This window comes from Flavobacterium cupreum (assembly GCF_003996965.1).
In the GTDB taxonomy this organism is placed as follows: domain Bacteria; phylum Bacteroidota; class Bacteroidia; order Flavobacteriales; family Flavobacteriaceae; genus Flavobacterium; species Flavobacterium cupreum.
Map to the genome: position 1 here is coordinate 519,043 of NZ_QWDM01000001.1, position 115,343 is coordinate 634,385.

General features: G+C 38.1%; 87 protein-coding genes and 1 pseudogene (2 of these 88 only partly in view). 20 read left to right on the forward strand and 68 right to left on the reverse strand.

Annotation, left to right across the window (positions count from 1 at the left end; all coding sequences use genetic code 11):
* Positions 1–161 carry the 5' portion of an aldo/keto reductase gene (locus D0817_RS02095; protein ID WP_127336726.1) on the reverse strand. Its footprint begins 802 nt before the window's first position, so 161 of the gene's 963 nt are visible here — the first part of the coding sequence; the start codon lies at positions 159–161; its stop codon lies off the left edge, out of view.
* A 114-nt stretch (positions 162–275) separates the two neighbouring features.
* Between D0817_RS02095 and D0817_RS02100 the strand changes: the two genes are divergently transcribed.
* The gene (locus tag D0817_RS02100; protein ID WP_127336727.1) at positions 276–632 is read left to right on the forward strand and encodes a winged helix-turn-helix transcriptional regulator; all 357 of its coding nucleotides are present in this window, start codon (positions 276–278) and stop codon (positions 630–632) included.
* A gap of 80 nt (positions 633–712) precedes the next feature.
* On the opposite strand, the gene D0817_RS02105 is transcribed toward D0817_RS02100, so the two are convergent.
* From D0817_RS02105 to D0817_RS02150, 10 genes are all read right to left on the reverse strand, one after another.
* Complete coding sequence (locus D0817_RS02105) at positions 713–1,714, reverse strand: hypothetical protein (protein ID WP_127336728.1); 1,002 nt, start codon at positions 1,712–1,714, stop codon at positions 713–715.
* 21 nt (positions 1,715–1,735) lie between these two features.
* Positions 1,736–2,260, reverse strand: a complete 525-nt coding sequence (gene msrB, locus D0817_RS02110; RefSeq protein WP_127336729.1) for a peptide-methionine (R)-S-oxide reductase MsrB — start codon at positions 2,258–2,260, stop codon at positions 1,736–1,738.
* Positions 2,261–2,359: 99 nt separating this feature from the next.
* A complete protein-coding gene (locus D0817_RS02115; protein ID WP_127336730.1) occupies positions 2,360–2,809 on the reverse strand; it encodes a thioredoxin family protein in 450 nt (149 codons plus the stop codon).
* Between the two features lie 110 nt (positions 2,810–2,919).
* Positions 2,920–4,848: a protein-disulfide reductase DsbD family protein gene (locus tag D0817_RS02120; RefSeq protein ID WP_127336731.1), complete on the reverse strand. Its 1,929-nt coding sequence runs from the start codon at positions 4,846–4,848 to the stop codon at positions 2,920–2,922.
* 81 nt (positions 4,849–4,929) lie between these two features.
* A complete protein-coding gene (locus D0817_RS02125) occupies positions 4,930–5,331 on the reverse strand; it encodes a hypothetical protein (protein ID WP_127336732.1) in 402 nt (133 codons plus the stop codon).
* 218 nt (positions 5,332–5,549) lie between these two features.
* The gene (locus D0817_RS02130; protein WP_127336733.1) at positions 5,550–6,398 is read right to left on the reverse strand and encodes a helix-turn-helix domain-containing protein; all 849 of its coding nucleotides are present in this window, start codon (positions 6,396–6,398) and stop codon (positions 5,550–5,552) included.
* Between the two features lie 90 nt (positions 6,399–6,488).
* Positions 6,489–7,337 carry a helix-turn-helix domain-containing protein gene (locus D0817_RS02135; protein ID WP_161568405.1) on the reverse strand — a complete coding sequence of 283 codons (849 nt, stop codon included), beginning with the start codon at positions 7,335–7,337 and terminating at the stop codon, positions 6,489–6,491.
* A 372-nt stretch (positions 7,338–7,709) separates the two neighbouring features.
* Positions 7,710–8,135, reverse strand: a complete 426-nt coding sequence (locus D0817_RS02140) for an OsmC family peroxiredoxin (RefSeq protein ID WP_127336735.1) — start codon at positions 8,133–8,135, stop codon at positions 7,710–7,712.
* Positions 8,136–8,300: 165 nt separating this feature from the next.
* The gene (locus tag D0817_RS02145; protein WP_127336736.1) at positions 8,301–9,134 is read right to left on the reverse strand and encodes an SDR family NAD(P)-dependent oxidoreductase; all 834 of its coding nucleotides are present in this window, start codon (positions 9,132–9,134) and stop codon (positions 8,301–8,303) included.
* A gap of 75 nt (positions 9,135–9,209) precedes the next feature.
* Entirely contained in the window at positions 9,210–10,115 is a 906-nt protein-coding gene (locus D0817_RS02150; protein WP_127336737.1) for a helix-turn-helix domain-containing protein, read from the reverse strand.
* Positions 10,116–10,342: 227 nt separating this feature from the next.
* Here D0817_RS02150 and D0817_RS02155 point away from each other — a divergent pair, with 227 nt between their 5' ends.
* Positions 10,343–10,837 (forward strand): hypothetical protein, encoded by a 495-nt coding sequence (locus tag D0817_RS02155; protein WP_127336738.1) that lies wholly within the window; start codon positions 10,343–10,345, stop codon positions 10,835–10,837.
* A gap of 323 nt (positions 10,838–11,160) precedes the next feature.
* On the opposite strand, the gene D0817_RS02160 is transcribed toward D0817_RS02155, so the two are convergent.
* The 5 genes from D0817_RS02160 to D0817_RS02180 form a co-directional block, all read right to left on the reverse strand.
* Complete coding sequence (locus D0817_RS02160) at positions 11,161–12,348, reverse strand: MFS transporter (protein ID WP_127336739.1); 1,188 nt, start codon at positions 12,346–12,348, stop codon at positions 11,161–11,163.
* A 13-nt stretch (positions 12,349–12,361) separates the two neighbouring features.
* A complete protein-coding gene (locus D0817_RS02165) occupies positions 12,362–13,126 on the reverse strand; it encodes an SDR family NAD(P)-dependent oxidoreductase (protein WP_127336740.1) in 765 nt (254 codons plus the stop codon).
* Positions 13,127–13,391: 265 nt separating this feature from the next.
* Positions 13,392–14,222 carry a hypothetical protein gene (locus D0817_RS02170; RefSeq protein ID WP_127336741.1) on the reverse strand — a complete coding sequence of 277 codons (831 nt, stop codon included), beginning with the start codon at positions 14,220–14,222 and terminating at the stop codon, positions 13,392–13,394.
* A gap of 208 nt (positions 14,223–14,430) precedes the next feature.
* Complete coding sequence (locus tag D0817_RS02175; protein WP_127336742.1) at positions 14,431–14,799, reverse strand: hypothetical protein; 369 nt, start codon at positions 14,797–14,799, stop codon at positions 14,431–14,433.
* Between the two features lie 130 nt (positions 14,800–14,929).
* Positions 14,930–15,760: a helix-turn-helix domain-containing protein gene (locus D0817_RS02180; protein WP_127336743.1), complete on the reverse strand. Its 831-nt coding sequence runs from the start codon at positions 15,758–15,760 to the stop codon at positions 14,930–14,932.
* A gap of 93 nt (positions 15,761–15,853) precedes the next feature.
* Here D0817_RS02180 and D0817_RS02185 point away from each other — a divergent pair, with 93 nt between their 5' ends.
* The 6 genes from D0817_RS02185 to D0817_RS02210 all read left to right on the forward strand — a co-directional run bounded on the left by D0817_RS02185 (position 15,854) and on the right by D0817_RS02210 (position 21,185).
* Positions 15,854–16,795, forward strand: a complete 942-nt coding sequence (locus D0817_RS02185; protein ID WP_127336744.1) for an NADP-dependent oxidoreductase — start codon at positions 15,854–15,856, stop codon at positions 16,793–16,795.
* 74 nt (positions 16,796–16,869) lie between these two features.
* Positions 16,870–17,448, forward strand: a complete 579-nt coding sequence (locus D0817_RS02190) for a hypothetical protein (RefSeq protein WP_127336745.1) — start codon at positions 16,870–16,872, stop codon at positions 17,446–17,448.
* A 492-nt stretch (positions 17,449–17,940) separates the two neighbouring features.
* Complete coding sequence (gene ilvN, locus D0817_RS02195) at positions 17,941–18,453, forward strand: acetolactate synthase small subunit (protein WP_127336746.1); 513 nt, start codon at positions 17,941–17,943, stop codon at positions 18,451–18,453.
* 320 nt (positions 18,454–18,773) lie between these two features.
* Positions 18,774–19,742, forward strand: coding sequence for an AraC family transcriptional regulator (locus tag D0817_RS02200; RefSeq protein WP_127336747.1), 969 nt, complete (start codon positions 18,774–18,776; stop codon positions 19,740–19,742).
* Between the two features lie 82 nt (positions 19,743–19,824).
* Positions 19,825–20,682, forward strand: a complete 858-nt coding sequence (locus tag D0817_RS02205; RefSeq protein WP_161568406.1) for a nuclear transport factor 2 family protein — start codon at positions 19,825–19,827, stop codon at positions 20,680–20,682.
* 77 nt (positions 20,683–20,759) lie between these two features.
* The gene (locus tag D0817_RS02210) at positions 20,760–21,185 is read left to right on the forward strand and encodes a DoxX family protein (protein ID WP_127336748.1); all 426 of its coding nucleotides are present in this window, start codon (positions 20,760–20,762) and stop codon (positions 21,183–21,185) included.
* A 141-nt stretch (positions 21,186–21,326) separates the two neighbouring features.
* Here the strand turns inward: D0817_RS02210 and D0817_RS02215 are convergent, their stop codons facing one another.
* A complete protein-coding gene (locus D0817_RS02215) occupies positions 21,327–21,725 on the reverse strand; it encodes a winged helix-turn-helix transcriptional regulator (protein WP_127336749.1) in 399 nt (132 codons plus the stop codon).
* A gap of 127 nt (positions 21,726–21,852) precedes the next feature.
* Between D0817_RS02215 and D0817_RS02220 the strand changes: the two genes are divergently transcribed.
* Positions 21,853–22,794: a ketopantoate reductase family protein gene (locus D0817_RS02220; RefSeq protein ID WP_127336750.1), complete on the forward strand. Its 942-nt coding sequence runs from the start codon at positions 21,853–21,855 to the stop codon at positions 22,792–22,794.
* Positions 22,795–22,879: 85 nt separating this feature from the next.
* The gene (locus D0817_RS02225) at positions 22,880–23,320 is read left to right on the forward strand and encodes a DUF2141 domain-containing protein (protein ID WP_127336751.1); all 441 of its coding nucleotides are present in this window, start codon (positions 22,880–22,882) and stop codon (positions 23,318–23,320) included.
* A 94-nt stretch (positions 23,321–23,414) separates the two neighbouring features.
* Here D0817_RS02225 and D0817_RS02230 read toward each other — a convergent pair whose 3' ends face one another.
* From D0817_RS02230 to D0817_RS02240, 3 genes are all read right to left on the reverse strand, one after another.
* Entirely contained in the window at positions 23,415–23,831 is a 417-nt protein-coding gene (locus tag D0817_RS02230; RefSeq protein WP_127336752.1) for an acyl-CoA thioesterase, read from the reverse strand.
* A 98-nt stretch (positions 23,832–23,929) separates the two neighbouring features.
* Positions 23,930–24,397, reverse strand: a complete 468-nt coding sequence (locus D0817_RS02235; RefSeq protein ID WP_127336753.1) for a GNAT family N-acetyltransferase — start codon at positions 24,395–24,397, stop codon at positions 23,930–23,932.
* 10 nt (positions 24,398–24,407) lie between these two features.
* Positions 24,408–24,881 (reverse strand): GNAT family N-acetyltransferase, encoded by a 474-nt coding sequence (locus tag D0817_RS02240; protein ID WP_127336754.1) that lies wholly within the window; start codon positions 24,879–24,881, stop codon positions 24,408–24,410.
* 125 nt (positions 24,882–25,006) lie between these two features.
* Here D0817_RS02240 and D0817_RS02245 point away from each other — a divergent pair, with 125 nt between their 5' ends.
* Positions 25,007–25,612 (forward strand): CGNR zinc finger domain-containing protein, encoded by a 606-nt coding sequence (locus tag D0817_RS02245; protein WP_127336755.1) that lies wholly within the window; start codon positions 25,007–25,009, stop codon positions 25,610–25,612.
* 120 nt (positions 25,613–25,732) lie between these two features.
* On the opposite strand, the gene D0817_RS02250 is transcribed toward D0817_RS02245, so the two are convergent.
* From D0817_RS02250 to D0817_RS02265, 4 genes are all read right to left on the reverse strand, one after another.
* Positions 25,733–28,891: a S41 family peptidase gene (locus tag D0817_RS02250; protein WP_127336756.1), complete on the reverse strand. Its 3,159-nt coding sequence runs from the start codon at positions 28,889–28,891 to the stop codon at positions 25,733–25,735.
* Positions 28,892–29,092: 201 nt separating this feature from the next.
* Entirely contained in the window at positions 29,093–29,818 is a 726-nt protein-coding gene (locus D0817_RS02255; protein ID WP_127336757.1) for a LytR/AlgR family response regulator transcription factor, read from the reverse strand.
* Positions 29,815–30,861, reverse strand: coding sequence for a sensor histidine kinase (locus D0817_RS02260; protein WP_161568407.1), 1,047 nt, complete (start codon positions 30,859–30,861; stop codon positions 29,815–29,817). The genes D0817_RS02255 and D0817_RS02260 overlap by 4 nt, the downstream gene beginning before the upstream one ends.
* A 317-nt stretch (positions 30,862–31,178) precedes the next feature.
* On the reverse strand, positions 31,179–32,159 hold the full coding sequence (locus tag D0817_RS02265) for a helix-turn-helix domain-containing protein (protein ID WP_127336759.1): 981 nt from the start codon (positions 32,157–32,159) through the stop codon (positions 31,179–31,181).
* A gap of 249 nt (positions 32,160–32,408) precedes the next feature.
* Here D0817_RS02265 and D0817_RS02270 point away from each other — a divergent pair, with 249 nt between their 5' ends.
* The 3 genes from D0817_RS02270 to D0817_RS02280 all read left to right on the forward strand — a co-directional run bounded on the left by D0817_RS02270 (position 32,409) and on the right by D0817_RS02280 (position 35,834).
* The gene (locus D0817_RS02270; protein ID WP_127336760.1) at positions 32,409–33,362 is read left to right on the forward strand and encodes an IPT/TIG domain-containing protein; all 954 of its coding nucleotides are present in this window, start codon (positions 32,409–32,411) and stop codon (positions 33,360–33,362) included.
* A 220-nt stretch (positions 33,363–33,582) separates the two neighbouring features.
* Positions 33,583–34,380, forward strand: coding sequence for a carbonic anhydrase family protein (locus D0817_RS02275; protein ID WP_127336761.1), 798 nt, complete (start codon positions 33,583–33,585; stop codon positions 34,378–34,380).
* Between the two features lie 17 nt (positions 34,381–34,397).
* Entirely contained in the window at positions 34,398–35,834 is a 1,437-nt protein-coding gene (locus D0817_RS02280) for an APC family permease (protein WP_127336762.1), read from the forward strand.
* A gap of 104 nt (positions 35,835–35,938) precedes the next feature.
* Here the strand turns inward: D0817_RS02280 and D0817_RS02285 are convergent, their stop codons facing one another.
* The 17 genes and pseudogenes from D0817_RS02285 to D0817_RS02365 form a co-directional block, all read right to left on the reverse strand.
* Positions 35,939–38,119 carry a GH92 family glycosyl hydrolase gene (locus tag D0817_RS02285; RefSeq protein ID WP_127336763.1) on the reverse strand — a complete coding sequence of 727 codons (2,181 nt, stop codon included), beginning with the start codon at positions 38,117–38,119 and terminating at the stop codon, positions 35,939–35,941.
* Positions 38,120–38,151: 32 nt separating this feature from the next.
* Positions 38,152–39,581 (reverse strand): annotated as a pseudogene (locus D0817_RS02290) (glycoside hydrolase family 125 protein).
* Between the two features lie 241 nt (positions 39,582–39,822).
* Complete coding sequence (locus D0817_RS02295) at positions 39,823–41,004, reverse strand: glycoside hydrolase family 76 protein (RefSeq protein WP_127336764.1); 1,182 nt, start codon at positions 41,002–41,004, stop codon at positions 39,823–39,825.
* A 142-nt stretch (positions 41,005–41,146) separates the two neighbouring features.
* On the reverse strand, positions 41,147–42,268 hold the full coding sequence (locus D0817_RS26615) for a SusE domain-containing protein (protein WP_127336765.1): 1,122 nt from the start codon (positions 42,266–42,268) through the stop codon (positions 41,147–41,149).
* A gap of 29 nt (positions 42,269–42,297) precedes the next feature.
* A complete protein-coding gene (locus D0817_RS02305) occupies positions 42,298–43,923 on the reverse strand; it encodes a RagB/SusD family nutrient uptake outer membrane protein (protein ID WP_127336766.1) in 1,626 nt (541 codons plus the stop codon).
* A gap of 12 nt (positions 43,924–43,935) precedes the next feature.
* Positions 43,936–47,004, reverse strand: a complete 3,069-nt coding sequence (locus tag D0817_RS02310; RefSeq protein WP_238160804.1) for a SusC/RagA family TonB-linked outer membrane protein — start codon at positions 47,002–47,004, stop codon at positions 43,936–43,938.
* Between the two features lie 517 nt (positions 47,005–47,521).
* Positions 47,522–48,547, reverse strand: a complete 1,026-nt coding sequence (locus tag D0817_RS02315) for a LacI family DNA-binding transcriptional regulator (RefSeq protein ID WP_127336768.1) — start codon at positions 48,545–48,547, stop codon at positions 47,522–47,524.
* Between the two features lie 427 nt (positions 48,548–48,974).
* Positions 48,975–51,674: a glycoside hydrolase family 78 protein gene (locus tag D0817_RS02320; protein WP_127336769.1), complete on the reverse strand. Its 2,700-nt coding sequence runs from the start codon at positions 51,672–51,674 to the stop codon at positions 48,975–48,977.
* 141 nt (positions 51,675–51,815) lie between these two features.
* Complete coding sequence (locus D0817_RS02325; RefSeq protein ID WP_127336770.1) at positions 51,816–54,113, reverse strand: GH92 family glycosyl hydrolase; 2,298 nt, start codon at positions 54,111–54,113, stop codon at positions 51,816–51,818.
* Between the two features lie 31 nt (positions 54,114–54,144).
* Positions 54,145–55,071 (reverse strand): ROK family protein, encoded by a 927-nt coding sequence (locus D0817_RS02330; RefSeq protein WP_127336771.1) that lies wholly within the window; start codon positions 55,069–55,071, stop codon positions 54,145–54,147.
* Between the two features lie 51 nt (positions 55,072–55,122).
* Entirely contained in the window at positions 55,123–57,393 is a 2,271-nt protein-coding gene (locus D0817_RS02335; protein WP_127336772.1) for a GH92 family glycosyl hydrolase, read from the reverse strand.
* A gap of 25 nt (positions 57,394–57,418) precedes the next feature.
* Positions 57,419–59,587: a hypothetical protein gene (locus D0817_RS02340; protein ID WP_127336773.1), complete on the reverse strand. Its 2,169-nt coding sequence runs from the start codon at positions 59,585–59,587 to the stop codon at positions 57,419–57,421.
* 7 nt (positions 59,588–59,594) lie between these two features.
* Positions 59,595–60,719 carry a glycoside hydrolase family 76 protein gene (locus tag D0817_RS02345; RefSeq protein ID WP_127336774.1) on the reverse strand — a complete coding sequence of 375 codons (1,125 nt, stop codon included), beginning with the start codon at positions 60,717–60,719 and terminating at the stop codon, positions 59,595–59,597.
* Between the two features lie 12 nt (positions 60,720–60,731).
* Complete coding sequence (locus tag D0817_RS02350; RefSeq protein ID WP_127336775.1) at positions 60,732–63,200, reverse strand: glutaminase family protein; 2,469 nt, start codon at positions 63,198–63,200, stop codon at positions 60,732–60,734.
* Positions 63,201–63,319: 119 nt separating this feature from the next.
* Positions 63,320–64,708, reverse strand: a complete 1,389-nt coding sequence (locus D0817_RS02355) for a discoidin domain-containing protein (RefSeq protein ID WP_127336776.1) — start codon at positions 64,706–64,708, stop codon at positions 63,320–63,322.
* A 64-nt stretch (positions 64,709–64,772) separates the two neighbouring features.
* Positions 64,773–66,572, reverse strand: a complete 1,800-nt coding sequence (locus D0817_RS02360; protein ID WP_127336777.1) for a RagB/SusD family nutrient uptake outer membrane protein — start codon at positions 66,570–66,572, stop codon at positions 64,773–64,775.
* 39 nt (positions 66,573–66,611) lie between these two features.
* Entirely contained in the window at positions 66,612–69,782 is a 3,171-nt protein-coding gene (locus D0817_RS02365) for a SusC/RagA family TonB-linked outer membrane protein (RefSeq protein ID WP_238160805.1), read from the reverse strand.
* A 472-nt stretch (positions 69,783–70,254) separates the two neighbouring features.
* On the opposite strand from D0817_RS02365, the gene D0817_RS02370 reads away from it, so the two are divergent.
* Entirely contained in the window at positions 70,255–70,839 is a 585-nt protein-coding gene (locus D0817_RS02370; protein WP_127336778.1) for a helix-turn-helix domain-containing protein, read from the forward strand.
* A gap of 186 nt (positions 70,840–71,025) precedes the next feature.
* On the opposite strand, the gene D0817_RS02375 is transcribed toward D0817_RS02370, so the two are convergent.
* The 6 genes from D0817_RS02375 to D0817_RS02400 form a co-directional block, all read right to left on the reverse strand.
* Complete coding sequence (locus tag D0817_RS02375) at positions 71,026–72,708, reverse strand: DUF4983 domain-containing protein (protein ID WP_127336779.1); 1,683 nt, start codon at positions 72,706–72,708, stop codon at positions 71,026–71,028.
* A gap of 244 nt (positions 72,709–72,952) precedes the next feature.
* Positions 72,953–73,633, reverse strand: coding sequence for a phosphonatase-like hydrolase (locus D0817_RS02380; RefSeq protein WP_127336780.1), 681 nt, complete (start codon positions 73,631–73,633; stop codon positions 72,953–72,955).
* A 145-nt stretch (positions 73,634–73,778) separates the two neighbouring features.
* A complete protein-coding gene (locus tag D0817_RS02385; RefSeq protein ID WP_127336781.1) occupies positions 73,779–74,936 on the reverse strand; it encodes a TIGR03364 family FAD-dependent oxidoreductase in 1,158 nt (385 codons plus the stop codon).
* Between the two features lie 36 nt (positions 74,937–74,972).
* Entirely contained in the window at positions 74,973–76,253 is a 1,281-nt protein-coding gene (locus tag D0817_RS02390; protein WP_167470920.1) for a DUF5690 family protein, read from the reverse strand.
* Positions 76,254–76,397: 144 nt separating this feature from the next.
* Positions 76,398–79,274: a TonB-dependent receptor gene (locus D0817_RS02395; protein WP_127336782.1), complete on the reverse strand. Its 2,877-nt coding sequence runs from the start codon at positions 79,272–79,274 to the stop codon at positions 76,398–76,400.
* A gap of 878 nt (positions 79,275–80,152) precedes the next feature.
* Positions 80,153–80,983, reverse strand: a complete 831-nt coding sequence (locus D0817_RS02400; protein WP_127336783.1) for a M57 family metalloprotease — start codon at positions 80,981–80,983, stop codon at positions 80,153–80,155.
* 539 nt (positions 80,984–81,522) lie between these two features.
* On the opposite strand from D0817_RS02400, the gene D0817_RS02405 reads away from it, so the two are divergent.
* Positions 81,523–84,237 carry a S8 family serine peptidase gene (locus D0817_RS02405; RefSeq protein ID WP_127336784.1) on the forward strand — a complete coding sequence of 905 codons (2,715 nt, stop codon included), beginning with the start codon at positions 81,523–81,525 and terminating at the stop codon, positions 84,235–84,237.
* 195 nt (positions 84,238–84,432) lie between these two features.
* Here the strand turns inward: D0817_RS02405 and D0817_RS02410 are convergent, their stop codons facing one another.
* Genes D0817_RS02410 through pnuC form a run of 7 tightly spaced genes read right to left on the reverse strand, consistent with a single transcriptional unit; the run spans position 84,433 to position 92,242 of the window.
* Entirely contained in the window at positions 84,433–85,806 is a 1,374-nt protein-coding gene (locus D0817_RS02410; RefSeq protein ID WP_127336785.1) for an AMP-binding protein, read from the reverse strand.
* A complete protein-coding gene (locus D0817_RS02415) occupies positions 85,775–86,356 on the reverse strand; it encodes a hypothetical protein (protein ID WP_127336786.1) in 582 nt (193 codons plus the stop codon). Before D0817_RS02415 ends, D0817_RS02410 begins: the two co-directional genes overlap by 32 nt.
* Positions 86,349–88,112: a hypothetical protein gene (locus D0817_RS02420; protein WP_127336787.1), complete on the reverse strand. Its 1,764-nt coding sequence runs from the start codon at positions 88,110–88,112 to the stop codon at positions 86,349–86,351. Before D0817_RS02420 ends, D0817_RS02415 begins: the two co-directional genes overlap by 8 nt.
* On the reverse strand, positions 88,105–89,076 hold the full coding sequence (locus D0817_RS02425; RefSeq protein WP_127336788.1) for a hypothetical protein: 972 nt from the start codon (positions 89,074–89,076) through the stop codon (positions 88,105–88,107). Before D0817_RS02425 ends, D0817_RS02420 begins: the two co-directional genes overlap by 8 nt.
* Positions 89,064–90,656, reverse strand: coding sequence for an AAA family ATPase (locus tag D0817_RS02430; protein ID WP_202866464.1), 1,593 nt, complete (start codon positions 90,654–90,656; stop codon positions 89,064–89,066). Before D0817_RS02430 ends, D0817_RS02425 begins: the two co-directional genes overlap by 13 nt.
* A 25-nt stretch (positions 90,657–90,681) precedes the next feature.
* A complete protein-coding gene (locus tag D0817_RS02435) occupies positions 90,682–91,680 on the reverse strand; it encodes an AAA family ATPase (protein WP_127336789.1) in 999 nt (332 codons plus the stop codon).
* A complete protein-coding gene (gene pnuC, locus D0817_RS02440; protein ID WP_127336790.1) occupies positions 91,664–92,242 on the reverse strand; it encodes a nicotinamide riboside transporter PnuC in 579 nt (192 codons plus the stop codon). The genes D0817_RS02435 and pnuC overlap by 17 nt, the downstream gene beginning before the upstream one ends.
* Positions 92,243–92,555: 313 nt before the next feature.
* Here pnuC and D0817_RS02445 point away from each other — a divergent pair, with 313 nt between their 5' ends.
* The 4 genes from D0817_RS02445 to D0817_RS02460 all read left to right on the forward strand — a co-directional run bounded on the left by D0817_RS02445 (position 92,556) and on the right by D0817_RS02460 (position 96,348).
* On the forward strand, positions 92,556–92,933 hold the full coding sequence (locus D0817_RS02445; RefSeq protein WP_127336791.1) for a nuclear transport factor 2 family protein: 378 nt from the start codon (positions 92,556–92,558) through the stop codon (positions 92,931–92,933).
* Positions 92,934–93,198: 265 nt separating this feature from the next.
* Positions 93,199–94,806 carry a class I SAM-dependent methyltransferase gene (locus D0817_RS02450; protein WP_127336792.1) on the forward strand — a complete coding sequence of 536 codons (1,608 nt, stop codon included), beginning with the start codon at positions 93,199–93,201 and terminating at the stop codon, positions 94,804–94,806.
* Positions 94,807–95,032: 226 nt separating this feature from the next.
* Positions 95,033–95,791, forward strand: a complete 759-nt coding sequence (locus D0817_RS02455; protein ID WP_127336793.1) for an SDR family oxidoreductase — start codon at positions 95,033–95,035, stop codon at positions 95,789–95,791.
* A 71-nt stretch (positions 95,792–95,862) separates the two neighbouring features.
* Entirely contained in the window at positions 95,863–96,348 is a 486-nt protein-coding gene (locus D0817_RS02460; RefSeq protein ID WP_127336794.1) for a hypothetical protein, read from the forward strand.
* Between the two features lie 9 nt (positions 96,349–96,357).
* Here D0817_RS02460 and D0817_RS02465 read toward each other — a convergent pair whose 3' ends face one another.
* The 14 genes from D0817_RS02465 to D0817_RS02530 form a co-directional block, all read right to left on the reverse strand.
* Positions 96,358–97,338: a YheT family hydrolase gene (locus D0817_RS02465; protein ID WP_127336795.1), complete on the reverse strand. Its 981-nt coding sequence runs from the start codon at positions 97,336–97,338 to the stop codon at positions 96,358–96,360.
* Positions 97,339–97,582: 244 nt separating this feature from the next.
* Positions 97,583–98,530 (reverse strand): polysaccharide deacetylase family protein, encoded by a 948-nt coding sequence (locus D0817_RS02470; RefSeq protein ID WP_202866465.1) that lies wholly within the window; start codon positions 98,528–98,530, stop codon positions 97,583–97,585.
* A 45-nt stretch (positions 98,531–98,575) separates the two neighbouring features.
* Positions 98,576–99,076, reverse strand: a complete 501-nt coding sequence (locus tag D0817_RS02475) for a nuclear transport factor 2 family protein (RefSeq protein ID WP_127336796.1) — start codon at positions 99,074–99,076, stop codon at positions 98,576–98,578.
* Positions 99,077–99,116: 40 nt separating this feature from the next.
* Positions 99,117–100,490: an alginate export family protein gene (locus D0817_RS02480; protein ID WP_127336797.1), complete on the reverse strand. Its 1,374-nt coding sequence runs from the start codon at positions 100,488–100,490 to the stop codon at positions 99,117–99,119.
* 58 nt (positions 100,491–100,548) lie between these two features.
* Entirely contained in the window at positions 100,549–101,568 is a 1,020-nt protein-coding gene (locus D0817_RS02485; RefSeq protein ID WP_127336798.1) for an MBL fold metallo-hydrolase, read from the reverse strand.
* A 228-nt stretch (positions 101,569–101,796) separates the two neighbouring features.
* Complete coding sequence (locus D0817_RS02490; protein WP_127336799.1) at positions 101,797–103,566, reverse strand: amidohydrolase; 1,770 nt, start codon at positions 103,564–103,566, stop codon at positions 101,797–101,799.
* Between the two features lie 33 nt (positions 103,567–103,599).
* Positions 103,600–104,619 (reverse strand): alpha/beta fold hydrolase, encoded by a 1,020-nt coding sequence (locus tag D0817_RS02495; protein WP_127336800.1) that lies wholly within the window; start codon positions 104,617–104,619, stop codon positions 103,600–103,602.
* Between the two features lie 46 nt (positions 104,620–104,665).
* Positions 104,666–105,454 (reverse strand): alpha/beta hydrolase, encoded by a 789-nt coding sequence (locus D0817_RS02500; protein ID WP_127336801.1) that lies wholly within the window; start codon positions 105,452–105,454, stop codon positions 104,666–104,668.
* A gap of 545 nt (positions 105,455–105,999) precedes the next feature.
* Positions 106,000–107,949 carry a sigma 54-interacting response regulator gene (locus D0817_RS02505; RefSeq protein WP_127336802.1) on the reverse strand — a complete coding sequence of 650 codons (1,950 nt, stop codon included), beginning with the start codon at positions 107,947–107,949 and terminating at the stop codon, positions 106,000–106,002.
* Between the two features lie 9 nt (positions 107,950–107,958).
* Complete coding sequence (locus tag D0817_RS02510) at positions 107,959–109,575, reverse strand: sensor histidine kinase (protein WP_127336803.1); 1,617 nt, start codon at positions 109,573–109,575, stop codon at positions 107,959–107,961.
* 172 nt (positions 109,576–109,747) lie between these two features.
* On the reverse strand, positions 109,748–110,473 hold the full coding sequence (locus D0817_RS02515; protein WP_127336804.1) for a siderophore-interacting protein: 726 nt from the start codon (positions 110,471–110,473) through the stop codon (positions 109,748–109,750).
* Positions 110,474–110,553: 80 nt separating this feature from the next.
* Positions 110,554–111,402, reverse strand: coding sequence for an AraC family transcriptional regulator (locus D0817_RS02520; RefSeq protein WP_161568408.1), 849 nt, complete (start codon positions 111,400–111,402; stop codon positions 110,554–110,556).
* A 357-nt stretch (positions 111,403–111,759) separates the two neighbouring features.
* Entirely contained in the window at positions 111,760–112,437 is a 678-nt protein-coding gene (locus tag D0817_RS02525) for a 3-keto-disaccharide hydrolase (protein WP_127336806.1), read from the reverse strand.
* A gap of 339 nt (positions 112,438–112,776) precedes the next feature.
* On the reverse strand, positions 112,777–115,343 hold the 3' portion of the coding sequence (locus D0817_RS02530; RefSeq protein ID WP_161568409.1) for a TIM-barrel domain-containing protein. 682 nt of this gene lie beyond the right edge of the window; the window shows 2,567 of its 3,249 coding nt (coding positions 683–3,249); its start codon lies beyond the right edge, outside the window; the stop codon is at positions 112,777–112,779.

Below are 115,343 nucleotides of genomic sequence, written 5' to 3' on the forward strand. Positions count from 1 at the left end.
ATGTCAATGAAATTTCCTCCGGCATCTGCGTAAGCTGTTAGAATATCCTTCGCTTCTTCGGCAGTCGATCCATATCCTTTTCGATTTCCCAACATAGCAGCTCCTAAAATTAACTCACTTGCATATAAGCCTGTTTTCTTTCCAAATAACTTGTTTTTCATAACTTTTATTTTTAGTAAGCAAAATTAGGCAGAAAGGCGAAGCCACACAATTACGGCTAAATTCACCTATATCAGATTTTTATTTTTACTACTTTTACTTTAGAAAATTATCTTATGACTTACACAAAAAAATTACCTGTTTCCCTTGATTGCGGATTAAATTTATTTCTGGAAGTGATAAACGGAAAATGGAAACTTGCTTTGATCTGGAGTATTTATTCAGGGATTAAAAGACCCGGAGAATTACAAAGGAAAATTCCTAAAGCCAGCAGGAGAGTTTTGGATACACAGCTAAAACAACTCATTGATCATGGTATTCTCTCTAAAATTGATTTTAACGAAATTCCCCTGAAGGTGGAATATGAACTAACACCTTTAGGCGAAACACTAATACCCGTTATTGCTCTTACCGCACAATGGGGCGAAACACATCGTGAAGTGTTAGAAAATTTAATACTCCCACAAGAGTAACATCAGGTTAACTGACTTAAGGGACAAGGTTTTATCTGATTCTGTGCAAAGGCAAATGAAAAGCGGCCTTCATCTTTATTTTAGAAAGACAGTAACGATAGATTGAAGTTCACATAGGGAACCGTTTTATTGTCCGCTATTATGGAAGCATTATTATACTTCTCTCCCTCGTTAAAAATCCTGGAAGAGAAAAAGCTGTTTAGCCCTCCTCCTATGCTTAACATAATATTTTTGGCAAACAGGTATTCAAAGGCCGGACCACTTTTTAATTCAATGGTATTGTAACTTATTTTACCATCTAAATAATTATTATTCTTGTCGTAAAAAATACTATATGAACTCTGATTGGATCCAATCATGACCCATGCATTTTTAGCAACCTGTTTTTTCAAATTAATACCCGTCGGAATATCCACGATTAATTCGAGTCCTGATGAAACAAATTTATGATAGTAATTTATAATAGGTTCAACAGGTATCGGGGAAGAAGGGTCAATTAGCACTAACAGACCAACGGAGAAGAAGGTGGTAGCTGTTCTTTTTAGCGGTAAACTAAAACTTCCGTTAAAATTAAAACGACGAATACTGTTCAGATTGTCCGAAATACCTCTGGCAACCAATGAATAAATAACCGGGTGACTGAATATACTATCCGACCTCGAGTAATTTACAGCAACATCAATCGTGCTTTTGTTGGATGTTAAAACCATGAGTTGCTGATCTGGCAATCCATTGATAACGTCTTTTAGTTCTGTAGAAGTATACGTATAATTGATCGTAGCAGATAACGAATTGCTTTTCCACTTAAGAGATGGTGTATTGTAAAATGCACTTATCCTGTCGGTTTTTATTTTTCCGCTGGTAAAATTCTTATCCTCAAGTTTCGATGTAAAATCGCTGTAACCATAACTATTTACTGCGACATTAAATTGCCTTAAACTTGGGTACCGGATAGCAAACTCTTTTTTGCCGGCAGTTGTAGTGTCTGCCGTGGGATGTATTGAAGCCGAACTGATCATGTTCTGTGCCTGGCTGCTATAAGAACATACTATTAAAAATAGCAGGATACTTTTTATTTTCATAATTTATTATTTTAGAATTTATTATTTCCCAGAAGATGTTATGTCCTGTTCAAAATCAAGACAAATAGAATTCATGCAGAACCTTTTATAAGTTGGAGCTGGACCATCATCGAAAATATGCCCCAGATGTGCGTCGCATCTTCCGCAGAGCACTTCGGTACGAACCATTCCGACTGAGTTGTCCTTCCTGTACCTTACACTATTTTTTGTTAGTGGCTCATAAAAGCTAGGCCAGCCGCAACTGCTGGCAAACTTGGCGTCTGATTTGAAAAGCAAATTTCCGCAGGCTGCACAATAATATTTTCCTTTTGTACTGCTCTTCCAGTATTTTCCTGTAAATGGTTTTTCAGTATTTTGTTCTCTTGCTACCAGGTAGAGATCAATGGGTAACACTTTTTTCCATTCCTCATTTGAAACATTTAATTTTTTAGTGTCAGTTGTAGAATAGTATGGATTGTTTTCATGTCCATGATCGCTTTTCTGATTTTGGGCATAACTGTAGCCCGCCAGTATGAGGAACATATAGCAAAAAATGATATTTTTCATTGTAGTTGATTATGATTTAAGTTTGTTTTTTAAAACCTTTTTGAATTTTCAAGTTCTGGCAGTATCACACATCGGCGGTACTGCTAACCTGGGTGGTTTTTATAATTTACCAGATGCTTCCTGAGCAAATTCAAGTAATCCGCTTCCATCCACATATCCCACATGATTTGCGATCACGCCGCCATTTTCATCGAGAATAAGGAGCGTTGGCAGCCCTTCAATTTTCCACGTTTTAGCCAGTTTAATTCCGTTACCTTTTTCAACGTCTATGCTTACGTTTATGAAATTTTTATTGAAATAGGCAGCTGCTTTAACATCCTTGAATGTCGTTTTTTGAAGTTCTTTACAGGGAGCGCACCATTTTGCATAAGCATCGACAAATATCTTTTTGTGTTTTGCTTTCGCTGTTGCCAGCACTTGTTTGAAGTCTTTAGTGCTAAAGACTATTTCCGGTTTTCCTAAAGGTTTTCCCTGTGCGCTGGCATAAAAAACGGAAACCATTAGAAAACTAAATGTAATTATGCACGAACTGATTTTTAAATTTTTCATATAAACTGAATTGATTACGAGAATGTCTGACCACTCTATTGACAAGACAAATTTGCAATACAAAAAAGGAAAAGCTTTTATGAATCAGACCAACTATTTGGCAATTTAGTTCAATGCGGTATTTTAAAATTTTCAATTCCTTTTTGTAAAAAATCGACATAGGTTTTTGTATCAGGTTCGTAGGCTACAGGTTTGGTAAGCGCATTTTCATTAGTATCCATCAACACATAATAAGGCTGTGAATTTGTTTTGAATTTGGCCGTTTGAAAATCACTCCATTTATTACCGGCTGTTTTTATTTTTTTGCCTGTTGTGGGAGAAATTATTTGTTCATTTTCAGGCAGCAGGCTTGTATCATCTACATAAAGCGAAATCAATACATAGTTGTTATTTAATTTTTCCCAAACTACCGGATCGCTCCATACATTGTCCTCCATCTTGCGGCAATTGACACAGCTCCAGCCCGTAAAATCAAGTATTATGGGCTTGTGGACTTTTTTAGCATATGCCAGCCCTTTCTGGTAATCATGAAAACAGTTTAGATTTTGAGGACATTGCTGAGCATGTTTTTCTGTTACATCATTGGTCACTCTTGCGTTAGCGTTTCCTGTATTCTGGTTCCATTCTTTATAAAAAGAGGGTGGTAAAAATCCGCTGACAAGCTTTAAAGGGGCTCCCCATAGGCCTGGTATCAGATAGACCACGAAACTAAAAATCACAATAGATGATAGCAGTCCGCTTATTGAAACTTTTGCTTTTGTTTCGTATTCATCCAATTTTAGCTTACCAAGCATGTACAGCCCAAACATTGAAAAGATAACAATCCAGATTGCTATAAAAGTCTCTCTTTTTAAAAATCCAAGTTTGTACACCAGATCGAAAGTAGATAAAAATTTGAGCGCCAGGGCTAACTCCAAAAACCCCAATATTACTTTTACCTGACCAAGCCAGCTGCCGGACTTCGGCAATTTTTTCAGCATACTCGGAAAAGCAGCAAAGAGCATGAATGGGATAGACAATGCCAAAGCAAATCCAAACATTCCGATGGCAGGACCGGTTATGCTGCCTCCAATTGCCGCTTCTACCAAAAGACTCCCGATAATAGGACCTGTACAGGAAAATGAGACGAGGGCTAAAGTAAAAGCCATAAAGAATATTCCAATCAGTCCGCCCTTATCGGTCATCTTATCTGATTTGTCAAGCCATTTATTGGGCAGTGTTATTTCAAATGCACCTAAAAATGAAATGGCAAAAACAACAAATATTAAAAAGAAAACAAGGTTCACAATACCATTGCTGGCGAGGGCATTAAGAGCATCCGGGCCTAATGTCAAAGTAATAGTCAGACCTAGTGTAACATATATAACAACAATAGATGCGGCGTATAGTATCGCTTTCTTCACTCCGCCGTTTTTAGTAAAATAGCTAACGGTAAGCGGTATCATGGAAAATACACATGGAGTGAGAAGTGCTAAGAAACCACCCAATAACCCACCTAAGAAAACCCAGAATAAATTACTTTCTGCTGCAGGTGCTGTATAAGGTATACGTACCGCTACAGGTTCCGGTTTGTATTTTAATGTTATTTCTTCAGTATCAGGCGGCAGGCACATTGTACTGCTGCAGGACATATAAGTTATGGCGGCATTTATAGTAATACTGTCATTTGTCTTAGGTACTATTTTCTGAACAAAAGTCGCTTCATTTTCAAAATAATACAGCTTTTGGTTATTGTATTCTTTTGCTGTACGGCTAAGTGGCTTTGGCTCTAGTACTTTTCCTGCCAGTATATACTGATCTGATTTTCCAAAATCAAAAACAGTTGGTAAAGGTCCGTCGTGAATGGCCTTAAATTGGCTGTTAATATGCCAGCCTTTCTTTATGGTTGCTTTTAGGCTGACCAATAGCGTATCCGTGCTTCCCCTTTCAATATTTATTTTCCATTTTACCGGGTTTTCCTGTATTTGCCCAAAGCAATGGAATACGGACAGACATACAAGAAGTATTGTAACAGGAATTACTTTTTTTAGTGTAGACATATTTTTAAAATTTTGATGTTAAAAAAAAGGCAGCCCAGGTTATTGCTGAGCCACCTTAAAATTGCCTGAAAGCAAAAAGTACTATCCTTTCTTAAAATGATCCATTGCTCTGCCAAGATCTTCACTTGAAAGTGACATCACCAATTGATTGATAGGTTTTTTGGTTTTAGCATCAAATAAATAAACCACGCCTGTTGCCATGTAAGGTTCCATCATTTTGGTAAGTCCCAGTTTTTCAATTTCAGCTACCGATGGTTTTGCAGTTTCAGGACTGGTAACATTGTTAATTACAAATTGGTAAGCCCCGTCTTTATTGTTTTCTTTAAGCGCTTCCATTGCTCTCGTTTCATTGGCCTTACATACACTGCACCAACTTGCCGTTTTTACGACTGCTATTATTTTAGCTGAATTTTGAGCGTACGCTCCTGTTGTAAACACGATGGCAAACAGGGCTGTTGCCAATACTTTTTTTAAACTTTTCATTTTTTGATACTATTAGTTATGTCATTATTGACCCTGCAAAGTTGCGCTACAAAAAAGGAAAGGGTTTTGTGTATTAGCTCAACTATTTGACAATTTAGGCCAAACAAGAACCAAAAAATTAAAGCATGTCCATCAAAAAACTTTACACAAAAAAAATGCCCATAGAAAGATAATTACTGAATATCTGTTCGATGGGCATTATTGTAAATGACTGCTGTTTACTTTAATTTCAGACGATAGTTGCTTGGTGTAATGCTGTATTTATCATGAAAACTTTTGGTGAAATTTGCGAGATCATTAAAACCACAATCAAATGCAATGTCAGTAATACGTTCGTCTGAAACTATAAGCAGTTCGGCAGCCTTTTCAAGTCGCTGAGTTTTGATATAATTGGCCGGAGAGTCATTGTAAAGTTTTGTGAACTCCCTTTTAAAAGACGAAACGCTGAGATTGGTTTTCTGTGCCAGATCTTCAACACCCACCTGCAAAAATATATTTGCCTCTATAATTTGCTTAAAACTATAAGTAGCAGGCGAAAATAGCTGGGATAATATGACCTGAATGGTTGCTGCATTTTGCGTCTGCGACAATAAAAGAATAATCTCTTTTAATTTTAGAATTAAAATCTCTTCATTTACTAAAGACGGATTTTCGAAATAAAACAAAAGACCTTCAATATATTTTTTTATCAAAAAGTCATTATTGATTTTTTCGGTGGTTTGATTCGATACATTGTTTATTGGTTTTTGAAGCAATAAAGGGAATTCCTTTTGGTAAATTTTCTTCAGCGTTTCCGGGTGGAAACTTATAACTACCAGTTCATTTTGAGTACTTGTAGCGGAATTGCTGACTTTCTTCCCCGTATTGGCACAGGTTAGAAGTAATGAGTAGTTGCCGGGCACGACAATTTGTTCCTCTTCCGCATGAAATTGTATCTCACCTTCCAAAGAAAATAAAAAGCAAGCGTTATCGGATACTGGAAAAGGAAATTCAAAAGGTGATTTTAATTTTACTTTTTGAATTAACGTCTGACCGAATAAGTCAATTTTTTTATAGTCTGTAACCATTTAATATATTTTTAGATTGTAAAACTGCCCAAATGAAAACAAAAATAAGCGGTAAGAATTTAATATTAAATCACAAGATAATGACTATTATTAGATAATTAATGGTTTTAAATTCCTGAATTCAAGAGCGGTCATAGCAGTATTCTTTTTAAAAAAACGTGAAAAATAAGCATGATCTTCATAACCTAGTTCGTAGGCTATCTGTTTAACATCAAGTGTGGTATAATAAAGCATTCGTTTTGCTTCCAGTAAAATTTCCTGATTGATCCAGTAACTTGCCGGGAATCCTGTAATTTGTTTTACGATTTCATTAAGGTACAGGGGCGAGATATTAAGAAGCGATGCATATTCCTGAACCTGTTTGCTTTCTTTAATTTTTTCACCAACAAGCTGTTTAAAGGTAACAACAGTATTATATTTTGTCCCGCCAATATAAGGCATCAGATTTTGGGACAGCAAAATTCTTGTAGCCATTATTCCTGCCAGAGTTTCTATCATTGATCTTATTACCGATTTATACAGCGGTTGGGATTCTTCTTTAAGCATTTCTACAAGTAAAGGAAGTATTTTAAATGCCGCTTCATCATGGTCTACTGCAGCAACTTGTTTTAAATTTAAACAAGAGGTAAAGATTTCACGATACTGAACGGGCACCAGCTCATTATCGACAAATACCAGCCAGCCGCTGCATTCTTTAACATCGAGATAGCGGTGCATCTGTCCGGGAGCTACAAAACTTACAGAAGGTCCGGTTTGATTTATTTCATTAAAATCCAATTCCCATAGAAAATAACCGGTTTGCTGAATGATGAACATATAATGATTGTCACGGTGCGCAACATGTAAATATTCATTCAGATTGTCGAAGGTTGCCAGATCTACTCCAATGCTTCCCAGTTCATCTTTATGTACTTCTATAGCCTCTTTTTTTGCTGACATATTTTTCAAATATAATGGCCGAAAATGCAACATACCATTCCTTAGAATGCTGCAAAGTTTTTTAAGGAAACCGGGGTACAATATCCGGTAAAAACATATACTCAGTACGATAGTGCTTCGTAACCTCCACTTAGGTACTTATATTTTCATTACGCAAGTTAATAACTATGACCGGAAGCAGGCAATACTTCAGGTCATAAAACAGATAATATTTGCTGAAAAATTAAAAAACTATGATTTCCATGTCATACAATATTCGGTAATGCCAAGAAATTTTCCTGCGTAACAAGTGACTTTCATGTGATCACAATACAAATCAACCACTCCTCGAAATGTTGTATTTAATTCTTTCATGATCCGTAAAACTCTTTTTTAATTTTCGATAAATGCAAGATGAGCTTCAGATGTAATGGCTATACGTAACGCTTTAGAAATTAAGCAATCTTTTTCAGCAACTTTTACTAAGGCATTGAAAGTCTCTGCACTAATTCCCGGTACAATACCTGTAATAGAAAGATGTATTCCCGAAATATCAAAACCTTCCATTGACAAAACAGCTTCAGTGGTCAATGCTGTTGGCGGCATGCCTTGTTCTGTCAATGCAAAACTAACGGCCATGGTAAAACAGCCTGCATGTGCTGCTGCTAATAATTCTTCAGGATTTGTTCCTTTTTCTTCTCCGGTAAAACGGGTTTTGAAACTGTAATTTGTTTTGTTTAAAATCCCGCTCTGAGTAGTTAGCTCCCCTTTTCCCTCTTTTACACTCCCTGTCCACTGTGCTTTTGCTGTACGTTTCATCCTTCTTGCATTTTTAAATTTGAATGTCATTATTGACGGTACAAAGATGCCATACAAAACCAGGAAGGATTATGTGGATAAGACCAATTATTTGGCAATTTAGTCCAAAAAGAAAACTTTAAAAATTTAAGTTCTTTAAACAAATGACTGCAGTTCTAATTGCTGTCATAAAAAATCTGTAGAAACAGAAACCGATTCCCAGTCGGACATTTCTTTATGTAGCTGCTCAATTTTACTCTTTGCCCTGTTAAAAGCATCGCTTCCTAAAAATAAGTTTACCGGAGGATTCCGGCTAACGATCAACTGTAATAAAGCATCGGCTATGAGGTCCGGATTTCCAGGCTGTACCCCATCCATGCTGTTCATTTTTTCATGATATTCGCGCAGGTAATTATACTCCTGCAGTTGGTTTTTATTGTAAGCAATAGAATCCGGTTTTGCAAAACTTGTCCTGAACCATCCCGGCAAAACATTTGTAACATGTATTCCCAGTGGCTTTAAATCATTTGCAAGCGCTTCGGATAAGCCACTTAATGCAAATTTTGCAGCACAATACATGGACCATCCCAACCCCGGAGCAAAACCTGCTATTGATGAAATATTAATAATGTGACCTGAACGCTGTTCTCTAAGATAGGGCAAAGCTTTTTGAACAACCTTTACGGCAGCAAAAAAATTCACTTCGAAATTTTCGTTTATTTCGTCGGAGGTAAGTTCTTCCAATGCGCCTCCCAAACCATAACCTGCGTTGTTTACAATTATATCTACCCGTCCAAATTTTTCAATGGTGCTTTTAAGTGAAGACTCAATAGATTGCTCACTTTTTAAATCTGTCTCCAATGCCAGAAACCGTTCTCCATAGTGTGTGAATGGATCAAATGCTTTCACTGATCTTGAGGTAGCTGCAACGCTGTGCCCTTTAGATAGTAGTTGTTTCGTCAGTGCTAATCCCATTCCTTTGGAGGCTCCCGTTATATACCAAACTTTACTTGTGCTCATCATTATTATTTTTAGGCAAAGTTAAAACAGATAACTGGTGCCGTTTTGTTGAAACAGAACCATTTTTTGTCAAATTCAAACCTTTCTAAAAGACGATGGACTGCCGTTGGTTTGTTTTTTAAAAAAGTTGTTAAAATGCGCCTGGTCCTCAAATCCGAGTGCATAGCTAATTTCGGCTATGCTCCAGTTGGTATATTTCAGCAACGCTTTTGCCTCGGTAGCAAGCCTTTCGAAAATATGATCTGTAGTTGTGCGTCCAGTCGTTTTTTTTATTGCCCTATTGAGATAATTAACGTGTACGGAAAGCCTTTCAGCTGCCACTTTGGGTGACCTTAACTCAAAACGCTGCGTTGTCGATTCAATTGGGAACTGTCTTTCAAGAAGCTCCGTAAATGCAGCTGTCATTCGCGAACCTGCGTCAACGTGCCGATAAAGATCAACTGCCGGATGCAGCTGCAATGCTAAAAAGATAAGTTCACCGACATAGCTCTTAATCAATTCATACTTATAGATATAGTCCTTTTCAATAGTGGCAAGAATCTTTTCAAAAATGGCACTGATCTCACCGTAATTTTCATCATTGAGTTTAAAAACCGGATAAGTTCCCACTGAAAAAAGCGGTAATTCACTTAAATTAATACGGAAACTGTCCTGAAAAAATTCTTCTTTAAACACACAGAAACACCCTTTGGTATCCGGCTCCAATGCCTCATAAGTGTACGGGACCTTAGGATGAAAGAACAACAAAGTAGTACCGTTAATGGCAATACTCCTGTCTCCGTAATGAAATACAGTATTCCCTCTAAACAGCATAATTTTAAAAAAATCCCTGCGAATATAGTTGGCAGCTGTTGTATTTGTGGCAATACGGTCCTCAATTCTAAACACATTGAATTGCCCCGTATGCTTCGTGAGATTTTGTGATAAGATATTGAATTTATGTCTGTAAAATTCTTCCAGAGATTCTGTTGATGTTGCCATGGGTGAAGTATATTTTGCAAATTTCAAACTTTTTATCCGAAGATTATTGGTTTGACTTCAGTTTTATTTCAATCTTACAGCATGCAGGCACAGGACATTACAGGAGTTCCGTATAAACCATTTGAACCAAATTGCCAAAAGATTGAGCTAATTAACGAAATCCGGCTTTTCCCTTAAAATTACTTTTGTACTGTCGATTATGACAATTAATTTAAAAATTCAAAATTATGGGATTATCAAATTTAGGCATTTTTCACACTGTAATAGGCGTTGTAGCCATCATTGCCGCAATAATAGCATTTGTAAAATATGGCAAAATTGACTTAGGTCAACTCACAGGTAAAATTTATTTTTACTGTACATTGGTTACTTCATTAACCGCATTAGGTATATCTAAGCACGGAGGATTTAATCCTGGGCATGCTTTTTCAATACTAATCGTTATATTAATATTGGAAGCCTATTTTCTGAACTGGAGAAAGAAAGGATCTATCAGGGCCCGCTATTTTGAAAACTTTTGCCTGTCTTTCAGCTTTTTCCTTTCATTGGTACCAACTGTTAACGAAACCTTCACCCGTGTTCCTGTTGGGCATCCACTGGCAAAAGATATAAAAGATCCGGTAATTGCCAATACACTGTTAATCCTTTTGGTCCTTTTTATAGCGGGTACGGTGTATCAAATTATACAACAAAGGAAAATTAATAAAGCCGCATCGATTTAAGAAGTTTAAATCTGATAATTTTATAATTCGATTGCCCCGCGGTTTGCCCGGAGAGCACAGCCCAACTGTACTATTCAACACCATGAAAAAACAACAAAATTCAGATCGCAAAGCTATTGTTCTTTTTTTACTGATAACCTTTGCATAAAGTTCAGTGGCTTGGTTATTTACTTTAAATACTCAGAGTACCGGAAGTTTTGACAACCGTGTGTACGGGGATTACCGGGAGAGTTTTAATTAAAATAGGCTGCTACCTGGTTTAAACAAAAGAATCTTCTGAGAGCGTCAATTCTCAGAGGATTCTTTTTAGTTTTGGAAGCGCATTATTTTTTAGCCCTGTTAGCCAGTAAGATTCCGACGGCAAGCAAACAGCCGATGGCACCCAGGAAATAAACTGACCTGTAAGTATAATAAGCTGCTGCTAATCCCGCTAGCGGACCTGCCAGTGCCAGGGAAAGATCAAAGAATGCTGCAAAAGCCCCTAAAGCTGTGCCGCGCATTTGCGGCGCTACCTTTTGTATGGCCAGTACACCCAGAGACGGAAATATCAAAGAGAATCCGATTCCTGTGAGACTGCAGCCTGCTATGGCTATTGTTTTATTTGGCGAGAAACCTATTAGCAGTTGGCCTGCAAATTCGACAAACAATGATACGACCGCCACTTTATAACCGCCAAATTTATCGGGAAAAGAAGAACAAAAGACCCTTGTAAGGATGTAAAAGAAACCAAATGCCATGAAAGCCATTGATGGATTTCCCCAGTTATGATCAGAAAAAAGCAATGCAATAAAGGAAGATATACAGGCAAACCCTATCGCCGAAAATGCCAGTGCCAGCCCCTGTACTGATATAAGACCAATTACTTTATAAAATGGTTCCCGTATATGAGATGCATCTGCCGGTAAGGATGGCAGTCTTACCGTACAAAGCCAGCCCGCAACAGAAAGCAGACTAATGATAATAAAGACTGCTGTCATACCACAGGAACTTTTGAGCCATAAGGCAGCCGGAGCACCAATGGCAATCCCTGCATACATAGCGATACCATTCCATGTCATTACCTGCCCCGACTTATGCGTGCCAACCAGACCAATACCCCACGACAAGGCTCCTGTTATGGCAAGACTTTCAGCTATTCCGTGTATTACTCTTGCCACTATCAATAAACCTAAAACAAGTAATGTACTACTTGTAAACAAAGACGCTGTTATATAGGTAACTCCCGAAACTACCATTAGCAATATGCCTTTTCGGCAACTGGTCTTTGCACCTTCAGTATCCGTCACTTTTCCTGAATATGCCCTGGTCAGTAAAGTAGCAAGCGACTGCAGGCCAATTACCAGTCCCACAATAAAGCTGTTAAATTTAAGATCGTTTTTTACAAAACCCGGCAGTGTTCCCAGCGTCATTCCAATTGTTAAATAGACCGCAAACACTGACAGGATAATTGGCGTCATTATTTTTGCAAAACTTTTTTCGTTATTGCTTATTAAATCTGTATTTGTATTCATTACTAAAATTAAATTATAAATTCATCCCTCCCGAAACCTCAATACGCTGTGCAGTTATCCAGCCTGCCTCCTGCGTGCATAAAAAACACACTATACCGCCAATATCTTCCGGTTCACCTACCCGTCCCAGGGCGGTATTTGCTTTAACAAAGGCGTTGTATTGCGGATTATCCCTAACGATACCTCCTCCAAAATCGGTGGCTACTGGTCCCGGAGCTATTGCATTAACCCTGATACCTCTTGCAGACAATTCTTTGGCCTGATAACGGGTAAGAGTTTCTACTGCTCCCTTAATAGAAGCATATGCCGAATACCCCGATACACTGGACTGTGCAAGCCTGCTCGACATATTTATAATAGCACCGTTATCATTAAGGTAACCCAGCGCTTTTTGGGTAAAGAAATAAACACCTTTAAACAGTACATTAACCAACTGATCAAATTGTGCCTCAGAGGTAGATTCGAAAGGCTCATTTAATCCAATGCCTGCATTATTTATAAGATAATCAAAATTGGACGTACCAAAGTTTTCCGTTAACGTACCAGATAGCGTTTTAAAAAATTCATCAAATGAAGCGATAGCAGCAGAATTCAGCTGAAGTGCTGCTGCTTTACGGCCTTTTTCCCTTATAAGCTCAACAACATCTAAAGCTTCAATTTGGTGGGTGTGGTAGGTAAGGATAACATCTATGCCTTTTTCTGCAAGCTGTAAAGCGATATTTTTTCCAATTCCGCGATTGCCTCCCGTAACAACGGCAATTTTGTCTATGTGTTTCATTGTCGTATTTTATTATTGTTATACAATGCAAAAATAAAACGGAAACTCATAATGAAAGATAGATAACTAATGGCTGTTATTGGACGATTGATGGTTTTTAAATACTTTTTTTTCACCACATAAACTTAAGGGCGTTTTTAAAAATATTTTTGCAACTGTCGGAGTTATAGCGTTGATGACATAAAAAAATCTCCAAAGTTTAAAAAGACTTTGGAGATTTATACAGAAAGTTCCCTGAGTGGAAATCTTCAAAAATACAGGGTTTCTATTTTTTTGATTTTAATATCCTTCTGATTTTTTTTACGTTTTTGATCTTGATTCCCTCTGCCTCTACTAAGGCTAAATCTTCCAAAAACTCATCTTTAAAAGTTGAGTTGGGTTCTTCAAAAGGCTGGTCTTTTAATTTTATATAAAGAGCCTCTGCTTCCTGATAATGTCCTTGTAATAAAAACAGCAGCGGTTTATTGGAAATAGGATATTTCGATTCGGGATCATACTTCATACTTTGATTTAAATAATACGCCACATCATTTAATTTTTGAGTTACAAGGCTGTACCAGGCCAGACTATTGTAATCCCTTCCCATTTTTTTCTTTGTGACGCTATCAGGGGCAATTTTATAGTACGCAGCATCCAAAGCAACCAAACCAAGATAGTGCGCCCTTAGGTCCTTATTTGATTTTAACGATGAAATACCGGTTTTTAAAAAGTAATCACGATACTCTTTGACACGAGCAGTATCTGAGACGAATAGCAGTTGCGACCTGGCGTCTGACGTATAATTATAAGAAATCAGGCTGATTTTATACCGGTAGCCCACGTCATCTTTTAATTTTAAAATATTCGAAATTAATGAATCTGCCCTGCTTATGTCATTTTCCTGCAAGTAATACTCGTAAAATTTTAATATTCGGTCCGGGCTTTTACCACGGATAAGGTTTGCGGTGTTTTTCTTTTTTAAATTAAATTCAGCTCTTATAGTATCTAATGTTTCTGTTTTGTTATTTTGACACGTCATATGGGCGTGTAGGTTTGCCTGAGATACTGAAATACTTAGCATTAGTATCGCGTAGAATAATATTATTATTGATTTCATTTTTTTAAAACTTTACTTAAATTTAGTTTTTGTCCGGCTTTTTCTCCCATACATAGCATCTTTTGTAAGGCAGCGTAAGACCATGTCTTATTCTGCTGTCACTATTAGACTGTTATAATTCTTTTCCGGTAAATTTTTTTAATTGAACAGTTTAAGCAGCAGAATATTAGCTGTTAATTTAACACACTTGTGGCTGTCACTTTTGAATTTAACCTATTTTTGGTTTCAAAAAAAGAGAAGAGAAACCCGAAGAAACAGAATTCTCGGGATGATTGGATTTTTGATTTTCATTGCAAAAATCATAATTTCCGGCTTTTAAGGCAGTTGCGTTACATACTAAAAAAACAGTTGCAGATGGTACGCAAATGCATTTAGCGTCTTTACAATTATTATGACAGCAATGATGCTTTTTATTTTTATGCCCGGCAGCAGCCGCACAGCAATCTTTTTTACCAGTAGCTGATGACATTTCTGTGGCAGAATGAGCTATTTTAGATTTACTTCCACACGCAAAAGTATTATCCGGCATCAGGAAAATGCTCAATAATAAAACTGCTAAAAAGTAAAAGTTTTTCATTCGTCAAATTAAATCGGATACAAACATAATAATTATACTTTAGTCACTACTAGTTTGTTAACTATTATTTATTCGAAAGCTTAAACTTTTTTTATTTTTTCTGTCATGGCATTATTATTTTTAAGTAGAGCTAAAGTGCCCGTATATCCCTTAAACTATATCCTCTTTGTTTTCTAAAGAACTTGTTTAGATGGCTTACATCCGTAAAACCAAATTCATATGCTATTTCGTTCATACGTTTATCGCTGAACTTTATTCTATGCTCTATCAGGTTAACCTTGTATTTGGCGATATACTGCTGTAGGGTGTCATTGGTATGTTTTTTAAAATACCTGCCAACATAAGCAGTCGATACTGAAAATACGCTGCTGATCTGCTCTGCTTTTAACTTTTCAGGATCATAAATATTCTGCTGAATATATTGCAATATTTTAACGGCCTTTTCTTCTGTCGTTTCAGAGATATAATCAGGTAAAAAAGTGGCAATATTTCGGGCTACAATTATAATTAAAGTATTTATTAACTGATGTATTAAGTCTTCGTTATACAAATGCTTAAAGGTGTACTCCTCATAAATGGTCTCAATAACAGGTGCAACAAAGCTCCTGTCAGAAATATTCCTGAGAATACATTCATTGTGATGATTGGCATTCTGTAAAATATATTCCAGACGCTGCAGGCTGTCACTGCCAAAATTATTTTTCTCTAAGTACATATTGGTAAAGCGGAGAAAAAAAAATTCTGTTTTAGTCTCAATTACAAAGTGATGCGTGTCTTCCGGTGTCATCAAATAGAGCTGTCCGGCATGATATTTACATTCTGACTGATTTAAAATATGTCTTCCTGTACCCGATCGTATAAAAGCTAATTCAAAAAAATTATGACCGTGCTCAAACTTAGAGCAGACTTCAGCTTCGTTAAAGCTTATTTCATAAGGCGTATGTAAAGTTTCCTTCTTCATGGTGTAAATATACTTATTTATAGAAAACTTATACTTTCTAAATGGTGGTTTTTAAGTATAATTTTGTACTACAAACAATAAAAAATTAATTTTATGAAAGCAATATTTTTAAAAACCCCCGGGGCTGTGGAGAATTTCATTTATAAAGAAGTGCCACAACCCTCGATTACTGCGGATGAAGTCTTGGTTAAAGTCGAAAGTATTAGTATCAACCCAATAGATATCAAAACAAGAAAAGGTTTGGGGGTTTATATCTACGCTAATCTCGATCCGGCAAAGGAGTACATTCTAGGCTGGGATATTTCAGGAATTGTCATTCAGTCCAACTCTCCTTTATTTATAGCTGGAGACGAGGTCTTCGGTATGGTCAATTTCCCGGGATTGGGGGCAGCGTATGCAGAATTTGTAGCAGCGCCTGCCGCTCATTTAGCCAAAAAACCCGCTGGTATTTCACATCCTCAGGCTGCAGGCGCGACACTGGCGGCACTGACTGCCTGGCAAAATCTGGTAAACAGGGCCCATATCAAATCGGGAGACCGTGTTTCAATACATGCTGCGGCTGGCGGAGTTGGGCACTTTGCGGTACAAATTGCCAAACACTTTGGGGCATACGTGATTGGAACTTCTTCAGCCGCCAATAAAGATTTCGTTTTGTCTGTCGGAGCAGATGAACATATTGATTACAAAACCCAGACTTTAAGCGAAAGCGTCGAAAATGTTGACTTCGTTTTAGAATGTCTTGACAATCAAAGTATACTTAATTCCTTGCAGGTCATCAGACCCGGTGGGAGTCTGATTAGCATCCTTACCAATATCAGTCCGGAAGTACAAGTTCAGGCAGACGCCATGTCGATACAAACAGCTTATACAAGTGTAACTTCAAATGGAGCTGATATGAAACATATTGCTGAACTCCTTAGTTCCGGGGCGATAAAATCTCACATTTCAAAAGAATTTAGTTTCGACCAAATGGCTGAAGCCCATAACCAAATTGAGAGCGGACGTACTGTTGGCAAAGTGATCGTAAACCTTTAATTGAAAGCAATTTATAAAATCATCAAATTATGAACAAAAAAATAAATAGTAATCGATCTGTTAAATGCTTTAAAATGATAAAGCTGTTACTGCTGTTAGTACCTTTTTTATCCTTTTCCCAACAAAAAAAATCTGCTAAAGAAGCACTGAATGAATTGGGGCCTGAAAATTCTGTTTTAGCCAAACGAGCGGGGCTTTGGAACGTTACCGAAACTGTATGGGAATATCCCGGAGCAAAAGCTGTTGTAATTAAGGGCATGGTAGCCGAACGTGTGATGATTGGTTTGATGTTACAGGAATTTATACGACCATTGAAAGATACCCTGCATCATGATGTAAGACGTACTGACCTAATCACCTTCAACCAATTGGAAAGCCGCTGGAATTATGTGTCTTTCGATACCCGTGCGCCGGTTGGCCTAATGCCTGCATGGGGTAATGTTCGTGGAGACGGCACTAAAATTGACTTAAATTTTGCACCTTTCGCTGTTGTAGCTGACGCAGCCGATATAAAAGGCCAATTAATGATAATGGATCAGTCTTTTATTTTTAAGGATGAAAACAGCGACGTGAAAGACCAGTATTTCATGCTTGCCGATGGTAAAGGAACAAGATGGTTAGGACGACGCTATAGCTTTGTCAGGATAAAGTAATCATAAGTATACATAAATTACAATATGCAAATAAAAAAATATTGAAAATGAGAAGGCTTCCCTAAATCACCCGCTCTTTTGTTTGTATATTGGTTACGGGCAAATTAAGCGGATTTTAAAAATAAGCTGGAATATTTATAAAAAAATAATACATTTGCAGTCAGTAAAAAAAATGAAAAAATTAATTAACATCGTATCAATTAGTACCGTTATTATCATTAGATAAATAGCGAGAGGTATTATAGATAGTATACATATAAATTTTAAAGCCTCCCTCATCCGGAGGCTTTTTTATTTACATTAAAATGGAAAATCTAAAACAAAATATCATTACGGTTTCAATTATTATCATTCGTCAAACTTGACGGGTCAGGATTTTATGGAACAAAAAAAAGCCTTTCTCTGTCCTGATGAGAAAGGCTTTTTTTTATGCCTTAAACACAACATCTTTTACGAAAAATATTTTTTAATACTATTAAAAATTCGAACAAAATGAAACAGGAATATACCTTAACGCTCTACACGGAAGATAAAACAGGCTTGATAAATAAAATAGCCATTATGTTTTTAAGAAAGAAAATTGCTCTTGAAAGTCTGAATGTATCTACTTGTGAAATTACTAAAATGTACCGATTTACTGTTGTTATTAGGACCAGTCCGGAAGTTGTACACAATCTGGTCCTCCAGTTAGAAAAAATTATAGATGTTTTTAAATGTTACTATAATACAAATGAGGAAATCATATTTGGGCATCTCTGTTTTTTAAAAATTCCAACAGCTGCAGTTACAGACAATGAACCAATCGAAATAGTATTGAGGAAGATGGGCGCCAGGGCAATATCAATTGATAAACACTTTATGATATTTGAAGTTTCCGGCCATGAAAAAGAATTAGATGATTTATATATCCTACTAAAGCAAAATGATATGATTGTTGAATTTATAAAAAGTTCGCGAATTGCACTTTCAAAATCAGGACAAGGATTTAAAGATGAGGCAAAATGATATTTTAATGAATATTTCTCCTTTGTTATAACTTCAAAAAAAAATTGAAATTTACGTCCCCATAATTTAAATTAAAATTATTTTAGCGTAAAAGTATCATTTAAAGGCACATTTCTATCTTTCATTTTAAGTAGAAGCGCATCATTTTTACATTTTAAATCAAATAACATAAACAATAGTGTTACTAGCAATCTGGTCTGTGAGAGATCGGAGGCTATCAGAATGCCGGGTTGAAAGAAGTACCTGTGAACTTTACAAAAATTTGGCTTCCGCCGATAAAAAAATGGTTTAAAACTGCTTAAATAATTCCATATAAAAACATGAAAGATTTGCACAAAATTTATCCTGAAACGGCTCAGGTTCCACAAAATAGGAAAGGCAAAACTGTTACCAGTAATTGTAGTGATGCGCTGAAAAAAACAACAGACATTATAAAATATGATCTGAAAAAAGAACTTTCGATAGAATTTGAAATTGTAGATTTAGCTGATTTATACAAAGAATTTAAAGAGAAACTAACTGTTATCCATCGAACAGATTTCTATCATATCATTTGGTTTCAAAGTGGCAGTTGCACGCATTTGGTTGATTTTAATCCAATAAAAATAGATTTCAATTCTTTGTTATTCCTCAACAAGGATATTGTGCACCGTTTTGACGATCAAACGGATGTCGTTGGGAAAGCCATCTTATTTACAGAACGCTTTTTTTGTACAACAGAGAGCGACACTACGTTTTTACAAAATAGCATTTTGTTCAACGATTTATTTTCAAATTTTCCGGTCAGTCTTCAAAAAACAGCTGCACATTTTGAAGAATTATTTCAACAGATGCAAACAGAATTAAAAAACTCCAAAGACCATTTCCAGACTGCTATTTTACAAAATCTGCTGCATAATTTCCTGCTGCATGCAGAAAGAGAAAGAAGTAGCCAGAATTTTTCTCAAATTAAAAAGGATACTGATTTTGATTATGTGATGCTTTTTAAAAAATCTCTGGAAAAAACCTATAAAAATAAAAAACAGGTGAATTATTATGCCAGACAGATCAGCATCACAGAAAAACGGCTGAACCAGGCTACAACGAAGGTTTTAGGCAAAACACCAAAAGAAATGATTGATGACAGAATTATGCTGGAGGCCAAGAGAATTTTAGCACACACCAGAGAAAGCGTTAAGGAAATCGGCTATAGTTTAGGATTTGAAGAACCCACTTATTTTATTAAATACTTTAAAAAACATTCTCATGCAACACCAACTGAGTTTAGGGAAAAAATCAATTTGGCGTAAAAGTATCATTTAAAAGCATTTTTCTACCTTTTGTTATTTTTAAAAACCTGGCACTTTTGTATGGTAATTTAAACCTAACAAAATGAAAATAACAATCGTAAGTGCCGCCTTGGTTTTAATAGTGAGTTTATCTTCTTATAAAGAAATTTACCCTGCTTTAAAATCTCTAAATTCTGATAGATTAAGCAACAGACAAAAGGTAGTCCATTTATTAAAATCAATTGAAACAGGAGACAAAGAGCCTGTAAAATACATTAATCCAGACAAATACATTCAACACAATCTAAATGCAGCTGACGGTCTGGCGGGTTTTGGTGCTTTGATGCAATCTTTACCACCACACTCGGCAAGAGTACATACCGTTCGTTCTTTTGAAGACGGTAACTTTGTTTTTACACAAACAGACTATAATTTTTTCGGACCTAAAATTGGTTTTGACATTTTTCGCTTTGAAGACGGCAAAATTGTGGAACATTGGGACAATTTGCAGGAAACGGCAAGCCCAAATCCGAGCGGGCATACTATGATTGACGGTACCACCCAAATCAAAGACCTTGATAAAACAGAAGCGAACAAAACTTTGGTTAAAAATTTCATTACGGATATTTTAATAAACGGTAAAATGGAAAAATTAGCAGGTTATTTTAACGGAGACCACTACATTCAGCATAATCCTAATGTTCCGGATCAATTATCAGGATTAGGAAAAACACTGGAAAAATGGGCTAAGCAGGGAATCACCATGAAATATGACAAAATTCATCAAGTTTTAGGGGAAGGTAATTTTGTTCTCATTGTAAGCGAAGGACATCTGGCAGGAAAACATGATTCGTTCTACGATCTGTACAGGGTCGAAAACGGAAAAATAGCCGAGCACTGGGACACTATTGAGGAAATTCCCTCTAAGGATAATTGGAAAAATCAAAATGGGAAATTCTAAAACACCTCAACTTTTTATTAGCATACCAAAAAGTCATGTATTAAAATTCGGAATTTTCACCTTAAAATCATACTTCAATGTTTAAAATAAAACAATTCAATCAGCCTCTTATATCTGTCGACTTAGCATTCTTTTTTTTAAGAATTGCGCTGGGAGCATTAATTTTTATCAATCATGGAATTGAAAAAATATTCACGTTCAATGCTATGCTTGCGATTTTTCCTGACCCTATAGGTATTGGTAAATTTCCGGGTTTAATTTTTGCATTAGCGACCGATGGAATTTGCTCCATCCTCATCATTTTTGGTCTGTTTACCAGAATAAGCACCTTACTCCTGTCAATTAATTTACTTGTTGCATTTGTATTCTTTCACAAATTACAAATTACAGATGTGCATGGAGAATTAGTGGCGATATATTTAGCAGTTACACTTTTGCTATTTATTTTTGGCCCGGGTAATATTAGCATTGACAAATTAATAAAGAATAAATTTTCAGAATAAGCACCAGCTGTAAACGAGGATTTCAGGAGCATGCCAAAAAGGCTTCTGCCCTATTTATCTTAAATAAAAAAATCCGGTCCATGTAAATTTACGTGGTCCGGATTTTTGTTTAAGATGATGAAATGTATGCTGGTGAATTTGTCAATGAAACTCTTTAAGCTCGTCCTGCCACTCGACGGTCCAATTTAGTAAAGCCATTAAGGGATCGGCCGTACTTTTCCCAAATTCCGTAAGCCAGTATTCAACTTTTGGCGGAACTTCCGGATATACTTTTTTATCCACCATTTTATGTTTAATCAAAAGTTTTAAAGTTTGGTTGAGCATCTTAGGAGAAATACCTTCTACTTCTCGCTGCAGGTCACTATTCCGTTTTGTGCCATTGATAAGACTGCCCATGATCATCAAAGTCCACTTGTTTCCCATGATGGTATAAAACACATAAAGCGAGCAAAAATGTCCTTCAAAAGAATTCTCTGTCAGTGCTTTTTGTAAGTTTTGAAAATTTTCGTTTTTTTTCTCTCCGTTCATCCTTTTATCCATTCATTTATAACCTTTTGGTGTGTATCTCACCTCGAAGTACCCTCTTGCAAAGGTATTATATTGTGTCTAATTTTGAGTGAAATTTTAAGAAACAAAAGCTGTTTTTCAGTAAAATAAATTAAAAAATATGAAGATTTTAATGTTTGGCAGAGGGGTTATTTCCACACAGTACGGATGGGCTTTTGAGAAGGCAGGACACAATGTAACTTTTTACATTAGACCAGAAAGCGCCAGAGGATACAATCCTGAGATTTCAGTAAAAATTCTTGATGCACGACAAAAACTTGCAGGTGTGATGCACAGGGAAACATGGACAACCAAAGTAATTACTGATATTCCGGATCAGCACGATTATGACCTCATTATTGTTAGTGTGCAGCATTATCAGTTTGCAAAAGTGGCAGATTTTCTATCGCCTAAAATCGGCAAGGCAACGGTGCTTATTTTTAATAATTTCTGGACAGATCCCCTGCAGGAAACTGCTCTTTTTCCCAAAGAACAACTGGCCTGGGGCTTTCCTCTGGCCGGTGGTGGATTTGATGCCGATGGTGTTCTTAATGGAGCGATTTTGCCCGATGTACATTTTGGGACTTTTGGCACCGAACCAACCACCAGGGAAAAAGCTGTAAGAGCACTTTTTACAAAAACTGGTTTTAAAATAAAAGAACATTCTGATTTTCGGGGCTGGCTGTGGATACACTTTGCTGTCGATGCAGGTTTTTTCTCTAAAGTACTGGAAGTGCGTGATGTCGAAAAAGTTTTTAGTTCGACTAAACATTTAAAAGACATAATGCTTCAGGTTCGTGAGTTATTACAATTAGTAGAAAAGCGTGGCATAAACTTGTCCAATAATGTACAAGATATAAAAATGTACAGGCGACCAGCCTGGATAGGTAGTTTAATGGTGCGATTTTTACTTAAGATAAGCCCGCCATTTACCACGATGGTCTACAGTCACAATAATCCCGAAGAGGCAATCTCTTATGGACGCGATGTACTAAAAATTGCCAGAGAGCTAAACTTTAAATTACCGCTTCTGGAATCTAAATGCAAAGAATTTGAAATGTAGCAGAAGCTGCAAAACTTTATATAAAAACCCAATTATATTTTTATAAAACAACAAAATCGAAAGTATTAATTTAAAATCCGACAAAATGAAAATATTAAAATCATTAGCCGTCCTGATAGCTTTAGGAGCATTAGTATCATTCCATTCCAATACTGCAGACTATAAAGTAACAGTAGTTGTAAATGGCTTCAAAAACTCAAATGGAAATTGTATCATTAACCTGTACAATAAATCAGAAGGTTTTCCTAACAGCAATAAGCTTGCAATAAAAACAATAACATCAAAAATTAAAAACAATTCGGCACAAATAGTATTCGACAATATAGAACCCGGTACCTATGCGGTTTCGATTCTGCATGATGCCAATTCAGATGGGGTGATGAACAAAAATATGTTTGGCATACCGAAAGAAGGTTACGGTGCGTCAAATAACATTATTCCCCCGCTTAGTTCTCCAAATTTTCAAGATTCCAAATTTGAAGTCTCCAACCAAGATAAAACAGTGGTCATTAAGGTCAGGTATTAATTTCTAAGAAAATAATGTATTTATTAAACAAAGTCGCTCTGTTACTAATTAGTCAGAGCGACTTTGTTTTTGATTTTATAAAAGTTAACCTAAATTATATTTCTAAGGCTGGTGCATCGCCAAAATTGGCTTTTAACTCTTCAGGCAAATAAGGTCTGCCTCCAGTGGCAGGAATGCAGGTTCCTGTAAATACTCCTGTAGCCATTGTTTTTCCGTTTTTTATAATTGATTGCTTAAAATGAAGACGTGGCAAACCTTTGGCATCGGTAAAAACAGCACAGGTCACATCAAAATTATCATCCTTTTTAAGGGACCGGATAAACTTGATGCTGTATTCCGATAAAACCATAAATACACCGTTTTCTGCCTGTTCCACAAAATCAAAACCAAGGACTTCCCTAATGTAATCGTGACGGCATTCTTCCATATAAAAAGGATAATATAAACCGTCCATAATGCCTTGTACATCTATATGTCCGTCTGCAACAGTGTAATTTTTTGAATATTCCATAGTATTGTAAAATTTAATTTTGAGTCTGTTATTAAAAAGTATTTATTGCAATTTTATTGTGTTTTGGTTCGTGTTTTTTTGTTACTTTTTTTTCGGATTTATTTTGTGAATTCAGTAATTCCATGATGGTCCATCTGAACAACTACTAAATTGTCTTTTACTTTTGCGCCTGTTTTTTTATAAAAATCAATGGCTGATACATTCCAGTCAAACACCAGCCATTCTACCCGTTTTACATTTTCGCTTTCTGCCAATCGAATAATTTCACTGTATAGTCCCAAACCCGCGCCGGTGCCCCGTTTGTCCTCCCTCACAATTAAGTCTTCCAAATGAATGGTTTTACCGATCCATGTTGAAAAATTATAATAGTATAAGGCAATCCCAATAATTTCATCATCGGCCTCGGCAACAAGGCATTGAAATAAAGGTTTGTCTGAAAAGCCTTCGCGAATCAGGTCTTCTGCAGAAATTAGTACCGCATTTGGTTCTTTTTGAAAACGCGCCAGTTCTTTTATTAAGTCCAGCACTGCACTCATGTCTTTTTTCGCTGCTTTTCGAATAATCATAAATTATAGTTTATATGTTTTTTAATTCTTTAACCATCAATGTTTCTTCAAATTCTACCCCGTAATGATTTACAGTAAAATTTTTTACTTTTTGCCAGCCGTTTTTATAATAAAAATCTAAACCCTCAGGTGTTGATGCCAATTGTAGTTTTGTTAATCCGCTATTTAGTGCGTGATTTTCTAAAGAGGTGATCAGCAGTTTTCCAATCCCCTGATTCATGCTTTGAAGCCTGGTATAAAAACCCACAATAAAATCTCCATCGAGTGCAATAGTCCCCACTATTTCATCATCTTTCTCCGCACAAAAAACCAATTGGGTTGTAATTTTAGTTGCCATTGTTTCAACAGCATAATATTTAATGAAAATTTCCCATTGTACTTCACTGTAATGCGGCTTTAATATTTTCCGGGCATTCTCACAAATTAATTCACTCAGGCTTTTAGCATCTGTTATTTCGGCTTTTCGAATATGGATCAGAGACATAGTTTTAGGTATAAATTGCCAATTTTTTATCACCACTAAAAACAGTTATGACAGTGTAAATATATCTATAAATATTTATACCTCCAAAATTTGTTTTACAGGTATTAAAAGTTTTATTTTACAGTATGAAAAATGATGTTTTTATACACAATGAATTGCGGTTGGACGGTAATCATCTTTGTCTAAATTTTATCAATACCATTTTTGACAGAACTGTAGCCAACCCGGTAAGCCTTATTTTAAGTAAAGAAGACTGGATTGCCTGGCTTCTTAAAGTAGATTTAATTAAGAAAAACGATTTAGATCAGACCGAAATACTTTTTGATCTCGATGAAATCGTCGAAACAAGAACCATACTTTTTACCATTTTTTACGGATTGTCGAAAAAAGAAACGATTAGCAGAGGAGATTTAAATCTTTTTGAAAAACTGATCCTAAAAGTTCAAAAAGCTACAAAACTGCAGGCAGATCATGGAATACCCGCAGAAATACTTCAAATAAATAATAGCAATTTAAACGATTACCTGCTTCCCATAATAAAATCAGGCTATGAACTATTTCTGTCCGGTCAGATTCACAGGATTAAGGAATGCGGACATTGTGGCTGGCTGTATTTAGACAATAGCAAAAATAATAGCCGAAAATGGTGCAGTATGGAAACTTGCGGCAGTCAGATAAAGGCAAAACGCTATTATCAGAATAAGAAAAGCCAAACAGCATCCGGCCAGTAATAGTTTATTTATTGTTTTTTAAAATTTAGCTGCTACCAATTCTAAACATTCATTTGCACTTTGGAAATCAGCCGACCAATAGGGTTTTACTGATTTCCAAATTGCAAATTCCTGACTACTTTATTTTTCAGACGGAAGACTCAGTAATTCCTTTACAGCAGCCTCGATCTGCTGGTCACTTCCGGATAAGATTTTGGTATAGTCATTACTGACACGGATATCCGGTTCTATTTGATAATTTTCCAGTCGACGCTTTTCTCCTGTGGTATAAACGGCTCTGTCGGGAATACCAACTGCCAGCTCGGGATCGATCTGTCTTTCCCCCGAAGTTCCGGTACCGGTACCAGGAACCGGCATTCCGATAAGTTTACCTGTTTTAAGATGTTTGTAGACGTAAGGAAATATGGAAGCATCCGAATAGTTTGTCTCATTCATCACCACGGAGCTTGGTTTATTCCATTTATTTTCAGGCCATTGAGAATGCGCTGAAATTCCATTTCGCCTCTCTGTCAAATATACCTTTCCGGACAAAAATGTGACCAGATCACCCGTGAGGCTTCCCCCATTATTATACCTGGTATCAATCAATAAAGCTTTTTTGTCTGCATAGCTGCCTAATGCCTTATCATACAGTTCACGATAGGACTCCTCTCCCATTTGCCTGATATGAATATACCCTATTTTTCCTCCCGAAAGGCTATCGGTCAAATATTCCATTTTTTTTATCCAGCGCTTGTACAATAAAACTTCTGCTTCAGTATCTGAGTCAATCGGTGTAATTTCTTCCTGGTATTTCTCATGGGTCTTGCTATTATGAAAATCAATCCGGATCAGTTTATCGGCTTTATTGTTTAAAAATTTAGACCAGTCCTCTTTTTGAGTAATGGCATTACCGTCTATTTTATCGATAATCATCCCCGCTTTCAATTTTGTCTTTCCATTATCAAACGGACCTTCAGCAATGATTTCTTTTACCATTATCCCATCGCTGATTCCCGCATCATCATAAAGCAATCCTAATGCTGCAGTAGTATCTTGATCTGTAAGATTTGGCCAATAGTGAGGAACTAAATGAGAATTATTCAACTCTCCTAAAAACTCGCTCAACAGTCTTTGAAAATCGTAATTGTTATTTATAAAAGGCAGAAATTCTTTATAAGCGGTATAGTAAAAATCAAGGTCTACTCCATTTAAATTGGGATCTGAGAATTTATCTTTCATAATATGATAAATATGATCGAATACATAGACCCGTTCTCCAGTCCTGTTGACATCTGTTTCAATCTTAATCGGGAGATTGTTTACCTTTGCCTCCGGTATACTGATATGTTTAACCTTATTGCCATCGACAACTACATAAATACTGCTTTGATCCTGACTCATTTTCATTTTAGGATTTTGAGCATTTATTTCAGCCAAGAGACTGATCTTCCCGGATTCTGTATCCAGCACATACAAGTCATAATTATTCTGATAGCGTCCGAGAAAGTATATTTTTTTTTCGTCATTTGAAATGGTGATATCCAAAATAGAAGCCGGCGCTTTTGTTATGGTTTTAGAATTAAACGGTCCTTTCAGATCTGTTTCCAGGGGAGTCGTTCCGGCAGAATGAACTGTCTTAAACTTATCATTATACCAGCTTTCGGCATCCAAATAGGTTTTAACAATATCATACTGGCTTGTAGTACGGGTGAAATTGGTTAGACCGTTAAAATCTGATAAAGAATACATGACATTACCACTGGCGCCCCAATGTGCCATTTTGTTTTCAAAAGCACTATTGCTTATTGTCACCAACTTTGCCGACTGGTCGTCTTTTACAAGCAGGATATTATCGCCCTTTACAATCAGATACTGACTGTTTGGTGACCAGGTAAAATATTGATCGCCATCACTCTGAGAATAGTTTACACCTGGTGGCACTACGGTATTGAATTTTTTAGAAACTAAGTCATAAGTCTTTAGAACAGAGCGCTCTTCCAGATAAGCTATTTTCTTTCCATCCGGTGAGAATACGGCCTGAAACTCGTCTTTATTGCTTCCAATTACAGTCTCCCGTACAAAATTAGCTGCTAAATAAAAATAAGGCTGGGCCTGATCGGCAATGCTAACCTGGTCTATATCCCAGGAGCCATTATGTTCTGTTGAAAAAAGCAGTGTACGGCCATCAGGGCTAAAATTAACCATTCTTTCCTGATACGGAGTACTGGTAATTCTTTTGGTAATTGCACCATCGCCGGACGAAACATATACATCGCCACGGGAAACAAAAGCAAACTGTTTTCCGTCTGATGACACATCCATATCTTTTGAGGCTTTTTCTAAGGTAATCGGAGTAACAGGATCACCTGAATTATCATTTAATGTGAAAGATAATTTTACGGATTGCTTTCCTTCTTCTAAGGTATATAGATCGCCATTATAGGTAAAGGCAAATTTTCCGTGGACTGCCTTCGAGATGCTGCGTACAGGATGCTTTTCGAAATTTGTAAGCTGAATCATTTTAGAGGGATCATCCAGAGACGATTTATAAAGATTTTGTGACCCGTTCTTTTCACTGAGGTAATAAATATCATTATTTTTCCCCCATAGAGGTTCCCGGTCTTCACCGTTAAAATCTGATACTTTGATATAGGAGTTTGTCTTTATTTTATATACCCAGATATCTCTTGTTACAGAAGATACGGCGTGCTTTCTGTAAGCGCTCTCCACACTGCCTTTATGGTCCTGGAATATAATGGCATCATTTGTCTTACTAAAATGGGCAAATTCCATACCTGCACTATTCACCATCTGACTGCTGCCGCCTTTTACAGCTACTGCATATAGTTTTATAAACATATCATTCAAAGGATATCTCGCAGAAGTATATACATCATTTCTGGAACTCCCAAAATACAATTTCTGGTCGTCTTCTGAGAAATAATAAGGAATATCTTTACTTGAATTATACGTTAACCGAATTTGATCCTTACCTGAAGCACTCATAACATATATATCAAAATTACCTTTTATAGCGGAAGTAAATGCAATACGCTTATTGTCATTACTCCAGACGGGATAACCATTGTAAGTTCCACCATTCGTCAATTGAATAGCCTCTCCTCCGCTTTGTTTTACTTTAAAAATATTGCCTTTATAGCCAAAGGCAATCCACTCCCCATTGGGTGAAATGGCAGGCTGTTGTATCCAGCGGGGCTGAATCGGATTCGCAAATACCCCTAATTGCAGGAGCAGAAAAACTAATGATAATAGTGCCCTGGTATTATTTTTTTTCATCTTCTTAAAATTTTTTGATTGTTTTTTGATTGTTTTTTGATTGTTTTTTGATTGTTTTTATATTTATTTATTTTCCTTTGAAATCTTCATTTTTTTCAATTTTTTATATAGTTTTTCGATCGGAAGATGCAATGATCCCAATGGTTTAAAAAAGCCTAACCTATTTTGAATTCGGATTTATAAAACGATACGCCTCAACTCTTATGATTTTTGTTCGAGATTTTGCATGACTTTTTTAGCATAAGTAACACCAATAGGAATAATGCGTTGGCTAATTTCAATTTCATTGGCTGTATAACTGCTTATATGTCCAAAAGCAATTATAAAGGACCGGTGCACCCGCATAAAAAGTTCAATGGAAAGCTTTTCTTCGAAATAACTAAGGGTATGATACGTTATTACTGATTTTTCTATTGTGTGTACTTTTACATATTCTTTTATGCCTTCGATATAAAGAATATCACGGAGTAAAATCCGCACCATTTTATTTTCTGACCGAACGTAGATAAATGAATCTGGATTATTTGTAGAAGTGATGCGTTTTTTAGCCTGCATTTCTTCTTTACTTCCCTTTATCGTGATGCATTTATCTATTGCTTTCAGGAACCGTTCAAATGATATGGGCTTGAGCAGATAATCCAGTACATTGAGTTCATAGCCTTCAAGGGCAAATTCCCTGTAAGCAGTGGTAATGATTACAAGAGGCGGATCTTTTAATGTTCTTAGTAATTCAATTCCTGTAATTTCAGGCATCTGGATATCCAGAAATAATAAATCCACATTTTCAGTATTCAACATATTATAAATCTCAACTCCTGTTGAACACGAGCCAATATGATTCAGATCCCCGATCTTGGCGATATAACTTTCGATAACTTCTCTTGCCAGTTCCTCGTCATCGGCTACAACACAATTGATTTTTCTCATAAATTAATTTTCAATTCAATTTCAAATACATCTTCAAACGTATGAATCACTAATTTATACTTATCACCATAAGTTAAATCCAATCTTCTTTTAACGTTTGCCAGCCCTATGCCATGAGGCTTTTCCACCTGTACTTTCCGGAAACTGTTTTCTACTTTTAAAAACAGTTCATTGTCCAGTACGTTTATACTTATAGTAACCCAGCCGGCATGATTGGCAATTCCGTGTTTGAAGGCGTTTTCAATAAAAGGCAGCAAAAGCAACGGGAATATTGACTTTCCTTCCAGATCTCCTGAGTATTGAAAAGAAAGATCCAGACGATCTGAAAACCTCATTTTCTCGATATAGATATAGCCTTCCAGATGCCGTATCTCATCTTTCAATAAAACTGTATCAGCACTGGCCTCATATAACATATAATGCATCAAATCAGAAAGTCTGAGCACCAGCTCCGGCGCTTTTTCTGAATTTTTAAGAGTTAATGCATATAAACTGTTTAAGGTATTGAAAAAGAAATGCGGATTTATCTGGGCTTTCAGGAGGTTTAATTCAGCTATCTTTTTTTGCTTTTCCATCTCCAGAAATCTTTTTTCCTTATTAACAGAAACCCTCATAATTCTTAGGAGCATTGCCACAACAACAATCGGAAAAAACAAAAAACTGTTTCTCAGAATGCGAATACTATTCCAATAGTATTTTATATCGGATTGATAAGACAGCGGATTATAGATTTCGCTCAAAGGAACCCAGATTACATAACTGCAAAATCGCTGCAAGGCACCACCTGCAAGCAATAGTACAATTAAGGCAATACTATATACGAAGTATTTACCCGTGAAATAATACCGGGGCATTAAAACATACAAGTTATAATACGTAAGTAGTATTGCTATCGGTATAATACTAAACATTTCAGGTATTGGCTCCAAAGAAAACCTGTCCCGGGATTTCCATCCTTCATTTACAACTTCATATAAAACGATGATGACCCAAAAAGACAGATGCCTTAAAAACACAAAATGGGACTGGTATTTATCTTTCATAGGATAAAAATAAAAATTCTTTTCGACAAATTTCTTACCTGTCCTCCAATACAGCATTAAAGACCGTGAATTGCGTATTTATCGTCGTTAATTGGTTTCGATAAAAAGCAAATCATTGCATTACAACAACATATGACTACAAAGTAATCATCAGATAAAAATCTAAAGCTGACTAACCGTATTCACAGATTATAGTGAAGTACGAAATACAGACAAATTATTTTACCTTAGAATTGAAATAAATACAGGCGGTAGTACCCATTAAAAAAAAGAGCTTATTTTTAAGAAAGGAAAAATAACACTGTAGTGCTGAATAATCATTTACTTAATTGCGCGTATCTTTTTGGCTTAAACCCAATATGTTTTTCAAACATGCGTGAAAAATGGCTTAGGTTTGAAAACCCCATAATATAGCCCACCTGAGAGACAGAGATTCTTTCCTCACGTATCATATCTGCAGCTTGTCGCATTCGGAAGGATTGATAATAATTATAAATACTATCGCCAAAAACCTGTTTGAACAAATTTTGCAGTTTAGACTTACTCATGCCTGAAAACAAAACCAGGTCTTCTAATCTTGGAGGCTCATTAATATTTTGGAGAATTTTATCCCTGACCCGATACATAATTTTTACATCGGCAGCGTTTATACTCGCCAATGAAGTTTCATTTCGTTTCAATAATTCGACCAGCAATAAATAAATTAAAAGCTCTGCCTTAGCCCTAAAGTAAAGTCCCTGCAATTGATCGGGTACGTTCGCATTTACAATCTTGGCAGCAAGCTCCTGCATTTCGGGTGAGACAATCTCCTCAAACAGAAAGGATTGTTCACCTGAAACAATGGTTTGTATTAAATTACTATTTTCCTGAGAATTAAGAAGTTCTTTTAAATAATCCGAATAAATTGCTATAACGATCGAACTGGTTTTCATACCTGCAGGCAGAATTATTTCCCGATCCAGACTAACACTGCTAATTAAGGCAGAAGGGAGATTGATTTTTGATGTCAAAAGACCTGAAGTATTATTTTCTTTATAGTGATCAGTTTTAAATATATTATGAAAAGCAATAATAATCAGATTTTTATCATTCTCAATATTCTCGCGAATGACACGCCTTTCCTTCTTTAATTCAAAATTGCGAATAAAAACCTGCATTTTGTGATTGATTTTCAGACGGCGAATATACCCGGAGCCTATTTCTGCCGGAAAGTTTAAGACTCCGTTTTCAAGGGGAACACCGAAAGACCTGGCAAGAAGGTTGATAAGGGCACCTTCCTCAATGTCATTAAAATCCATTAAATTGTTTTTGAAGCAGTTAATTTTGTCCAAATATAACCAATTAAAAAAAGGCAAATAACGAATTACCACATACAACTATTAATTAACAATATACAGACATTTTTAACTTAAATCATTGCATAATTTTGCAGCGTAAAATTTAAAAAATACAGCAAAATTTCCGAATATAAACCCCTAAAATCAATAAAGATTAAAATTAACTGGCCATTAATTTAATCTGAAGACTTCAAAAACAAAAAAATACCCATGAAAAATAGATTCGTTTTTACAGCACTTACTTTCTCTGCCTTATTTATTACAGCCTGCTCCGGTAGTGATGACAACTTAGCTCCCGTAGCACAAGAGCCAATCAAGCCAGATCCGCCTGTCGTGGTCGCTCCGCCTGTTGCTGTTCCTGCTGCAACTTTTACCGACTTCTCTCCAAAAAATGCTTATTTAGGCGATGTTATAACCATCTATGGTACAAACCTTGACAAAAACCTGAAACTTCTTAGTGCGAGTATTGGAGGCGTGGAAACTACGATTACAAGTGCCACATCAACCTCTGCAACAGTAATAATTCCTGACGACCTTAACAGTGAATCGGCTAAAATAACACTTACTACTGCAGGGCAGGAAACTCCGCTTGTCTCTAAGGAAGATTTCCATCTAAATGCTCCGGTTATCAGTTCGATTTCCTACTCGAAAGGTTTTGCGGGACAACAGGTAACCATTAAAGGGAAAGGATTTAGAAATTCCTATCATATTGGTCAGGTCTCTTTTAACGGAGCAGATATTGAGGCGAGTTTAACAAATGTGGGAAACACTGAAGTTTCCATGAGTGTTCCAAAAGGACTTCCTTCAGGAAAATATCCGATAAGTGTCACCATAGCCGGAATGAAAGCTACAGCTTCCGATTTATTTGAAATAATAGTACCGACTATTACTGCTATTACTCCCACTACAGGAGCTCAATATACTAAAATGACCATCACAGGAACAAATCTAAAGGATATCTATGGAATAGGAGTGCCAACGATCGTAAGCTTTACAGATGCTGCAACCAATACAGGAAGTACAACCGGCACTATCTGGACTTCAGAAGAAAATAAAATAGTGGTAGATATGCCCCGTTTACTCGAAGGACATACCTATAAAGTTAGAGTTCTTGTCGTGAGAAGTCAGGTAGAGGCGCCTACTACTTTTACTTATAAAAAGTAATATAGCCTGATAAAAAACCTTAGCCGTTAACTACTAGGGAACTATTTATAAATAGTTCCTTAGCTATACGGTGAGGTAATCCATTACCGAGAATTCGACGTACTAAACTTTTTTTACAAAAAAGCAAAAAAACAGATCCGATAATACAAACCACATGCTTCCCTCAGGATAGTCATGGCGGATTTCTGTTGCTGAAAGTTAAAACCCCAAATCATCCCAAATGAAAACACCATTCAAAAAAATCAGTTTAATTCTTTTAATATCCTCACTATTAATTTCCTGTACCACTACTGAAAGTCACAATGATACTAATGCAGCGACAGAGTTCCCGGAAAATATCATCAGCTATGAATTTCCTTTAGGAACGACAAATCTTTTAGGGCAGACTCCAATTGACGTGAATACTTTCACGACCACAAAAATTAACACAACAGATCCTGTTATTCATTATGGTTCAATTTTGTTAAGCAGTGTTGAAAATACCAGCGAAAATTTAAAGATCAACTTGTCTGCGGCTGAAAGTACCGAGAATTATATTACCATAAAAGGACACAAATACGAATTACAACAATTCCATTTTCACAGGCACAGTGAGCACAAAATAAACGGAGAATACAGCACAATGGAAATTCATTTTGTTCATAAATCATCCACGGGAGCGTATGCCGTTTTAGGTATCCTGGTTAAGAATGGAGAAGTAAGCCCTTCTTTACAGGTACTTTTCAATGCTTCCCCTTCGCATGAAGGAATAAACTCCGTACCAAATCACCTCAATATTAATACTTTATTACCGCAAGACATCAGCAGCTATTATACGTACAGCGGATCTCTGACTACACCAAATGTAGACCTTACACCAAATCAGGGACCTTTGACATGGGTATTATTCAAAAACACGATTTCCCTTAGCCCAGGTCAGCTGGAAGATTATTCCTTAAAATATGAGGAAGAAAATTTCAGGGTTATTCAGCCATTGAATAACAGAACCGTTTATGAAAATAAAAAAAATAATTACTAACTAATTAAATAGAATCCATGGAAAAAGAACCAGGTCAGCTAAAAATGAAAAACGAACTCGGCCTGCTTGATGCTACAATGCTGGTAGCAGGCTCTATGATAGGTTCGGGCATCTTTATTGTAAGTGCGGATATTACCCGGAATATAGGATCAGCGGGCTGGCTTATTGCCCTCTGGGTACTTACCGGTTTTATGACATTAACAGCTGCTTTAAGTTATGGAGAATTAAGCAGTATGTTTCCTAATGCAGGCGGTCAGTACGTTTATTTAAAAGAATCGTACAACAAACTAATCGCTTTTTTATACGGGTGGAGTTTTTTCTCGGTAATTCAAACCGGAACTATTGCCGCTGTAGGTGTTGCTTTTAGCAAATTTACGGCATACCTCATCCCTGCTTTTAGCGAAGATAATATTTTACTGGATCTGAATTTTATCAAAATTAGTGCTGCTCAGGTGGTATCAATTGGACTCATTGTCTTGCTGACGTTTATAAATACCAGAGGAGTAAAAGGAGGTAAAATCATTCAGAACACCTTTACCTTAACTAAATTATTAAGCCTGTTTGGATTGGTTGGCTTTGGATTTTTGGCGATAAAGGGAGACGTATGGGATGCTAACTGGAGTAATCCCTGGACTATTCATAATTTAAATAGTGACGGCAGCTTTACCAATTTGACTATGGGGGCAGCTATGGGGGCAATAGCCACTGCAATGGTGGGCACTATTTTTAGCAGTGATGCCTGGAATAATGTAACCTTTATTGCCGGTGAAATGAAAAACCCCAAACGTGATGTAGCCATAAGCCTGGCTTTGGGAACGCTTATTGTCACTATCATTTATGTATCGGCTAACATTGTTTACACAGGCGTATTACCTTTGCATGAGATTGCCACAGCCGAAAAAGACCGTGTTGCCGTTGCCGCATCAAATGTGATATTCGGAAATATGGGCACTTATGTTATTGCTGTTATGATCATGATAGCCACTTTTGGCTGTAACAACGGTTTGATACTTTCGGGAGCAAGAGTATATTATACAATGGCCAAAGATGGATTGTTCTTTAAACGTACTGCTGTTCTTAACAAACATGGTGTTCCTCAATTTGGGTTATGGATACAATGCCTGGTAGCTTCCATATTATGCCTGAGCGGCAGGTATGGGGATTTGCTGGATATGATCTCATTTGTGGTCGTTATCTTTTATGTACTGACCATCATAGGTATCTATATATTACGTGTCAAACGCCCCGATGCAGCACGACCGTACAAGGCTCTTGGATATCCGGTTTTACCTGCTCTCTATATTATAATGGGAATAGCATTTTGTACGCTTTTGATACTATACAAACCACAATTTACATGGCCGGGATTAATTATCGTGCTGATAGGCGTACCTATATATTATTATATGGAGCGAAGCAATAAAGAAATAGAGGATATACCCTCTGATATCTAATTAACGCAGGTCTGAAGTTCTGCATTTCCATTAGGAAAAGGTTTGTTTTGAATTTCTTTTTTATAAAAAAAGGGATCACAAAACAAACCTTTACTGCGTTTCTGTTATTTGGTAATTACCTGTATTTCTCCACCGGTTTTGAATAAATCGTGGGGCACAAAATAACCGTCCATCTTAGCGCCATTTACTTTTATTGCTTCCAGATTTCTTTGCCCATTCGGATTTTTGATGGTTACTTTTTTGCCTTCGGGTGTTGTCCAGGCTATCTCTTTAAAAAGGGGTACCGTTACCAGATACTCCGGATCGGCAGGAGATAAAGGATAGAGTCCGAGCGCACCAAATACATACCACGAAGACATTTCGCCGGCATCATCCATACCGCACATAGCCAGTTTTTCCGGCCCGATGCCGTACATGGTTTCTAATATTTCATCTATTCTCTTTTGAGATTTTTCCGGTTTATTGACAAAATAATACGAAAATGGCGCTTCGTGGTCCGGTTGGTTACCATGACAATATTGTCCGATAAAACCAGAGATGTTCCAGGCAATATATTCCGGGTTCCATGGTTTTGTAAACAATTCATCCAATTTTGCTTCAAAAGGTTTAGCCCCTCCGTAAAGCTTCACCAGTCCCTTCATATCATGAGGCACATAAAAAGACACCTGCCAGGCATTTGCTTCCCTGTACATATATTCATAATAGGGAAATTCAGGATTAAAGGGTGTGATCCATTTTCCGTCTTCGAGTCTTCCTCTCATAAAAGAAGTAGACTTATCAAATACGTTTGCGTAGTTTTTTGATCGTTTAACCAAATCATTATAATGTTCAGTATCGTTCAGTTCTTTGGCCAATAAGGAAAGGGCATGATCATCATACGCATATTCCAGGGTTTTGGTAACTCCGGCGTGCGCTTTGGTTTCTATTTTCGGATCTTTGATGTCCGGTTCTGAAATATATCCTTTCGCAATATATTCTGAAATAAACGGTCTGGTCCCTCCTTCTTTATAGGCATTGTTGAGTAGTAAGGCATAAGCTTTTTTTACATCATAATTCCTGATTCCTCTCATATAAGAACCTGCAATATAGGATGCTGCATGATCTCCATGAAAAAATGTCGGCATAAAACCTTTAATTTCTCCTTCGTTAATCATCGAGCTAATAATATCACCTGTGACCTCCGGGGAAAAAATACTCAGCAAAACCAGCTTATTTCTGTAATCATCCCACAATGAAGGAAGTGTGTAATACTGGTAATTTTCTTTTCTGACCTTCCCGGCTTCATCTGTAAATTGTCCGTTTACATCACTTCGCAAAGCCGGCCATAAAAACGATCGGTACAGCATGCTGTAAAACATTACATTTTGCTGTTCACTGCCGCCTTTTACCTGAATTTTAGAAAGCAGGTTTTCCCATTTTGTGCTTCCTTCTTCAAAAACTTTGGCAAGGTTTTTATCGCCAACCTCAGCTTTTAAATTTTCAGTGGCATTTGCTGTACTCACAAACGATAAGGCTATTTTAACGGTTACAGGTTTAGTGTCTCCGTCTTTAATATGTACTAAGGCATAACCGTCGCTTTTCGTCACATCTTTTACATCCAGTTTAGCTATCGGACTGCTGAATGTGGCATAAAAATATATTTTTTCGCCTCCTGTTCTTTGAAAACCGCTTACGGCATTTGAACCTTCCTCCCTGATCTGCCAGTCGTCTACATGATTATTAGCCCTCCCGAGATCAAAAAGTACCTTTCGTCCTTTGTTGTTTTTAAAAGTATATTCGTGTACGCCGCAATGCAGGGTTGAACTGAGTTTTACCTGTACATTATAGTCTTTTAAATATACTTCATAATAGGCCGGACTTGCTTTTTCCTGATCGTGGCCAAAAGACGATTTGTACGGAAAAGATGCGCCGTCGGAAACTGGCAGAAGCGGAATATGGCAGAGGTTCCAATGGCCTTTATTGGTATGTGTAAATCCTAAAATTTCAGTGTCTTCGTATTCGTATCCTGCCCCGGATCTGTATTTTGTCATCGGACTTAACTGTACCATTGCATTGGGTACAGATGAACCCGGAAAAACTAATCCCGCCCACACGCGCATATCTGCAGGCGGCGGATAACCAATTATCTTGGTATCCAGTAAAGGAGCGGTTCCGATAAACGGATTTACCAGGGCTGTATATTTTCCTTTGGCAAGACCTCCTCCCGGTTTCTGCGCTGCCGCATTAAAGCTAAAAAACGATATGGAAACGACTGCCAGAACGATATTCCTGTTAAATTTTATCATGTTATAAAAATTTAAAACGTGTTACAACTAAATTATAGCTCCAGTAATTTCGGATGTTTTTGATAGGTATCCCACAACAATTCGCCAAACAATGTATTCGTCCAGGCAAACCAGGATCTTGTGAAATTTTTAGCATCGTCTTTGTGAAAAGATTCATGCATAAATCCGGTATCGCCATGGGATGCCTTGAGCATTTTGATGCACTCCTTTATTTCATTTTGATCTGAGGTGGTGTAGGCACGCATGACAAGCGACATGGGCCAGATCATATCCATTCCCACGTGCGGGCCTCCCACTCCTTCGGCTACTTTTCCCTTAAAGAAAAACGGATTATCTTCTGAAAGCACAAATTTCTGGTGTTTTGATATATCGGATCATTAATGTCAATGGCATCTAAATATGGAAGGCTTAACAAGCTGGGCACATTGGAATCGTCCATTACTAAATGACCTCCAAAACCATCTGTTTCAAAAGCAAAAATATCGCCGTATTTAGGATGTTTCACTACTGCATGTTCTCTAATGGCTTTTTCGACTTCGTTTCCTAATGCTCTTAATTCCTGCGCTGTAGCCTTGTCTTTTTGAATCGTTTCGAGCATTTCTGCCGCTTGTTTCATACTTGCTACGATAAAGAAATTGGAAGGAATCAGAAAAGAAAAAACGGTAGCATCGTCACTTGGCCTGAAGGCAGAACAAACCAAACCAACCGGTTTAACAGGATATCCGTACCCTTTTAACGGTCGCGTATCTGTTGCAAATTGCGTGGTTCTTTGAAAGGTGTACGGATTTTTACCGTCTTTTTGCTGCTGCTCCTTAAATACTTTCAACGTTGTTTTGATGGCTTTCACCCAGTTTTCATCAAATGGGGAAGTGTCTTCGGTATTTTTCCAGTAATTATAAGCGAGCCTGATGGGGTAGCAAAGCGAATCTATTTCGTATTTTCTTTCGTGAACTCCGGGTTTCATATCCGTATGGTCTGTGGTCCACTCGCCTTTTTTATCAGGATCGTTGTAAAATGCGTTGGCATACGGATCTTTCAGGATATATTCCGTCTGCCTGTTTATCACACCGGCAATCAGATTTTTTAGTTTTGCATCTTTACCGGCAAAAGCCATATACGGCCATACCTGAGCAGAACTATCCCTTAGCCACATGGCATCAATATCTCCTGTGATTACGTAGGTATCCGGTCTTCCGTTTTTTTGCGAATAGGTTACGGTAGTATCAAGGGTGTTTGGAAAACAATTATTAAATAGCCATCCGAGTTCTTTATCTTTTACGTTTTTCTGGAATTCGGCAATTGTTTTTTCGATAAAATCACTTTCAAAATTCCTTTTGCCTTTTGCAACCCGCACAACAGGAAAATCTTTGATTACTTTGGTTCCTGCCACTATTTCCATTGGATCTATAAGCGCTAAGCTGCCAAATAAGGCTGCATTTTGGATGAATTTTCTTCTTTGCATTATGGTATATTTTTAAAATTTTAGAGGTCTTGTGAAATAGTAAGGCATTCACGACACATTTCTCTTTCTCTTATTTATTGAATTAATGACTTCTTTGTTATTCCTTTGAGTTCATTAGAATTTTTTATTTTTTGAAAGTACAGAAAGTATTTTCTACTGAACAGTTAACAGCATAAAACCCGAAGGCTGTTTATTTCCTTCGGGAATTACAAAAATTACTAATAAAAACTACTTAAATTACTTAATTGAAAAATCCATCTTTATCAAGCTTGGCTGCTGCTTCTATTAGCATTACTCCGCTCAGCTGAGTCGTTAAATCGACGCTTCCGCCCGCTGACGGAGCTGTTTTCCAGTTATTTCCGGAAAGCATTGCAGGTCTGAGAATTCCTTTTTTATAGAAAGACTGCGCATTAAATTTCAGGAAAGCGGCAAACTTCTCCGTATCTGTAGAATTGATGGTTGGCTGTTCTGTAAGCTCTGTTAAGTAACGGACCAGTATACCTTTAAACAATCCCCCGTCGCCCTGGCCTTCATCTCTAAGAAGACCTTCTGAAAGTAATTTCGGACTGGTTAAAACTGTTCTTCCGGCTTTTACCGCATCATCAAGATAAACCTGGTCATTTGTGGCTTTGTATAATCTTAAACCAGCGCCTATCCACGTTCCCATATTATAGGTAAATACCCATTCTTTGTTGGTAACCACTGCTCCGTTTACTTCTGAAATATTGTCCCATACTACTCCCGACACAGGGTCTACAAGATTGTTTTTTTGCCAGGTATATATTTTCTTAGCCCATACCAAATCATCCGGATCATTATCTATTTCATATAAGCGCAACGCCAGAATTACGGCCGGACCATTTGACACGGCATTTTTTTGTTTTGGTGTATCTTGTTTCCAGGTGATACCTCCTCCAAAAACATCGCTCCAGCTTACTTTTATTCTTTCCCATAAAAAATCAGCAATGTCTTTATATTCCTGATCGTTTGTAGCTTTATAAGCGCGGACACAGGAATTTGCCAGCCAAAGCATGTCGTCATTAAAGACATTGTTATAGGTATTTCCGTTTTTTATTTTGATTCCCTGCACTAATGCTTTCATTTTAGCTTTGTAGCTATCATTACCTGTTCGTATATAACCGTCTACAAGGACGTCGAGAACGTGTGCATTGGGCCAATAATTAAAAGAACTGTTTCCGGCATTGTTTTGTACAAAAGTGCCGTTGGATCCCAGGTAATTATTATAGGTTGAAAGCTGTAGCGAATCTGCCGTCTGAGCCCAGGTGTATTTAAATTCAGGGCCAACTGCTGTGTTGGGATCACGCAGCGGAATTGCATCATCATCACAGGATGCTGTCAATACCCCTAATCCTATTACAGAAAGCAACAGGATTGTATAACGTTTTGAAAATAATTTTTTCATAATATTTTAGGTTTTAGACTTTAGATTTTCTCAATATTGATTTGAAATTGGGAATATTTAGTCTTTTATAATTATAATCTTTGCACTGATACTTCTTTTAAAACGTCTCTCAAAGACAATCTTCAAGAGACGTCCTGGTTATTTACAGAATTGTAAAACTATGTGTATAGGCAGGCGCTGCCGCACTGAAATTAATTTCTGCATTTACGTTTTTGTTGTCTACTGCAGAAGCAAATTTGAAACAGTTGTTCCAGAAATCACTTGTTACTGGAACCATATACCAGAATGATGCTGCTGTATTCGCGTCAGGCCTGTTGTTGTCTCCGTTGATACTTCCGTACCATTCTTCGCTTGTAGTCGCACCATTTACAACTGTGAACTTAAATTTATAACGCTCGTCCCTTCCCCATGATTCTTGTTTAAATTCAATTTTTTTATTGGCTGCTTTCCAGATACCGCCACCTGCATAAGTATACTCAAACATGTACTCGCTGCGGGGAGGAAACCATAATTCTATTTTCTTGATTTCGGTCATAGTGGTTGATCCGGCACTAAAGTCAATTACAATTTTATATACTTTACTATCTCCTGCGTAAGTGGTTTCGCCATTTTCTTTCAATTTACCGTCAGCAATATAGAAAACCTGCGGAGTACCATTTTTTGTGGTAATAAACTTGTAAGCACCTGCACTTAACTTCGTGTAAATTTCAAATTTTGTTGTACCTGTTTTTTTGAAAGCCTGAGCAGCTGCAGCAGTTGCCCCTGTTTCTGAACCCGTTCCCGTAATAAACAACTGATCAGGCGTTGGGAATCCGCTTGCTGTTAGAACTTCGATAATACCCGAAGCTGCTGATTTTTGAACGTTGATCCCTTTAGAAGAATGAACAGTCCATTTTAATTTTCCAACAGTTTCAGCTGCTATTCCTGCTAATCCGGCAATTTTGTTTAATTCTGTAAAAGAAAGATTGAGTGTTTTCTGAAATCCGTTTCCATCAGAAGGAACTACATAAATCGGTTTGGAAAAATCTCCGTTTTCTTTGTCGAAGACAACATCATACAGTACTACGCCGTTGTCTTCTGCTTTAGCGGCTTCCCACTCAAAAACGGCAGAACTTTGTGCATTAAGATCAAAAAATTTATTGTTGGCCGGTGAATAAAGCGCATTTACGGCACTCACATTCGTGTGGCTCATTTCGTCATTATCGCAGCTTACAAGAAATACTGCACATAGTAGTAATACTAATTTTGAATATATATTTTTCATGTTATTTATTTTAGGTTGTTAGTTCGTTTTTACCAATTTGGATTTTGGGATAAATTTGTATTAATCAAACGTTCATCTCTTGGTATTGGCCATAAATAATGTTTGCCGGGATCAAAAGTTCTTAAGTTTACTCTTAAGTAACCATTATCTACAGAGGATACGCCAAATTTGGCTCCGTGCGCATATCCGTTTAAAACATTTTCGGCAATCTTCCATCTTCTGATGTCAAAGATTCGCAAACCTTCCATTGCTAATTCTGTACGGCGCTCATTTCTTACGATTTCTTTAAGCTGGGCTTGTCCTAATGCGCTATTGTACGATAAAGCTGCCGCATCTGTAAAACCTGCACGGGATCTTATGGGTTTAATGGTCTGGTCCCATACGGCGCTGGTCATTTGGCTTAACTCACTTTTAGCTTCCGCATACATTAATAATATGTCTGAATACCTAAACAACATTAGATTTATTCCTGATTTTAAATCCGTTCCATGCTGTACATCGTAATATTTACGTGTAAAATATCCCGTTGGCGTTGAAGAAGAACCTTGTGCAAATTCATCCGGATGCTCATTCGTTGGAGAAGATCCCGGCTTGATGTAAATAATATGTGAACTTCCATCGGCTTCTTTCCAGTTGTACTGATCGTAAACTACGGTATAAGTAAGTCTTGGATCCCTGTTTATATAAGGATCGTTTTCGTTGTACCCTGAACCTGCTTCATTGATTTTTTTTCCATTAAGCATTAAATAACTGTCCACTAATTCCTGTGTCGGGGCCAGCGCGTTTAATCTTGAACCTGCCGAAATGGGTGCCATATCAAAAAATTCGCCCCACGTTCTGTCCTGAGGCACATATTGCAAACTCAGAATGTCTTCGCTGTTGTACTCATTTTGCTGTTGAAAAACACCCTCATAAGAAGGGAAAAGGCTGTACGTTCCGTAAGCATTCGCAATAAACGGCTCTAATGTCTGAACCACTTCCTGCCATTTGCCTTCGTATAAAAGTACTCTTGCTTTTAACGCTACAGCAGCTCCCATTGTGATTTTTCCTCTGTCTGCCGTGGCAAGCTGTGTGTTTTTTGGCAATGCCGGAATAATCGCATCCAGTTCACTTAAGATATAAGCAATAACTTCTGCATGTGATGTCCTGCTTATCGATGTTGCTTCCTGCAGGGACGGATCTTTCTTTAAAAGCGGAATATCCCCAAACCAGGTGGTTAACTGAAAATGCTGAAATGCTCTTAAAAAACGGGCCTCTGCTTTCATTCTTGCAATGACAACGGCGTCTGCATTGGGTATTCTGTCGATATTTTCCAATAAAAGATTACAGGATTTAATTCCGCCATATCTATCGTTCCATTCTTCTTTTATTCTTCCTAAAGAAGGGTCGTAAATTCCTGCTCCTAGTGAAGCTGCTCCCGCATTATCACCTCTCCCGTTATAAGCATTGTCAGAAAGTGCTTCATTATAAAAGAAATACTGGCTTTTTTGCATTTGCGAATAAGCGGTATTGAGCATCAATTGCGCCTTGTCTACGCTTGTCCAGTAATTAGAATCTGTAAACCGGTCTTCCGGTGCAAGATCAAGATCTTCACAGCTCACCAGTAGTAAGAATACTAATGGGATGAATTTTATGTGTTTAAATATATTTTTCATTTTGATTTTTTTTTAAAAACTGATATCAATACCCATTCCGTAATATACCTGCGTTGGATAAGCTCGACCGCTGTTAGCCCCTGAAGTCGACAGGCTGTTGTTGAATTCTGAAAGTTCAGGGTCCACAAATTTCACTTTAGACAAGGTCAGCAGATTTTGTCCGGAAACATAAACACGGAACCTGCTCATTCCTAAATTCTTAGCCACATCATCCGGTAATGAATATCCGATCTGTACATTTTTCAACCTTGCGTATGCACCATCATACAAATACATATCAGAACCTCTCCTGAAATTGTTTGTATTCGACTGTGTACCGTTGTTTGCCAGTCTTGGATATCTTGCATCCGGGTTTTGTGGTGTCCAGTAATCCAGTTGATGCGTGTACATTGTCATACCATAGTTGTAGTGAAAAGGCTCTACAAGCTCTCCTCTGATCATCATGGTTCTTTTTCCGACACCCTGGATAAAAATGCTTAAATCAAAATTTTTGTAATCGATATTGTAGGTAGCCCCGTAAGTGTATCTTGGAAATGGATTACCAAAGATAAATTTATCATTGTCATCGATTTTGCCGTCTTTGTTTACATCTACATAACGGTTGTCTCCGGGCTGTACTGTAATTCCGGCCGGAACTGCTGCACCCTGGATTTCTTCAACATTTTGAAAATAGCCGTCCCTCTTTAAACCAACGTAGGAATTGAAAGGCAGTCCTTCACGAAGAATTACCTGAAGCTCTTCAACACCCGTTAATTTCTCCTGTCCGTTATTATAGTCAAGCACTTTATTTTTAGAATCGCCAATATTTACAGTCAGGCTTTGATTGACTTGTTTTCCATTGTGTCTGTAGGTAGCACTAAATTCCCATCCTCTGTTTCCTACTTTGGCCGCATTAAAGTCGGGAAGCGACTTTCCGTACACTCCCGGTACCTGAGGCGGCACAAGGATGTCTGAGGTTACCTTGTCAAAAAAGTCGAATGAAACGGATAATTTTCCTTTAAAGAAATCTGCATCCAGTCCGGCGTTAAAAGTCGCTGCTTTTTCCCACTGCAGATCCGCATTGGCGAAATTAAATCCTGCACCGCTTACCGCTTTATTGTCAAATCCGTAAGCATTTTGAAAAGAAAAATAAGTCGTTTGATATTGGTAATTGTTTACATTTTGATTTCCAACAATTCCATAAGAAGATCTCAGTTTAATGTTCCCTACATTATTGCTGTAGTTTTCCATAAAATCTTCTTTGGTCAAAGCGTATCCAAGTGTGGCTGATGGAAAGAATCCCCATCGGATTTCTTTTCTGAATTTTGAGGAACCGTCGTATCTAAAACTGAATTCAGCAAAATATTTATCTTTAAAATCATAAGAAGCGCGTCCAAAAAGAGAATTAAGGCTATTTTTTGGAGAAGCCGGATTTTTATTAGGGTCGCTTCCGTTTGAATTATACGAATCCTGTCCAATAACGGTTTCACTTGTAGGCGTTCCCAGGTCGGGATCTGTAAATTTCTTGTAGATCCCAATTCTTCTTTCGGAATGATTTTCATTAGATACCCCTACTAAGGCGCCCACATTATGATTCCCAACGGCCTTATTGTATTCTACAATAAATTGTGTATTCAGGTCAAGGGCTTTGGTAGTTTCATCTCTGGTATCGCGATCAGCACCATAAACGCCTTGTGGCGAAAACTGAACTTTTTTCACCCGGCTAAACATGCTGCCATTCCATAAACGTCCTCCAAAAACTGCCTTAACTTTTAAGGAATTTGTTACCTTAAGTTCCGCATTTAAAGCTCCGAAAAGATCATCATTATCGTATTTTCTAAAACCTCCCTGTTCCAAAATACCCAATGAGTTAAACTGCTGTAAAACATCGTTGGTTAAGTAATTGCCATTTTTATCTTTTTGAGTATAATATAAGGGAACCCTGAAGGCATCCACCATTAAAGTACTGGTGTTTGAGGAATGGTCATTAATTAATTGTTTGGAATACGCTAATGTAGACGTTAGTTTAAATTTACCATACTCGTTGGTCAGGTTCATTCTAAAGTTGTAACGTTCCATACCTTTCGTAGGGCCGACAAAATTGCTTCCCTGATTTAAATACCCAAGAGAAACTAAGTAAGTTGAATTTTCGCCTCCGCCGGAAATAGAAAGATTTTGGTTTAACTGCGCTGCCGGTTTTACAATTTCTTCTGCAAACCATTCTGTATCCCCTTTCGCCTTTAGATCTGCAATCTGAGCAGCGGTAAATACGGCGGTTGTTTCACCGGAGTTAAAGGCTGCTTCATTTCTTAGCATTGCATTTTCATATCCGTGCACTGGTTTTGTAAAGTATTTTGGAGTATTAAATCCTGTAAGACTGCTGTACTGAATAGACATTGGAGTTCCTTTACTTCCTTTCCTGGTAGTAATCAGTACGACACCATTACTCGCTCTTGATCCGTATATGGCAGCACTACCGGCATCTTTCAAAACCGATACACTTTCGATATCTGCAGGATTCAGGGCATTAATATCCCCGCCCACGATGCCGTCTATAACGATCAGCGGACTATTGTTTCCGAGTGTGCTTACGCCACGAATGTTAATATTTAAACCCGCACCAGGCTCAGAGTTGGTTTGCTGGATGGTTAAACTGGGCGCTTTTCCCTGTAAAGCCAATGTTGCATTTACATTTGGTCTTCCCTTAAATGCGTCATTGCCCACCTGATCTATGGCACCAACGACTTTTCTTTTTTTCTGTGTACCGTAACCCACAACAATAACTTCGTCTAAGGCTGATACATCTAAGTCCATGGCTACATTGATCACACTTCGGTTATTTACTTTTACTTCAACCGGTTTGTAGCCAATCATAGTAATACGTAAAGAACCTGTACCGTTTTTTAAGGAGATCGAATAATGTCCGTCAAAATCGGTATTGACAGCATTTCTGGGATCACTCATGTCAATCACTGAAGCTCCGGGAAGAGACAATTGATCTGAAAGAGAAGTAACAACTCCGGTAATCTGAGTTTTTTGATTCTGGGCCGCCATAGGATTATACCCGCTACAAATGAGAATGATTGTGAGAAAAAAATGCATATAGAGCATCCTTTTCTTTCTGCAATTTGATTGTTTCATCATGAAAAATTTTGGTTAGTTAGTTTTTTTGAATTAATAAAAAAGCTAAAGAAGTTTCTCTAAAAAATTAGTTGTGAAGGTTCAAACGTTAAAAAGGCTCCGGAACATCTTAATCGTTAAAAGCACAACACATTAACAATAACTTATCAATTCATGACAAATATACTAAAACGTTTTAGTATAAAAATAAAAAAAACACTACCCGTAATTTTTATGTTAATTTTACAAGATATGCGTTTATTTTTAGCCTTATTTTGAAGATAATTCAATACATTTCTACGAAAACGTTATAAAATGAGGCAAAAATAAAGGGCCATAAATGACCCTCAAAATAAATTATGCTGAAAATGAAGACAATTTGAAGCGGAAGTGCATAAAAAACTAATACTATTTATCAAATAAATGTATTGACAATGAGGTTAGTGAGAAGGATAAATGTAAATTTTAAATCGTTACAAAAATGAGTGTAGTCTACAGACTATTTGGCTAATGAAGATTCACGAATGATTAGTTCTGTTTTTAAAATAATTTTATGACTGGTTTCGGTAACGTCTTTTTTCTTTAAAAGCGGTAACATTACTTCCATCAACTTAGTACTTATCTCTACTAAAGGCTGAGAAACAGATGTAATAGAAGGATCGTAAATTTTGAACATGTCATTGTCATCAAAAGCAATAAGGCCAAGATCTTTAATCAGTTTTGGATTGGTTTCTTTTAAAACTTCCAGTCCGCTTTGTGCAAGGTAATTAGTAGCAAAAAACATCGCATCTAAATCCGGATCCTGTTCTAAAAAGTTTTTAATATATTCTTTGCCTCTTCCTTTGATGATCTCATGAAAAGGAATTTGAAGTGTGTTGGGTTTCAGACCATTTTCGTTTGTTGCTTTTTCATATCCGGATAAACGTCCATGCATCTGACTCTGATCTGAAGCTGTAGTAACAAAACCGATATTCTTAAATTTATTCTGGATCAAATGCGCTGTGGCATCATAAGCAGCCTGTTCATTGTCGATCACCACACTGTTGCAGTCCAGTCCTTCAAAAAACCTGTCCAGCAAAACAACAGGAATATTATCTTCTATTAATTTTTCGATCGTGTCCCTGATGCCCGGAGAAGGTACAATGATAAATCCGTCCACCTGACGAAAATTAAATAAGGTGATTAATTCATTTGATTTTTCATCATCATTTTCGTTACTGCAAAAAATAACTTTATAGCCTTTTTCATAAGCGATATCTTCAAAAATACGTGCCAGTTTAGAGAAGAAGTTGTTTGAAATATCCTCAACCATAAAAACAAGAATTTTTGATTTTCCGGTTCGAAGACTCTGTGCAATCTGATTAGGTCTGTAGTTTATTAATTTTGCATAATCTAAAACCTTTTTTGTCAGCTCTTTAGAAATGTATTTTTCTTTTGCCTTACCATTCAACACAAAAGATACTGTCGTAACAGATATCTTTAATTCATCAGCAATATTTCTAATAGAAACAGGTTTTTTTTTCATTTTATAATCATTTTATAATCCAAAACTACAAATATTAGTCAAATATAGTAAAGTTATCATTCCGCCGTATGTAAGTATGCGATATCAACCTTTTCCAGTGTTATTTTTAAATTTAAAAAAATAAAAAAAAGAGGTCTTCACTTCTCTTTTTTAAACATTCAGAATAACATCCAAACCTAAACAGAAAGACTTGTAACATCCGGTATTATATTGTCAAAAAACAATACTATTCTGTTACTTACCTTCCATATTACGGCAAATATACTAAAACGTTTTAGCAAAATACTAGTATTTGTATTGTACTCTTATCAGTACTACAGCAATAACTTTACAGAATAACACACTATTAAACATGCCTTCTCCGGGCTAAAACTGGCGAGTATCAAAAATGACAATACATTAAAATGACTACAAAGCCGGGAAATTACTACTCCGTAATAGTAATAGAATAAGATCCCGCTTCTAATTGGAAAACTTTATACAATCCCTCATTGGCGGCGCTGTTTTCTTTTGGATAAATATGGACTGTATTTTTATTTTCCAGATACAAACTCGCGTTTGCGTTTGGCGGAATAGTGATTGTGTAGTGAATTTTTCCTTTTTTATGTTTCCAACGCGATACGATTTCCCCGTATGGACTTTGAAATTTTGCTTCGAAAGAAGTAAGACCGTGCACAAAATGAGGCTTTAAGATAATGTGTTTAAAACCCGGTATGTTTTCGTCCGGAAAAATACCGCCCAGCCCTTTGTACATCCACGCACCAATTTCCCCAAACATTATATGATTCAGTGAAGCGTCATTTTTTTCAACATCAAGCGGCCAGTTTTCATACAGCGTAGTCGCTCCGTTTTTGATCCAGTACCCCCATGATGGGAAATCTTCCTGGGAAGCAATTTTATAAGCCGCGTCTGCGTAACCGTTTTCACTTAAAGCATTCAGTAAAGCTTTGGTCCCTAATAAGCCCACGTCAAGGTGAAAGTTGGTTTCCTGAACTTTTTTATATAAATTATCAGCTACTTTTTGTCTAAATTCTTGCGGAACCAGTCCCCAATAAAGCGGACCAGCCAGTTCAGTTTGTGTCCCGCTGCAATAAACAGCTGTTGTTTTGTTTAGAAACTGTGCGTTAAAGGCCTTTTTTATTTTTTCTGCCAAATTAAAATAGCGTTCAGCATCGTCTGTTTTTCCCAGTATTCTGGCTGTTTTTGCTAAAATCAGGGCATCGGTATAATAATACATCGATGACGTGAGTGCCTTAGAACTTGTACTTTTCACGGGAACCCAGTCTCCTAATCCCCAATCGGTTATACCACCCGGATAACGTTTTTCGATCAGATCTACATACTTTTTGATGTTCGGATACATTTTAGCCAGCAGACTGCTGTCTCCATAAAACTCATAAATTTTCCAGGGAATAATGGCCACCGAGCTTGTCCAGTCAGGACCTGTTGCAAACTGATAGCCGAATTTGCCCGGATTGGGAATAATATTAGACAGTCCGCCATCGGGTTGCTGTTCGTCCTGATGGTCGGCAAGCCATTTTTCGTAAACCGTGATTCCGTCAAAATTATAAAGTCCCGTTTCTACGGCCGTGTGGGCATCCCCGGTCCAGCCGTTTTTTTCGCGCTGCGGACAATCGGTCGGATAACCGAATAAGTTTGCCAGATAACTGCTATTGGTCGCTTTCCAGATCTTGTTGACTACTTCATTTGAGGTTTTAATAGTTCCAACTGCAGGGACATCGCTGTGCATTTCGAGTGCCAAAAGACTCTTTTTATCTAAAGCAAAAGGACGACTTGATGTTACTTCTACATATTGAAATCCTTTGTAATTGAATTTCGGTGAAAAATGCTCGCCGTCATTTCCTTTTGCAATATAAATATCCGTTTGGAAAGGATCGGAATTGTCAGTCGGACGGTAATGCAAATCGATATTAGACATATCAACTCTTCCGTTTTTGTATAACCGCTCGCCATGCTTGATGCTGAAAGTAGTTCCGGCTACCGCATTTTTTATGGAAAGCCTGACTGTTCCCGCAATATTTCGGGGAAATGTAAATACGTATAAGGTATCATTCCGTTTGTCCACTTTGATTGGTTTTAACTCATTGACAACACGGATAGGATGCATTTGCTGCGCTACCAGCTTAGAGGACGGGGCACTAATGCTTTTCGATTTTTCCCAATTGTTATCATTAAAATCAGGTTGATTCCAATTGCTTATTTCTTTTCTGGCATCATAATGTTCACCGGTATAAATACTATTAAAAATAACAGGGCTGTCTGCTGTTTTCCATGTTTCATCGCTAGTTATTGTTTCAGAAGTAGCATCGGTGTAGGTAATTTTGATGTTCACCAGGAAACGGGGACGATTGCGCCAGATTGTTTTGTCAAAATCCCAAACTGCTGTTGATTGGTGGTTGTACCATCCGTTTCCCAGCAGGATTCCAAATGCATTTTTGCCGTTTTGCAACTGCTTTGTAATGTCTAAACTGGCATATAAATTTCGGGCATCAAAGCGCGTAAACATTGGATCCAGCATTCGGTTTCCGACTTTTTTGCCATTGATGTAAAATTCATACAATCCCGCGGCGGCAATATAAGCACGAGCTGATTTTATTGTTTTTGCTGTTATAATTTCCTTCCTGAAATAAGGAGCCGGCTTGTAATGCATATCGTGTGAATCTGTTATCCAGCTTCCTTTCCAGTCCGTTGGTTCGAGCATTGCCGTTTCAAAGCGCTGTATTTTGGAAATTCCGGCCTCGTTTTTTTTGTCCCACACTTTTACTCTCCAGAAGTAAGTGGTAAACGATTGGAGTTTTTCTCCTTTATACGAAACTAAAACAGCATTAGAAATTACCTTTCCTGTATTCCAGACCGCTGCTTTTCCTTTTGACAAAGCGATTGAATCAATGCCAATTTCTATTTGATACGCCGTTTGTAACGCTCCTGGTCTGCTATCATGCAATTGCCATGAAAGTCTGGGTTCAGCTACATCAATACCCAACGGGTTAACAAGATGTTCACATTGAAGACGCACCGGAGCCTGAGCATATCCAATAAAATTGATCCATAAACAAAGCGAAAAAAAATGCAGTGCGGAACTGTATCGGGGTCTATGTTTTTTCATTATTGGGGTTTATTATTTAGGGAACTTCACCTTTTATTATTTACAAATTTCGTACTTATTTTCTACCTCTCAACTGACATTGGAAAACACCTGAAATTGAGAAAACACCTAACTTTTACAATTAGGTGTTTTGCCATTTTACTATTTTTCATTCGAAAGGGAATAAGGAAAATCGGCTTTTGAATTTCCTCTGTTTTTATTAGGAGTGCTGCTCATTTCAAAATCAATGACTGCCCCTTTTAATAATTCTGAATGGCTCAGCCAGTTATTGTTATCAACTTTGCCATTAAATTTCATGCTTTTGATGTACTTGTTCTGAGCGTTGTTTTCAGGCGCGTTGATCGAAACTTCTTTTCCATTTTGCAACTGAAGTGTGATCCTTTTAAATAAAGGTGCACCAATCACGTACTGATCGCTTGCAGGAGTTACAGGATAAAATCCCATAGCAGAGAAAACATACCAGGCAGAAGTTTGTCCGTTATCCTCATCTCCACAATAGCCGTCGGGCGTTGCTTTGTACATTCGGTTCATGGTTTCCTTTACCCAATACTGTGTTTTCCAGGGTTCGCCTGCATAATTATAAAGATACGTCATATGCTGAATCGGCTGGTTGCCGTGCGCATATTGTCCCATGTTCGCAATTTGCATTTCCCTTATTTCATGGATGACGCTGCCATAGTAACTTTCATCAAAAACCGGGGCAGACGAGAATACTTTGTCCAGCTGGCTTACAAAAACCTCACTGCCTCCCATAAGATCAATCAGGCCCTGCATATCATGAAAAACAGACCACGAGTAATGCCAGCTGTTTCCTTCTGTAAAAGCATCACCCCATTTAAATGGGCTAAACGGTTCCTGAAATTTTCCGTCTTTATTTTTTCCCCTCATTAAATTAGTGGAAGAATCAAATAAATTCTTGTAGTTCAGACTGCGTTTTTTATACAAATCGGTTTCTGATTTTGGTTTGTTTAAAGCTAATCCTAATTTGTAAATAGCAAAATCGTCATAGGCATATTCTAATGTTCTTGCCGCATTTTCATTAATTCCGGCATCGTAAGGCACATACCCTAAAGAACTGTAATAATCAATCCCCAGGCGCCCCACCGCTCTTAATGGTCCTGCATTATTGGCGCCATGAATCAGGGCTTTGTACAGATTTTCGATTTCAGGATTATTTTTCTTTTCACTTTTTAAATAGGCTTCCGCTACAATTGAAGCCGAATTGTTACCCACCATAATGTCTCTCAAACCGGGACTTGCCCACTCCGGCAGCCAGCCGCTTTCGTTATAAGCATTGGACAAACCTTCCTGCATTTGCTGATTTAATTCCGGATACATCAAGTTTAAAAAGGGATATAAAGCTCTGAAAGTATCCCAGAAACCGGTATCCGTAAACATATATCCGGGTAAAACTTTTCCGTTATACGGGCTGTAATGAACTACTTTTCCCTTAGCATCAAACTCATAGAATTTTCGTGGAAAAAGAAGCGAACGGTATAAACTGGAATAAAAAGTGGTAAATTGTTCTGCTGTTCCTCCTCCTGCTTTAATGCGGCTTAGTTCGGTATTCCATATCTTCTTCCCTTTTTCTTTTATTTCGTTAAAATCATCCCTGCCAAGTTCCTTCAGGTTTCTTTCGGCCTGCTCGTAACTGATAAATGACGAAGCTACTTTTAGATTTACTTTTTCTCCTTTTGCTGTTTTAAATCCAATTACGGCTCCTGCATGGTCCGCCTGGGTTTCTTTGATTTCCAGTAATTTATCTCCGTCGAAAGTTTTACTTACCGTGAAATCTTTATCAAAAATAATCACAAAGTAATTCTTAAAATTTGCCGGAACACCACCGCTGTTTTTAGTGGTATACCCTATTATTTTATTTTCTTTTGGAATTATTTTTACATAGGAACCTTTATCAAAAGCATCGATGACCACATATGCCTCATTTGTTTCCGGAAAAGTAAACCTAAATCTTGCCGCTCTTTCTGTTGGTGCAATTTCGGTCGTAACATCATGATCGGCCAGATAAACGCTGTAATAATAAGGGGTAACGATTTCTGATTTATGCGAAAACCAGCTTTCTCGTTCGGCTTCTTTAAAGCGAAGTTTACCGGTCACCGGCATAATCGAAAATTGTCCGTAATCATTCATCCAGGGTGATGGCTGATGGGTTTGCTTGAATCCTTTTATTTTTTTTGCCGAATAGGTATAAGCCCAGCCGTCACCCATATTTCCTGTTTGTGGTGTCCAGAAATTCATAGCCCACGGCATGGCAATCGCCGGATAGGTATTTCCGTTCGAAAGTGTGTGATCAGAATCGCTGCCAATTAAAGGATTTACCCAGTCAACAGGGTTTTCAATGTTGTTGATAATACCTTCTTGTGCCGATACGCATTGAAAGACAAAAAAGAAAGCAACTGATTTAATTAAGAAATTTTTCATTTATGATTTGTGTTTTCTCTACTTTTATTACTTAAAAATTGGGAAGTTTTTCTTTTATTTTTTCCCAGAACCCTTCATTAAAAATATGGCTTGATCCGATAATACTGGATTCTTCGGTGTTGTCCAGTATTGTTACGGAGATTTCAACATTGTTCTCTTTCCATTGTTGCAGCACTTTGGGTAAAAAAAGCGCATGACACCTGGCTATGTTTCCACCTATAATCAGTGAATTTGCTTCAAATTTCAAAATATAAGGCAAAAGAAAATCGCTCAGGTTATGGGCAAACTCGTCAAATATCCTGGCTGAATATTCGTTTTTGATACGGGCAATTTCTCTCACCCCATCAGCGCTTTTCTGGCCGCTGTACTCCTCATATTTTTTCAGAAACCATCTGGTAGAGAAATAATCATCGGCGATAGTATCCTTAAAATTTTTATCCCAGAGACAGCCATTTTCAGGCGCATCATAACTGTTTATTACCGGAATAACGTCGTTTAGAAATGAAGCTCCAAAACCGGTTCCTAATGTGATGGCAATTACTTTTTGGTCCCCTTTGCCGTCTTTTTGGCTTAAGGCACTTCCTATTCCGAACGAAGTGGCATCATTCAAAAATCGGAATGTCACATTTTTATTGTTCAGATACGGAATTAATTCCAGTGGCACATTCACATTATATAATGATTCGTACTTGTCATTTCCTTCAAACAAGGCAATTCCTGTTTCGTACTGAAATGGTCCGGGCATAGAAAAAGCAATACCAATCGGGGTATCAACATCAATTGTACTGAGCGTTCGATTGATAATCTCGGCCCACTTTTTCAGAATTACTCCCTTGGATGCCTTACTGTCAACGGCACCACTAAAATAACTTTCGCTTATTATTTCGAGATTGTCCTGATTTACTGCCGCACTGCTAATATGGCTTCCTCCTATATCGACTCCTATAATTATTGACATTTTCTGGTGGTATTTTTATTTACTGACTTTTTAAAAATCTCTTCGTTTAATTTACTTTTTGGTTAGGGAAAATGGACGATCTGAGGCGTTGATCCCTCTTTTTTCGTTTGGTGTATTTTTCATTTCGAGTGTAAAAACACCGCCGTTTGTTAAATCGCCATACGTCAAAAAGTTTTGGGTGTATTCTTTACCATTTAGGGTTGCCGACTGAATGTAAACATTCTCTTTGCTGTTGTTTTTGGCCTCGATTACAAACTTTTTACCATTTTCTAAATTGATGGTCGTTTTTGCAAAAACCGGACTTCCCAAAACGTATTGGTCTGTTCCCGGGCAAACGCTGTAAAAACCAAGTGCGCTTAAAACATACCACGAAGAGGTTTGTCCCTGATCTTCATCACCCGGATAACCGTTTTCGGTAGAATTGTACAGTTTTTCCATAACATCTCTTACGTGATATTGCGCTTTCCAGGGTTGTCCTGCGTAATCGTAAAGGTAAATCATGTGCTGAATGGGCTGGTTTCCGTGAGCGTACTGTCCCATATTCCCTACTTCCATTTCGGTCATTTCGTGAATTTTACCGCCGTAAGTTCCCACATTCACCGTGTTTGGGCTCGAGAAAACGGCATCTAATTTTTTGTTGAAATTAGCTTCACCTCCGAGTAGATTAATCAAACCCTGGGGATCCTGAAAAACCGACCACAGGTAATGCCACGCATTTCCTTCTGTAAAAGGGCCTCCCCATTCGTACGGATCAAAGTTTGATTTCCATTCCCCGTTGGTATTTCTGCCTTCCATGAAACCATCTTTGGCATTGTATACATTTTTGTAATTGTACATTTGTCTGGAGAAAACGTCCTGATAGAATTGATTATCTGTCATTTTTGCCAATTGATATCCGCAGAAATCATCGTATGCATATTCTAATGTTTTTGCCGTTGCTTCTCCATATTCCGGATACGGAACGTAGCCCAGAGTGAAGTATTCTTTCCAGCCGTGTCTTCCGTTTGAAGGGCCTTGCGGGCCTTTATTGGTGGCTTCGTGATAATAGGCTTTTAGTGCTTTTTTAGGATCAAAAGTTCGGAATCCTTTTGCCCAGGCATCTGTCAGAAGTGAAATTCCGTGATTCCCGATCATACTTCCGGCTTCTGCGGGAAATGACCATGACGGCAGCCAGCCAAACTGATCGTACGCATCGACCAACGCCCCTACATAACGTCCGTGCATTTGCGGGGACAATAGCGCATTCAAAGGAAATTGCGCCCTAAAGGTATCCCAAAAACCGGTATCTGTGTACATGTATCCGTCGTGTACTTTTACATCGTACGGGCTGAAATAGACCGGACTTCCGTCGGCTTTTTCTTCATAGAATTTTCTGGAGAAAAGACTCGCCCGGAACAAACAGGAGTAGAAAGTCCTGAATTGTTCTTCGGTTCCGCCTTCTACAACCACTTTTCCCAATTGTTTGTTCCATACTTTTCTGGCGGCTTCTTTGGTATCTTCTAATTTTTTGAAGTTTCCTAATTCCTGATTCAGGTTTTGTTGCGCCTGCTCGTAACTTATATAAGAGGAAGCGATTTTTACCTGAACGGTTTCGCCGTCTTTAAACTGAAGATAGGCACCTGCGCCTTTTCCTTCTAACGAAAGTTTATCTGATTTTTCGCCGTTTCTGTTTTCCCAGGTTCCCTGTGTTTTGAAAGGTTTGTCAAACTGAATTACGAAATAGTTTTTTAATTCTTTCACCTGATCAAAACCTTTTCCGTTTTGAACAAAACCGGTAATCTTGTGGTTTTTAACGTCAATCGTCACACCGCTCATTCCGGTATATCCGTCCAGAACAATAAAGGCAGTTTGCTTTTTCGGGAACGTAAAACGCATGTGAACGCCTCTTTCTGTCGGAGCCATTTCGGTTGTTACATTATTCTCAAATTGTACTTTGTAGTAATGCGGTTTAGCAATTTCATTGTTATGACTAAATTTTGCTGCTCTTTTATCTTCGTTCAGTTCTAAAGCGCCTGTTTCGGGCATTAATGAAAATACGGCGTAATCATTGGACCATGAACTGCATTGATGTGCCTGCTGAAATCCCCTGATGGTTTCCTTGAAATACTGGTATTTCCAGCCATCGCCGTTGTTCCCGGTTTGAGGTGACCAGGTATTCATCCCGAAAGGCAATGCCGTTGTAGGATAGGTATTTCCTTTTGTCAGCTCATGTTTAGAATTGGTTCCCTGCAAGGTGTTCACATATTGCGTCAGATCTAAAGCCTGTGCGTGACCTGAAAATTGTGCTAAAAGAAAAAAGATTAGATATTTATGATACTTCATGTTTTCAGTTTTATTCGTAATTAATCTACCATTTCAGTTGTACGCTGATGCCTTTGCTGTCGTTTTCAAATTTTAAAAGACAGGTTTTGCTGGCTTCATCCCAATTCGTGGTAAATGCTGTACTCGTTTGTTTGGCATCATTGCTCAGGATTATCTCCGAAGGTTTTGATGGCAAAAGAATGCGCATGGCGTTCATTGTATTTGATGGACTTTTGGTTAAAAAGGAATAACTGTTTTTAGTCGTTTTTTCTTCGTAAACCCTAGAAGCCGCAGCCAATACCTGAGGCTGTTTTTTATTTTCAATTCGGTTTAAATCGAATAAATAAGCCTGTTCGCCGGGATGGATTGTTTTTTCCTGTAAAACAGGCAATTCGGGGTCAAAAAGGTCAATCACTGGTCTTTTTATATGCAAAGGTTCCTTGTTGTCATTTTCATCTAAAACAGCGATAATGTCATAAGGTCCGCGCTCCAGATAATAGAAATTTTTAAGTTCCAGTTTTTCTTTGGGCACCGCATTATGATAGGCTTCAGCAACGATGTCGATAAAACCTGTGTCATTATTTTTTTCTAAAACCAGCTCTTTTGGATTTTTTCGAACTATAAAAACATTTCCTTTTCCATAAGTGTAACTTGTTTTTGAATCTTCTGCTTTCAGGTTCATTAATTCGAAAAGATGTTCTGATGGCGCTTTGTAGGCATTCCCGTTTTGGTTCCACCATTCGGTTACTTTCTGAAACGGGTCGTCATCTTTTCCGTAATAAATCAACATTCCGCCATCTTTTACCCATTTGGCCAAAACCTCATGATTTTTAGCCGAAAGCGGTTTCATGTTCGCATACGACATGATCAGGACTTTGGTATCCTTTAAATTAGAAACTAAATCCAGGTTTTCCATGTGAACGGTTCCAACGGGAATTCCTCTTTTCAGCAACGGCAACGCCATCCCGTAAAAATTAGAAAGTGACGGATCTGTGTACCCGTCATGAAGCGGAAAACGCTGAAACATTATCGAATTCGCCAATAAGACATTGATTCCTTTGGTTCCGTTGATTTCATTTTTTGAAAGCGGCATGTTATTCAGCGAATTGATCATCACCTGCATTTGCGTGCCGTATGCTTTAGAAAGCGGTTGTTTTTCCTGACCTTCTTCCATCTTAAATTTACCTAAATAAATTCTTGGCGGCCAAGGCATTACTTCATAGCTGGCTACGGTTGGGTACATCAACTGAGCGGTAAAAGTGGCCTGATAATTTTTCTTGTAATCGGCCCAGGTCTGACTTCTGTCTTCTATTGGATCTGTCAGAAAAAACATTTCCCTGCCGGTTGGAGCCGTCATCGAAACCATTGAACCGTATTCTAAAAAGGCATTTTCGAAAGTCCTTTCTTTAAAATCTCCGTTAAAATAAACCCTTTCACGGGAAGTTCCTGTCCAGACCTGTGCAATGTAACCGTCCATGTGTGGCAATTGTGCCAGACTGGCTTCAGGACTTACGATTTCCCAGGAAGCATAATTGATTAAGGAATGTGTCGGGACATAACATTTTACTTTTCTGCCAATGCTTTTGCTATAGGTATGAACGTATTCAAATACATTTTTCAGGGCATTGAAATACAAATCGTATTTTAGTTTTGAGGACAAATAAGTGGCTTCCGGAGATTCGTGCTGGGCCTGCCAGGGCGATCCGTAGAACTTCTGCCATTCGTTTTTGAAGGCGTCGCTATAGCCGGCTCTTGCCCAAAATTCAGGTTCTTCGAGATAAATCGCGGTCGATCCTGCATCAATGGCTTCTTTTACCAATCCTTTGATGTAGGCAATATATCCGGCGGTAGGAACGGTGTACGGAACATCTTCGCCATGCCAGATGATCTCGCCGTTTTTCATTTTCTGACCTTCGTCAAAATGGGGCTTGCCGTCGTATTTTCCTTTAAAATAGTCTTTATATTGTCCCCAGGCAATACCGGTCATAAACTGAATGGTATAGCCGTGGTCTTTCCAGCTTTTGGCTCTCTCTTTAAAATTTCCGCCGGCATCGTTTATTCCGTAAACAATAGCCGCATCTGCCCTGACATCATAAGCAGGACTCCAGGCATCAGCTACCTGGAATACTGTTTTGGGGTCTTTTTTTTGCGCAAAGAATTGCGCCGGCAAAACGAAAAGACCTGAGAGGATTATTATTTTAGAATATTTTTTCATTTCCAATTTATTTTTGGGCAGGCGGTGCAATTTGCATAATACCTACCGCACTGCAGGCTTCGAATGACTGAACGGTTAAAACCGGACAGGGAATGTCATAATCACGGAACATGATGTTTCTGTTTTTGTCTCTGTTTCTCCAGGCTACATCACCGTTTTTACGAAGCCATGGCAGGTATTGCTCTTGTCCTCCGTCGTTTACCAATGCCATGGTGTATCGTGCAAAAATGGCTTTCAGGACTCCTTGTTCGTTCCAGTCGCCTTCGGCAGGAAGAATTCCTTCTGCGCTTGACATGACGTTTTTTGTATAATCGGCGGCTAATTTTGCATCATTTAAATAGGCTGCGTCTTTGGTTTCTTTATAAAGTGCTACTGCAGCTCCTATACAAGTTCCCTGATTGTAGGTGTAATCAGACCAGCCCGGATTGTTTCCGATTTTATTATCGGCTACGCGTCCTGTTGTTTTTTCGAATAAATTATTTTTTGACCAGTCGTAGATGCTTTTTGCTTTTGTCAGATACTCTTCGTCACCGGTGATTTTGTATAATTCCATTGCTGCAATGACAGTTGGATAATTGATACAGGCGTTTTTTCCCGAGTGCTGGAAATCCCAGAACATTCCGCCATTGACCGGATCGTATGAACCATTCCACACATATTCAAAACCTTTGATGGAGTTTTGTAAATATTCCTCATTTTTAGTGATTTCATATGCCCGGCTTAACGAAATTACCCACCACATCATATCATCGTAAATGAACCATTTTACTTTGTTGCTGTAATTGAAACCGTCGTATTCCTGATAAGCGCCCTGATAAATATCCTTGATCAGCGTCAGGTATTTAGGATCATTGGTACGTTTATAAGCATCCATGGCAATGTCCCAAAAAATAGCCTGTGTCCAGATCGAGCCTAATCCTCCTTTTTCGGTTGTGCTGTAATATAATTTTGCTGTTGGATTGTAAAACTGTTTGTTGAACGCCTCGTAGGCAACTGTTGCGTCAGCAGTTGTATACGGTACAACATTGCTGATGTCCGGTGTCCATAAAGGTGGCCCTGTAGGCTCGTCATTGCTGCAGAACGTAAAAAGAAAACTCGCTACAACCAGATAAACTATTTTAATATTTTTCATAATTTTTATGTTTTATTTTTTGGCTGTTTTCCATTTTAGAAGCTGCATGTAATATCCTCCTACTACAGATCTTGCTTTAAAGTTTACCGTATGTCCGTCTATTGTCTGGTGCCAGTCACTTAATGGTACTCTGTCAGGAGTTTCGTTTGCATAATCCCACATTGGGTTCACGATGGCGTCAAAATCTTTTTGATTATCGGCCAGAGTTGCGGACCATATTACCCAATCCGATTTGGTGTAATTTTCACGGCTGTCTAAGGGCATCCCGTATTTGTTTTGTTTTGTTAAGTAATACGCAACTTCTGTTTTCCGAACACTTTCAGGAAAAACGTTCAGGCCTAAAATAGTATCCCAGGCCAGGTTGTATTTTTGGCTCCAGGTTCCCGGTTTTCCAAATGCTAAAGAATAGTGATCCTTATCTTTGGCCAGATCCATCCATTTCAACGCCATTTCTTTGGCTTCAGCCGTAAACTCCTTTTCTGTTTTTTTATCGCCTAACATTCCGGCCAGTTTTCCGTAAGCGGCTAAAGCTTCAATTGCTTTTATAGAAAGATTGGCATTACGTGCCAAATGTCCGGCAAAGTCATCTGTTGATAATTGATTTTCAGGATCAAAACCACTTTTTCGTAAGTAATTTGCCCATTCTGTAAGGGTTGCCCAGTGTTTCTTAGCATAATCTGCATTTCCCTGCTGTTGTGCGATGGCCGCTACCACCAGTATTGCATTTCCTCCTTCTTCAACGGGCATATCTTCGCCGTAGGTTTGTCCGGTTGCAATGGGATAGGTTCCTAAATCGTGTGCCGGAAATGGTTTTTTCCATTTTCCGCTTTCGCTGTAATAGAAGATTCCGTTTAACATTCCTTCCATTAATTTTGGATTGTAAAGCAAAAATAATGGTGCTGAAGGATAGGTAAGATCGACTGTATTGATAGAGCCGTTACTGTGGTTTTCTTTGGAAAGAAAAAGAATATCCCCGTTTGGGGCCTGCGTAATCGAATGCGCCGCAATAGCCTGTCTGTAAGCCAGAACACACAAATCGGCATATTTTTTTCCGCCTGCTGCTACAGCATCAGTTTGTAATTTTGCATCAAACTTTTCGCTTTTCAGGATTACTTTTTTATACTCTGAATTTGCCTCAGCAAGTGCTGTTTCGATTGTTTTTCCATCTTTTTTCCACCACGGTTTTAATGGAGTGTCAAAATAATTTACCGCAAACAATTCGTCGTAACCCATCAGTAATATTTGTTCCTGTGCTTTTTTTCCAACATCTCCCAGGTCAACAATAGTGTTTAGGTATAAATTATTTCCTTTTACGCTGTTCACTTCTGAGGCTGCTTTTGTGGTAACAAATGGTTCCAAACCACTGTTTGCAGATGAAATATATTGTTTTACATTTTTAGCAGACTGGGTTGCCACATAGGCATATCCCCAATCAATACGCAGATCATCCCCTTTCTTCTGAAGGACTGGCTGCTGTACGGTTCCGGTTTTTAAAATTGCTAAATTATTCTGATGGTAGCGCCATGCTTCTACTTCCTGCGCCGGAGAATCTACGGCCAATGTACTTGAAGCACCTAAATAAAGCTGAACGCTGTGTTTCTGATCATCTTTTGATTGCACTGAAACCGAAATATAACTTACCGGACGGCTTAATAACTGTAAATCATCTAATAAAAGCGGTGATGTAAAAGTTACTTTTAGTGCTGCTTTTCCACAATCAAAAGTATATTTTGTGTTTGTAGCTTCAAGGGAAACATTGGTTTGACTGGCCTGGTGAATGGTTACATTTCGCATGGATACATCTTCGGTCACTAAACCTGCATCAAGCCATTGTCCGCCTGCTGTATTTTCGATATGAACGGCCAAAACATTTCCTTTTGATTTCAGTTTTGTCAGTACAGCCGGTTCAATTGCAATGTATTTGTACTGGTGTTTCCAGCCGCTTACCTCGTAGATTTTTTCTCCGTTTAAATATACCTGAACGTTATCATCATGGCGCAGTTTCAGGAATAATTTACGGAAGTTTTTATCTGCTAAGTCAAAGGTTCTTCTGGTCCATAGATTCTTGGATTTCCAGCTTGTTTTGGCTTCTGAATCGTCATCTGTAAAGGGTGCTTTTCCGGTTTTCCATGAAGCGGCATTAAAGTCAGCATTTGTCCAGTCAGAAGACGGGGTTTCTTCTGTATATTTTACGGAATAGTTTTCTTCATCGGCTGTGGCCAAAACTGTTTTATAGGCAATTGATTCTACGCCCAGAAAGCGGTATACTTCGCCATCTACTTTTACTAATCCGGTCAAAGACTGGTCTGTTCCTGTCCAGTGCTGGGTTGCCACTGTGTTTAACTCATTTCCGGCAGACCAGACACTCTGATAAGGCGTGTGCGTGATTAAAGGATAAGACGGTGCTCTTAAGACCTGAGCAGTACCGCTCGTGACTACAGCCAAAGCAATGGTTATAATCGATATATATTTTTGTATCATTATGTATTGATTTTTTACTTTTAAAGCAATTTGCAAAGTTTAAATGATTGGGAGCATCCTGGCTAACCAGGCCAGAATGCCCGTCAATCGAACTACTAAACTTAATTTAAACTAAATCTTTATTTTCTAACGAAATATTGTCTCCACTCGCTGATCTGGATCGCATCACTACCATAGTTAGCGGTAATGTTTATTCTGTAATATTTATACGCTGTTGTATTAGTTACCACAAATTCCCTGGTTTGATTCCTTCCGCTAAAAACCTGATTTGTTCTTGTGTCTAAAGACGTCCAGGACGAACCATCGTCAGAACCCAAAAGTTCCCAGTTTTTAGGATCTCTGTCCGGTGCATCATTACCGGAGGTAAAGTTGTATTTGTTGACAACTGCAGCTTCTGTAAGTTCCTGCTGCATCCAGAAATTGATATTATTGGTATCTAAACCGCCAACCAAAAACTTAGAGCTTAAGTCATTATCAATTAATTTTAATGACCCTTCGCCTCCCTGAGCTCCGTTACCGTTGTCTTTGCTCACGGTTATTGTAGCGCCTACGGTTAAATCGGTAATGTTTACAACAGGTGTAAATGGATAATTCAGGGTTGGAAAATCAGCACGGGCGTCTAATAATTGTTCCTGCCATTCGTCGCTCCATCCAAAAGCTGCTTCGGCAAGTGGCTGCAAATCATCTCCTGTGGCACCGCTAAAAAAGTGTACAAACTCTCCCATGTTCATATCATGCGCATACGTATTTCCATTTGTCGGGTAAAATTGTGCCGTAAGTTTAAAGAAGTTTCCCAGTGACAAACTTCCGCCATGATCTTTGTAAATTGGAGCGTACCAATCCCTGAACCAATAGGTGTTTTGTTTTGGAAAAGTGGATGTTTTTGCGTTGTTAGCCGCTGCAATACGATCTGCATCGGACTGCATTTGCAACTTTGTATAGATATCATATAAGAAGATTTGCGAATAGGTATCTCCCCAAATCGCTTTTGCGGGAGAACCGTTTATGCCTCTGGAAGACGTTTCTACAATCTGACTTACCGCCAGTAATGGGTTGTCGATATTGTTTCCTTTCATTTCATATCCTTCGAAGGCAATGTCAAAAATACTTCTGTTTCCGCTCGCGGCGTTAAAAGTCGTTGCTACATAGATTGGTCCTTTGCTTTTGTCATGAAAGACAGCATACAATCTATTGTCTCCGCCAAAATCCCCGTAAGTGGCTGTTACTTGTTTCCAGGTGTTTTTAAAGAAATCATTTGGCCAGTCTAAAGGTCTTTTGACCTCACTATCATAATATACGGCGACACTTTTATCAAAAAACTGACGGTACAGTTTATCGGTGTGACCGCTCCAGTTTTCTTTAATTTCCCGTGGGGGTGCTCCTGCAGGATCTGTGTTTACAATTGCATCCGGCAATCCATCGATAACGGAATCATCGTCGCTGTTGCAGGAACAAAATAAGCTGGTAACAAAAATTAATGAAATAATTTTTATGATATTTTTATTCATAGGTTTAGGTTTTAAAGGTTATTTAAGCGCTGTTTGTAGTTAAAAAACAGCGCTGTAAAATAGATTACCAGCCGGGATTTTGAATCAACCTGGTGTTTGTATTCAGTTCTCTTTGTGGTATTGGCCATAAATAATGTCTTTGATTGAAAATCCTTTGTTCAAACACTACACGTTTGTAAAAGTTAGCTTCATCGGTCGCATTAATATCCATACCGTGAAAATCACCGGCGAATTTTGTGATGGCTTCTTTCCAGCGGCGAACATCAAAATAACGCACGTTTTCAAAGGCAAGTTCTACTCTGCGTTCCTTATGAATGGCATCACGCATTTGTGCCTGTCCTCCGGGAACCGCTAAACCAGCATCTCCGTATTGTGGCACTCCGGCTCTTTCTCTGATTTTATTCAGGTAAATTAGGATATCCGGATTTGCAGGATCTGATTCGTTTAGGGCTTCAACATAATCCAGATAGATTTCTGCCAGTCGCAACATTGGGATACTTCTGTTGGTATTATTTTTATTTCCTGTAATCATGGTTTTTCTTACCACATAACCGGTTGGCGCATAGTCATTTCCTGATCCTACGCCACGACCGGAATTTCCGCTGTACCATAAACCTGTAATAATATTTCCGAACTGGCGGTTTAACCAAAGGCTTTCATTATAAGTAACGCCCACATAGAATCTTGGCTCTCTGTTTACCCATTGGTTGTAAGTCGATCTTTGCTGCACATCAAATGGTGCCTGAAAATTCGAGAAACCAGTGGATTGATACCCCGAAGCAGGATCATCGATAGAACGGCCGTTTGACGTAAAATAAGCATCAACCATTTCCTGCGTAACAGCCAGTCCGCCTGCTCCATGCACATCATCAGGATATCCAACATGCTTTGGTGTCACGTCATAGTGGTATGAAATTCCACCGCGGGGACGGGCATAGATCATTTCCTTATTCCAGTCTTTAAGCATTACATCACGTGTTGACAAATAAGGATTGTAAGATCCGTCTGTATTGTATTCTTTGAATAAATCATATGTGGCCGGGACATATTCGTCAATAAATGCTTTTGAGGCAGCTGCAGCTAATTTCCATTTGTTTACATCTGTACTTTGAGTGATAAATTGCTTGCCTGTTTCATCTGTAAAAGTGGCGTAATCTGTATTTCCGTTAAACAACGGACTTGCATTCAGCAACAACGTTTTTTCTTTGATCGCCAAAGCAAAAGGCCTGCTCATTCTGCCTGCATTGTCCCCTACAAACGAAACTGGCTTTAAAGCTTCAGCTCCTGTATTCAGTTCACTAATGATATAATCAACGCATTCCTGCATCGTATTCCTGTGCAGATTAAGCGCTACTAAATCAGCATCTACAGGAACCGGGGTTTCTCCCATAAGGATCACCGGACCGTAAATTCTAATTAAATTATAATACCAGTAGGCTCTTAAAACTCTGGCTTCAGCGATATACTGACTTGTTCTGGCATCTGAACAATCTTTACATTTTCCGATATTCTGGATTAAGGTAGAGCAGTCTCTGATTCCGCCATAAAAGTTAGACCACTGATCGGAGGTTTCCCCACTGGCAGCATTCCAGTCACCTATGTCCATAAAGTTACCAAAGTGGTTGGACAGCCAGTATTCCGCTTCATCAGAGGCTCCTAACCAGGGACCTGAATGTGAATTGGTTTCTCTTTGATCTAGTTCACTAGGGACACGCGAATAGATATTCGCAAGGTATTTTTCTACAGTGCTTCTTTGAGAAAAAGTTTCGTCGAAAGTTAAACGGTCGTCCGGTACCTGATCTAAAAAATCATCATTACAGGAAAAAAAGATAAGTCCCGCAAATATTAATATTAATTTTTTCATCACTTGATTATTTAAATAGTATAGTAATTGTTTTTTTAATTAGAATTGTATGTTAACACCAACAGACACGGTTGTAATGTTTGGATAAGCCCTTCCATTGCCTGAGTTTAATTCCGGATCCCACAATTTAAATTTTGAGAACGTCAGTAAATTCACTCCCCTGATATAAAACCTGGTATTTTGGATACTGGCTTTATTGGAAATTCTTGCGGGAAGATTATAGCCTATTTCAGAAGTTTTTAGTCGTAAGAAACTCACGTCTCTTAACCACCATGAACTAGTCTGCGTATTGTTGTTTTGTCCAATTCCGGAATCTCCATACGATAATCTCGGATAGGTTGCATAAGGATTATCACTGTCAGGAGTCCAACGATCGATGGCTGCCGTGTATAAGTTACCAATACCTCCGCCACCTACGAAAGGCTGAACCGACTGTCCGCTTAACATAATGTCCGCATCTGATTGTCCCTGGAAGAATAAACTTAAGTCAAAGCCTTTGTATTCTGCCGTTAAACCAAAACCATACGTAAAAGATGGAATATCGCCTTTGCCAATTAATGTTTGATCGTAAGAATCGATTTTTCCGTCACCGTTTAAATCCGTGTATTTAATATCTCCCGGCATGATTTGTCCAAACTGTGCCGGATACTGACTGCCGTCAGCCGGAGAAATAAAACCGTCTTTATTCACGTCATCTGCCAGTGTATACAAACGTTCAGCCACATATCCAAAACGGGAATTCAAAGGTGTTCCTCTTTTATCCTGCCAAGGATAAAGCTGTTCTGGATCACCGTTTTCGATAATTTTATTTTTATTGTACGTAAAGGTTCCCCTGAAGGAAAGTTTTACATCACTAATATTTTGGGTATAGTTGACACTTCCGTCAAAACCTTTATTATCCACCACTCCAATGTTTCCGTAAGGAGAAGCTGCCAGTCCAATATACATCGGGACATCTCCTCTTTGCAGGAAGGCTCCTGATGAACGATCCTTAAATAAGTCAAAGATTACTTTAAGACTGTTGTTGAAAGCATTTACTTCAATTCCTAAATCACGTTTGCGGGAAGTTGCCCAGGTTACATCTGAACCATAATAGGTTTCACGAATACCTGGTGTATATTGCGGATCTTCACCAAAATCATACCCCGGCTGACCGTCTTCCACGCGGCTTAAGTAAGCAAAACGTCCGGCTCCTGAAGATGCGCCGACTTTTCCATCGGAATACCTGAATTTCAAATAATTGATTGTGTTTTTGAGAGGGGCAAAAAAAGCTTCATTTGACACGACCCAACCTGCCGCAAAAGAAGGGAAAAATCCGTATCTGTTATTTGGAGCAAAATTTTCCGAACCATTGTAACCACCATTTACTTCTACAAAATACCTGTCATTGTAACCGTAAGTAACACGTCCGGCAAGACCTTGGTTTCTGTACGGAATAGATGCTGTAAAATCATTGGCAAAAGCATCTACATAATCAGACCTGTTAAACAATAACAAACCTCCAAAAGTGTGTTTGTTAAAAGTACGGTCGTAGTTAAAAGAGGTTTCTAAGTAAATTCTTCTGTTACCCCCATTCGATCTGTTGTATCCTAAATAGTTAGTACCAAAATTCGTTTGATTTAAAATCAGCTGACCGTCCTGGGTATACGGGGTATTTTGATCTACAAGATAAGTGCTGGGCTGTTTTCCCCTGTTCACATTTTGCTCGTTGTACGCATCGAAAGCGAACATTCCTGTCCAAGTCAGACCTTTGGTAAGTCCGCTTAAATTTTGTGTTATTCTTAAATTAGAATTGATTTGATTTTTAGTATTGGTTTTATAACCTCTCAGGGCTACCTGCGCATACGGGTTAAATACTGAATTGGGTCCTATCCCGGGGATAAAACCTCCCGGATACATTACCGGAAAATTAACCGGAGAAGCCTCAAGTGCGGCACTGTAAACTGCATCTGCGCCAAGTTCAGGGTAATTTCCTTCAGAAAGATAACCACGTACGCCAAGAACCATACTGGTTGTCTTAGTGATATCTATATTTAAATTGGTGGTGAAATTATATCTTTTAAAACGCGTATCAGAATCATAGCTCTCTGTGTTGCTTGTTTTAAATAATCCCTTTTCATCATAATATCCTAACGAGACATAATATTTAGCAGCTTCAGCCCCACCACTAACATTTACAGTAGCCTGACGATTTTGTCCGTATTTATCGTAAACAGCGTCCAGCCAGTTCACATCCGGATATAATAACGGATCGTATTTTGTCGCCGTACGGTTTATGGTTTCTTCAGAATATTTAGGTTGCTGCCCTCTGGTTACCAAAGCCTCATTGGCCAGACGCATGTAGGTTACACCATCTACTAAATCAGGTACTTTGGTAAAAGTCGTAATTCCCTGGTTGTAGTCGACCATCACTTGTGGTTTTCCAACTTTACCTTTTTTAGTTTCAATTAATATAACACCATTAGCACCACGAATACCATATACGGCCGTAGCAGATGCATCCTTTAAAATTGAAAATGACGCAATATCAATGGGATTCAAATCATCAATAGCACGCTCAACGCCATCCACTAAAATAAGCGGACTGGAACTGCCAAAAGTTGAAATACCGCGAATCCAAAGATCTGCACTGTTACTACCCGGAAGTCCGGAACGCTGTACGCCAGTCAGACCGGATATCCTGCCGGCCAGCATGGTACTTATGTTTGCCACCGGTTGTTTTAATTCGTTAACGTCTATAGATGATTGTGCACCCACAACGCTTACTTTTTTCTGTTTTCCGTAGCCGACTACAACAACTTCGTTAAGGGAGTTCAAATCTGAAATTAACTGAACATCTATAACTTCTTTATTGCCTACTTCGGTTTCCACCGATTTTAATCCCGTATAACTAAAAACTAAAATGGCTTTTTTGGAACTTACTTTGATGGTATAACTTCCGTCAAAATCGGTCTGGGTTCCGTTAGTAGTTCCTTTTTCTACAATAAAAACTCCCGGCAATGATAATTTATCATTATCCATCACTGTTCCTTTTATGGTAACCGGATCCTGCTGAAAGGCGATTCTGGCTGCAGAAACGGGGTTGGTCACGCAAAATGAAAGAAGCAGATACAGCAAAGTAATCTTATGTAATTTCACTTTACCGCCGGACCTGAACAGCTCCTGGTATTTCATTTTAAAAACAGTCTCTAAGAAATCTTTCGTTTTCATATAATGTCTGTGTTATTAATTTTTTTTGGTTAGTACTTCGTTAGTTATTTGTATATGACAAACATACTAAAACGTTTTAGTAAAAAAAATATAATTTCACATATGATTATTTTTTTTCATTTTTTTTTATACAAATGATAATTATCTTAATAATTATTTACTAAATCGTTTTACCAAAAGCCAAAAACGACACTTTTGACATTAAATCGGACAGCGTAAATTGATCAGAAAGGAAGAATTTATACCAAAATTATTACTAAAACGTTTTACTATCTCAGTATTAGCGATCTGGAACTAAAATAATTGGCTTATAGAGCTGGAACGATAAAAATAAGAAGTACTCTATACTTTGCAGGAATAAAGCTCTTTTGACTGATTATAATTTTCAGATAAAAATGATTTTCTTCCTGCTCTGTTAAAAGGGTTTGTGCCTAATTATGTTATATTTACCCTTTAAAGTGAATTCAGCATTATGGAAGATTATTTAATTGGTATTGGAAAAAGATTAAAAGAAATTAGAAAGAAAAGTGCTTTAACCATACATGAAGTTGCCGGCAGGGCCGGAGTGAGCAACGGATTGATTTCAAGAATTGAAAATGGCAGAACTATTCCGTCGCTTCCGGTTTTAATAGAACTTATCCATTCGTTAGATACTGATGTGACTTATTTTTTTGAGGGAGTCAAAAACATTAAAAATGCCAAGTTTATTCACCTAAAAAAAGAAGACTATCAGAAGATAGAAAAAGAAGACCGATCAGAAACAAAGGGTTTTAATTACTATCACATCTTTAGTAAAAGCATTAATTCTATCGGTTTTGAAGCTGTGATTCTTGAAGTCGAACCGGATAGTAAGCGTGAAAAAGTTATTACTGATGCCTGGGAATTCAAATATATTATAAAAGGAAGCGTGACGTATATTATTGACGATGCAGAAGTAGTTGTAAACGAAGGTGATTCATTATGTTTCAACGGAAGACTTCCTCACGTTCCTGAAAACAGAACTACAGAAAATTGTGTGATGCTGGTACTCTATTTCTATTCTGAAAGTAATAGCTGAAAAAATTAACCGCAAAGAGCGCGGGGAAATAAAACGCAAAGTTCGCAAAGTTTATGATCATAAACTTTGCGTAAACCTTAGCGTTCTTTGCGGTTAAATAAAATCACCGCGTTAAACAATAAAAAGGCTACCTCCAAAATGGAGATAACCTTAAAAAAAACAATAAACACAAATGCTAAAAGCAGTTTAATTTCCTGTTGGAAGCCAGGAGCGCCCGTCCAGAGACCATCCTGAATTGATTGGCACACCAAACCATTGCAGCGACGAATAGGCAATATCTACCATTTTTGGCACTACTCCGCCAGCGGTCCCGCATTTTAAGGTTGCCGTACTTGTTGTCCATGATGGCGTATTAGGAAAAGTAAGGGCAACTTGTTTCGGACTCGAATCCGTAAACGCATTTCCTGAGCCGTTATCACCTTTCCAATACCCGATAAGACTGGCGTAATCAGGATGAGAAGCTGTAACAGGCGAACAGGTATAATTGACAATCGAACTTTCTGACAAGGCTTTATTCCAAACGCGGACTTCAGCAATATTTCCGTTTACGTTTGCGCCATAAGTCAGGGTTCCGTCTTGCCCTACTGCAAAAGGCAATCCGGAAGTTAAGCTTCCAAAGGTACTTACAATAGCAGCTTGTCCGACAAAAGCGCCATCCTGGTATGTTTTTACCAATTTAGCGGTACGATCGACTACTAATGTCAGGTGATGCCATTTTCCGTCATTGATGGCACCTCCGGAAATATCTACGCGATTTTGAGTATCGCCAATATTTACTTTCCAGGTTCCTCCCGTATTAGCACAAATCACAAAGCCGCGATTTTTGCCACTTGCCCAGTTTTTATTAGAAACCAGAGACGGATCACTTGAATAACCGGAAGTTTTTACCCTGCATTCAACCGTGAAGCCTGAACTGCCAAAATTGTACAAGGCATTAGTTGTCGATGCATAAATACTATTCGAATTAAAATTGGCGAATTTACCTGTAATACCAGTTGTCGGATCGACAGGTTTTTCAATTTTAGCCGGAGTAAAATTTTTATTACTGAAGATGGTAAAAATATTTCGTTCTTCATAAGAGGAGCCGCCGTGGGATCCTGTTGAACCCGTTACTATTCCACCGTGATCGGGTGCCACGACGACCAGCCAGTCTTCATTGGCATAATTAGGCCTGTTTTTTAGCGCCGTCAAAATCGCACCGATATATCCATCCGTAGTTTCAACAGCTGCTTTATATTGCGGTACATTAATCGAAAATCCGTAACTGTGACCGGCATGATCCACATCATCAAAATGCAGGAATAAGGCATCCGGATTATCGTTTGTCAAGGCGGCTACCACTTCATTTTTTACCGCTAAATCTGTTGTTACTGTTTTCTCTACATCAATTCCGTCTACAATATAAGTGTTGATTGGCGCCCAGTGCACAATCGACATTGTTTTTAAAGCTGCATTATAGATTTCAAGGCGTTTTAAGAAGCTGGGATAAGTTCCGAAATTTGGACTTGAAAAGGAGTTGTCTGTTACGCCATGTTTTAAATGGGTCACACCACTCAGCATGGTCGACCAGCCATTGCCGCTCCAGGTTGGGGCTTCGGTTAGCGCATCTACACTGTATACGGCATTAGAAAGCAAGCCGTGAACATTCGGCGTATTTGCGCCCATCAGAACATCACCACGACAGCCGTCGATGCCTATAATCAGTAATTTTTTAGTGCCATTGCTTACGGCAGATTTATCCGTTTTCGGATTTTTAACAGCATTTGCCGCATTTTCATCGCGTGTAAGCGCTGCATCGTTGGTACAAGAAGCGACCAGAAGCACAATTGCCAGAATTGTAACGTAACTTAATCTAAAAATCTTTTTCATTGGGTTGAATTGTTTTAGGGATTACTATTGATTTACTTGTAAAACTATTTCCTGCAGGGATTTTTATTTTAACTAATTAGTATATTATTTGTGACTTGTTTTTCACAAATTAAAAATGTACGCCACGAATTGCCAGGATTGTAATCTTTTTAATCCTTTAATCAGTGGCAAAAACCAGGTGCATTCAAAAAAGTGAAATGCCTTTACTGAGTATCTAAATTCTATGCTTCTGTGTGTTTAAAAATCAATTCTCAATGCTATATAAGGAAGCAAGGGATTCTAAAATGTAATCCGGCTTTGCTTCTTCAAGTTGCGATCTGGTTTGGGCTCCGGATAAAACGCCAATGGTAATGCCACATTTAGCATTTTTGCCCTCTTCAATATCAATAGCCGAATCTCCGGCCTTTACTACTTTTGAGGCATCTGTAATAGCAAATAACTGCATCGCTTTGTAAATCATATCAGGAAAAGGACGTCCCCGCACCACATCATCAGCTGTAATTAAAGCATCGTAGTGCGTGTTTTTTTTCCAGTCTAATTTTTCTAATAACGTATTCGCAACATGATTGTTGTATCCTGTATTTAAAACTATTTTTACACCATCCTTTTTCAGGTTTTCAAAAACATTTTCGACCCCTTCTATTGGTACAACTCTGGCCGATAAATATTCCTGATCCAGGATTTTTTTGAAATGTTCGAATATTACATTTGCTTTTTCAGCATCCTTACTATCAAGGTGTTTTAAGATATCTTTTATGGCCTGATACTTTTCTTTTCCGGCACCTAAGGAAAGAACTGTTTCCAGAGAAACTTCAATACCAAAATGGTTTATTGACTTGTACAGCGTTTTATAAACGATATTCTGTTCATTGATTGTGGTTCCGGCCATATCAAAAACGACCATTTCAATTTCATTAATTTTCATCTCGTATATTTATTTTTATAAACATGCCATTGTCATGGCTTAGAATGCTTTTATTTATTTTTTTTCTCGCAGATTAGGCAGATTAAGCAGAATTTTTAATTTTTAATTTTTAATTTTTAATCCGCATAAAAATTAAACAGCTGCTTTAAGTATTAAAAATTTTATCAATAGTATGTTTGGCAAATCCTGCACTTCCCGTCATTCCCTTGCCTCCTATTCCGGTTATAATGTGAATGTTTTCGTCAACGGTATGTTCAAAAATATCTTTGGTTTTGCATTGCGAGTACATTCCAAACCATCTGCTTTGAATTTCGTAAGTGGGCAGATCAATGATTTTTTTCGCCTCCTCAATCATAAAATTATCAATATCCATATTCAGATCGAATCCTAAAGAATCTACGTCTTTTGCGCTGGCATATTCGTGCGAGTCGCCTAAAATCACTGATCCGTCCGTGGCTTGTTTGAATAAGATGTGAACACCGTACTTTTTCTCAAAACTACCCGGGTCTTCTTTTGCTTTAATGGATTGATACGATTTGCATTCTTCAAAAGATTCATATCTTCTGATGGTCAGTCCCGTCAAAATCGAACCGTCTAATTTGTAATTGTTTTGAGGTTTGGTTTGCAGCATCTGAAGTTTAGAAACAATCAGATCACTGTTGTTATAAATCTCCGGATATAAAATTTTAAAATCACTTCCGTTGCAGATGATCATTTTTGAAGCTGTAAATTCTTTTCCTAATGAAGTGGCTGCAATCACTTCACTAAATTTGTCTTCGGTATGAACAACCGTCGTATTCATAAATAAATCAAGGCCTAAGTTTTGAGTCATGTACTGATGCAACTTATGAATCATTTTTGAAGGTTCAACAGTTACTTCCTGCGGAAAAAACAATCCTCCTGTGCAATAATCAGCCCGCAAACCGGCGTATTTTGCCAGACATTGTTCTTTCGTCAATACAGTAGATTCGTAATCATTTGAAATATTAATCTCGTGCAATTCTTCTATTAACTGCATTTCTTCTTCATTTGAAGCCAGATAAACCGTTCCGTTCTGACGGATACTGATGTCAAACTGAGACTGGATGTCCTTATAGATTTTCAAACTTTCTTTTCCGAAATCCTGCCACTTCCTGTCCATTCCGGATGGCACCACCTGACCGAAATTTCTAACGGTCGCCCCTTCCGGTTTGCTGTTTTTTTCCAAAATGGCAACTGACATTCCTTTTAACAAGGCATGGTAGGCATGAAATGTGCCCAAAACCCCTGATCCAACTATGATTAAATCATATTTATCTTTCATGTGTAACTCGTTTTTTTATTATTATTTTTTCTTTGTTCAGGTGTACAAAGGTGTTGTGCTAATTTTTGTTGTTTTTTTGAATTTGCGTCTAAAGTAATGGAATGACATTATCGTGGTGATAATCCCCACAAAGGATAACAGATAAATACAAGTGGTAAAAAAGCTTAAGAAAGAAATATTCTTATCTCCGAAATTTTTGAAAAACAATACTAAAACGCTTCCCAAATAACCGAAAGCATCAGCGATGTAGATTAAGAATCCTGTGTTTCCGTCGATTTTGTAGGTCGCAATCATTCGGTCGAAAAACAAACCATTAAACGGAATATAACAGATGTACATGCCAAATCCGGAAATCATCATCCATGGAAGCGGCGCTAGTAATTGCTTTTGAAACAAGAACGTTGCCGCACCAATTAACACCGAACCGATGAACAAGACCAAATGGTAGTTTTTGAAAGCTTTGTAGTTGTTTTTCATGCTTCCTAAAAATCCTAAAATCACCAAAACCGAGATTGCAATTGGAATTTCAGAATACATATAAATCGAAATGCTTTCCTTATAACCTAAAGTATCCCATAACTCCCTTGCAAAATTATCCCTGAATTCCCGCATGGCAGTAAGCATGGCATAGAAAACGATAATCGCCGTAAGCGGAAAGGCGAACTGCCTGAACAGCGAGGAGCGTTCTTTTTTATTAAGCGGTTTTCGTTTTGATTTCAAAGCCAGATCTTCAACATCCGGATTTGGAATTTTTTCGAGAAATAAAGAGAAGAGGATTAACGGAATAATAAAGATCAGACCCGAAACAAACGGCATCCAGAACTCGGTGCATCCCAAAACTTTCAATACAAATACTCCGACAGATTTTGCAGCGCCTGAAGAAACAATAAAGCTCGAACATAGAATAACGCCTAACAATTCAGTAGTTTTTCTTCCTTCTATATAAGAGAAAACAATTCCCCAGATCATTCCCAGAGGCAGTCCGTTTATAAATAAGAACAAAATATTGTAGGGCGCCGGCACAATCGCAAAACCTAACAATGCCAATTCTGAAATAGCGATAAAGCTTATTAGATATAAAATTCTCCTGGACGATTTTAGTTCTGATATAATTTTGATTCCCAAAAACTTAGAAAGCGTATATCCTAAAACCTGAGCCAGGATCAAAAGGATTTTATAGTCAATTCCCCAAAAAGCCATGTGGTCAAATGTGGCTACCGTAAAAGGTTTCCTGAAAGCATACATACAAAAGTAAGTACCAAATGCCGCAATGGATGTTTTTAATATAAATCTGAAATTAGATGCTTTTTTAGACATTGGCTCCTGATATTTAGCTTGATAAGTGTAGTGTAACGTTTAGAAGTGTTTCTTTCTTCAGAAACCCGTTGCATGCGGTCGATTAAAAAAAATAAATTGCAAAAATAGAATCTCCCTACATCCAACGGGTTAACTTATAGTTGTCTATAAATTATATTTTAAACCAAGATTAAACTTGACTCCGTAATATTCAACCTGCTTTGGACGGTTTGGCGTTTCCCCAAAATGGTACATCAGGGGCTCATTCAAAACATTGTTCAAATCACTGAAGATGGTAAAATGATCTCCAATTTTATACGAAGCAGAAAAGTCAAGTGAGTTGTATTTACCATAATAAATATCGTTCATGTCTGTATTTTTGGCATTGGCATCAAAACTTGTAGCATAAGCGCCTTTGTGGTTAAAAGCAGCTCTTACGTTAAGTTTTCCGGTTTCGTAAAACAATTGTAAGTTGTATAATTCTTTAGCCTGGTAAGGGGTGGACACTTTTCTTCCGTTCGGATTGTTGGCATTTTGTGCCAGGGTCATTTCAGAATTCATCAATGTGGCATTGATCTGTGTTCCGAAATATTTCAGGAAGCCGGGCAGGAAGCTGAATCTTTTTGTGATTCCAAATTCAACTCCGCCAATCCACGCATCGCCGCCGTTAGTTGGCGAACTGATTTCGATATTTGGAATTCCGTTTATAGTACCCTGATAAGTATCGTCAAAAATTGGATCTGTAATCGATTTATAGAAAACCCCGGCGTTAATAATTCCTACTTCGTCCAGGAAATATTCTCCTAATAAATCAAAGTTCCAGGAATAAGTCGGGTTTAGATTTGGATTTCCTCCTGCATATTCCCCATCAATAGTATTCAAAGATCCGGCTGGGGAAATATCTCCAAAGTTTGGTCTTGCAAATGTTCTGGTGGCAGCAAAACGAAGGTTTACATTCTCAATTGGCGAAAATTTCACATGTAACATTGGTAAGACAGAGGTGTATGTTTTTGTATTTTCAACATCCACCACTACATCATTTTCTACTGTTTTTCCTGTGACCTGGGTAATTGTATGAGTAACTCTGACTCCTCCTAAAACGGTCCATTTATCATTCAGTAAATACGTTGCCATGGCATAAGCAGAAGAAGTAGTCTCCCCTACATTAAAGTTTCTTCCCAAACCTTTTCCTAATTCCGGAATTTGAGAATCTGCAGGGTTCAACACTAAATTCCCCTGAGCGTTATGGAATAATTTTGTCATTCCGTCAGCAGATAAAACCGGACCAAAAGTAGTACCTATTGAAGTTCCCGTTTCTTTTCTGAAATAATCTGTTCCGCCTGGCTGCTGGATTAAATCTGAACTGTAATTCGATAAAAATGGTGCTGCTGATCCTGCCCAGCTGTAATATTCATCTCTAAAAGTGGCGATACGATCTTTATCTGTCAGCTTCGCACCAAATTTCACTTTAAAATCTTCGTTAAAATGATGCTCATAGTTAGCAGCAGCAATAATATTATCCCTTTCTACAATACTGATTTTATACAGCTCCAATGTAGAAAACTTCATTTTTGCCGGATCTGTTATAAAATTCGGATCGAAATAAAAATCAAATATTGATTTCGGATTGTTCGGATCCAGCATTCCGCCATCAGCAGCCCAGTAGGCTCTTGGTCCGCCAGCTCCCCCATTTGCCACAGGTACCGTATTTAAATATCCGGGTTTAACCCCAACTCCGGTCTGGTTGAACTGAATTAGGAAATAGCTATTATCTTCCGCATTTGGAATATTGCCATATTTAAACTGATTTCTGTAAGAAGCCAGACTCCAGTCTAAAGTTCCGTTTGCCAACTGATGTTTTCCGCCTAAATCAATACCAATAAACTGTGTTTTTAATTCATTGTGAATATCCTGCTGTTCCACTGTTAAAGCATTGGTAGCACTGCTAAATTTATCAAATCTGATGCGGTGTTTATAATGTGTTTCTTCATCAGAAAGTCCTCCATAAGTTGCTTTCAGGAAAATTTTATCTCTTGAGGAAGGATTAAACTCCATTGCAGCATTTAATCCTGTTGTTTTTCTGACTCCCGTATAATCTCTTAATTCTAATCTGTAAACTCCCTGATCACCATTTCTTCTGGCTTCGTAATTATCTGTCGCCCAGTTTCTGTCCCAGTACGTTCCATTGATAATGTAGCCGAATTTTCCGTTTTTGCTTTTGTCTCCAATGGTAAGTGATCCGCTGTAAATCCCTTTATCTGATTTTTGGTTGTATCCGCTGAAAATACTCGCTTTAACCGTTCTTTTTGCCGGAGCAGTCTGCGTCGTAAAATTTACGCTTCCGCCAATCGCATCTCCGTCCATATCAGGCGTAATGGCTTTTGTCGCTTCAACATAAGCAATAAGATCTGATGGAAAAAAGTCGAATGCTGTCGCTCTGGAAGTGGTTTCTTCTTCAGCAGTCGGGATTCTGTTTCCGTTGATTGTAGTCGATGACCAGAAAGGCGGTAAACCGCGAACCGAAACAAAACGTCCCTCGCCCTGATCTCTTTCGATTGAAACTCCAGGCATACGCTGAACCGTCTCTGCAGCATTGCGATCCGGTAATTTCCCAATACCATCGGCAGCAATTACGTTTACGATGCTCATGGATTTTTTTTGCATGTTCAGCGCTCTTGCTTCACTGTTTCTCTGGCTCATGCCACTTACTACTACCTCGTTTAATTCTTTCGAATTTGTTGTAAGTCTGATAATTCCTAAATCTAATTTTTGATTGTCTTTTATTTCAATGGTAATCGTTTTTGTTTCATATCCTATGTAAGCGATTTGTAATTCAAAACTTCCTGATTTTACATCCTGAATTGCAAAAGAACCACTGAAATCCGTAGTTGCTTTTTGATTGTCAGATAATATAATAGTGGCTCCCGGCAAAGGAGATTGTGCATCTGTAACAGTTCCGCTTATTGTTGCTTTTTGCGCAGTCATGTGCTGGACAAAAAATAAAGCTGAAAAAATAAAAATTGCCTTGTAAATTGTTTTCATGGTTAGTTTGTTTACAAATATTAAATTTATTAAAGCAAATTAACTGCGATTTTTACAAATAGTGAAAAAATTAAAATTATGGAATTGTTAAAGAAATGAAAAGTAACGCACGTTGTTTGTTAAGAATTTGTAAAAACTAAATAGGAAAAGGTGGCAAAAAACATCTGAAGTCCCAATAAAATAAGGAATATTAACATTTAGTATTCTAGTGATGAGAATAAATGCAGATTTAATTTAATTGTCAAACCGTTGAATAAAATAAAGATTGACATTCAATTTGTTTACAAATAGTAAATTTTATAGCGGTAAACATTTTAGGTGTGGTAGATATAAATTTCAAATTCCAACGTAATTTTTTACCGCAAAGCACGCAATTTTCATGACTTAACTGTACGCGAAGTTCGCAAAGCTGATTGGTACACTTTGCGAACTTTGCGCTTTTCCTTGCGTGCTTTGCGGTTAAACTGCCATTTCCAACGTTATCTTTTACCGCAAAGCACGCAATTTTTTATGGTTTAACTGTACGCGAAGTTCGCAAAGCTGATTGGTACACTTTGTGAACTTTGCGCTTTTCCTTGCGTGCTTTGCGGTTCAACTGCCATTTCCAATGTTATTTTTTACCGCAAAGCACGCAATTTTCATGACTTAACTGTAAGCGAAGTTCGCAAAGCTGATTGATACACTTTGCGAACTTTGCGCTTTTCCTTGCGTGCTTTGCGGTTCAACTGCCAATTACCATAAATAACAAATCCCAAACTCAGTAAGGGAAGTAATAAAATGACCCGGAATTTTGGAGGCTATATCCAATAAAAAAAGGCTGCTTCACAAATTGTGAAACAGCCTCTCCTATTTTGTAAAGAAGACTCTAATTCAACTTTCTAGTATAAATAATTCAGGGCAGTAATATCATTAGAATTGAAAGCTCCTGTTTCATTTGAACCGAAACATGCTCTCATATAAGAAGATGAATCATATCCTGTAGGTGTTCCCGGGATGTGAATTGCTCCAACACCGGCTGTTCCTTCATTTGAATTCTGTCCACAGCTTTGACGGCTGAACCAGTCAGTATGACGTAAACCGATACAGTGACCGATTTCGTGTGCCGATACGTGCGCATTTACACCAGTTGAATAAGAATCTAATCCGGAATATAAGGTAACTGAATTAAAAGGTGCCCCTCCTGAAGGGAAACCTGCTACTCCACCGGCAGATCCGGTCTGTCTTCTTACCACAATGTTTGCACCTGAGGTACTTGAGCTAAACGTTAGTGTAAAATTAATTGACAAGCCTAAATTATTGTATCTGTTGATTGCTGCCTGCAATCCGTTACGCATGTTTGTAGTCAGGGCTGATGTACCAGTTCCTGATAATCCTACAACTCTGATTGTTCTTGGAGCAGATACTAAATTGGTAGTACGGTATTGTTCTGTAGTAATACCACCATGAAGATCCATTTTGTTTAATTGATCTTGTGTAATGATAATATCTCCCTCTACTAAGAAGGCATCTTCAGTCGTACCATCTAATTTAGTATTTTTAACCACCTGAACATCTGAGTTATTTAGTGATAAAGCACTAATTTTATTTAACACCTCAGGTGTTACTTTAAGAGATTCCTGGCTGGTTTGCGTTGTTTCCTCTTCTTTGTTACAGGAAAATAGTGTTAGCGCTATAAAAGACAAGGCTAAAATTGATTTAATTTTTTTCATAATAGGTTTTTGTGGGTTGTTAAATTAAGTTTCTAAAAGGGGTTTCTTTACAAAATATTGTAATATTTGTCATCAAATTTATATAATTTTTAATCTTAAAATACTTATAAAAATAAAATATAACAAATTTAACAGTTTTTGTTATATTTTTTTACTTCTTTTTTTAATAATAATTATCTGATTATTATGACAAGCCCAGTAAAATCAATAATTGAATACAAATCAGCTTGTTAGGGCAAAATAATTCTCTGTGAATATTTTTTTTAATTCGCCTGTGTTAAAAAATCATTTTCAATTACAGTTATCCTGTAAAATACAAACTGCCGATAAAAATACTATTCCCCTTACAGCTACCAAACCTGTTCCTGAAAGAAAAAAATCATAAAATTATTACAAATAATTTAATAACTTTGGCTTATCTGCATCGATAAAGATTTAAAAAAGAAATCATTACCCATAATTTTCATCTTTGCCTTATTTAAATTAAGAAGCGACAGAAAGCTAATAGCTATCGTATAATGCCCTAACAGCTACAGTAAATGAAGAAACAAATTACTTTTCTCCTCTTGATGATAACGACAATCAGTCTCTCCCAAAATGCTGAAAAATGGAAACAGTATTTAAAAAAAGAAACCGAAAGAAAATTGGAGAAATACTACTTTACTTCTTTAAAAAATGCACATGAGAACAAATACAAAATTGTTAAAAAGCTGGACAGTACTTTTTGCATTGTTGAAAATGAAAATTTAAAATCTCCCCAAACTTTAAAAAAAGTCCTCCCGGTCAACAACCTGTGGAAATTACCCTCCAATTTTTCAGCTCATAGGGAAGAAAAAGAATATATAATCGCAACTGACAATATTGAAGCCTTACTTACCGACCTGAAATCCATCAATATTTCTGACATCAGCATACTGGATAGCCGTCTTGTAATGATAAAAAGTGATTCCAAAAAAATTAGTGATGTCCTTATCGCTCTGAACAGCGTATCTTCTATTTCGCAGGAATCTCTACAGCCAAAAGCGGAATCAAAAATTACAGATCAAAATTTTACGGTCAATTCTATAAATAAAGCCAAGAGTAATTTTCCTCTTCTAACGGGCGAAAATCAAATTGTATCTATCAAAGATGATTTTTTTGATGTAAACGATATTGATCTTTTAGATAAGCTGATTCCTTCCCCAGTACAATCTGCTTTAGTTTCAAGCCACGCAACGGCTATGGCAACTATAGTTTCCGGACTGGGAAACAGCTCGGCATTAGGAAAAGGCGTCGCTCAAAAGGCTAAGATACAATCGTCTGACTTTCTGAAAATCTATCCCGACGAAGTAGCAGCTTTACAGGGTGCGCTCACTCAAAATCATTCCTACGGTACCGTGATTGAGAATTTCTACGGTTCGCTTGCTAATGCTTATGACGCACAATTATTCTCAAATGCCGGTTTGACACATTGTTTTTCATCGGGCAATAGCGGTCTTCAGGGCTATAAATCGATCACGGGCAATTTCAAGCAATCCAAAAATAGTATCGTACTGGGTTGCATTGACCAAAATGAAGTAATTATGCCTTTTTCATCCAAAGGTCCGGCCTATGACGGCCGTATAAAACCCGAGTTAGTAGCCTTTAGCACACAGGGAACTTCAAATTCTACCGCAGTAGCTACAGGGATTATTACACTGATGAAACAACATTATAAAACTATAAACAATAACGCCCTGACGAATGCAATGACCAAAGCTATTTTAATCAATAGTGCCAAGGATTTAGGGAACACAGGCCCGGATTTCACGTATGGTTATGGCAATATAAATGCTGATAAAAGCTTAAAAACAATCAGCGAAAATAGAATTATATCCGGCAATGTGACATCCGGCCAGAAAAATTCACATATCATTGCCATTCCCGCCAAGGCGAAAAACTTAAAAATTACAGTAGTCTGGAACGATCTGCCTGCTGAAATCAACAGTAATATCAGTTTGGTAAACGATTTAGACCTGGAAGTTATTTCGGCGGACAATACCACTTTTTTGCCGTGGATCCTTAATCCTGACGCTCCTGAACAGCCAGCCGTAAGAGGAAAAGATAAAATTAATACGATCGAGCAGGTAACTATTGAAAATCCCTTACCCGGATCTTACAGCATCAATGTCAGGGGATTCTACGTGTCAAGTACGGCGCAGGAATACAGTATTGTTTACGACTATGAATTAGAGAATCAATTTGAATGGAATTATCCGGTTGCCAATGATAATTTTCCTTACGATGGCAAGACTGTTTCTCCTTTCAAATGGAATTCTTCGTTTTCCGGTATTCCCGGACAATTGTCTATTAGTTACAATGACGGGCAGACCTGGGAAATTATCGCAGCCGGTATAAATACTGATCTTGAACAATTTGCCTATACGCCGCCGGAACAAAAATTTTCAAAGGCAAAATTAAAAATGACTATTGGTACTAACGATTATATCTCTGACAGCTTTATGATTTCTTATGATTTAAATATCACCACGAGCTTAGTTTGCGATGGTACCACTGAAATTAATTGGGACCAACCTGCCGGTGTTGAAGCATTTAATATTTATCAGCTGCAAGGAGATCATTTAGCATTTAAAGAACAGACAGCAAACACGAATTATACGTACACTGATGGAAAAATCTACACTGTTACTCCTGTATTTGAGAACAATGAAGGAATAAAAAGTGAGTCCACCTTACAATATGCCCAAAACTCAAATTGTTATTTCGAGCTGGCTCTGGCAGAACTTTATGAGGAAAATAAAATAAAGATTAGTGCCGGCCTTTTCAGTTTGTACAATATCAAAAGAATTGAGCTGGTCAAAATAATTAATAATATTGAAACTGTCGCTGGCACACTAGATGACATCAATTCTAAAACATTCTCTTTTATAGATGCTGCGCCCTTAAAAGGCAGTAATAAATATAAAATAAATATAATTTTAGAAAACAATACTGTGATCAGTTCCCTACTTCTCGATACGAATTATTTAGGCAATGATTTATTTTTTGTGCACCCTACGCTATTGCGCAAAAATGAAGAATTAAATATTGAAGCCAAAAAAGAGGAAAGTGCTACTTTCTATCTGTATTCGGTTAGCGGACAAAATACTATTACTTCCCCGCTACTTTCCAAAACGAGCAACATCAGTCTGAAAAATACGGCCTCCGGAATTTATATCTACAAAATAATTACGAACTCAGGCGAAGTGCAAACAGGAAAAATTGCTGTTTTTTAAGCTACTTGTCTGATGTTTTTTTAACCGCGAAGTACGCAAGGTAAAAGCGCAAAGTTCGCAAAAGTTTTATTAACAAAGCTGTGCGAACTTTTCGGTTAACCGTCAAAGTAATTCAAAAGTTAAAACGCCACGATTTAAATTTAGAATAGGTAATTGGAATTTTGAGCTTGGAATTTTGAGCTTAGAATTTGGAATTTATAAAATTGAAAATTCTGAAGAATACTGCGACTTATCGATGCTATTATTTTGAGATATTTTTTGAATCTCTGCCACAATATCGATATCATTTTTGAAGATACTATTCAATATTTCAATAATTTCCTCAGAAGTAACATCATTAGAATATCCTGTAAACTGAATGCGTTTATCTTTTTCCTGATGCATTTTAAAACCAGCCAAAGACAATTTCGACAACCGGTTCGAAATATCAATATTATTAATTTTCACCTCTGATTTTGTAAAAAACACAACCGGATTCCGGGCTTCTAAATCAACCAGATACGGAACGCCATTTTCAATTTTAAGACTGCAAAAATCACCTGTCCTGTAACGTATTAAGGGCAGAAAGGGATTGATGCCTCCGGTAACTACCAATTCTCCGCGTTCACCATACGGAAGCTGCACATCCTCATGTTCATCAAAAATTTCCAGATACAAATCGGGACGAATAACTTTATGTCCGTATTCGGAAGCATACCCTATATTTCTGCATTCCGTTAGCGAATAAAGATCTATAACCGGGCATTTAAAATACGCTTCCAATTTGCCTTTTGTGCCTTTCGTTAACTTCATAGCCGAAGACAACAGCGTTTTTGGAGTCAGTTTGGGTTTTAGATCCAGCAACGCCATAAAAGCGATCGGATCACCGGTCAGGATTTGTGGATTGTATTTCTCCAGATATTTTTTAGCATCATCCGGATGGTTCCATTCTGATGGGTTAAGGTTTATTTTTAAAATCCCCGCCCCCTCCAAATAGGCGGATAAAGAAGCATAAGTCAGTGTTTTTTCCTGGGCGCAGATCAAAGCTATTGCCGTGGTATCTTTACTTTTGGTGATCGAAATATCAAAATCTTTCAAAACCGACTCAATTTGCGGCAGCCAGCTGGCCTGGGAAACCGCGTCAAAGAGCACATCTAATTTCGGGCCTGTTGATCCCGAAGTGTAATACACCAGCAGCTCCTTTAAATCTGCCTCATTAGAAACAAATAAATAAGGGTACTTTCTGATATCTTCCCTGGAAATAGTGGGAAAAGAATCGAAGTCACTGCCTTTATTCCGGTAAAAAGGAACTGTTCGAAGACACCATTCTAAATAGCCCGTAAGCCAGATTGGAGTTTCTCCTTCGTTCCAGAATACTTTTTCATTATAATATTGGGCTTTATAAGCATTCACTTTTGAAAGTCGTACAGCATCTAACCGGTCACCACTTTTAAAATTAAATTTAGGGGCGCATGCATCCTGTTTAAGCGCATTTAAAAAACTTAAATCATCCAGCAGCGGAAAACGTTCCGCGTCTGTTAATGCTATCTGCGGATCACTACTCACGTCCATAGGTATTTGCCGCTTCACGCGCTTTTTTTTCAGCCATCTCTCTTTTAATATTCATTATTCTTTCATGTGCTTCGTAGGATTCTTTTAAAACTTTATGACGATCTACACTACTCAAAGACGATAATTTATCGGCTGCTTCGTCCTTAGTTTCTCCGTCAGGTATAATTTCACAGCAATATAATAACAGCCTGACCATCTCTTCCGCACGCTCATCATCAGAAATCCATTCGTTATATTTCACATATTCGGAGGCATGCAATAATTCTTCAAACCAAAAAGAATACAGTTTATTTTCAATAGATGGGCAATTTATAAAATCCGGATGGGAGAGCAACCATGCAGAAATGTGAATGGCACGCCAATGATTATCTTGAATAGCTCTAAAATTAAAACCTGCCGGTATATCAAATTCATTTTTCAAAAAATCATTGCTTACCATCCTGTACGTATCGTAAATCAAAGCTATTGAATTTAATCCCTCCTTCATAAAAAAGTCAGAAGGCTGTACATAAGCATCCGGGCATTTTCTTAAATAGGTGAATAGCTCAAAAACATCATATTTAGACATAGGCATAATTTTGTTGTGAAAATTCAAATGCAAACTTTAAAAGTTCTGCTTCGTTCGTAACATAGTACACATTCCAGCCGATGCTTTTTAGCCGGATCACTAAATCTTTATTATAATCGGGTTGGGAATGCAACACCATTGTACCGTGACCACCGGCATTTTTCAATGCTAATTCGGCGAGTTCCCAATGGGTCTGTTCTGTTTGCGTATCAGAATCTAACATACTGAATATATCATTGTCGGTTACAATTACAATGTGCGATTTTTTAGTTGGTTTTTCTTCAAATGGTTTTCGCAGGCGCTCAATTCCATAGGCATAACCTGTACCTAAATAGGAGGTTAAGGTGGTTAAGAGATCTGTTTCGTCTGTAATGAAGCCGTCTGTTTCCAAATAATCGCCGGGCTCACCGGAAAGACATCCCATCACGGACGCCCCGGCACGCAAAGCAGATAATCCCAAAACCGTGGCTGCAAGTACGGGCCATGAAAAATTTTGTTTCGGATTCACCATCGATCCCGAGCAATCGATACCAATATAAAGATTTAACGGATTTTCTGAAAGAACTGTATCAGAATCTGAACCGTATGTTCTCTTTTGAGTGGTCAATCCCGGAATAAGTGCGGGTGATGCAATCGCAGATTGCAGCCAGTCTACTTCTTCTATGGGGTCTCCAATATCCCAGGTTTCCAGCCCTTCCGGTAAATCCATGGACAAATTTTCGGAGCTTTCTACAGGGAAATCAATCAAATGCGGCAATGCAATTTCTTTATAATAGGCATTGACCAGGCGCTGTTCGTCTGCATTTGCGTTGACTTGTTTCATTAAATCAATATAACTTCCGGGTCCCATATAGCCATTCCTTGGGCCTTGTCCGCCAAATTTGTTTTTATCTATCCCTAAACTTTTCTTTTTCTTTTTATCTGCATCACTTTCTTTTAGGCTAATGGCTTCCTTGCGCATATCAATGACCTCATCGTAGCCTTCCAAATCAAGTTGGGTCATGCCGGAGATATCCATTGCTCCCTTCCCTGCATCTTCTGCATCCAATAATACCAATATCTTTTTACGTGAGTCCTGAAAGGTTTTATCCTCCATTAAATACGGGTAGACCATCACGGCAAACCGGCCACCACCGTGAATCCAGTTCTTGGCGTAACTTCTGACCAAAGATGCCAGTAATGACGCATCAGCATCTATTTTTTTACTGTGAAGGGATAAATTTGTTGCTAATGCTCCACGGTTTAAACGCCATAAATATTCATACGTCCGCATCATCAGTGTCCAAAATTCAGAAAAATTATCCTCTGAATTAATCGCCTGGTATACTTCCGACATTCTTAACTGATTGATTCGCTGTAATTTGTCGTTTATTAAAAAATCAGCATACAGATTAGATACCATCGGAGCCCTGTCCTCAATACCCGGCAGCGCAAAACGAATACGGTTCAGCAAAATGGCATTATCGTATAAATTTGCAGGTGTAAAAATATGATGGCCAATTTCGTGTGCCAGTACCTCTACAGCATAATCGGTAATTTTAAGTTCGACAATTTCTTCCAAATTAATCACAATGCGATGATCTGTTAACCGAATCATGGCAAAACTGCCCGTAAGCCCTTCTTTTCGGGCCTCCTCATGTGATGAACACCAGATCGGTTCCTGTAAACGCAACAGCGGATTCCATTCCAGCTTTGCCTGCTGCCAATGGGATTTCCACAATGCCAATGTTGCTTCTATTTCGGATTGATTATGCATTTCCAAGACTGAATAAGTATAAAAAATAGGAGTTCTCTAAGGTAAAAACCAAGGTATCTTCTGTTACCACCACCGATGAAATATTTTGTACATCAATTTTATCACTGTCATTTCCAATCCATTTTGTCAGGGATTCCAATCGTTTCGAATTCGATAAAATGGCGTTTGCAGCAACGGTATGGGCAGGCAGTAAGACCTTTCCAAACTGGTCGGCAAAAAGTGCATAACTGCTTTTTGAATCGGTCACAAATATATTTCCTTCTATCTGTGCCAATTTTGGCGGATGTTCAAAGAAACCGGCTCCCCCTTTAAAACCGCCATGTACGCCTTCAAATTTTGTAACGTCCCCTATCCATGGATTTGCAAACAACTGATTTGTGTTTTTATGTAAATCTAAAGTATGGACGATAGTTTGCTGCAGGTTTTCAGGAAGTGCTGCGAAATCTGCTTTTAAACGATTCCTTAAATGCGCCAGACCACAATGCCATGCATAAATACGTCCGGTACTTTTAAAATCTTCTATGGTTTTAATATCTGCAGCACTCTTCGCGATCAGGCTGCACCAGTATACTATTTTTTCCGGTGCGTACTGGTGAAGGTTTAAAAGAACATCATTCAGTAATGAAATAATCTTCATTGGAAATTTCACCACCAATCCGGGCATTTGAACCAATAACAGCCAGGCCGCTTTAAATTCATCTTTATATCGGATGGCCTGCCCGCTTCCAATTAATTTCAATGTTTCGAGATAAAGCGCTTTTACTATTTCCTGAATTTTTTCCGGGGCTACATCCAGCGCTACAGCTGCTTTTACAATAGGCTCCACCACTTCTGTCATCCAGCCGGCAATAGTATGGGAATCCAGGCTGCCATACTTTATTTCGCTCTCATTGTACCATTGATTGTACAGGGCACTATTATCGCTTAATGCCGTAATAAGTTGCGGAAGGCTTATTTTTTCCATTGCAGCCATCTTTTATAATTGGTATAACGCTGGTGCAGGTATTTTAACTTTAAGATATCATCTGCCCTGTATCCGTACAGTTTTTTCTCTTCCGACCATTTCTGCAATTGCTTTTCAATATTTAAAAGCCTGCTGTCGATTTCTTTTGAAGAGATATTTTCGAGTCCTTTTTTAAATTCTTCTTCAAAGCGATCTACCGGATCATTTCTGTCCAGATCCTGACTCACATATTCATCGCACGACAAATCGAACAGGTTTCGAAGCCATACAATTCTGTCTACTCTGTAAACCTCATGACCGGCCTGATCAAAAAATGGCGATTCTAAATGTGGCGTTAAGCTATCGTGCAAAACGAATGGCAAAACTTGTCTGATATCTTCTAATTCTACTTTTTTATTGCCTCTAAAATAAGCCAGTGCCTTGGAAAACATCAATAAGGTCATGATTTTCCTAACCGACAAACCATTTTTCGCCTGCGAACCTAAATCTTTTATCGGGTCTTTTCCGGTTTCTTTTTTAAAAAGGGAACGCATGTCCATACCCGACAATTTTGCGGTGTCTTTGGTCATATACTCCAGTCGGTTGGACGCAGGCTCAAAAAATTCAAACTGACGACAGAAAAACTCGATGCGTTTACGCAATTCGGGATCAATTTTCACACCTCTAATCTGTTTATTCACCGTATTCAGCTCCTCTTCCGTAAAAATAATCTCTTCCGGAATGATGGCTTCGGGTTTAAAATTGAGTTCGATACGCTGCAATAAATCGTCTACAAAACGCGTATTAAAATGCATCGCCCTAATGACAATATCGATCCTGTCTTTTAAGGCTTCAATCACCTGATAAGTTCCTCCGCCGGCATCGTCGTTAGCAGTCAGGTACCAGGCACCTTCCGGGCATTCATAAATCTGATCGAAGATTTCAGCGTAATTATCGGCCAGTACGGTTAATAAGGCAGACTGGGTCCTGGTGGGAATCCGATTGTATTCATCAATGATTTTTACCCGCATGCCCAGCCATTTTCGCCAGGCAATCCTGATGTCTGAAGTTTTCTCGGCCTTGACCATATCGGAAGGTAACGGATGCCCCAGTAAATCTGAAATCGTCATTTGGGGCTGACCATGCTGAATAGCCCGCATGACGTCCTTTTTATCATAACCCGCCAATAAACCCATCAGCACCGAAGTGGCTGTTTTTCCACGGCCGGGTCCGCCAACAATAAGGCATTTACCCCTTGCTGCCAGATTCAGTAATGGCATTAAGACAAAACTGGAATAACTCTGGTCGGTAGGCAGGTAAACCGGTACTTTACTGTCTCCAAATAAAAACTTTTTAGGATCCCCGTCATTGAATTCTATATCATAATACGGACTGATGATGGCTGTATTCGTGATCCAGAAATAGGCCTGACGCAATTTTTCATCGAGTGTAATGGAATCGCTTCCTTCATTTTGATGGCTCTCGCCTGAATATAAATCTTCTATTTGAAATTTTTTATTCGTATTGACATCCTGGGGATTCGTAGGGGATTCCGGAACTTTTTTGAAAAATCCCATCGTTTTATTTATTAAATCAGACATGGTTCTTATTTTTTTTCTAAGTTACTTAAAATTTACGGTTTTCTGCTGCAGACAATACTTTTGAGACTTGTTCAATTCTTTCGGCAACGGTACCTTTAATCGTGTAATAGTTAAGATTTCTGTCCTCTAAATCTTCAATGATTTTTTGCTGAAACGTTTTTCTCTTCACATCGCCCGACCTGTCCCACGTATCATCATAAGGGATATCCGTATCACATACAAAAATAATATCATGTCGCTTTTCAGCTGCTTTTGCTAAATTTTCCAGTGCTTTCAGAGCAGTGCCGTGATAATCCAGCGAAAACAGATAGGTGGTGATGGCATTGGTATCTGAAAACAAAAACCTATTGGCCTGTAAAACAAGGGCATCTTCTCTTTCAATGTGAATCTCGGCTATTTTTAAAAGGTCTTCTAAAGTTAGCCTTTTATTTACCTGATTCTGTTCCCAGTATTCCCTTCCGTATTCGGGCATCCATTGCGTGTCAAAATGAGCGGCCAGCTGCTCTGCCAAAGTAGTTTTACCCGTTGACGGGGCACCAAGCAATACCACTTTCGTAATCAAATCACGGTACACTTTGGGATGTATAAATTCTTTATTTCGGAATGAATCCTTTCTGATTTTTGTAGCGGAGACGGGAATGATATTCCGACTCACATCTACCTGCCGGTTAATGGCATTCAGCGCGATACCCATATGCTCACCGTAAGGCTCACTGGAATAAAAATGGGAGATGGAAAGATCACCTAAAAGGCCTAAGACATAATCTTCCTGAATTTTCATAATCTCAGGCGTATACCCCGTATCGTTAGGTGAATTTACGCCTTCAATAACTGTGATTTCCGGGTATATTTCCCGTATCCAGCCGGCTCTGGTGGCTAGAGGGATATTGATTACAGGATCATCGTAAATGAGTACCAGCAATTCATCAACCTCATCAATGGCCGTTTCTATTAGTAACTGGTGCCCTTTATGAAAAGGGGCAAACTTCCCCAGTGTCAATCCAACTTTATGACTGTTCTTCATATGCAAATTCTTTTTGACAGGCTTTTTTCCATTCGAAATAACCAATGATCGCCATGATCAAAAAAAGCACGTACAACGCTGTGGTAAAATATAAATCTTTGTACCAGTAAATGACGATGGCCACCACATCTACAATAATCCAGAATAACCAGGATTGCAATACTTTTTTGATCATTAGATATTGGGCAACGAGACTTGCCATAGTGATAAAAGCATCTTCGTAAGGATACGATGCATCTGTTTTGGTGTGCATCATATAACCCAGACCCATGGTGGTCAGGATAGTTAAGCCAATCCAGAACGGAGTATTTGTTACTTGCGTTACCATCAGTTCTTTTTTATTGGTTCCGCCATATTTCCAGCTGTACCAGCCGAATGCCTGCAGAAATATATAAATAATATGCAAAATCATATCTGAATATAATTTGGCTGTAAAGAAAACAAAACAATACAGTGTTACCTGAAGTAAACCAAAATACCAGCACCAGATGTTTTGCCTGATCGTAAAATAAACAGACATGAAGCCGAAAAACGCACTCAATAATTCTAAAGTTGTATCCATAATATGGGTATAAATATATAATAATGAATTAAACTTTTATAATGGATCAGCGAATAACTTTTGACAAATTAGCAGTATTTGCGGGTGGAAGCATTTAAATCCGGTACTTGTACTTCAGCAGTCAAAACGGTTCAGGTGAATAATCTAGCAACCCAATTATACTGCATGGTTTGCATCAAACTTTAAAAAACTAAAAATCAGAGCCGTATAAAATAAAAACAGACTTAAATACACTAAACTTATGTTAAAAACAGCGCTGTTTTTTAATATTAATTTGAACTTTGTGTTTCTGTTAAACTAAAAAATGAGGATTATGAAAACGCAAATTGTTGAACTGGAAAAAAAATACTGGCAGGGAATGGAAGATCACAACTATGAAACTGTAAAAAACCTGACACACTTTCCCTGTCTAATTGCCGGTAAAAATGGTGTACATAGTGTCGATGAGGCCAGTTTTAAAAAGATGTTTGAGTCGGGCGATGGCGATAAAATAAAAATTTTGAATTTTTCGGATATCGAAACCCAGGTCATTGGTGAAAATAGTGCCGTAATAGCCTATTTGATAGAATTAGGAATTGAAGACGATAAACAAAAAGCCCCAATGAAGTGTGCCTGCACTTCTACCTGGATTAAGGAAGGTGAGAAATGGACTTGTGTCCTTCATACCGAAACTGAATTATCGAAGCAATAGACTGTAAACGGGTAAAGTTTTAAGTTTTAAGTTTCAGGTTTCAAGTTTCAGGTTTCAGGTTTTAAGTTTTAAGTTTTAATGTTAACCGCAAAGTTCGCAAAGTCAAATAATAACTTTGCGAACTTTGCGCTTTTACCCCTTGCACGCTTGGCGTTTAAATGCAATTCGGCTGCAAAAAGGCTAACATTATAGTACATCCCCTACAACCAATAGATGCCGGATTAAATAAAATCACTAATTTTAATACCAACTTTCAATCTTTACTATGACCCAGACAGCACAATTTAGAAGTTCCATTTTCAGACATCTCGATGGCTTAGCTGTTGCCCCGGTAGCAGTAGCACTACATAAAAATAAAATTTTGGATTTTATCCTGGACAAAAAGCAGGTTCAATTAGCGCAGCTTACCACTGTTTTCAAAGCAAATGAAGGATATCTGAATGTTGCTTTGCGCGTTTTGGCTTCCCAGGGGTTTCTAGACTACGAAGTCGATAACCACACACAGGAAATTACGGTGGCGGTAAATGAAAAAACAGAAATCGCATTTTCGATGTTTCATCTCTATGAAGATGTGGTCGATTTACTTCAATTTTCTACCCAGTTTCATCCGCGTCTCTTCGATGATGTGCCCTTTGAAAAACTCAACCTTATTTTTGAAAAATATAAAAAAAATTACGGAATTGAATTTTCCGGCGATGCCCTGACAAACAGCATTCAGAAACAGATTTTAAAACATATAGAAGGATATCTGATTGGCCCTACGATAGTACGTCTGGCGAAAAACGGAATGTTTCACAAGTATTTTATGGAAACTTCTTTCAAGCCGGAAGAGTTTCATAAATCGCCTGAAAACTTTAAAAAAATATTAGACTTTTTTGTACATCTTGAATGGTTTCTTGAAAAAAACGGCAATTATCAATTTACCGATATGGGGTTGTTTTTCGCTAAAAGAGCCAGTGCCTATGGCGTTACCGTTTCTTATCTGCCAACATTTGCCAAAATTGAAGAATTGATTTTTGGCGATCCGGCGATCTTAAGAATGATTGGCGATGGCGAAAACGAAATTCATGTTGACCGTGAAATGAATGTTTGGGGAAGCGGAGGCGCTCACGACACTTATTTTAAGGTGGTAGATGAAATTATCATTACACTTTTTAACCTGCCCATTGAAGAACAGCCCAAAGGAATCCTGGATATGGGTTGCGGAAATGGCGCTTTCTTACAGCACATCTTTGAAGTGATCGACAGACAGACCTTAAGAGGAAAAATGCTCGATGACTATCCGTTGTTTCTGGTTGGGGCAGATTACAATCAGGCAGCCCTTAAGGTAACCCGGGCAAATCTTATTAAGGCCGATATTTGGGCAAAGGTAATCTGGGGCGATATCGGGCGACCTGATTTGCTTTCAAAGGACCTGAGTGAAAATTACAATATTGACCTGAAAGACCTGCTCAATGTAAGAACCTTTCTGGATCACAACCGAATCTGGAAAAATCCTGAGCATTCAGACAAAAACAGGATCAGTAAATCTACCGGCGCATTTGCCTACAGGGGAAAAAGAATCTGTAACAACCTGGTAGAAGATAATCTTCTGGAACATTTACAAAAATGGTCGCCCTATGTACGTAAGTTTGGTTTGCTTCTTATTGAATTGCATACTATAAATCCAAAACTTGCCGCCAGTAATCTGGGAAAAACTCCGGCAACAGCCTATGATGCCACCCATGGTTTTTCGGACCAGTATATAGTGGAAATAGATGTCTTTAACAGTGTTGCTGCTGAAGCGGGGTTATTTTCAGACAAGTCCATTTTCAAGCGATTTCCGGAAGCAGATATAGCCACGGTGAGCATCAATTTATTAAAAGGAGAATGAAATCAACAATAACCTTCAATGAGACATTGTCTTCCCTTTTTCACGGAATAATCATATAAGGTTTGCAGAATATTATATAAAAGAATCTGAAATGTATTGCTGAAATTTGAATCATCAGTTACACCAACAGGAAATTGCGCAAGCTGAAGCTTATTGAATATTTCCTGTCGCTTTTTGAACATGGCAATAAAAGCTACTGATATAAAAATCCTGTAATACACCATATATGAAACAATTAACAGATTACTTTGGACAAAATATAAAGGGAAAAAGAATTGTAATCACGGGCGGTACCACCGGTATCGGAAAAGCAACTGCTGAAGTGTTAACAGCGCTGGGCGGACACGTTTTAATTTTCGGAAGAGATCCCGGGGATTTTGAAACTGCCATCGATGATCTAAAAAAACAGTTCCCAGAGGCGGTACTTTACGGCACTCCAGCCGATGTAACCAAAAAGGAAGACATTGATAAAATTATGAAAATTGTCGATGATGAAATGGGCGGTATTGATATTCTGATCAATAATGCAGCGCTAGGTGCTCCGGGTGTCACCAAATGCACCTACGAAGATTTCAAATATATCGTAGATGCCAATGTCATGGGCTATATCGCCTTTTGCCAGGAAGCAGCATCGAGAATGTCAGTTCAGAAATCGGGACACATCATCAACATCGGATCGATGAGCGCGGAAAGCCGTGAAGGTAAAAGCACTGTTTATGTGGCTACCAAATCTGCTGTGCGTGGTTTCACTACCTCACTGAGAAAGGAACTTAACCCTATGGGAATTAAAGTTTCGCTAATTGAACCCGGCGCAGTCACCAGCGAAATGCAGCCCGGTACAAAAGAAGAACAGCACGAGAAAATAGAAAAACTGGAAATGCTGGAGGCCGAAGACATTGCCATGAGTATCGTTTTCTGCCTGTCGCAGCCCAAAAGATGCGATATCGTAACGATGCAGATACGACCGCACCTGCAGTTAATATAAAAACAGTTCCCGGGACAATTATCTAACAAAAACATCAAAACTAAGCTTGATGTCTCACTAAAAATACTATTATGAAAAATTTTTTAATACTTACAATATCCATTTTCTTTTTTTCCTGTCAGCAAAAGGAAAATAAAAATCCCGTGGTTACGGCATCCGATTCAATTCCTGTAACGGAACATAAAGAAGATGAGACACAAAAAGAAGAAGAAAACAAGCAAACAGGCGATACGATCTTCATGAATTTCAGGAATAAAAAAGGTCTTTTTATCGCCGAAGGAGTCTTAGATTCCATTCATTCGAAAGTATTCGTGAAATTTAAAAATGAAGAATCCGGCGAGTTGAAAGGAACGATTGTACCTACTCCCGGAAAAGGAAACATCCGATTTAACCAAATTATTTTTCCCGACAATTCCTCAGACGGACCATTTGGAATGGATATAAAAATTCCACTCACACAAAAAGGAAACCATGTTTTAGTAATCGGGCATTCGCTAATGGCTGACAGTCCTTATTGGGGTAAATTCGAGGTGCAGCTGGAGAATACAAAAAAATAATGTATTGGATTACGCCTTAAAAACCGCTGCAGGCTTGCAGGATTTAAAAAATTCATAAGCTCTTTTCTCGGCATACGAATACATAGAATTACGCAGCGGAAAAGCACAGTGACCGCCATACTTTGGCGTTTCCAGGTAGACGTAGGCGCTGTCCTGCGAGATAGCTCTGGGGTAACATCGTTCGCCTAAAAAAGGATCATCCAGCGAATTAATAATTAAAACCGGAGTGGTAATGTCCTTAAGGGAAAATTCCGGAGAGACGCGCTGGTAATAATCATCACGGCTGGCAAAGCCGTGCAGCGGTGCGGTAAAATACTGGTCAACTTCATCAAAAGAGGTAATTTTATCAATCTGGTCACGGTTTATAAAATCAGGAAACTGTGCCGCTTTGTGTTTAAGTTTTCTTTTAATATCAATTGTGAAATTCTTTAAATAGACCCTGTTAAAACCTTGCTTGAGTACTTCGGCACTTGTGGCAATATGGGTTGGCACTGAAATGCAGACTGCCGCTTTTATGCGCGCATCGATTTTGGTCCAGCCCAGGTAATTCAGGAGCTGCACACCGCCCATTGAATATCCCATCAGATAAACATCATCGAATCCTTTTTCTAAAACAAACTGCACCACTTCGTCAAGATCATCCACCGCACCGTGATGGTAAAGTCTCGGAAGGCGGTTCATTTCTCCTCCGCAGGTACGATTGTTCCAGGCGAAAACCGAAAAGCCTTGCTGCTGAAAATAGGCTGCACAGCTATTATTGTAGGTTCTCCGGGAATCACCTTCTAAACCATGGCATAAAATAACCGCCTTTTTAGGATCATTCAGAATGAAATCGATAGTAATAAAATCACCGTCACTTAACTCCTTTTTTTCCCTGGTGTATCCGGGAGCGTCAAACTTTTTAAACAAAGCAGCATAAATGGTAGAAATGTGCCTGTTGCGATGCATCATCGGTGGAAAATTATATTCTGATTGTTCAATGATAGGCATGGTGAAAAAAATTTGTGGTGTGTACTACAAATCTAAGGAATCAATCCATATGTAATTTAAAACTGTCATTTTTTATTTCAAAAATCCAAATTTTTAACCGCAAGGCACGCAAAGGAAAAATGCAAGGTTCGCACAGTTTACTATTTAGGCTTTGCGAACTTTGCGTGTAAGACTTGCGTGCGTTGCGGTTAAACTATAGATCCTTACTGTATTTTTCAGGTGCTTTCGGTTACGTTTTATTCCCTTATAATACTCTTATCTTCATAAGCCATTCGGGCAATCTCGTCTTTTCGTTTAAAACTAACCCTTTGTGTTTCTGGATATAAGTAATGATTTCCGTAGTGGCGGCCACCATTTGCGGGGTGCCTCCGATACGATCATGAAAGCTTATGGACAGCTGCCTGCGCTTTTTTTCGGATTCTTTGTAAAGCTGATCGAATTCCAGTATGACCTGACGGGAAAACTGATCCGCACTAAAATTCTTTCCCTCTATCAAAACAATATCATTACAGCGAATGGTATACGGGACCACTGCAAAATCATTTCCTTTTACTTTTACTAAAAACGGCTCGTCACGGCTTAAATCATCAATATGATACTTAAAACCCATTTCCTGTAAAATTTCGAGTGTATTTGTACCTCTTCTTAACCAATTTGCATTGTAGCCAACAGGTTCAAAACCAGTTACTTTTTTAATAGCTTCCGCCCCATCCCTGATGAATTTTTTTTCGGTTTCATAAGGCATCGAATATTGCGTTGCCCAGTCCATACCGTGGGCGGCAGCTTCGTGTCCCCTTGCGACAATTTCCCGGGCAAGATCCGCATTCTTTAGTACCGCGGAACCCACCATATGGGAGGTAACTTTGATGCCAAGCTTATCCCAATTGTCCAGCATTCTCGGAATTCCTTCTTTATACCCATACTGATACCAGCTCTCCCCGGGAAGATCAATAAATCCTTTTTGCATGTTTTGCGGAAACGGACTCTCGGCATTTACAGGCTGACCGCCCGCTTCAAACTGCATCGATACCGATACCACCAAACGAGATCCGTCAGCCCAGCTTGTGGGAGATACTTCTTCACTGGCAAGTCTTTTTGTTTCTAAATTGCCTGCCAATAATGTGTTGGTTGGCAGCAAACCCGCCAGACCGACCATGCTTGCTTCTTTAAGAAATGTTCTTCTGTCTTTCATGATATCATCATTTAATTAAGGTTCAACAGTCTTTTATGGCTATTTTTATTTAAGTACTTTTTCAATAATCAGCGTTTCTTCATAAAGCGAAAATTTGCTTATCAGATTATTCGTGATTGTTATATGAATAGCCAGAGGCATTTTAAAATGCTTTCCGTTTTTTTTCACCGTTCGTTCGACAAAACCGAATACCGCAACTTCATTACCCCGCACTAAAAAGGACTGTACCTCAAGTTTTTTACTCCCATCAATAAAATAACTAAAGAGCGTTTTGAATAATTCCGAAATTTCTTCCCGTTTAGAACGGTGTCCTGTCCAGGGCATGTATTTCGATTCGAAAATATACCAGTCTACATTTTCTGAAACCATTGAGGCTATCTTTTCGGGATCTTTGGCTCCGATAGAGCCAAAGAATTTATCTGCCGTTTGCTTCGTATTGATTTCTTCATCAGTATAGACCTGCGCCTGTAGTGAAAAACCCGTCAACAGCACTACTGCTATTAATTGTAAGGTTTTCATTTTTGATCGTATTACAGTTTCTTCCATAATTATCGCTTTTAAATTTTCGTATGATTTGCTTTAGAACTTAAAAATGAAGCTGCATGGTGAGTCCGGTAAAGAATATATTTTTACCGGTTCCGGAGGCTTTGATATAGTCTTCCGCCTTAAACCAGGTGGCTTCGAGCCTGAAATAAATATATTGATTCGGTTCCCAGACGATTTCGCTTTCGAGCTGATTTCCGATTTTCTTTTCGGTTGTGGTGTCCCCGGGATAAATGAGTGATGTATTTGGCGCATAAATACCATCGTAGCCACTGTATCGCCAAAACATGTCATAATCAATGACCCAATCTACATTTTTGGCAATTTCAAAACTCAGCGACGGATGGAAATCAATCAGATTGGAAGGCCCGATTACAGAAGCCAGTCCAAAGTAGGCTCCTCTCGGAAAAAGCGGATTGAAAGTCTGAAGATTGGAATCTCCCGCCTTTTTATCTCCGCTGATTACTTCGGTTTTAAAGCCAATTTCCGGACGAAACTTTATATCATTAAAACGATATCCGGCATTAATCGAGGCCGTCCACGCATTAATACTTTTTTCAGCCACATCACCAAACTGGTAAACGGCTTCGCCATCGTAACGCCAGTTCCCCGTTTTTCCCCAGATACGGGTTCCTAACGAGTGACGTTTTTCTTTTCCTGCTGCATCGTTAAAGGCCGCATTTGCCCTTTGGTAACCCAAATAATACACATCGATATTTTTGACAATGGGTATTTTAGTAAAGGCCAGATAACTTCCCCAGAGCTGTCTGCCTTTATTCGAAGCATCGTCAAAAATACCGTCCTGTGCTACTACATAATGCGTGTAAAAAAAATCCGCGGCACTATTCTCTTTGCTAATAATTGCTTTGACCCCATCAAAAGACTGTCTGTTGTTAGGGCCTTCCCTAACGGCTACCAAACGTTGTGATCCGTAAGTGAGTTCCTGCCTTCCTACTCTTAAAATCAGTCTTTGGCTTCCTTCATTTACAATATTCAAATCAGCAAATGCCTGATGTACTTCAAGCGGATTTTGTTCCACAGGATTCGGATCAATTCTTCCGTCAGCCATACTGCTTTGTACCTGAACAAAAGTTCTGAAGTACTTTCCGGCATGAAAATCGGCATGAAACAAATATCTTCCTAAAACATAACCATCGTTATCCTGCGGGCCATCACCCCAATTTTCATTTTGAGCATAGAAGTACTGAAACCGTATATCGCCCCCAAAACTGATATACGTCTTTTTAGCAGAAGAAACGGGCAGGAATTTCACTGTTTTATACCAATTATTACGTACAGTATCGTTTTTCAAAAAACTATAATCTTCATCAAATCGTAGTGATTTAAAGTCTGGGTACTGCTGTGCAAAACCAGAAAACGAAAGCAATAAAACCAGTAATTGGATCGTATTTTTCATGATTCAATTTTTAATTTTTAAACACATAGAAGCAATTACCCTCAGGGCTGTTTTTTAATTATTTACTTCCATTTTGTTTGATATCCTTGTACGCATTCGGCACATTGAAATTAAAGTGAAGCCAGTTAAAAAGTTCGTAGCCTTTATCAAATTCCTTCATGGTCACAGTGGCTTTGGTTTCGTCTAAAGTGAGTCCTTTATTCACGGCATTCTCCACATTGGTCTGCAAAGCGGTCACATAATCGATCGTATATTTAATTCCGGCTTTGTTGGTCATGCGTCCGTGTCCCGGAACTACAATGTCCTTATCCGAAATCATGTTGTAAATTTTGTTCAGGTTCTGCACCGGCTCTAAAAAATAACCGTCAAACAACCACGGAATTGTTGGACTTTCGGCGATAAAAGGGTTTCCTGCCCACAACACATTTCCGGAAGCCGATTTCAGATATACAAAAAGATCGGCCGGAGATTGTGCGGTACCCACATTGATGACTTCCACCACATTGCCTTTTCCCATATCAATTTTCAGGGTCTGGTTAATGGCTATGGTAATATCTGCGGGACGGTAAGCACTTTCTTCAATCCCTCTGCCTTTGCCGAAAAGCATAATCATAAACTGTTTGATATTGTCATAATTTTTGGCGAGATTGTCTTTGCAGAATTCGTTCTGAATCACAATAGTTTCTTTGGGAAGTAAATAGTTCCCGAAACAATGGTCGCCGTGATCACTGGTATTGATCGCATAAACAATGGGTTTTGGCGTCACGGAACGGATCAGTTTATAAAGCTGGTCGTAGAGCCCTTTGTTCAGCATGGTTTCAATAAGCAAAACGCCTTTATCCCCCACAATAAATCCTGCCGAAGTCGCCTGTGCGATTCCTTTTGCGGTTTCTGTTTCTGTTGTAGATGGCGAAACGGCATAGACATTCTCTGCTATTTTATGCAGTTTCAAAGTGACTTTGTTAGCGTCCCAGATTGGTACGTGATCAGGCATTGGAAATTGTGCATAGGCAACTGTATTCGCCAGCAAACACAAAGAGATTAATGCAATTCCTGAAATTATTTTTTGAATTTTCATGATCTGAATTTTATAGATTTTGTTTGATGTAATTCGTTGGGTGTAATTTGTATTAACATATAGATAAATGATGATTTAGAATTTTAAATCTGTGTGTTTGTTTTTCACGCAGATTTGGCAGATGGAGCAGATTTTATTTTTGAAATCTGTTTAATCCTTTAATCTGTGGCTATTATTTTAATTCCCATAGCTCTGTGTCAGCATTACATCCAATGGATTTTATTATGTTTAAAGTTTTTTAGCATAGCCGCCAAAATATTTCACTGGCGACCAGTCCGGAATTACAGGAGCTATTTCAGGATCGAGTGCTTTAAAATCCCTCGCACCGTACACTACTTTTCCATTGACAAGAGTCAGATCCGATTCGATATTTCGGACTTTATCGGCTGAAACTGTAAAATAATCCTCTGATAAGATCGACATATCAGCATACATTCCTTTAATCAGCTTTCCTTTTTCGTTTTCCTCACCCGAAAACCACGCACTTCCTGACGTATACAATTGCAGTGCGGTAAACTTATCCAGAACCTGATCTTTTGGCCAAAACTGCATACCTCCCAGGGTTTTTCCTGTAATAAGCCAATGTAGCGCCATCCACGGATTGTATGTTGAAATTCTCGTGGCATCTGTTCCCATTCCAACCGGGATTCCCATTGCTAACATTTTTTTGATGGGAGGCAGCTGTGTTTTTGGAGTGCCATACATTTTTTGATACAATTCGCCCTGAAAATACATCCTGAACTGGACTGCTATTCCGCCATTAAGTGCTTTTACCCTTTCCAGTTCCTGAGGTGTAATGGTTTCGGCATGATCAAAAAACCAGCGCAATCCGTTAAAGGGAATCTCTTTGTTTACTTTCTCAAAAACATTCAGCATTCTGTCAATCGATTCTCCGTAAGTGGCGTGCAATCGAAACGGCCATTTGTTTTTAACAAGCAAGCGAATAATGGGTTCCAGATCTTTTTCCATTTCATCAGAAAGCACAATTCTGGGTTCCAGAAAATTTTCAAAATCTGCAGCGGAAGCGACAATGTTTTCTCCGGCGCCTTCTTCGGTATACCCATTCGCTGTCAGAAGATTATCGTTTTTATTAATCACTGTTTCAGCCACCCACTTTTCGTAATCCTGAAGTTCTTTTCCTTTTTGCTGGGCAAATAGGTAATAGGAAATCCGCAGGTTCAGTTTGCCCTGTTTCGCCAATTCCATAGAGGTGGCATAATCGGCCGGAAAATTCTGTGCTCCTCCTGCCGCGTCAATGACCGATGTTAAGCCAAAACGATTGAGTTCACGGTTAAACTGAAGCGAACTGTTGCTTCTTTCTTCCGGAGTCAGTTTTGTGGTCAATCCTAAAGTGGTGTAAATGGCCTTTGGTGTTTCTTTTGCAAACATCAGCCCGGTTAAATTTCCGTTTTTGTCCTGCTCCAGAACACTTCCTTCATAATGAGTGTCTTTGGTATAGCCTAAAACCTCTATCCCTTTTTTGTTCAAAAATGCTTTGCCGTACAGATAGGTGATAAAAACAGGTTTGTCCGGAACTGCGGTATTTATTTCGTCAATGGTAGGCTGTCTTTTTTCTTCAAAGCCAAATTCATTCCAGCCGCCAATCACCTTGATCCAGACTCCGGGTGGCGTTCTGGCTGCTTGTTCCTTAAGCATTTCCATCGCTCTTTTTAAAGTCTTCACTCCGTCCCAGCGTAATTCGGCGTTGTAATTGAGTCCTTCCCGAATCACGTGGATATGACTGTCGTTTAATCCCGGAACAACGGTTTTGCCTTTTGCATCAATGATTTTAGTCGCTGTTATTTTATAAGTTTCCAAAATCATTTTAGAAGTTCCGGTTGCCAGTATGATTCCGTCCTTTGTGGCCAGTGCCTGAACAAATTCACCGGGTTTCTGCATGGTGGCAATTTTCCCGTTGTAAATAATCAGGTCCGCTTTTTCCTGAGACTGCACCAACAGACCAAAGAAAAATAATAGTAATACAAATAGTTGTTTCATTTTTTCAGATTTAATTGGTCTGTTTGGGTCATTTTATTTGGCAAGGAAAAACGCCAGCAAATCTTTTTGTACCTGAGCTGTATTTTCCTGAACCAGCCAGTGTCCGGCACCTGCAATTTTTGATTCGGTCACATTTTCGGCCACTAACTTAGAGTGGTCTTTCAGGAAAGCTGCTGCAAAATACTCACCCCCCATAGCCAGCAAAGGCATTTTAAGTTTTGTTTTTGCCAAAATCAGATTGTCTTTTCCATCCTGCGGAAATGCTCCGAACCATTTAAAACTTGATTTTGCACCATCTTTAACAGCATAAGCTCTCACAAATTCAGCAGTTTCTTCTGCTGTAAAAGGATCTTTCACATGTCCTACCATTGGCCAGAAATTAGTTAAAAACTCTTTTTCCTTTCCTTTAACAATATCTCCGGAAGCCGGCCATGCAAAAAATCCAAACCACCATGCAGAAGCAGAAACCTGAGACCAAACCGGTTCAATGCCTGGAAGCAGCGCATCCATCAGAGCCAATTTCTTCACTTCACTGCCATATTGCGCGGCGTAAGCATAGGCAACCATAAGTCCGATATCGTGACCGGCCAAATTGACATTGTCGTAGCCCAATTTTCTCACCAGTTCATGAATATCTTTTGCCATGTTTTTCTTGTCATAACCACCTTCTGGTTTATCAGATTCTCCTACTCCTCTTAAATCCGGAGCGATAACGGTAAAATGTTTTGAAAGTTCCGGAAGCAGACGGTTCCACATGTACCAATTTTGTCCAAAACCGTGCACCAATACCAAGGGATCTCCTTTGCCGCCAATCACGTAATGGATTTTAACTCCATTTACTTCTTCGTAGGCATGTTTGAAATTCGCAGGTGGATTTGCAGGTGCTGGCTGAGTTGTTTCGACAGATGCGGCAGGTGTGGTTTCTGTTACAGTAGTTTCTTCCGTTTTTTTATTACATGATAGTAAAACCAGTAGTAAAAATACAAAGCTTAAAATGTGGGCTGTTTTACTTTTCAAGTTTAAAAAAGTAGTGTTCAATAAATTCGTTTTCATAATTTAAAAATTTAATTGGTTAGTAGAATAATGGTTATTATATTTTTTAAGCAGGCAGTTTTCCAATCCAGTCTTGTATAAAGACTGCAATCTCCTGCCAGCCGGGTTGATTTAAAACAAAGTGATTTCTTTCGGGAAAAACCCTGAAATCGGTAATCGAATTTTTATTCGTGTATTTTTTATAGTTGGAATAATTGAGAGATTCTGGAATCGTATGATCTGCAGATCCCGCAATTAATAAGAGCGGATTATGAGCAGCTTGAAAATCAACTTTTGCAGCTGAAGTTATCGTGTCTCGAACAATTAACTTAGATTCGGGAATAACATAATCACAGTATGCTTTTTCCTGCCATTCTTCAGGCATTCCGTTAGTAAACGAGTACTGCCATTGGCTAAAATTCATTAAGAAAGTTTTTTTAGTAGAAGTAAAAAAGCCAAGTGGTCCCCAGCCAGCTTTTAAAAATGAAAATTTGAAAGTCATTATTCCTTGCGGAGGAACAGAATGTATAGCAATTGCTGCTGATGCCAAATTACGCTGTAAAAGTATTTGCGCAGTAAGTCCACCAATAGAATGTCCTATTATAATAGGTTTCTGAGGAAGTTTTTTGGCAATATTCTCAAAATGATCTATTAGCTGAGTTAAGCGCAAGCTGGCAATCTGCGGATCTGGATGTCGTGAACGTAAAACATCTACAGGCGCATCTTTGTACGGCCATGCCGGTGCAAGAGTTGTAAAACCTTTACTTTCAAAAAAGATTTTCCAGTCATCCCAGCATCTGTTGCTTACAAATGCACCTGTAATAAAAAGTATTGTTGTAGGATTTTCAGTCAGCATAATACATATTTTAATGTTATGCCAAAGTGTAAACTAAAATCAAACCTTTTTATTAAATAATTAAAAATCAGTAAGTTGAATTTTTAAACTGATTTTTATACCAACTATATATCGTTGTGCAACGAAAATTAAGCAACTTAATATCGTTTTTTTTAAATTAGATAATTTGAAAATTAGATAATTTGAAAATTAGATAATGTGATAATTGGATAATGTGATAATTGGATAATTAGAAAATTTGATGATTGATGATTGGATAATTTTCACGTTGGATAATGTAAAACTGAAACTTGAAACGCAACACGATGTAAAACATATTAGTTTAAACAGCAAACACAACTTATATAATGCTCATTTTCAGATTGTAAAAAATTTTCACATTATTCAATCACCTCATTATCTAATTATTTAACAATCAAACAGTCCAATTATCTAATTTTCATTACCTAATTTCCACATTATCCAATTATCCAATTATCAAATTTTCTAATTATCCAATTCACATTATCAAATAATCTATCAGTCCAACTATCTAATTAGCAAATTCAAAAATGGCTTCTCTTAATTCCTAGCCTTTGCATTCTGGAAGCCAGGGTTGTGGGTGGAACTCCTAATATTTCTGATGCACCTCCGGCACCTCTTATTCTTCCGTTGCATTTTTCAAGCACATTAATGATGTGCTCCCTTTCGTTTTCCTGAATAGTTTTAAAATACCAGTCATTTGACTTAGTATTTATTATAACTTCATCAAGAGACGGAAGCGGAATATGTTCAATCGTATTTGTTTTTGCCAATAGAATACTTCTTTCAATAAGGTTCTCTAATTCGCGAATATTGCCCGGCCATTGATAAGACAGGAGACTTTTTAAAGCACTTTCTGCTATTTCGGTTACGTTTTTTCCTGTTTTAAAGCTATAGACCGCAATAAAATGGCGGGCGAGTAAACCGATATCTTCTTTACGCTCCCTTAGCGGAGGCAGCTGAATTGGGAATACATTGAGCCTGTAATAGAGGTCGAGTCTGAAACGGCCGTCGGCAACTTCCTTTTCCAGGTTGCAATTGGTAGCGGCAATAATGCGGACATTTACTTTTATGGAAACATTTCCTCCCACACGTTCAATTTCTTTTTCCTGGATTGCCCGCAGTAGTTTTGCCTGCATTTCCAGTGGCATGTCTCCAATTTCATCCAGGAATAAAGTACCGTTGTCTGCCTGTTCAAATTTACCGATCCGTCTTTCTGACGCGCCTGTAAAAGATCCTTTTTCATGCCCGAATAATTCTGATTCTATAAGGCCCGGAGGGAGCGCAGAACAATTCACTTTGACAAAAGGCTGGTTTTTTCTGGTCGAAAGTTCCTTAATACTATGGGCTATACTCTCTTTTCCTGTTCCGCTTTCCCCTGTAATTAAAACGGTTGTATCAGCGGGAGCCACTTGCAAAATGTGATCAAATATTTTGAGCAGCACCGGACTTTTTCCAACAATCGATTCAAAGCCGGAATTTTTTACAGGTTTACCGGTACCGTAATTTTCAACAACTGTATTTTTTTTATCTAATTTCTTATCATGACTGATTAAATTTTCAATGGCAAAGATTAAGGGCTCCTGCAGTCTTTCGCATAACGTTAGATGATTTTTGTTATAATTGTCAGCCTGCCTGCTGAAAAAAGACAAATAGAGTCCGCCGTTTTCACTGAGCGCCAAAGGAACCGGCAGCATGAGATTTGATTTCATATTCATTGAAGTCGCGATTACCTTTTTGATAGGCGTTTTGTCGCATACTTTTATAAAGTCCTGGCCATTATAAAATGTGGCTTCGGTCTCGACCCTGCTTTTGTTTCGTAGTTCTGTGATTTCAGACTGTTTTAAGCCCGTAATATTTTGCAATTCTTCAATTCCTATCCGTTGATATTCATGCAATCCTGTTCTTGCATATCCTAAAACTCTACTCGACAATTTATTTTCAATATAAAAAACAGCCATGACCAGATCAAAGGAAATAAGAGACTGCAGGGCGGTAATGATGCTAAGAACCCTATCGTCCCAGCTGCCGCTTTTTGTTACTATAGTTTTTAATTGTTTTTGAAATAAAAGTTCTTTTCTTATGGATGATTCTATACCATACTGCTGATGATATTCGGCAATTTCAATTGTTATTAATAAATCTTTCTCACGGAAAGGTTTTACCAAAAAACCTTGAGGATGAGTCAGTTTAGCTTTACTCAGCACTTCTTCGTTAGAGTTGGCAGAAAGATAAATAAAAGGAATATTTTCGTCTTTAAGCATTTCTGCAAGATCAATCCCCGTTTCTTTCCCCGACAGGAAAATATCCAGTAATACCAATTCTGGCCTCTGCTCTGCAATATAATATTTAGCATCAGCAACAGATCTTGCCATTCCTATAATGGAGTGTCCGGCTTTTTTAAGCATTAATCTTAAATGATTTGCCTCAACAAACTGATCTTCAACTATAAGTATTTTTAATGGTTTTGCCATTTTATAAAATTAAATTAATAAAAGACTACTATCGTTAGTGCTAAATTCCAAAGTTATTTTAGTACCATTCTCACTAGCAATTTGAAATTTTCCTCTTATATCATCAGAAAGCCCATGCATTAGTTTTATACCTAATGAAGGACTGTCATAGGGATCCAAATCATTTGGAAGCCCCTTACCATTATCTTCAATAATTAAAATAAAGTTTTTATTGTCATTTGTTTTAAGGGAAATTTTAATTATTGCATTTTTATAATCTGGAAAGGCATATTTAATAGCATTTGTAACTGCTTCATTAAAAATCAATCCAATGGGTATTGAGTGAGATAAAGGAAGATTAAAACTATCAATATCCAGTACAAATCGGATTGAATTTCTGATCGCAAATGAATCTTTTAAATATTCTGTTAATTCAAATATATAAGACGGCATATCAATTATCGATAAATTCTCAGACTGATATAATTTTTGATGAATTAAAGACATGGCATGAATTCTATTCTGACTGCTGTTAATAGCCTGCAGCGCTTCTTCATTTTTTAAAAATTCAGCTTGGCTGGCAAGCAGACCAACCACCATGTGGAGGTTATTTTTTACTCTGTGATGAATTTCACGCAAAAGCCATTCTTTTTCAACGACCAAATTTTGTAGGGTGCAATTTTTTTTATTGATTTCATTTTGCTGTGTTTTAAGCACCTTGTTTGTTTTCTTCTTAAATATAAAACTTTTATAAAGCAGTGCAAGGATTATAAGTAAGAGCAAAACAAAAGTTATCATGAAATTACGTAAAAATATTTCATTTTTAAGTTTGCTTTGCTGTAAGAAGGTTTTATTTTTAAGTTTAATAATATCCATTGTTTTCTTTTCTGACTCATAAATTATTTGAAGTCTGGAGGAAATAGGATAAATATCGCTTTCTTTAAGGTTGGCGGCTCTATAGAAAAAGATGGCTTTTTGAAGCGAAATTTGAGAGTTGTGAAAATCTGAGACAGAAAAATACAATTCACTGATCTGACTATAACAATCGCCACTTCTTTTATTGTTTTTGGATATTTCAAATAGAGATGCGGCTTTAAAAATTGGAACTAATCGCTCTGGTATTGGAGCCATCGTACGCATTTTTGCAGACCAGACCATTACCCATGCTTCTGCCAAATCATCTGTCTGATTGGTCTTGTTTAATATTTCTATCGCTTTTTTGGCTTCAACTTCAATCATTACATTGTTGTTTCGCAACTGCTGCAACATGGAAAGCTGTAGATGACATTTACCAGAATAAATATTAGAATGCAACTTTTGGCTAATCCTAAGCGCTTCCTCTGCATATCGAAATGCTTTTCCCAATGTTAGAGGGTTATCATAAGAAGCTGCATACCAATCACTTACTTTTAATAAAATTTTGATTTTGCTTATGTTTTCAGGTATTAGCCTTAGTGATTCCTCTGCTTTACTCACTTGCAGTTCACTATAAGGTTGTTTAAGATCTAAACCCTTTTTTAAAAAAGACAGATCTTTTTCTGCTATTTCTATCCGCTCCATGCCATTACGAGGAGCCAATGCAGTTACTTCTCCAATTGAAAGACATATTAGGAGAAACAGAACAATTCTGTAGTGATTAGAGAGCATTTTCGTAAGGATTAAACTGGCTATACGAAGGTATTGATAATTCTGTATTTAAATTTAAAATATTCCAAAATTGAATCCCAACGATATATCGTTGTTTTTATCCTATATGATTGACTATAAAATATTTACGCAGATTTCTTTAAAACTAAATTTTGAGAAGCCGCGTACTAAATCACAATCCGATTTTTCCGTCAGCCCAATACGGCTGTGTATAAATGTTTTTATTTGAAACCCCTTTTTCTTTTAAAGCTTTTCTAAAGGCCTGAATTGACTTTGCATTTCCCATCAGGTAAAAGTAACCGTCTTTCCATAATTCCCAGATTCTGCTATCGAGTTGATGAAGAATATCAATCGCAAACTCGGCCTTATTAACCGATTTTGGTACGGTATCCACTATGAGTCCCAAGTGGTTCGGAACTTCCATCGCGACCGGATCTAATTCCATAATTCCTAAATAATTATTTTCCCTGGCATTAATTTCATGCTGAAAACTTTTAAAGACGCTCATACAGGTTTCATCTCCAAAAAAGAACTGGTATTTTTCTTCCCTTTTAAAAAAATCAAAACCTCTTGGCATTCCAACCGTTAATTGATCGTCTGGTCTTAGATTTTCAACAAAATAGCTTCCGGGACCGTTTTTATGAATGTGAAAAATAACTTCAAACCATCCTTCTTCACTATTCCATTTACTGGGGGTGTAATTGCGGTAATTAGTATCGTCTATCCTGATGATTATGGCTTGTCCGGTTTTAAATTTTACTTGTGGGAAATGACCGTTAAACCGAATCAATTTTATATTTTCACTCAGCATTGTAACTGCTGAGACGTTTACTTTGCAAATTTTCTTGCTAAAAGCCAGTTCCATAAAATCTCCAATAATTTTGGGCATCGAATTCATAATCTTCTTGTTTAAATTTCCATACAAAATTGACAATTAAACAACAAGAGGAAGTTGAAGAAGAAATAGGGATGATTGGACTATTCGCGGAATTTCAAACGAAACGTCAATGCTGTTTCGCCGGTTATTTTTTTGAATAACCTGGAAAAGTACGTATGATCTTCAAAACCCAGCTTAAATGCAATTTCCTTTACATCATTGTCCGTATAATAAAGCAGCCGCTGTGCTTCCAGGATCATGGCATTCTGAAGCCAGTAGGTAACTGATTTTCCAGTCGAAATGTTCACACAATAATTCAGATGCGAAGTGGTGATGTTTAATTTTTTGGCGAAAAAAGAGGGTGTTTCCAAAAATGTGGAATCCGAAATTAATTTTTTAAAGTTGGAATAGATGACGGCCGATTGATTTTTAAGTTCCGATGCTGACTGACTGGCGTCTGAATATATATTGACAAAACGATAGATTAAAGTACTAAAAAGGCCATTTACGATAGGCGTTTTATGGGAGCAGGTATTTTCAAAAGAGCGGTGCAAAAGTGAAACCGTTTCAAAAAGTTCTTTTTTTTGAAATTTGCTTACTTTATTGACCTGATCTTCAATTTTCATATTCTGAAAAACGGAATCGCAGTTATTGGGTACTAAAAAGGGCGCGGCACTCATATAATATCCACCTGCATCGGGAGAAACAAACTTAGGCGAATGGATCTGAAATGGTTTGATAATTACAATACTGGGGGCACTTATTTTTACATCGGTCATATCACATTTCATGATGACTTTTCCTTTTGTCAGGACAAAAAAAACATAAAAATCATGTCTGTGGGCTCCTAATGTGTTTACTGTTTCCGGATCTTTTCCCAATGCCGATAATTCAGCGATAAAAATACCGCCAACGGCTTCTGAATTCTGATTGTAAATGGGAATTTTCAAATTTATTTTTTGAGTTAATGATGAATCAGTTAAATGCTTTACCGCAAGGTACGCAAGGGGAAAACGCAATGTTCGCAAGGTTTAGGTTTTGCTTTGCAGTCTTTGCGGTTAAACAAAATCAAATATTTTACCGCAAGGTGCGCCAGGGGAAAAACGCGATGTTCGCAAGGTTTAGGTTTTGCTTTGCGGTCTTTGCGTGTAATTGCATTGCGTTCTTTGCGGTTAAACAAATTCTAATATTTTACCGCAAGGTGCGCAAGGGGAAAACGCAATGTTCGCAAAGTTTAGGTTTAGCTTTGCGTTCTTTGTGCTTACAAATAATTATATAACATTGCGTTCTTTGCAGTTAAAAACAACTTACTCCTTTATCCGGATATTACGATACCATACGGCATTCCCGTGATCCTGCAACGCTATTTTTCCTTTTTTAAAGGTTCCGAAACCGGGCCAGGTCGCAAATTTACTTTCTGCTATGCGTTTTTTAAAATCTGCATCCCACAGAACTGTTTCCACTACAACAACGCCATTGAGGATCAGGGTTAGTTTTCCTTTATTGCTGATAATTTCAGCGGTGTTCCACTCTCCTACTTGTTTTACAGGTTCTGATTTACTTTGAATTAAATCGTATAAATCTCCGGCGCGGTGTTTTGTAATTTTTCCGTCCGGATGGCCGTCATTGTCTAAAACCTGCATTTCCAGGCCGGTTTCGTAGGTGTTTTTATATTTTTCAGCATCTTCGTTGATATAAAAAATAATACCACTGTTGGCATTGGGAGCTACTTTCCAGTCCAGTTTTAAATGGAAATTCTCAAATTCGGCATTGGTTACCAGATCACCTCCTTCGCCATTTTTCGCCGCCTCAGGATCAAAATACAAAACCCCGTCCTCTACTTTCCATGCGGCTCCCACCGAATTTTTACCGTAAGTATGCCAGCCTTTGGTGGTTTTTCCGTCAAAAAGAGGTTTGAAACCTTTCTGCGCATTGATGGCTGGTGCAAAAGACAGCATCAATACCAGTGCTATAATTTTTTTCATTTTATTGAATATTAATTATCAAAAACCGAATCTGCTTTCAAACTGCAGCTTCGTGATTTGTTTGTTTATGATTTAGGTTAGGAGATATAAAAGTACGAGTTTGTCCGTAATAGCAAACTTTGTGGAAGAGAAAAAAAAATTACCGCAAAGAACGCTATGTTTTTTTTTATTTATAAAAGGCAATGTCCGCAAAGCTAAATTTTTACACAGCTTTGCGAACTTTGCACTTTCTAAGGCATTCTTATATAAAATCTTTGCGCTCTTTGCGGTAAAAATAAATGTCTGTTTTTTATGTTTTCCGCTGATCCGATACAAATTAAATCATACTATTGCATCCGTTTAAATAGAAGGGAAAAGACTCGTTTTAGCCATCTTGTCTGATGAAAATTCAACCGAAAGACCTTCACCGTAACTTTCCTGAAAATATTCCAGTCGAATTGGCACAAGCCCTTTCTTTAAAGTTACTTCTGATTTCTTTTCATCAAAACCATGCAATCCGTCATTATCAATAAGCAGTTGGTTGTTGATGTAAAGTTTACTTCCGTCATCTGAAGCGATATAAAAAGTATATTTTCCATCTTCCGGAATATTCACGAAACCATTGTATACCAGGCCGTAATTATTAGAATCATGTTTGATTTTGTTCAGGTCAAAATCAGGAGCATATCCTTTATCGACCGGGGTTAGTTTACTGAAATCCGGTATTTTATTCCATTTTCCTTTATACAGACTATACTGTAATCCTGTTTTTTTATTGTAAAATATTTTTGAAATAACAGAACTGCAGGAGCCGTCACCTGCCGGACATGCTATAGCATTTACGCGTGCAGGGACCGTAACCTCAAACGCTTTGGTGTAAAGCTGTGACTGGCGCGTTGGAGCCGAACCGTCAGTGGTGTAATATATCTTATCGGTACCTTTCTGCATAAATTCAACCTTCGCTTTCGTGTCCGATTCCAGCCCACTTTCATGGGTTGCAAATTCAGGTTTTTCGGCAATACTTCCGTAGGTTTTAAGGAATTCGTAATACGGTTTGTACACTTTATTGGTTTCACTGATAGACTGAATCGTTAGGAGTGCATTGTTCCAGCGGTCTCCAAATCCGTCAATTTCTTTTTTAGCAGTCGTAAGGTTGTATTCCAGGTTTTGACCAAATTGGGAAAGCGACATAATTTCGAACGGGCTGTACAGTCCGTCATTCCAGTCATTTAATAAACGGAATGCCTCGAAATTTTTCATGTACTTAATTTGTCCTTTTTTGCCTGAAAGAAGCTGTTGGTCATAATCCGGAAATTGTACCTCAACCGAAACTTTTGTACTAGTTGGAGCTTCCGGAACAAAAATACGGGTTTCAAAATCATTTCCCGCGTACGACCAGCTTCCTGCTTTAGGCTCTGAACTGTAAGGAATATTCTGCCCGTTGACCGTTACGGCTGTCGGAGGAAAAGAACACGGAAAACGAAGTTCATATCCTCTGGAAGTTAACATTCCGGGAAACGAACCTTCTACCGGTGCGATTACCACATGGCTCTTATTTCCGGATTGTTCTGAAGTTACAGTCGTATAGGTAAAAGCATTTTTCTTAAAATTGTTATTATTGCCTTCATCCTCATACAATTTCAACGCGCCTTTTTTACCCGGATAAACAGAAAGAATAAGCGGGTTTAGCGGCTTTTCATCTGTTCTTTCTACTTTTGGCTGCATTGGAATAATGGCTCCCTCTTTTACAAAGACCGGAATATCTCCCAGAGTAAAAGGCATGGTGATTTTTCTACCGCCTTTCAGGATACTTCCGGTACTGCTTTCGTACCATTTCCCTTCCGGCAGCCAGGTTTCCTGCGCCACAGCTACACTACCCTTTTCAATCGGTTTGGTAACAGGGTTTACCATCATATCACGACCAAACATGTATTGGTTGGGAATCGAATAGGCATTTTCTTCTTTTGGATAATCGTAATACATTGGGTGAACGGTAGAAACCCCGGTTTCATAGGTATTACGGGCTTCATTGTATAAATAGGGTACCATCGCATATCGGGTCAGGTATGCTTCTCTCATGATAAGGAAGTTGTCCAGCGGATAGGCCCAGATACGTCTTTCGTGCTGTGGTGCGGCAGTAGCATGCGTTCTGAAGATCGGACTAAAAACACCCCATTGAATCCATCTGGTATAGAGTTCAGCGGTACCGGCATCTCCCTGGTGTCCCCCGATATCGTGGCTCCAGTATCCAAATCCGACATTTGCGGCCGTAGCGGTAAAATAAGGCTGGTAATTCAGTGATTCCCAGGATACATGTGTATCGCCCGAAAAGCCAATTTGGTACCTGTGATTTCCAAGACCGCCCCAACGGTGAAAAATAAGCGGACGCACCTTGTTCTGGCGTTCCATATCGCTGTAATGTACATAATTCAGGTAAATCGTCGGATTGACACCGGGAATATTGGTACTTCCCCATTGCTGCCAGTCCAGCCACCAGAAATCAACACCTGCTTTTTCGATCGGATGCAGCACCAGATTCATATAATTGGTTGCAAATTTTTTATCGGTAATGTCAAAAGGCACATATTTTTTGGAAGCGGGATCAATTCCCATTGCCTTTGCCATTTCGGGATAGGCCTCTTCGTACGGCTGTATTCCGGAAGCCGGATGCAGGTTCAGGCAGGTTTTAAGATGCTGTTCATTGGTCCATTGTAAAAACTTTTCGGGAGAAGGAAACAAATTTTTATTCCAGGTAAAACCGGTCCATCCGGCATCTTCTCCGGCCTGATCTCTTTGGCGCTGTCCGTTTTTAAAGAACTCCGGTAATGATTTTACGTGCCAGTCCATATCAATTACAAATACATCCAGCGGAACATCATGCATTTTAAACTCGCCGACAAGATCACGAAATTCAGTATCCGAATATT

Coding starts and splice junctions, on each gene's coding strand:
- D0817_RS02525 (WP_127336806.1), bottom strand. CDS start 112,437: ATGAAAAAAATTATAGCACTGGTATTGATGCTGTCTTTTGCACCAGCC.
- D0817_RS02145 (WP_127336736.1), bottom strand. CDS start 9,134: ATGAGCACAAGTAAAGTTTGGTATATAACGGGAGCCTCCAAAGGAATG.
- D0817_RS02510 (WP_127336803.1), bottom strand. CDS start 109,575: ATGCTCTCTAATCACTACAGAATTGTTCTGTTTCTCCTAATATGTCTT.
- D0817_RS02455 (WP_127336793.1), top strand. CDS start 95,033: ATGAAACAATTAACAGATTACTTTGGACAAAATATAAAGGGAAAAAGA.
- D0817_RS02500 (WP_127336801.1), bottom strand. CDS start 105,454: ATGCTGACTGAAAATCCTACAACAATACTTTTTATTACAGGTGCATTT.
- D0817_RS02435 (WP_127336789.1), bottom strand. CDS start 91,680: ATGAAGAACAGTCATAAAGTTGGATTGACACTGGGGAAGTTTGCCCCT.
- D0817_RS02260 (WP_161568407.1), bottom strand. CDS start 30,861: ATGAAAGATAAATACCAGTCCCATTTTGTGTTTTTAAGGCATCTGTCT.
- D0817_RS02245 (WP_127336755.1), top strand. CDS start 25,007: ATGAAAAATGATGTTTTTATACACAATGAATTGCGGTTGGACGGTAAT.
- D0817_RS02220 (WP_127336750.1), top strand. CDS start 21,853: ATGAAGATTTTAATGTTTGGCAGAGGGGTTATTTCCACACAGTACGGA.
- D0817_RS02320 (WP_127336769.1), bottom strand. CDS start 51,674: ATGAAAAAACATAGACCCCGATACAGTTCCGCACTGCATTTTTTTTCG.
- D0817_RS02130 (WP_127336733.1), bottom strand. CDS start 6,398: ATGGTTACAGACTATAAAAAAATTGACTTATTCGGTCAGACGTTAATT.
- D0817_RS02120 (WP_127336731.1), bottom strand. CDS start 4,848: ATGTCTACACTAAAAAAAGTAATTCCTGTTACAATACTTCTTGTATGT.
- D0817_RS02210 (WP_127336748.1), top strand. CDS start 20,760: ATGTTTAAAATAAAACAATTCAATCAGCCTCTTATATCTGTCGACTTA.
- D0817_RS02125 (WP_127336732.1), bottom strand. CDS start 5,331: ATGAAAAGTTTAAAAAAAGTATTGGCAACAGCCCTGTTTGCCATCGTG.
- D0817_RS02390 (WP_167470920.1), bottom strand. CDS start 76,253: ATGTCTAAAAAAGCATCTAATTTCAGATTTATATTAAAAACATCCATT.
- D0817_RS02375 (WP_127336779.1), bottom strand. CDS start 72,708: ATGAAAAAGATTTTTAGATTAAGTTACGTTACAATTCTGGCAATTGTG.
- D0817_RS02115 (WP_127336730.1), bottom strand. CDS start 2,809: ATGAAAAATTTAAAAATCAGTTCGTGCATAATTACATTTAGTTTTCTA.
- D0817_RS02445 (WP_127336791.1), top strand. CDS start 92,556: ATGAAAACGCAAATTGTTGAACTGGAAAAAAAATACTGGCAGGGAATG.
- D0817_RS02490 (WP_127336799.1), bottom strand. CDS start 103,566: ATGAAACAACTATTTGTATTACTATTATTTTTCTTTGGTCTGTTGGTG.
- D0817_RS02335 (WP_127336772.1), bottom strand. CDS start 57,393: ATGAAGTATCATAAATATCTAATCTTTTTTCTTTTAGCACAATTTTCA.
- D0817_RS02330 (WP_127336771.1), bottom strand. CDS start 55,071: ATGTCAATAATTATAGGAGTCGATATAGGAGGAAGCCATATTAGCAGT.
- msrB (WP_127336729.1), bottom strand. CDS start 2,260: ATGAAAAATATCATTTTTTGCTATATGTTCCTCATACTGGCGGGCTAC.
- D0817_RS02255 (WP_127336757.1), bottom strand. CDS start 29,818: ATGAGAAAAATCAATTGTGTTGTAGCCGATGACGAGGAACTGGCAAGA.
- D0817_RS02100 (WP_127336727.1), top strand. CDS start 276: ATGACTTACACAAAAAAATTACCTGTTTCCCTTGATTGCGGATTAAAT.
- D0817_RS02270 (WP_127336760.1), top strand. CDS start 32,409: ATGAAAAATAGATTCGTTTTTACAGCACTTACTTTCTCTGCCTTATTT.
- D0817_RS02155 (WP_127336738.1), top strand. CDS start 10,343: ATGGGATTATCAAATTTAGGCATTTTTCACACTGTAATAGGCGTTGTA.
- D0817_RS02425 (WP_127336788.1), bottom strand. CDS start 89,076: ATGGAAAAAATAAGCCTTCCGCAACTTATTACGGCATTAAGCGATAAT.
- D0817_RS02355 (WP_127336776.1), bottom strand. CDS start 64,708: ATGAATAAAAATATCATAAAAATTATTTCATTAATTTTTGTTACCAGC.
- D0817_RS02385 (WP_127336781.1), bottom strand. CDS start 74,936: ATGAAAGATAAATATGATTTAATCATAGTTGGATCAGGGGTTTTGGGC.
- D0817_RS02450 (WP_127336792.1), top strand. CDS start 93,199: ATGACCCAGACAGCACAATTTAGAAGTTCCATTTTCAGACATCTCGAT.
- D0817_RS02250 (WP_127336756.1), bottom strand. CDS start 28,891: ATGAAAAAAAATAATACCAGGGCACTATTATCATTAGTTTTTCTGCTC.
- D0817_RS02405 (WP_127336784.1), top strand. CDS start 81,523: ATGAAGAAACAAATTACTTTTCTCCTCTTGATGATAACGACAATCAGT.
- D0817_RS02105 (WP_127336728.1), bottom strand. CDS start 1,714: ATGAAAATAAAAAGTATCCTGCTATTTTTAATAGTATGTTCTTATAGC.
- D0817_RS02160 (WP_127336739.1), bottom strand. CDS start 12,348: ATGAATACAAATACAGATTTAATAAGCAATAACGAAAAAAGTTTTGCA.
- D0817_RS02230 (WP_127336752.1), bottom strand. CDS start 23,831: ATGGAATATTCAAAAAATTACACTGTTGCAGACGGACATATAGATGTA.
- D0817_RS02345 (WP_127336774.1), bottom strand. CDS start 60,719: ATGAAAAATATTAAAATAGTTTATCTGGTTGTAGCGAGTTTTCTTTTT.
- D0817_RS02175 (WP_127336742.1), bottom strand. CDS start 14,799: ATGAAAAACTTTTACTTTTTAGCAGTTTTATTATTGAGCATTTTCCTG.
- D0817_RS02225 (WP_127336751.1), top strand. CDS start 22,880: ATGAAAATATTAAAATCATTAGCCGTCCTGATAGCTTTAGGAGCATTA.
- D0817_RS02380 (WP_127336780.1), bottom strand. CDS start 73,633: ATGAAAATTAATGAAATTGAAATGGTCGTTTTTGATATGGCCGGAACC.
- D0817_RS02275 (WP_127336761.1), top strand. CDS start 33,583: ATGAAAACACCATTCAAAAAAATCAGTTTAATTCTTTTAATATCCTCA.
- D0817_RS02515 (WP_127336804.1), bottom strand. CDS start 110,473: ATGAATTCGATGCCCAAAATTATTGGAGATTTTATGGAACTGGCTTTT.
- D0817_RS02470 (WP_202866465.1), bottom strand. CDS start 98,530: ATGAAAGACAGAAGAACATTTCTTAAAGAAGCAAGCATGGTCGGTCTG.
- D0817_RS02165 (WP_127336740.1), bottom strand. CDS start 13,126: ATGAAACACATAGACAAAATTGCCGTTGTTACGGGAGGCAATCGCGGA.
- D0817_RS02150 (WP_127336737.1), bottom strand. CDS start 10,115: ATGGCAACATCAACAGAATCTCTGGAAGAATTTTACAGACATAAATTC.
- ilvN (WP_127336746.1), top strand. CDS start 17,941: ATGAAACAGGAATATACCTTAACGCTCTACACGGAAGATAAAACAGGC.
- D0817_RS02325 (WP_127336770.1), bottom strand. CDS start 54,113: ATGAAAAATTTCTTAATTAAATCAGTTGCTTTCTTTTTTGTCTTTCAA.
- D0817_RS02475 (WP_127336796.1), bottom strand. CDS start 99,076: ATGGAAGAAACTGTAATACGATCAAAAATGAAAACCTTACAATTAATA.
- pnuC (WP_127336790.1), bottom strand. CDS start 92,242: ATGGATACAACTTTAGAATTATTGAGTGCGTTTTTCGGCTTCATGTCT.
- D0817_RS02505 (WP_127336802.1), bottom strand. CDS start 107,949: ATGGCAAAACCATTAAAAATACTTATAGTTGAAGATCAGTTTGTTGAG.
- D0817_RS02400 (WP_127336783.1), bottom strand. CDS start 80,983: ATGAAAAAAATTAAATCAATTTTAGCCTTGTCTTTTATAGCGCTAACA.
- D0817_RS02140 (WP_127336735.1), bottom strand. CDS start 8,135: ATGAAACGTACAGCAAAAGCACAGTGGACAGGGAGTGTAAAAGAGGGA.
- D0817_RS02280 (WP_127336762.1), top strand. CDS start 34,398: ATGGAAAAAGAACCAGGTCAGCTAAAAATGAAAAACGAACTCGGCCTG.
- D0817_RS02135 (WP_161568405.1), bottom strand. CDS start 7,337: ATGTCAGCAAAAAAAGAGGCTATAGAAGTACATAAAGATGAACTGGGA.
- D0817_RS02315 (WP_127336768.1), bottom strand. CDS start 48,547: ATGAAAAAAAAACCTGTTTCTATTAGAAATATTGCTGATGAATTAAAG.
- D0817_RS02215 (WP_127336749.1), bottom strand. CDS start 21,725: ATGGATAAAAGGATGAACGGAGAGAAAAAAAACGAAAATTTTCAAAAC.
- D0817_RS02465 (WP_127336795.1), bottom strand. CDS start 97,338: ATGCCTATCATTGAACAATCAGAATATAATTTTCCACCGATGATGCAT.
- D0817_RS02170 (WP_127336741.1), bottom strand. CDS start 14,222: ATGAAATCAATAATAATATTATTCTACGCGATACTAATGCTAAGTATT.
- D0817_RS02395 (WP_127336782.1), bottom strand. CDS start 79,274: ATGAAAACAATTTACAAGGCAATTTTTATTTTTTCAGCTTTATTTTTT.
- D0817_RS02495 (WP_127336800.1), bottom strand. CDS start 104,619: ATGAAAACGAATTTATTGAACACTACTTTTTTAAACTTGAAAAGTAAA.
- D0817_RS02360 (WP_127336777.1), bottom strand. CDS start 66,572: ATGAAAAAATTAATATTAATATTTGCGGGACTTATCTTTTTTTCCTGT.
- D0817_RS02265 (WP_127336759.1), bottom strand. CDS start 32,159: ATGGATTTTAATGACATTGAGGAAGGTGCCCTTATCAACCTTCTTGCC.
- D0817_RS02200 (WP_127336747.1), top strand. CDS start 18,774: ATGAAAGATTTGCACAAAATTTATCCTGAAACGGCTCAGGTTCCACAA.
- D0817_RS02295 (WP_127336764.1), bottom strand. CDS start 41,004: ATGAAAAAATTATTTTCAAAACGTTATACAATCCTGTTGCTTTCTGTA.
- D0817_RS02480 (WP_127336797.1), bottom strand. CDS start 100,490: ATGAAAAATACGATCCAATTACTGGTTTTATTGCTTTCGTTTTCTGGT.
- D0817_RS02370 (WP_127336778.1), top strand. CDS start 70,255: ATGGAAGATTATTTAATTGGTATTGGAAAAAGATTAAAAGAAATTAGA.
- D0817_RS02485 (WP_127336798.1), bottom strand. CDS start 101,568: ATGAAAATTCAAAAAATAATTTCAGGAATTGCATTAATCTCTTTGTGT.
- D0817_RS02365 (WP_238160805.1), bottom strand. CDS start 69,782: ATGAAAACGAAAGATTTCTTAGAGACTGTTTTTAAAATGAAATACCAG.
- D0817_RS02430 (WP_202866464.1), bottom strand. CDS start 90,656: ATGTCTGATTTAATAAATAAAACGATGGGATTTTTCAAAAAAGTTCCG.
- D0817_RS02240 (WP_127336754.1), bottom strand. CDS start 24,881: ATGTCTCTGATCCATATTCGAAAAGCCGAAATAACAGATGCTAAAAGC.
- D0817_RS02350 (WP_127336775.1), bottom strand. CDS start 63,200: ATGATACAAAAATATATATCGATTATAACCATTGCTTTGGCTGTAGTC.
- D0817_RS02415 (WP_127336786.1), bottom strand. CDS start 86,356: ATGTCTAAATATGATGTTTTTGAGCTATTCACCTATTTAAGAAAATGC.
- D0817_RS02180 (WP_127336743.1), bottom strand. CDS start 15,760: ATGAAGAAGGAAACTTTACATACGCCTTATGAAATAAGCTTTAACGAA.
- D0817_RS02190 (WP_127336745.1), top strand. CDS start 16,870: ATGATAAAGCTGTTACTGCTGTTAGTACCTTTTTTATCCTTTTCCCAA.
- D0817_RS02305 (WP_127336766.1), bottom strand. CDS start 43,923: ATGAAAAATATATTTAAACACATAAAATTCATCCCATTAGTATTCTTA.
- D0817_RS02340 (WP_127336773.1), bottom strand. CDS start 59,587: ATGAAAAAATATTCTAAAATAATAATCCTCTCAGGTCTTTTCGTTTTG.
- D0817_RS02285 (WP_127336763.1), bottom strand. CDS start 38,119: ATGATAAAATTTAACAGGAATATCGTTCTGGCAGTCGTTTCCATATCG.
- D0817_RS02205 (WP_161568406.1), top strand. CDS start 19,825: ATGAAAATAACAATCGTAAGTGCCGCCTTGGTTTTAATAGTGAGTTTA.
- D0817_RS02185 (WP_127336744.1), top strand. CDS start 15,854: ATGAAAGCAATATTTTTAAAAACCCCCGGGGCTGTGGAGAATTTCATT.
- D0817_RS02310 (WP_238160804.1), bottom strand. CDS start 47,004: ATGCATTTTTTTCTCACAATCATTCTCATTTGTAGCGGGTATAATCCT.
- D0817_RS02420 (WP_127336787.1), bottom strand. CDS start 88,112: ATGCATAATCAATCCGAAATAGAAGCAACATTGGCATTGTGGAAATCC.
- D0817_RS26615 (WP_127336765.1), bottom strand. CDS start 42,268: ATGAAAAATATATATTCAAAATTAGTATTACTACTATGTGCAGTATTT.
- D0817_RS02235 (WP_127336753.1), bottom strand. CDS start 24,397: ATGATTATTCGAAAAGCAGCGAAAAAAGACATGAGTGCAGTGCTGGAC.
- D0817_RS02460 (WP_127336794.1), top strand. CDS start 95,863: ATGAAAAATTTTTTAATACTTACAATATCCATTTTCTTTTTTTCCTGT.